The organism is Paenibacillus tundrae (assembly GCF_030812775.1).
Lineage (GTDB): Bacteria > Bacillota > Bacilli > Paenibacillales > Paenibacillaceae > Paenibacillus > Paenibacillus tundrae_A.
In genome coordinates this window covers 461,373-576,715 of record NZ_JAUSTI010000001.1, presented here as the reverse complement: position 1 = coordinate 576,715, position 115,343 = coordinate 461,373, and the positions used below count along the sequence as shown (strand labels likewise).

General features: G+C 44.9%; 117 protein-coding genes and 1 other annotated feature (2 of these 118 cut by a window edge). Of the genes, 15 read left to right on the top strand and 102 right to left on the bottom strand.

Translation table 11 applies throughout. From position 1 onward, the window contains the following. The 4 genes in view from J2T19_RS02875 to J2T19_RS02860 are tightly spaced (at most 49 nt apart) and all read right to left on the bottom strand, a layout consistent with a single transcriptional unit that may run on beyond the window. A protein-coding gene (locus J2T19_RS02875; protein WP_307212944.1) for a hypothetical protein crosses the window boundary here: on the bottom strand, positions 1 to 105 show its start. Its footprint begins 441 nt before the window's first position; 105 of the gene's 546 nt are visible here — the first part of the coding sequence; its start codon is at positions 103 to 105; its stop codon lies off the left edge, out of view. Positions 106 to 154: 49 nt separating this feature from the next. Then, the gene (locus J2T19_RS02870; RefSeq protein WP_307212942.1) at positions 155 to 928 is read right to left on the bottom strand and encodes an ORF6C domain-containing protein; all 774 of its coding nucleotides are present in this window, start codon (positions 926 to 928) and stop codon (positions 155 to 157) included. Continuing rightward, on the bottom strand, positions 925 to 1,158 hold the full coding sequence (locus J2T19_RS02865; RefSeq protein WP_307212941.1) for a helix-turn-helix domain-containing protein: 234 nt from the start codon (positions 1,156 to 1,158) through the stop codon (positions 925 to 927). The genes J2T19_RS02870 and J2T19_RS02865 overlap by 4 nt, the downstream gene beginning before the upstream one ends. Before the next feature lie 43 nt (positions 1,159 to 1,201). Further along, a complete protein-coding gene (locus J2T19_RS02860) occupies positions 1,202 to 1,444 on the bottom strand; it encodes a helix-turn-helix domain-containing protein (RefSeq protein ID WP_307212939.1) in 243 nt (80 codons plus the stop codon). Between the two features lie 174 nt (positions 1,445 to 1,618). Between J2T19_RS02860 and J2T19_RS02855 the strand changes: the two genes are divergently transcribed. The 4 genes from J2T19_RS02855 (at position 1,619) to J2T19_RS02840 (ending at position 5,590) form a co-directional block, all read left to right on the top strand. Continuing rightward, positions 1,619 to 2,020, top strand: coding sequence for a helix-turn-helix domain-containing protein (locus tag J2T19_RS02855; protein ID WP_307212937.1), 402 nt, complete (start codon positions 1,619 to 1,621; stop codon positions 2,018 to 2,020). Beyond that, complete coding sequence (locus J2T19_RS02850) at positions 2,004 to 3,143, top strand: ImmA/IrrE family metallo-endopeptidase (protein ID WP_307212935.1); 1,140 nt, start codon at positions 2,004 to 2,006, stop codon at positions 3,141 to 3,143. Before J2T19_RS02855 ends, J2T19_RS02850 begins: the two co-directional genes overlap by 17 nt. 35 nt (positions 3,144 to 3,178) lie before the next feature. Beyond that, positions 3,179 to 4,381 carry a tyrosine-type recombinase/integrase gene (locus J2T19_RS02845; RefSeq protein WP_307212933.1) on the top strand — a complete coding sequence of 401 codons (1,203 nt, stop codon included), beginning with the start codon at positions 3,179 to 3,181 and terminating at the stop codon, positions 4,379 to 4,381. A gap of 285 nt (positions 4,382 to 4,666) precedes the next feature. Next, complete coding sequence (locus J2T19_RS02840; RefSeq protein WP_307212931.1) at positions 4,667 to 5,590, top strand: LysR family transcriptional regulator; 924 nt, start codon at positions 4,667 to 4,669, stop codon at positions 5,588 to 5,590. Between the two features lie 233 nt (positions 5,591 to 5,823). On the opposite strand, the gene J2T19_RS02835 is transcribed toward J2T19_RS02840, so the two are convergent. The 4 genes from J2T19_RS02835 to J2T19_RS02820 form a co-directional block, all read right to left on the bottom strand. Then, complete coding sequence (locus J2T19_RS02835; RefSeq protein WP_145047428.1) at positions 5,824 to 6,009, bottom strand: hypothetical protein; 186 nt, start codon at positions 6,007 to 6,009, stop codon at positions 5,824 to 5,826. 81 nt (positions 6,010 to 6,090) lie between these two features. Continuing rightward, positions 6,091 to 6,909, bottom strand: a complete 819-nt coding sequence (locus J2T19_RS02830; RefSeq protein ID WP_307212928.1) for a carbon-nitrogen family hydrolase — start codon at positions 6,907 to 6,909, stop codon at positions 6,091 to 6,093. A 100-nt stretch (positions 6,910 to 7,009) separates the two neighbouring features. Beyond that, complete coding sequence (locus J2T19_RS02825) at positions 7,010 to 8,665, bottom strand: ABC transporter substrate-binding protein (RefSeq protein ID WP_307212926.1); 1,656 nt, start codon at positions 8,663 to 8,665, stop codon at positions 7,010 to 7,012. A gap of 212 nt (positions 8,666 to 8,877) precedes the next feature. Then, a complete protein-coding gene (locus J2T19_RS02820) occupies positions 8,878 to 9,897 on the bottom strand; it encodes an ABC transporter substrate-binding protein (protein ID WP_307212924.1) in 1,020 nt (339 codons plus the stop codon). A gap of 285 nt (positions 9,898 to 10,182) precedes the next feature. Between J2T19_RS02820 and J2T19_RS02815 the strand changes: the two genes are divergently transcribed. From J2T19_RS02815 to J2T19_RS02785, 7 genes are all read left to right on the top strand, one after another. Next, positions 10,183 to 11,391, top strand: coding sequence for a pyridoxal phosphate-dependent aminotransferase (locus tag J2T19_RS02815; protein WP_307212922.1), 1,209 nt, complete (start codon positions 10,183 to 10,185; stop codon positions 11,389 to 11,391). Positions 11,392 to 12,019: 628 nt separating this feature from the next. Further along, positions 12,020 to 13,123 carry a glutamate 5-kinase gene (gene proB, locus J2T19_RS02810; RefSeq protein ID WP_307212920.1) on the top strand — a complete coding sequence of 368 codons (1,104 nt, stop codon included), beginning with the start codon at positions 12,020 to 12,022 and terminating at the stop codon, positions 13,121 to 13,123. Positions 13,124 to 13,185: 62 nt separating this feature from the next. Next, on the top strand, positions 13,186 to 14,433 hold the full coding sequence (locus J2T19_RS02805) for a glutamate-5-semialdehyde dehydrogenase (protein ID WP_307212919.1): 1,248 nt from the start codon (positions 13,186 to 13,188) through the stop codon (positions 14,431 to 14,433). 34 nt (positions 14,434 to 14,467) lie between these two features. Continuing rightward, entirely contained in the window at positions 14,468 to 15,334 is an 867-nt protein-coding gene (gene proC / locus J2T19_RS02800) for a pyrroline-5-carboxylate reductase (RefSeq protein WP_307212918.1), read from the top strand. Then, a complete protein-coding gene (locus tag J2T19_RS02795; RefSeq protein WP_307212916.1) occupies positions 15,327 to 16,550 on the top strand; it encodes a 2,3-diketo-5-methylthiopentyl-1-phosphate enolase in 1,224 nt (407 codons plus the stop codon). The genes proC and J2T19_RS02795 overlap by 8 nt, the downstream gene beginning before the upstream one ends. Further along, positions 16,547 to 17,224 carry a 2-hydroxy-3-keto-5-methylthiopentenyl-1-phosphate phosphatase gene (locus J2T19_RS02790; protein ID WP_307212914.1) on the top strand — a complete coding sequence of 226 codons (678 nt, stop codon included), beginning with the start codon at positions 16,547 to 16,549 and terminating at the stop codon, positions 17,222 to 17,224. Before J2T19_RS02795 ends, J2T19_RS02790 begins: the two co-directional genes overlap by 4 nt. A gap of 2 nt (positions 17,225 to 17,226) precedes the next feature. Further along, positions 17,227 to 17,880, top strand: a complete 654-nt coding sequence (locus J2T19_RS02785) for a methylthioribulose 1-phosphate dehydratase (protein WP_307212913.1) — start codon at positions 17,227 to 17,229, stop codon at positions 17,878 to 17,880. 251 nt (positions 17,881 to 18,131) lie between these two features. On the opposite strand, the gene J2T19_RS02780 is transcribed toward J2T19_RS02785, so the two are convergent. The 25 genes from J2T19_RS02780 to J2T19_RS02660 form a co-directional block, all read right to left on the bottom strand. Continuing rightward, positions 18,132 to 19,406, bottom strand: coding sequence for a multi-tm2 domain protein (locus tag J2T19_RS02780; RefSeq protein WP_370874774.1), 1,275 nt, complete (start codon positions 19,404 to 19,406; stop codon positions 18,132 to 18,134). A gap of 28 nt (positions 19,407 to 19,434) precedes the next feature. Continuing rightward, a complete protein-coding gene (locus J2T19_RS02775; protein WP_307212908.1) occupies positions 19,435 to 19,881 on the bottom strand; it encodes a hypothetical protein in 447 nt (148 codons plus the stop codon). Further along, the gene (locus J2T19_RS02770; RefSeq protein ID WP_235540567.1) at positions 19,874 to 20,365 is read right to left on the bottom strand and encodes an RNA polymerase sigma factor; all 492 of its coding nucleotides are present in this window, start codon (positions 20,363 to 20,365) and stop codon (positions 19,874 to 19,876) included. The genes J2T19_RS02775 and J2T19_RS02770 overlap by 8 nt, the downstream gene beginning before the upstream one ends. 260 nt (positions 20,366 to 20,625) lie before the next feature. After that, complete coding sequence (locus J2T19_RS02765; protein ID WP_370874790.1) at positions 20,626 to 21,327, bottom strand: DnaD domain protein; 702 nt, start codon at positions 21,325 to 21,327, stop codon at positions 20,626 to 20,628. Positions 21,328 to 21,344: 17 nt separating this feature from the next. Further along, positions 21,345 to 22,640, bottom strand: a complete 1,296-nt coding sequence (gene asnS, locus J2T19_RS02760; protein ID WP_056696807.1) for an asparagine--tRNA ligase — start codon at positions 22,638 to 22,640, stop codon at positions 21,345 to 21,347. 101 nt (positions 22,641 to 22,741) lie between these two features. Then, a complete protein-coding gene (locus J2T19_RS02755) occupies positions 22,742 to 23,947 on the bottom strand; it encodes an acetate kinase (RefSeq protein WP_307212901.1) in 1,206 nt (401 codons plus the stop codon). Next, the gene (locus J2T19_RS02750) at positions 23,944 to 24,816 is read right to left on the bottom strand and encodes a 3-hydroxyacyl-CoA dehydrogenase family protein (RefSeq protein WP_056696803.1); all 873 of its coding nucleotides are present in this window, start codon (positions 24,814 to 24,816) and stop codon (positions 23,944 to 23,946) included. The genes J2T19_RS02755 and J2T19_RS02750 overlap by 4 nt, the downstream gene beginning before the upstream one ends. A 133-nt stretch (positions 24,817 to 24,949) precedes the next feature. Beyond that, positions 24,950 to 26,452, bottom strand: coding sequence for an AAA family ATPase (locus tag J2T19_RS02745; protein ID WP_145047442.1), 1,503 nt, complete (start codon positions 26,450 to 26,452; stop codon positions 24,950 to 24,952). Further along, positions 26,445 to 26,972, bottom strand: a complete 528-nt coding sequence (locus J2T19_RS02740) for a hypothetical protein (RefSeq protein ID WP_128102519.1) — start codon at positions 26,970 to 26,972, stop codon at positions 26,445 to 26,447. The genes J2T19_RS02745 and J2T19_RS02740 overlap by 8 nt, the downstream gene beginning before the upstream one ends. A gap of 334 nt (positions 26,973 to 27,306) precedes the next feature. Beyond that, positions 27,307 to 27,834 (bottom strand): hypothetical protein, encoded by a 528-nt coding sequence (locus J2T19_RS02735; protein WP_307212897.1) that lies wholly within the window; start codon positions 27,832 to 27,834, stop codon positions 27,307 to 27,309. Between the two features lie 35 nt (positions 27,835 to 27,869). After that, entirely contained in the window at positions 27,870 to 29,174 is a 1,305-nt protein-coding gene (locus tag J2T19_RS02730; RefSeq protein WP_307212895.1) for an amidohydrolase, read from the bottom strand. Then, positions 29,161 to 29,814: a redox-sensing transcriptional repressor Rex gene (locus J2T19_RS02725; protein WP_056696791.1), complete on the bottom strand. Its 654-nt coding sequence runs from the start codon at positions 29,812 to 29,814 to the stop codon at positions 29,161 to 29,163. Before J2T19_RS02725 ends, J2T19_RS02730 begins: the two co-directional genes overlap by 14 nt. A gap of 202 nt (positions 29,815 to 30,016) precedes the next feature. Next, positions 30,017 to 32,881, bottom strand: a complete 2,865-nt coding sequence (dinG, locus tag J2T19_RS02720; RefSeq protein WP_307212892.1) for an ATP-dependent DNA helicase DinG — start codon at positions 32,879 to 32,881, stop codon at positions 30,017 to 30,019. 159 nt (positions 32,882 to 33,040) lie between these two features. Continuing rightward, the gene (locus J2T19_RS02715) at positions 33,041 to 33,673 is read right to left on the bottom strand and encodes a tetratricopeptide repeat protein (RefSeq protein ID WP_307212890.1); all 633 of its coding nucleotides are present in this window, start codon (positions 33,671 to 33,673) and stop codon (positions 33,041 to 33,043) included. Positions 33,674 to 33,766: 93 nt separating this feature from the next. Next, a complete protein-coding gene (gene panD, locus J2T19_RS02710) occupies positions 33,767 to 34,150 on the bottom strand; it encodes an aspartate 1-decarboxylase (protein WP_056696783.1) in 384 nt (127 codons plus the stop codon). Then, positions 34,143 to 35,039, bottom strand: coding sequence for a pantoate--beta-alanine ligase (panC, locus tag J2T19_RS02705; RefSeq protein WP_307212886.1), 897 nt, complete (start codon positions 35,037 to 35,039; stop codon positions 34,143 to 34,145). The genes panD and panC overlap by 8 nt, the downstream gene beginning before the upstream one ends. Next, positions 35,036 to 35,911, bottom strand: a complete 876-nt coding sequence (gene panB / locus J2T19_RS02700; protein ID WP_145047449.1) for a 3-methyl-2-oxobutanoate hydroxymethyltransferase — start codon at positions 35,909 to 35,911, stop codon at positions 35,036 to 35,038. The genes panC and panB overlap by 4 nt, the downstream gene beginning before the upstream one ends. Positions 35,912 to 36,297: 386 nt before the next feature. Further along, positions 36,298 to 37,275, bottom strand: a complete 978-nt coding sequence (locus J2T19_RS02695; RefSeq protein WP_307212883.1) for a biotin--[acetyl-CoA-carboxylase] ligase — start codon at positions 37,273 to 37,275, stop codon at positions 36,298 to 36,300. Next, entirely contained in the window at positions 37,262 to 38,605 is a 1,344-nt protein-coding gene (locus tag J2T19_RS02690; RefSeq protein WP_307212882.1) for a CCA tRNA nucleotidyltransferase, read from the bottom strand. Before J2T19_RS02690 ends, J2T19_RS02695 begins: the two co-directional genes overlap by 14 nt. Positions 38,606 to 38,630: 25 nt before the next feature. Beyond that, positions 38,631 to 39,791 (bottom strand): N-acetyl-alpha-D-glucosaminyl L-malate synthase BshA, encoded by a 1,161-nt coding sequence (bshA, locus tag J2T19_RS02685; RefSeq protein ID WP_307212880.1) that lies wholly within the window; start codon positions 39,789 to 39,791, stop codon positions 38,631 to 38,633. Positions 39,792 to 39,886: 95 nt separating this feature from the next. After that, a complete protein-coding gene (gene bshB1, locus J2T19_RS02680) occupies positions 39,887 to 40,588 on the bottom strand; it encodes a bacillithiol biosynthesis deacetylase BshB1 (RefSeq protein WP_307212877.1) in 702 nt (233 codons plus the stop codon). Then, positions 40,585 to 41,025, bottom strand: a complete 441-nt coding sequence (gene mgsA / locus J2T19_RS02675) for a methylglyoxal synthase (protein WP_056696773.1) — start codon at positions 41,023 to 41,025, stop codon at positions 40,585 to 40,587. The genes bshB1 and mgsA overlap by 4 nt, the downstream gene beginning before the upstream one ends. 54 nt (positions 41,026 to 41,079) lie before the next feature. Further along, positions 41,080 to 41,883, bottom strand: a complete 804-nt coding sequence (gene dapB / locus J2T19_RS02670) for a 4-hydroxy-tetrahydrodipicolinate reductase (protein WP_056696772.1) — start codon at positions 41,881 to 41,883, stop codon at positions 41,080 to 41,082. 77 nt (positions 41,884 to 41,960) lie between these two features. Then, the gene (locus J2T19_RS02665) at positions 41,961 to 42,485 is read right to left on the bottom strand and encodes a tetratricopeptide repeat protein (protein ID WP_307212871.1); all 525 of its coding nucleotides are present in this window, start codon (positions 42,483 to 42,485) and stop codon (positions 41,961 to 41,963) included. A 51-nt stretch (positions 42,486 to 42,536) separates the two neighbouring features. Further along, complete coding sequence (locus J2T19_RS02660) at positions 42,537 to 42,866, bottom strand: nucleotide pyrophosphohydrolase (RefSeq protein ID WP_056696770.1); 330 nt, start codon at positions 42,864 to 42,866, stop codon at positions 42,537 to 42,539. Positions 42,867 to 43,085: 219 nt separating this feature from the next. Here J2T19_RS02660 and J2T19_RS02655 point away from each other — a divergent pair, with 219 nt between their 5' ends. Continuing rightward, entirely contained in the window at positions 43,086 to 43,955 is an 870-nt protein-coding gene (locus J2T19_RS02655; protein ID WP_307212869.1) for a YitT family protein, read from the top strand. Between the two features lie 97 nt (positions 43,956 to 44,052). Here the strand turns inward: J2T19_RS02655 and J2T19_RS02650 are convergent, their stop codons facing one another. The 32 genes from J2T19_RS02650 to mtrB all read right to left on the bottom strand — a co-directional run bounded on the left by J2T19_RS02650 (position 44,053) and on the right by mtrB (position 72,156). After that, positions 44,053 to 44,922, bottom strand: coding sequence for a sporulation protein YpjB (locus J2T19_RS02650; protein WP_307212867.1), 870 nt, complete (start codon positions 44,920 to 44,922; stop codon positions 44,053 to 44,055). Between the two features lie 65 nt (positions 44,923 to 44,987). Next, positions 44,988 to 45,614: a DUF1405 domain-containing protein gene (locus J2T19_RS02645; protein ID WP_307212865.1), complete on the bottom strand. Its 627-nt coding sequence runs from the start codon at positions 45,612 to 45,614 to the stop codon at positions 44,988 to 44,990. Between the two features lie 99 nt (positions 45,615 to 45,713). Beyond that, positions 45,714 to 46,598 carry a menaquinol-cytochrome c reductase cytochrome b/c subunit gene (locus J2T19_RS02640; RefSeq protein ID WP_307212863.1) on the bottom strand — a complete coding sequence of 295 codons (885 nt, stop codon included), beginning with the start codon at positions 46,596 to 46,598 and terminating at the stop codon, positions 45,714 to 45,716. Positions 46,599 to 46,619: 21 nt separating this feature from the next. Next, the gene (gene qcrB, locus J2T19_RS02635; RefSeq protein WP_056696759.1) at positions 46,620 to 47,291 is read right to left on the bottom strand and encodes a menaquinol-cytochrome c reductase cytochrome b subunit; all 672 of its coding nucleotides are present in this window, start codon (positions 47,289 to 47,291) and stop codon (positions 46,620 to 46,622) included. A 15-nt stretch (positions 47,292 to 47,306) separates the two neighbouring features. Next, a complete protein-coding gene (locus J2T19_RS02630; protein WP_056696757.1) occupies positions 47,307 to 47,849 on the bottom strand; it encodes a Rieske (2Fe-2S) protein in 543 nt (180 codons plus the stop codon). 193 nt (positions 47,850 to 48,042) lie between these two features. Beyond that, positions 48,043 to 48,465 carry a DUF2487 family protein gene (locus J2T19_RS02625; RefSeq protein WP_307212858.1) on the bottom strand — a complete coding sequence of 141 codons (423 nt, stop codon included), beginning with the start codon at positions 48,463 to 48,465 and terminating at the stop codon, positions 48,043 to 48,045. A 218-nt stretch (positions 48,466 to 48,683) separates the two neighbouring features. After that, positions 48,684 to 48,863, bottom strand: coding sequence for an IDEAL domain-containing protein (locus J2T19_RS02620; RefSeq protein ID WP_056696754.1), 180 nt, complete (start codon positions 48,861 to 48,863; stop codon positions 48,684 to 48,686). Positions 48,864 to 48,886: 23 nt separating this feature from the next. Further along, on the bottom strand, positions 48,887 to 49,393 hold the full coding sequence (locus tag J2T19_RS02615) for a gamma carbonic anhydrase family protein (protein ID WP_307212853.1): 507 nt from the start codon (positions 49,391 to 49,393) through the stop codon (positions 48,887 to 48,889). A gap of 44 nt (positions 49,394 to 49,437) precedes the next feature. Then, entirely contained in the window at positions 49,438 to 50,568 is a 1,131-nt protein-coding gene (locus tag J2T19_RS02610; protein WP_307212849.1) for a hypothetical protein, read from the bottom strand. A 268-nt stretch (positions 50,569 to 50,836) separates the two neighbouring features. After that, the gene (locus J2T19_RS02605; protein ID WP_307212846.1) at positions 50,837 to 51,436 is read right to left on the bottom strand and encodes a histidine phosphatase family protein; all 600 of its coding nucleotides are present in this window, start codon (positions 51,434 to 51,436) and stop codon (positions 50,837 to 50,839) included. 41 nt (positions 51,437 to 51,477) lie between these two features. Further along, positions 51,478 to 52,113 (bottom strand): anti-sigma factor, encoded by a 636-nt coding sequence (locus J2T19_RS02600; RefSeq protein ID WP_307212843.1) that lies wholly within the window; start codon positions 52,111 to 52,113, stop codon positions 51,478 to 51,480. Further along, a complete protein-coding gene (locus tag J2T19_RS02595) occupies positions 52,110 to 52,703 on the bottom strand; it encodes an RNA polymerase sigma factor (protein ID WP_307212841.1) in 594 nt (197 codons plus the stop codon). Before J2T19_RS02595 ends, J2T19_RS02600 begins: the two co-directional genes overlap by 4 nt. Positions 52,704 to 53,415: 712 nt before the next feature. Next, a complete protein-coding gene (locus tag J2T19_RS02590) occupies positions 53,416 to 54,510 on the bottom strand; it encodes a prephenate dehydrogenase (RefSeq protein ID WP_307212838.1) in 1,095 nt (364 codons plus the stop codon). 27 nt (positions 54,511 to 54,537) lie between these two features. After that, positions 54,538 to 55,638, bottom strand: coding sequence for a histidinol-phosphate transaminase (gene hisC, locus J2T19_RS02585; RefSeq protein ID WP_307212834.1), 1,101 nt, complete (start codon positions 55,636 to 55,638; stop codon positions 54,538 to 54,540). Between the two features lie 72 nt (positions 55,639 to 55,710). Beyond that, the gene (trpA, locus tag J2T19_RS02580) at positions 55,711 to 56,517 is read right to left on the bottom strand and encodes a tryptophan synthase subunit alpha (RefSeq protein WP_307212830.1); all 807 of its coding nucleotides are present in this window, start codon (positions 56,515 to 56,517) and stop codon (positions 55,711 to 55,713) included. Further along, entirely contained in the window at positions 56,514 to 57,713 is a 1,200-nt protein-coding gene (gene trpB, locus J2T19_RS02575; protein WP_307212828.1) for a tryptophan synthase subunit beta, read from the bottom strand. Before trpB ends, trpA begins: the two co-directional genes overlap by 4 nt. Next, positions 57,710 to 58,408, bottom strand: a complete 699-nt coding sequence (locus J2T19_RS02570) for a phosphoribosylanthranilate isomerase (RefSeq protein WP_307213149.1) — start codon at positions 58,406 to 58,408, stop codon at positions 57,710 to 57,712. The genes trpB and J2T19_RS02570 overlap by 4 nt, the downstream gene beginning before the upstream one ends. Positions 58,409 to 58,446: 38 nt before the next feature. Then, positions 58,447 to 59,235, bottom strand: a complete 789-nt coding sequence (gene trpC / locus J2T19_RS02565) for an indole-3-glycerol phosphate synthase TrpC (RefSeq protein ID WP_307212824.1) — start codon at positions 59,233 to 59,235, stop codon at positions 58,447 to 58,449. Beyond that, positions 59,225 to 60,298 (bottom strand): anthranilate phosphoribosyltransferase, encoded by a 1,074-nt coding sequence (gene trpD / locus J2T19_RS02560; RefSeq protein WP_307213148.1) that lies wholly within the window; start codon positions 60,296 to 60,298, stop codon positions 59,225 to 59,227. Before trpD ends, trpC begins: the two co-directional genes overlap by 11 nt. A 37-nt stretch (positions 60,299 to 60,335) precedes the next feature. Beyond that, a complete protein-coding gene (trpE, locus tag J2T19_RS02555; protein WP_307212822.1) occupies positions 60,336 to 61,907 on the bottom strand; it encodes an anthranilate synthase component I in 1,572 nt (523 codons plus the stop codon). 546 nt (positions 61,908 to 62,453) lie between these two features. Continuing rightward, positions 62,454 to 62,831, bottom strand: a complete 378-nt coding sequence (aroH, locus tag J2T19_RS02550; protein ID WP_056696731.1) for a chorismate mutase — start codon at positions 62,829 to 62,831, stop codon at positions 62,454 to 62,456. Between the two features lie 4 nt (positions 62,832 to 62,835). Beyond that, positions 62,836 to 63,930: a 3-dehydroquinate synthase gene (gene aroB / locus J2T19_RS02545; RefSeq protein ID WP_307212820.1), complete on the bottom strand. Its 1,095-nt coding sequence runs from the start codon at positions 63,928 to 63,930 to the stop codon at positions 62,836 to 62,838. 1 nt (position 63,931) lies between these two features. Next, positions 63,932 to 65,101, bottom strand: a complete 1,170-nt coding sequence (gene aroC, locus J2T19_RS02540) for a chorismate synthase (RefSeq protein WP_307212818.1) — start codon at positions 65,099 to 65,101, stop codon at positions 63,932 to 63,934. A 265-nt stretch (positions 65,102 to 65,366) separates the two neighbouring features. Beyond that, positions 65,367 to 66,161: a CheR family methyltransferase gene (locus J2T19_RS02535; protein WP_307212816.1), complete on the bottom strand. Its 795-nt coding sequence runs from the start codon at positions 66,159 to 66,161 to the stop codon at positions 65,367 to 65,369. Positions 66,162 to 66,185: 24 nt separating this feature from the next. Then, on the bottom strand, positions 66,186 to 66,629 hold the full coding sequence (gene ndk / locus J2T19_RS02530; RefSeq protein WP_056696723.1) for a nucleoside-diphosphate kinase: 444 nt from the start codon (positions 66,627 to 66,629) through the stop codon (positions 66,186 to 66,188). A 160-nt stretch (positions 66,630 to 66,789) separates the two neighbouring features. Further along, positions 66,790 to 67,764 (bottom strand): polyprenyl synthetase family protein, encoded by a 975-nt coding sequence (locus J2T19_RS02525; RefSeq protein ID WP_145047473.1) that lies wholly within the window; start codon positions 67,762 to 67,764, stop codon positions 66,790 to 66,792. A gap of 334 nt (positions 67,765 to 68,098) precedes the next feature. Next, complete coding sequence (locus J2T19_RS02520; protein ID WP_307212812.1) at positions 68,099 to 68,716, bottom strand: UbiX family flavin prenyltransferase; 618 nt, start codon at positions 68,714 to 68,716, stop codon at positions 68,099 to 68,101. A 2-nt stretch (positions 68,717 to 68,718) separates the two neighbouring features. Next, on the bottom strand, positions 68,719 to 69,585 hold the full coding sequence (locus J2T19_RS02515; RefSeq protein ID WP_145047476.1) for a UbiA-like polyprenyltransferase: 867 nt from the start codon (positions 69,583 to 69,585) through the stop codon (positions 68,719 to 68,721). Further along, positions 69,578 to 70,306: a demethylmenaquinone methyltransferase gene (locus J2T19_RS02510; protein ID WP_056696715.1), complete on the bottom strand. Its 729-nt coding sequence runs from the start codon at positions 70,304 to 70,306 to the stop codon at positions 69,578 to 69,580. The genes J2T19_RS02515 and J2T19_RS02510 overlap by 8 nt, the downstream gene beginning before the upstream one ends. Positions 70,307 to 70,317: 11 nt before the next feature. Beyond that, positions 70,318 to 71,181 carry a heptaprenyl diphosphate synthase component 1 gene (locus J2T19_RS02505; RefSeq protein ID WP_307212808.1) on the bottom strand — a complete coding sequence of 288 codons (864 nt, stop codon included), beginning with the start codon at positions 71,179 to 71,181 and terminating at the stop codon, positions 70,318 to 70,320. Positions 71,182 to 71,284: 103 nt separating this feature from the next. Beyond that, positions 71,285 to 71,836, bottom strand: coding sequence for a hypothetical protein (locus J2T19_RS02500; RefSeq protein WP_307212805.1), 552 nt, complete (start codon positions 71,834 to 71,836; stop codon positions 71,285 to 71,287). Positions 71,837 to 71,934: 98 nt separating this feature from the next. Next, on the bottom strand, positions 71,935 to 72,156 hold the full coding sequence (mtrB, locus tag J2T19_RS02495; protein ID WP_056696710.1) for a trp RNA-binding attenuation protein MtrB: 222 nt from the start codon (positions 72,154 to 72,156) through the stop codon (positions 71,935 to 71,937). A gap of 149 nt (positions 72,157 to 72,305) precedes the next feature. Between mtrB and J2T19_RS02490 the strand changes: the two genes are divergently transcribed. Next, entirely contained in the window at positions 72,306 to 72,467 is a 162-nt protein-coding gene (locus tag J2T19_RS02490) for a hypothetical protein (protein WP_156395447.1), read from the top strand. Between the two features lie 67 nt (positions 72,468 to 72,534). Here the strand turns inward: J2T19_RS02490 and hbs are convergent, their stop codons facing one another. From hbs to J2T19_RS02385, 21 genes are all read right to left on the bottom strand, one after another. Further along, positions 72,535 to 72,807 carry a non-specific DNA-binding protein Hbs gene (gene hbs, locus J2T19_RS02485; RefSeq protein ID WP_024630670.1) on the bottom strand — a complete coding sequence of 91 codons (273 nt, stop codon included), beginning with the start codon at positions 72,805 to 72,807 and terminating at the stop codon, positions 72,535 to 72,537. A gap of 219 nt (positions 72,808 to 73,026) precedes the next feature. Further along, entirely contained in the window at positions 73,027 to 74,013 is a 987-nt protein-coding gene (locus tag J2T19_RS02480; RefSeq protein WP_307212801.1) for an ABC transporter permease, read from the bottom strand. Continuing rightward, positions 74,010 to 75,527, bottom strand: a complete 1,518-nt coding sequence (locus J2T19_RS02475; protein ID WP_307212798.1) for a sugar ABC transporter ATP-binding protein — start codon at positions 75,525 to 75,527, stop codon at positions 74,010 to 74,012. Before J2T19_RS02475 ends, J2T19_RS02480 begins: the two co-directional genes overlap by 4 nt. A 168-nt stretch (positions 75,528 to 75,695) precedes the next feature. After that, positions 75,696 to 76,790, bottom strand: coding sequence for a sugar ABC transporter substrate-binding protein (locus J2T19_RS02470; protein WP_307212795.1), 1,095 nt, complete (start codon positions 76,788 to 76,790; stop codon positions 75,696 to 75,698). A gap of 218 nt (positions 76,791 to 77,008) precedes the next feature. Next, positions 77,009 to 78,487: a stage IV sporulation protein A gene (gene spoIVA, locus J2T19_RS02465; protein WP_056696702.1), complete on the bottom strand. Its 1,479-nt coding sequence runs from the start codon at positions 78,485 to 78,487 to the stop codon at positions 77,009 to 77,011. A gap of 482 nt (positions 78,488 to 78,969) precedes the next feature. Continuing rightward, positions 78,970 to 79,740 (bottom strand): YphF family lipoprotein, encoded by a 771-nt coding sequence (locus J2T19_RS02460; protein WP_307212791.1) that lies wholly within the window; start codon positions 79,738 to 79,740, stop codon positions 78,970 to 78,972. 82 nt (positions 79,741 to 79,822) lie between these two features. After that, the gene (locus tag J2T19_RS02455; RefSeq protein WP_307212789.1) at positions 79,823 to 80,176 is read right to left on the bottom strand and encodes a 2Fe-2S iron-sulfur cluster-binding protein; all 354 of its coding nucleotides are present in this window, start codon (positions 80,174 to 80,176) and stop codon (positions 79,823 to 79,825) included. Positions 80,177 to 80,190: 14 nt separating this feature from the next. After that, complete coding sequence (locus tag J2T19_RS02450; protein ID WP_307212786.1) at positions 80,191 to 80,811, bottom strand: hypothetical protein; 621 nt, start codon at positions 80,809 to 80,811, stop codon at positions 80,191 to 80,193. An 87-nt stretch (positions 80,812 to 80,898) separates the two neighbouring features. Next, positions 80,899 to 81,078, bottom strand: coding sequence for a DUF2768 family protein (locus J2T19_RS02445; RefSeq protein WP_307212783.1), 180 nt, complete (start codon positions 81,076 to 81,078; stop codon positions 80,899 to 80,901). 172 nt (positions 81,079 to 81,250) lie between these two features. After that, positions 81,251 to 81,526: a stage VI sporulation protein F gene (locus tag J2T19_RS02440; protein WP_056696692.1), complete on the bottom strand. Its 276-nt coding sequence runs from the start codon at positions 81,524 to 81,526 to the stop codon at positions 81,251 to 81,253. 96 nt (positions 81,527 to 81,622) lie between these two features. Beyond that, entirely contained in the window at positions 81,623 to 82,663 is a 1,041-nt protein-coding gene (locus J2T19_RS02435) for an NAD(P)H-dependent glycerol-3-phosphate dehydrogenase (protein ID WP_307212779.1), read from the bottom strand. Beyond that, entirely contained in the window at positions 82,656 to 83,279 is a 624-nt protein-coding gene (gene plsY, locus J2T19_RS02430; RefSeq protein WP_145047485.1) for a glycerol-3-phosphate 1-O-acyltransferase PlsY, read from the bottom strand. Before plsY ends, J2T19_RS02435 begins: the two co-directional genes overlap by 8 nt. An 11-nt stretch (positions 83,280 to 83,290) precedes the next feature. Then, on the bottom strand, positions 83,291 to 84,613 hold the full coding sequence (gene der, locus J2T19_RS02425; protein ID WP_307212773.1) for a ribosome biogenesis GTPase Der: 1,323 nt from the start codon (positions 84,611 to 84,613) through the stop codon (positions 83,291 to 83,293). A gap of 186 nt (positions 84,614 to 84,799) precedes the next feature. Beyond that, entirely contained in the window at positions 84,800 to 86,014 is a 1,215-nt protein-coding gene (rpsA, locus tag J2T19_RS02420; protein ID WP_307212770.1) for a 30S ribosomal protein S1, read from the bottom strand. A 142-nt stretch (positions 86,015 to 86,156) separates the two neighbouring features. Next, the gene (locus J2T19_RS02415; protein WP_145047487.1) at positions 86,157 to 86,744 is read right to left on the bottom strand and encodes a lysophospholipid acyltransferase family protein; all 588 of its coding nucleotides are present in this window, start codon (positions 86,742 to 86,744) and stop codon (positions 86,157 to 86,159) included. Further along, a complete protein-coding gene (cmk, locus tag J2T19_RS02410; RefSeq protein WP_056696678.1) occupies positions 86,741 to 87,445 on the bottom strand; it encodes a (d)CMP kinase in 705 nt (234 codons plus the stop codon). The genes J2T19_RS02415 and cmk overlap by 4 nt, the downstream gene beginning before the upstream one ends. Positions 87,446 to 87,839: 394 nt before the next feature. Then, on the bottom strand, positions 87,840 to 88,493 hold the full coding sequence (locus tag J2T19_RS02405) for a flagellar brake protein (protein ID WP_307212760.1): 654 nt from the start codon (positions 88,491 to 88,493) through the stop codon (positions 87,840 to 87,842). A 154-nt stretch (positions 88,494 to 88,647) separates the two neighbouring features. Continuing rightward, positions 88,648 to 89,994 carry a germination protein YpeB gene (gene ypeB, locus J2T19_RS02400; protein ID WP_307212757.1) on the bottom strand — a complete coding sequence of 449 codons (1,347 nt, stop codon included), beginning with the start codon at positions 89,992 to 89,994 and terminating at the stop codon, positions 88,648 to 88,650. A gap of 393 nt (positions 89,995 to 90,387) precedes the next feature. After that, on the bottom strand, positions 90,388 to 91,083 hold the full coding sequence (gene prsW / locus J2T19_RS02395; RefSeq protein WP_145047493.1) for a glutamic-type intramembrane protease PrsW: 696 nt from the start codon (positions 91,081 to 91,083) through the stop codon (positions 90,388 to 90,390). 44 nt (positions 91,084 to 91,127) lie between these two features. Further along, positions 91,128 to 91,742: a genetic competence negative regulator gene (locus J2T19_RS02390; protein ID WP_056696670.1), complete on the bottom strand. Its 615-nt coding sequence runs from the start codon at positions 91,740 to 91,742 to the stop codon at positions 91,128 to 91,130. Positions 91,743 to 91,930: 188 nt separating this feature from the next. Further along, a complete protein-coding gene (locus J2T19_RS02385) occupies positions 91,931 to 92,284 on the bottom strand; it encodes a hypothetical protein (RefSeq protein ID WP_307212749.1) in 354 nt (117 codons plus the stop codon). A 95-nt stretch (positions 92,285 to 92,379) separates the two neighbouring features. On the opposite strand from J2T19_RS02385, the gene J2T19_RS02380 reads away from it, so the two are divergent. Next, a complete protein-coding gene (locus tag J2T19_RS02380; protein ID WP_307212746.1) occupies positions 92,380 to 93,288 on the top strand; it encodes a polysaccharide deacetylase family protein in 909 nt (302 codons plus the stop codon). 65 nt (positions 93,289 to 93,353) lie between these two features. On the opposite strand, the gene J2T19_RS02375 is transcribed toward J2T19_RS02380, so the two are convergent. Together J2T19_RS02375 and J2T19_RS02370 are read right to left on the bottom strand one after the other, a co-directional pair. After that, entirely contained in the window at positions 93,354 to 93,809 is a 456-nt protein-coding gene (locus tag J2T19_RS02375) for a hypothetical protein (protein WP_307212742.1), read from the bottom strand. Continuing rightward, complete coding sequence (locus J2T19_RS02370; RefSeq protein WP_307212740.1) at positions 93,806 to 94,399, bottom strand: type II CAAX endopeptidase family protein; 594 nt, start codon at positions 94,397 to 94,399, stop codon at positions 93,806 to 93,808. Before J2T19_RS02370 ends, J2T19_RS02375 begins: the two co-directional genes overlap by 4 nt. Before the next feature lie 343 nt (positions 94,400 to 94,742). Continuing rightward, positions 94,743 to 94,974 (top strand) — a binding site (T-box leader). A gap of 199 nt (positions 94,975 to 95,173) precedes the next feature. Between J2T19_RS02370 and serA the strand changes: the two genes are divergently transcribed. Continuing rightward, complete coding sequence (gene serA / locus J2T19_RS02365; RefSeq protein WP_307212735.1) at positions 95,174 to 96,766, top strand: phosphoglycerate dehydrogenase; 1,593 nt, start codon at positions 95,174 to 95,176, stop codon at positions 96,764 to 96,766. Positions 96,767 to 96,869: 103 nt separating this feature from the next. Here the strand turns inward: serA and J2T19_RS02360 are convergent, their stop codons facing one another. The 14 genes from J2T19_RS02360 to scpB form a co-directional block, all read right to left on the bottom strand. Then, entirely contained in the window at positions 96,870 to 102,944 is a 6,075-nt protein-coding gene (locus tag J2T19_RS02360) for a BclA C-terminal domain-containing protein (RefSeq protein WP_307212732.1), read from the bottom strand. A gap of 194 nt (positions 102,945 to 103,138) precedes the next feature. Continuing rightward, a complete protein-coding gene (locus J2T19_RS02355; RefSeq protein ID WP_307212729.1) occupies positions 103,139 to 104,620 on the bottom strand; it encodes an ATP-binding protein in 1,482 nt (493 codons plus the stop codon). Continuing rightward, entirely contained in the window at positions 104,589 to 105,305 is a 717-nt protein-coding gene (locus J2T19_RS02350) for a response regulator transcription factor (RefSeq protein WP_017687664.1), read from the bottom strand. The genes J2T19_RS02355 and J2T19_RS02350 overlap by 32 nt, the downstream gene beginning before the upstream one ends. A 144-nt stretch (positions 105,306 to 105,449) precedes the next feature. Continuing rightward, on the bottom strand, positions 105,450 to 106,712 hold the full coding sequence (gene ccsA / locus J2T19_RS02345) for a cytochrome c biogenesis protein CcsA (protein WP_056696653.1): 1,263 nt from the start codon (positions 106,710 to 106,712) through the stop codon (positions 105,450 to 105,452). Then, on the bottom strand, positions 106,709 to 108,382 hold the full coding sequence (gene resB, locus J2T19_RS02340; protein ID WP_307212722.1) for a cytochrome c biogenesis protein ResB: 1,674 nt from the start codon (positions 108,380 to 108,382) through the stop codon (positions 106,709 to 106,711). Before resB ends, ccsA begins: the two co-directional genes overlap by 4 nt. A gap of 14 nt (positions 108,383 to 108,396) precedes the next feature. Beyond that, positions 108,397 to 108,924, bottom strand: a complete 528-nt coding sequence (locus J2T19_RS02335; RefSeq protein WP_056696649.1) for a redoxin domain-containing protein — start codon at positions 108,922 to 108,924, stop codon at positions 108,397 to 108,399. 199 nt (positions 108,925 to 109,123) lie between these two features. Beyond that, positions 109,124 to 109,873, bottom strand: a complete 750-nt coding sequence (locus J2T19_RS02330) for a pseudouridine synthase (RefSeq protein WP_056696646.1) — start codon at positions 109,871 to 109,873, stop codon at positions 109,124 to 109,126. 236 nt (positions 109,874 to 110,109) lie between these two features. Then, positions 110,110 to 110,928 carry a S1 family peptidase gene (locus J2T19_RS02325; RefSeq protein ID WP_307212716.1) on the bottom strand — a complete coding sequence of 273 codons (819 nt, stop codon included), beginning with the start codon at positions 110,926 to 110,928 and terminating at the stop codon, positions 110,110 to 110,112. A 98-nt stretch (positions 110,929 to 111,026) separates the two neighbouring features. Further along, positions 111,027 to 111,560, bottom strand: coding sequence for a spore maturation protein (locus J2T19_RS02320; RefSeq protein ID WP_056696642.1), 534 nt, complete (start codon positions 111,558 to 111,560; stop codon positions 111,027 to 111,029). A gap of 6 nt (positions 111,561 to 111,566) precedes the next feature. Beyond that, on the bottom strand, positions 111,567 to 112,193 hold the full coding sequence (locus J2T19_RS02315) for a nucleoside recognition domain-containing protein (protein WP_307212712.1): 627 nt from the start codon (positions 112,191 to 112,193) through the stop codon (positions 111,567 to 111,569). A 15-nt stretch (positions 112,194 to 112,208) separates the two neighbouring features. Next, positions 112,209 to 113,396 carry a D-alanyl-D-alanine carboxypeptidase family protein gene (locus J2T19_RS02310; RefSeq protein WP_307212708.1) on the bottom strand — a complete coding sequence of 396 codons (1,188 nt, stop codon included), beginning with the start codon at positions 113,394 to 113,396 and terminating at the stop codon, positions 112,209 to 112,211. A 136-nt stretch (positions 113,397 to 113,532) separates the two neighbouring features. After that, complete coding sequence (gene ytfJ / locus J2T19_RS02305; RefSeq protein ID WP_307212706.1) at positions 113,533 to 114,015, bottom strand: GerW family sporulation protein; 483 nt, start codon at positions 114,013 to 114,015, stop codon at positions 113,533 to 113,535. A 136-nt stretch (positions 114,016 to 114,151) separates the two neighbouring features. Next, positions 114,152 to 114,883 (bottom strand): DUF2953 domain-containing protein, encoded by a 732-nt coding sequence (locus tag J2T19_RS02300; RefSeq protein ID WP_307212702.1) that lies wholly within the window; start codon positions 114,881 to 114,883, stop codon positions 114,152 to 114,154. A gap of 208 nt (positions 114,884 to 115,091) precedes the next feature. After that, positions 115,092 to 115,343 carry the 3' end of an SMC-Scp complex subunit ScpB gene (gene scpB, locus J2T19_RS02295; RefSeq protein ID WP_307212699.1) on the bottom strand. It continues 432 nt past the right edge of the window, so 252 of the gene's 684 nt are visible here — the last part of the coding sequence; its start codon lies off the right edge, out of view; the stop codon is at positions 115,092 to 115,094.

Below are 115,343 nucleotides of genomic sequence, written 5' to 3'. Positions count from 1 at the left end.
GCGCAACTTAAGCTCCAATGAACACGGCATTGAATGTTTTTCCATAACCTCGAATAGATGAAGGACTTCCCCGAATTCAGCATTGCTTAGTTTTGTAATTGTCATTTGTTTTCTCCTTTAGTGCGGATCAGTGCCGCATGTTATTTGGTATCGGTTAAAATAATGTTTGGCCGTTCGCTTCTTCAATCTGTCTCAATAGGTTCGTTGGCGGTGTCCAGTGCGGCACATATTGCAACCCACGGTTAATGTCCTTTGTATATGTGTTACAGTATGATGCTACGCTGAAAAATTCTTGATAATCATTCCATAATGCGGAATAAACGCTACTCCGAATGCTATTATTTTTATATGCTGCCGACTTCTTGCCGCCAAGAACACCAACAACTTTTGCATTACCAGCCTTCCGTAACAACCGTTGTTGAGCATAATCAATAGTCGTGTGATTCTCTAAATGCTCCACTCTGGAATCCAAGTTTTGCATTTTCTTATCAACTACAAAGATTGCTTGAAGCTCAGGACTTAGGTCATTGTAGTTAAAACCGTTATGGATAAATGCTGCGGCCAAGACATCTTTTGCCTTTAGTTGATACTTCACAAGCTTGTCTGCCACGTCTGGTTGATGAACTAGCATGCTTGGTGTGATGGATATTTTAGCTAACCAAAGTGGGAGGAAATCCAATTCAATAACCAATACTTCCTGATTGCCGCCATTTGTAGGGAGGACGAAATATCGTGACCCCCCATGTTTAAGGACTACGTCCTCTTGAATCTTTTTGCGTTCACTTTTCATTTGGCCTTCCGACAAACCAAGACCTTCACAGACCCACTTAACCCCTACGTAAACTTTCCCGTCATTCGCCTTTACTCCAAGAAGTTCATCTCCGTTAAAAGAAACAAGCTTCTGTTCTACTGGATAAATTCCACTCATACTCTTTCTCCTTCCCAACCAATGCAATTTTCTTTTTCCTGTTGATCCATCCACTTGTCCAAGGTTTCAACTCTAAATAAAATCTTAGCCTTGGTAGAGTTTGATCCCCCAGCTCTGTAATGCGGAAGTTTTTTTTCTCTGCAGAGAACACGAACCGTGTCCTCAGACATCCCTAAATATCTTGCCGCTTCAGGAACAGTAAAGCGTGTTTGATCAATAGTAACTTCCATGATGCAATCGCCCCTCTCAAGCCAAAATATAGATTTAAAACAACTAAAGTTTCTTATTAGAAACCTCAGGACGTAAAAAATAATCATCAGCACTAATTTTGAAATTCTCACAAAGAACTCTTAACTCAGCGATCGAAAAATCTCCGCCTGTACCATTAAGATTTTGATTAAATGCAGACGGTGATTTACCTAGCATTTCAGCAACATATTTCTGTTGAACACCACATTCATCTAAATAAGCTTTAAATTTGGTGTATGGGATATGTCTTCGCTTTGTCTGCTTCATTTGCTTCACCCCTTTCTGGTTTCTGTTTCGAAACCTTGTGAGGTGAGTATATCCGTCTATAGTTTCAATGTCAATAACTTTATTGCTAGATTTCTAAAGAAAAGTTGCTTTTTCGAAACCCGTACATTATTATGAGTTTAGACAGTTCTAAATTGAATAATTAGGAGAATTGAGATGAGTCAACCAATAGGGAAAATTATTAAAAGTTTACGTAATAAACACAAACTTTCACAAGATGAACTGGCAGAAAAACTTAATCAAAAGTTCAATACAACTATAAATAAAGGCATGATCTCAAAATGGGAAAACGATCTTGGAGATCCTCGTCTTGATACTGTTAGGCATCTCTCGGTATTCTTCAATGTATCTTTAGACTATTTGTTAGGGAGAACTGATGAACCGAATGATACTACATCTGATGAAGGAGATGCTCCTTTAGACAAGAATTATCGAAAAATCGAAAGATTTGCTAGGAAGGTATCTCCAGATGTTTTAGAAAAGGCAGTAAAAATTTTAGATGCAGCCTTTGAAGATGCCTTCAATGAAGAGGATTATGAGGATGATGATGATATTTAAACCAGATTTTAAGAAAGCAGAAATGTCAGCATACAGTTTGTTGAGAGAAATACCAGCCGACAATTTCCCCATAAAAGTTAAGGAAATGGCAAAGGAATTTGAGAATTTAAAAATTAGAACTTACACTTGGTTTGCAAAAAAAAGAAATATGACATTCGAAGAGGTTTGTATATTCGCCGAAAGTGAAGAGGGCTGTTGTTATTATCAAAAAAAAAATCACCAGTATTTGATACTGTATAACGAAAAAATCTCTTCGCCTGGTAGAAAACGTTGGACAATTGCCCACGAAATTGGTCATTACATTCTTCGGCACAATGAAATTTCTAACAAGACAATAATCTCTAGAAGTTCTCTTACAAAAGATCAGTACAAATCATTCGAACAAGAAGCAGATTGCTTTGCTCGATCTTTATTAGTTCCTTCAAGTGTTCTTTATGCCCTCAAAAAATTCAACGCTAAGGATCTAAGCAATTGGTTTGATATTTCATTGCTTGCCGCTAAAAACATCCTAAGTTTTTTTAGTAAAGGCACTGCATTAGGTAGGACGCATAATCCTAGAGATTACTTAGTAAAAAAATATTCAGACTTCATTTTTCTTATAAACAACGAGCATTATTGTAATAAATGTAAACATAACTTCATAAAGACTAACCCCACTTATTGCCCGGTATGTGCATCCAAAAAAATCTATAATAAAAGGGTTGAATTTGATATGAAATATGAAAAAGTGAAGCTCGATGAATTCAGTAGAGCCATAATATGCCCGAAATGTAGTAATGAAGAAATTAACGGAAATGATTATTGCAAAATATGCGGCGTTCATGTGGTAAACCGTTGTAATAATAAAGAATATTGGAATGGAAAACCTGAAGTCATTTGTGATGAACTAGCTGATGGTGACGCAAGATTTTGTACCAAATGTGGTCATGCAACAACCTTTTATGAGAATGATTTACTTCCCTATTGGGAGCTAGAATATAAACATGGGAAAAAGCAAGAACACAAAAGTTACCTTGAGCATCTTGATGAAGAAGTTGAAATGGAAGCAGAGATGGAATATGAAGAAGAAAAAAGAGAACGTACAGCACGACATTTGAAAGTTTTAGATGAGATACCATTCTAGGATGAACTGCTAACTTACTGAAAGGAGTACGAATAATGGCATCTATTGAAGCTCGCGGAACCAATTCTTGGAGGTTGACTGTTGAAGCAGGTTACGATTCTAACGGGAAACGGTTACGCGAAAAGAAAACGATTCGCATCAATGAAAAACTATCACCTAAGAAATTGGATGAAAGGCTTAATGAGGAATTAGTTAAGTTTAAAATGGAAGTAGAGTCTGGACAATATATCGCTCCTGAAAAAATGATGTTCGCAACTTTTATTGATGAATGGAGAGTTAAATTTGCTAAGGGTAAAAAATATGCTCCGAAAACAACTGAACTGAACGAGTATCTGTTTACTCTACTACTTCCCCATTTTGGTAACAAAAAGATGAGTGATATCAAAACAATGCATATTGTACAGTATTTTAGTGATATCGAGGATCCAGAGAAAAGACTTTTCAGTTATAAAGGTGAGCTGTCATCCTCTACTCTTATTTCTCTCCATAGAGTATTACGAAATGTCTTTGGTGTCGCTGTAACCTGGAAGGTGATAAAAGAATCCCCTATGCATGGATTAAAATATCCGAAAAAAATTAAAGTTAAAGCTGAGTGTTATGATGAGGAGGAGAGCAAAGAACTTTTAACAATATTGGAGTCTCAACCTTTGGTTTGGAAGGCAATCGTTACCCTAGCAATAACAACAGGTATGCGACGAGGTGAAATTTGTGGACTCGAATGGAAGCATATTAACTTAGATAAAGGAATCATTGAAATTGAACAACAGATGGTATACACAAAGGAAACCCAAAAAGCCATAACACCACCGAAAACAGCGGATGCCAATCGGAAAGTATCGATCCCTAAAGTTGTAGTGGATCTATTGAAAAACTTGCGCAAGCAGACAGTTATCAATATTGATAAAATGGGTTCGGAGTGGAAAGGTAGTTTAGAACATCAGTTTGTCTTCACTACTTCGTCTGGTTCTCCATTCGGGCCAGAATATGTTTCAAATAGATGGCACAACTTTGTACGTAAACATGGATTACGTCCCATCAAATTTCACGCTTTAAGACATACATCAGCATCCTTGCTAATTAATCAGGGAGTACATTCGAAAGTCATTTCAGAACGCTTAGGTCATTCAGACATAGCAATAACAATGAATGTGTATGGTCACGTTTTTCGCAAAGCTGATCACGATGCAGCTAACAAGTTCGATGATATGTTTAATAAACCAAACAAAGACATTAATTAAGAGTCCCCAATTCGTCCCCATTTACGAAACTACCACTCTAAAAAAGCTTACACAGCAATGTTTTACACTGCTTGATATCTATAGATGTAATAGGATTAACCTATAACGAGGAAAAACCAAATAAACCACTGCTCGCAGCAGAGGTTATAATTGATAACAATTATCATTATCATAAACTTATGATACGTTTCTAAACGGATTGTGTCAATGTATTTTAGCAAAAAAGGATTAAACGACTTGAGGGTGATATAATAGTGGCAATGATGAAAGGAATGACCAATGACGATGGAATTTAGACAGCTCCAATATACGTTGCAGATTGCGGCAGAACGAAATTTTTCCCGTGCAGCAGAGAAGCTACATATCGCACAACCCTCGTTAAGCCAGCAATTATCCAAATTAGAAAAAGAATTGGGCGTGCTCCTTTTTCAACGAAATACGAGCACAGTGGAACTGACCCATGCTGGGGTTACCTTTGTTGAACAGGCTCAGAAAATCGTAGATGCGGTTGAACTGCTCAGACAGGAAATGTCAGACATTTCGCAACTTCGTAAAGGCAAAGTCGTTGTAGGCAGTATGCCAATTACCGGCTCCCATCTACTACCTCATGTTCTGCCTGCATTTCAACAAACCTATCCTGAGATTGAAGTAACGTTGCTGGAGGACTCGGGTCTTACGCTAGAGAAACTAACGGCAAGCGGCAAAGCCGATCTTAGCTTGTTATCCCTTCCGCTACAAGAACCAAGTTTATCCTATGTTGTGATCGGTGAGGAACGAATTGACTTGGCCGTACCTCCAACGCATCCATTAGCACAGCGAGGTGATCCTGCCAACCCCATTCCCGTAAGGATGGAGGAGCTTCGTGAAGAGTCTTTTGTTGTCTTGAAGAAAGGACAAGGTTTCCGCAAACTAACCTTTGACCTCTGTGAACAGGCTGGTTTCGATCCCAATGTCGTGTTCGAGAGTAATAACATTGAAACCGTACAATCCCTCGTAGCCACAGGCATGGGTATTACTCTGGTTCCGCGCTTTATCGCACGAGCACCTCGCAGTGAATTTGTACCGGTGTATGTGCCTCTGGCTGAGCCTGTCCCGAGCCGTACTTTAGTTGTTGCGTATCGTCAGGGACGAGTATTATCCAAAGCGGCTGAAGCCTTTATCCACACCTTCAAGCAGACAGTTGCAAAGCTATCTGAAGGTAATCATTAGTCATCTATCAATCTGAGTACAGTGCTGCGTTGACTTACACTTTACTCAAGACAAATAAAAGGGAAGACCTTAGGGTCTTCCCTTTTATTACATACAGCGCTTGGCTATTACGACAAGGCATTCTTCAGCTTATTCGAGCGTGTTGCACTGTTCGAGCACAATGTTTCACACGTTTATTGTTTAATCATCTAAGTTAACGTAGAAACGTACATAGGTCGTTTCGATCTGGCGGTTTATTTACGTAAATTACGATCACTCGTCAACCTGTTCTGCTGATTCACCAGACGTCCTTCATCTGGCGTTCCTTGTTCAGGGGGTGATAGCCCTCCTGCACCATTCTCTAAGAATTGTCTTAAGTGATCTACCCTTGTGTTATCCTGTTCCAGTCTCCTGAGCGTATCTTTCACATGGTTGTCCATTGATTGATCATCCTCCTTGGTGACGGGATAGTTATCATTACCCGTCCACGGAGAGGATAAACACTTATTCTCAATATTTATTTATTTTTCACGAAAGTAAAGCCCCGGTCTCCGATCCTCAAATACCGGAATACGTCCACGAACCTCATCAACCAGGGAGGGACGTATCATTCCCGTCACGATCTCCTCACCTTCTCCGCCCTCAGCTACAATCTCCCCCCAAGGGTCGATAATGAGAGAATGACCGAAGAATTCCGTATCTCCGCCCAGTCCTACACGATTACAAGCGATCACATACATCTGATTCTCGATGGCTCTAGCCGTCAGAAGTGTGCGCCAGTGATGCAGACGAGGTTTTGGCCATTCGGCTGGTACGATCAGAGCTTTAGCCCCATTCAGAGCTAATGTCCTCGCAAGCTCCGGGAAGCGAATATCATAACAGATGGAAGCCCCTGCTGTAAGACCATTTTCCAACTCAAAAATCTCCGGTTCTGCACCAGGATGCAAATACTTCTCTTCATCCATCAATCGGAATAAATGCAGTTTATCATAACGTGTCACTTCACGACCTTCTCGATCATAAGCGTACATCGTATTGTAAATTTCACCTTTGCGTTTCTCTGCAATGGAACCACCAACAATTGAGATTTGATGCTTTTTGGCAAAAGCAGATAACCATGCTCGCGAATGTTCCCCCTCAGGGTCAGCCAGTTCATGAATTTGCTCCAAAGCGTAGCCTGTATTCCACATCTCAGGCAATACAGCCAAGCCCAGATCAGGATATTGTTCCACTGCCCGCTCAAGCAATGATTGCATATGTTGATGATTAGCCTCTGGATCTCCTAATTGAATATCAGCTTGTATCAAGGCTACTCGCATTTCTCCTTGTTGTTGTGTCATGACCAGCGCTCCTCCGAAATGTAATATTGGATATCATAGCTTGATCATCCTGACGACTGCAAGTGCACTTTTAGAGGTTGTTCCAAAAGTCCGCTTTTGACTACCTATCAGAACGACGACCTAACAGTTCGGGCAGCAGGCTCAATAGATTCATACGGGTACGTGCATCACCCAAGTTCCATATCGTTTCTTCAAGCGGATATACGTGACCATTTTTCACTGCGCTCAGCCCTTGCCAAGCAGCACTCTGCATTAAAGCTTCCGTCGCCTGTCTTGCAACGGGATCTTCAGGTAACATAAGAAACACACGGTCTCCAGCATATTGGTGCAACGCCTCAGCAGCAATTTCTTTATAGGCTCTGCCTGCAGCCAACGCTTCCTGTACTTTTGCAACTGGCTTGAAGCCGAGGGGATGATATAACATTGGAGCAAGTCCAATGTTACCCATCACGAATAATCGCGCCCCGCGGTGATAGACAAAGACTGAAGCGGTTTCCCCTGGTTGAATGAATGCCTGGAGCTTTTGCCACATGTTCATCTCATTTTCGGTATACGTCAACCACCATTGCTCTGCCTCAGCATATTTACCAAACCAACTTCCGATCATGTGGATACGATCGCTTAGTGTCGCATGAGAGTTATACGCAAGTGTCGGTGCAATCCGGGAGAATTGTTCAAATTGCTGTTCATCGCTGCTGTCAAAAATGATTAAGTCTGGCTTCATCTCCACGGTTTCTTCTACATTAATCGGCTGCACCGCATCATATGCTCGTTGATTCAGTATCGGAAGATCCATGATCAGCATATCTCCTACCGATTCCCCGTAATACATAATGCGTTCAGGAACGGCTGGAATATTCACATCATGAGAAGAGAAGTCTTGAACAAGTGTCTGACGCTGAAGAGATCGGTCATATTGGCGAGGAGCGAAACCTGTGGATTGGCGAAAACGTCTGCTGAAATAGTATTCATCCTTAAAACCAACCCTACTTGCAATATCTCTCAGTGGTTCATCGGATTTGCCTAGCCATTCTTTGGCGATTTGGATTCGCACATGATTCACATAATCCAGTGGCTTACGTCCTGTGAGCTCTCTAAACAACGTCGTGTATTGAGCAGGCCGCAGCCCGGCCAGCTTTGCAAGTTTTTGTACAGTGATCTCCTCAGCGTAATGCTCGTCCACATACTTTATCGTGCTGTTTACTTTTCCTCCTGGACTCAGTTCCGTCTCCAATGAAGTATATCTGGTGATCATCATCCCCATCAGCTTCTGAAATTGCACATTCAACCTAGCATATTCGCTGTCTGTACGATATTCACGCATAGGAAGCATGGATTCTAGAATCCCGCTTAACTGAGCGTATGCATAACCCCCTAGTTTGTTACGATGCTCAAATAATGAACGCGTATATAATTCTGGATCATCTGTTAACACATGAAATACATCATACTCAACCGCCACATAATGTAGAGCTTGCTTATCATCATGTTCAATCTGATAGCTCTCGCCTGGTGCCAGGGGATAGATCTTGCCGGATGAAAATACATACTGCTTGTGACCTATATACAGACGTCCCGTACCTTCCTCACAAATCAAAAATGTATGTTTTCGGCAATCCTTTTCCAGCATCCTTTGTTCCGGCTGCTCATTATGCTGCTCTATACTACCAAACCGGAACATAAATGCCGAAAAGAACAGCGTGCCCTCAACCTGCTTCGACACAGACATTGGGTTCACCTCATCATTTATATACATCGTTCATTCACCTATATTGAGAATAATTATCATTTCATCATACTTTTGATTATATCGTAGGTATGCCCACGAATCCAGAACATCGCATGAATCCATACAACAAAAAGAACATATCAACAAAAATGTTGAATGTTCTTCATGTGTGAGTGGTCACAACTAATGATTTAACAGTATTTCGTACTTTGATATGAAATTAGAGCTGTTTCCGTATCTTATGGCGTGATCTGTTTAGGAAGTTCTTTCAAAAGCCACTCTCTAGAGACCGCATCACTTGAAGCTTTGACAATATCAAATTGGTACACGTGACCTGCTTTCACCGCAGGCAGGTTCTTCCACACTGAGCTATCAAGCAGTTCTTTGGTTGATTGTTTCGCTTCCTCTGGTACAGGATTTAGGATAAAGATTCGATCACCTGCGAATTCTGGCAGTTTCTCTGTTGAAATCTCAGCAAAGCCTAACCCTTCATCCAATACCTTCTGGATTTCAGCTGTTGGCTTCATACCACCTGATCCATACAACAATTGAGGTAATCCTGCACCCGCCATTACGAATAATCGATTACCCGGATACATCGTGAACACCGATGCGGTCTCATCCGCTTCTAATCCATTTTCATGAAGTTGTTGCCACATCGCTTCAGTCGCTTGCTGGTGGGCTGTGATCCACGCTTCGGCTTCTTCCTTTTTGTTCAACATATCACCTAATGTGCGCATTCTATCTTCAATGGTTGCAAACGAATCAAATGTTACTGTTGGTGCTACCTTAGAGATTGCCTCATATTGGTTCTCATCACTGTTGGAGAAAATAATGAGATCCGGGTTAAGAGAGAGAGACTTCTCTACACTAATCGGGAATCCCACGTCCTCAGCTTCTGTAACTTGATCATCATACACGGTTCCTTCTTGACGAAGTATGCCCACAGGTACCACGCCGAGCGCCAGAAGATCTCCTGTAACCTCACCATGGTAAATCACTCGTTTTGGTGTTACTGGAATTTCTACCTGATGGCCTGTCCAATCTGTAAATATCCGAGTTTGAGCTTCTTCGTTACTAGCTGAAGTCGCTGCTTGATCACTCTCTGCTGTTGTACCGGACTGTGCCTCACTGGCTGTGCTAGACTGTTCTGATGAATTGGCTGTAGAAGTCGATGCCTCGTTGCCACAAGCAAGTAGAAGCATAGATAGCCATGTTAGTGTCAATAGAACTGCCGTATTTCGTATACCCTTTTTCATTCCCATTTCTCCCCCTAGATCTGTTCATGTACTTTATTTCTCTGTAAAAGAAAAATCAACCTTATTAATGATATTGATTATCATTATCGAGTGTATCATAAAACAATTCCTCCTCCGCGCTCAATGGACAAACGTAAATTTCTACTTTTCGTTTTGTACAAAAACCCGAAACAACCACGTAGTTTGGAATCATCAGTGCTCTTTTCCCTCTATACAGCTCGGGATTGACGTGATAAATTAATGAATACTTATTTCCATTTTTAAATAACCGGAGTGATGATACTAATGACGAAACCACAGCAACATTCAGGTCGCTCAGCCTTTACGATACCTACATCTGATGTAATGACACAGTTGCCTACACAGTTCTTCGCAAGTCTTGTGCAGAATGTGAATCGCGAAATTAACGCTGGACATGATGTCATTAATCTTGGACAAGGTAATCCCGATACACCAACGCCACCTCATATCGTAAAAACGTTGCAGGAATCGGCTGAAAACCCGCTCTATCACAAATACTCACCATTCAGTGGATATTCCTTCTTGAAGGAAGCGATTGCGAAGCGATATAAGGAAGATTACAATGTCGATCTTGATCCAGACACAGAAGTTGCTATTCTATTTGGTGGCAAAACGGGTCTCGTTCAATTACCGCAAGTGTTACTTAATCCAGGTGACGTGTGTTTGGTTCCAGATCCGGGATACCCCGATTATTGGTCTGGTGTAGCTCTTGCCAAAGCACATATGCATTTTATGCCACTACTGGAGTCCAATGCTTTTTTGCCTGACTACGAAGCAATCTCGGCTGAGGACAGAGCAAAGGCTAAGCTAATGTATCTGAACTATCCGAACAACCCGACATCTGCCACAGCTCCTCTTTCTTTCTATGAAGATACGGTGGAATTTGCTGTTCAAAATCAGATTGTTGTAGCTAGTGACTTTGCCTATGGTGCAATCGGATACGATGGGCACCGTCCTGTGAGCTTCCTCCAAGCACCAGGGGCTAAGGAAGTCGGAATTGAATTCTACACCCTATCCAAAACGTATAATATGGCTGGATGGCGTGTGGGTTTCGCCCTTGGGAATGCGGACATTATCTCGAAAATTAATCTATTACAGGATCACATTTATGTCAGTCTGTTCGGTGGTATTCAATCGGCTGCAGCAGCAGCATTGACCTCCTCTCAGCAATGTGTCACCGATCTAGTAGCACGGTATGAATCTCGTCGCAATGCGTTTTATGATGCACTTGAGCATATCGGTTGGCAAGCTGCCAAGCCAAGTGGTTCATTCTTCAGTTGGCTGCCTGTGCCTGAAGGTTTCACGTCTTCTACTTTTGCCGACCTACTCCTACGAGAAGCCAAGGTCGCTGTAGCCCCTGGAATTGGCTTCGGTACGCATGGCGAAGGTTATGTTCGTGCTGGGCTATTGAGTGATGAGACACGGTTACGAGAAGCTGTAGAGCGGATTGGTAAGCTCAACTTATTTAAGTAATAATCGTACCTTTTATCGCTTGTATTGAGATCGATTGACTTTCAATCCGAGAAGATGGAACGGAGCTAGAAATGGGAAGCATTATAAGCTGTATATCCCTTTGCATCTGGGGAGTTTCCATGGTATGTTATAGAGAAATATTGAACGAAACGTGATGACGGGACCAGTACGAGAGGAACAAGACACGCACAGAGAGTAAATTCCATGAGGCTGCAAGAATTTACCGTGACTTCTCTCCGAAACCTACCCCTGAGCGGCCTGTTTTTATATATGCGTGTTCAAATATACCGTTTATGCTATCGATAAGATGGGATGAAACTGGTGAACTTTTTGAACAAACATGATATGAATAGGACAGTGCCTTCTGTTACAGGGCATTAAGCCGGATGATACACTCATCAATAAAGGTGGTACCGCGGAAGTAACAAACTTTCGTCCTTTTTATAACAAAAAGGGCGGGAGTTTTTTTTGTACCTGTATAGATTTTCCTTTAAGAGCTTGTTCATAAATTCGCATTGGATGACGAAGCATGGATGAGAGTTTACGAGCTTCTAATCCGTTCTCGATACGATACTTTTTGAACATTGTTCTGTAACGAGTCATTCATTATGTTTAAGGAAGTGAAAGCATGTCCTCACGTATAGTTGTTAAGATTGGTAGTAGCTCGCTTACTACGGAAGAAGGCGGACTCGACCGCGATTCCATTGCATTTTTTGCTGGAGAAATTGCTGCGTTGATGCAAAATGGTCATGAAGTGCTTCTCGTCACATCAGGCGCTGTTGCCGCAGGATTCCGAGAGATCGGATACGCACACCGCCCTAAATTGCTCCATGAGAAACAAGCAGCGGCGGCTGTTGGGCAGGCTTTGCTGATGCAAGCATATCAACAGGCTTTTGCGGCACACCGCGTTACTACGGCACAAATTCTTTTGACTCGAACCGATTTTCATAGTAGAAAACGGATGGGTAACGCGGGTATGACCGTGGAGGAATTGCTGAAACAAGGTGTTATTCCGATCTTTAATGAGAATGATACGGTATCTGTCGATGAGCTCAAATTTGGAGATAATGATCTATTGTCTGCTCTGGTCGCGAATCTAGTGAAGGCGCAACACTTGGTTATTCTGACGGATACCAACGGCCTCTACACCGCAGATCCACGCAAAGATCCTTCTGCTACGCGATACGATCGGATTACAGAAATTACAGCCGAGATTTATGCCTATGCAGGAGGTTCCGGATCATCTGTGGGTACAGGGGGCATGCGCTCTAAGGTCGATGCAGCCAAAGTAGCAACACGTGGAGGCGTGCCTGTCTTTGTTGGCCGTGTGAATGAGCCTGGTGATATGCTTCAAGCTGTGGAGGGCACAGGGAAAGGAACCTATTTCGAAACCAAGCTTGCAGCTCTATCCCGTAAGAAACAATGGCTCGGCTTCATGTCGACTCCGCTTGGAACCGTCGTTGTAGACGCTGGTGCAGAGGAAGCTCTTGTGCATGGCGGACACAGTCTTCTACCTGTCGGTGTTCGGCGGGTGCTTGGCACTTTTCATGCCGGTGATGTCGTTGAAGTCCTTGGCCCTGATGATACACTACTTGGCCGTGGGATTGTAAATTACGATGATGACCAACTGCGACTTATCGCAGGACTACCTAGTGGTGAGGTTATCCAAACATTAAATAGCATTCATCGACTTGAGGTTATCCATCGGGATGAGTGGATTACTTTGAAATAAGGCTGGGTAACAGCCTTAGGTTGATTTATTTTTATACGAATCAGCAATGGGAGGAAAAAACAATGAGTGAAGTAAGACGAAAGGCCATTCAGGCACAAGCCGTAGTTCCACAATTGAACCGACTGACTACAGAACAAAAAAATACAGCTCTACTTGCCATGGCAGATGCTCTCCTGGAGAAGTCAGATATCATTATTACTGCAAATGGTGAGGATCTGGAGCGCGGTAGACAACAAGGAACACCAGAATCTATGCTTGACCGATTAGCGTTAAATCAAGAACGAATTGCGGGAATCGCAGAGGGACTTCGTCAGATTGTGGATCTGCCTGACCCTGTGGGTGAAGTTCTTGAAACCTTTACGCGTCCAGATGGTTTGCACATTCATAAGTTAAGAGTACCGATCGGGCTGATTGGTATTATCTATGAAGCACGGCCTAATGTTACAGTAGATGCTGCAGGGTTATGCCTCAAGACTGGCAATGCAGTTCTACTTCGCGGCGGATCCTCTGCCCTCTCCTCCAATCGCAAAATTGTTGAGGTATTACATGAGGCATTGGCAAAGACAGATTTACCTCCAGACGCCCTACAGCTTGTGGAAGATGCCAATCGTTCGTCTGTGGATGAGATGCTTAAACTGAATGGACTGCTGGATGTTATTATTCCCCGCGGCGGAGCTTCACTCATTCAAAATGTAGTTGCGAATGCGACAGTTCCAGTCATTGAAACGGGGGCAGGCATCTGCCATACCTACGTGGATGAATCAGCCGATCCGGTAATGGCAGCAGAGATTGCGATTAATGCCAAAGCGCAACGTCCATCCGTATGTAACTCAATGGAAACTCTATTAGTACACGCTGCTTTCGCAGAGCAACATCTCGCAACCATTGCGGAACAATTCCGTGAGCTTAACGTGCGATTGAAAGGTTGCGATGCTGTGCGACGTATTGTCCCTTCTGCCCAACCCGTTAGCGAAGAAGACTACGCGACTGAGTATAACGACTACATTTTGAATATCCGTGTTGTATCCGGCCTGGAGGAAGCTATGCAGCACATTGCTCAATACGGCACCAAGCATTCCGAATGTATCGTAACGGCGAATACAGAAAACGCTGAGCGTTTCTTGCATGATGTTGATGCAGCAGCCGTGTATCATAATGCTTCTACCCGTTTCACAGACGGCTTCGAGTTTGGTTATGGAGCCGAAATAGGTATCAGTACACAAAAGTTACATGCACGTGGTCCAATGGGATTGCCTGCACTTACATCAACCAAATATCGCATTACTGGCGATGGTCAGATCCGTCAATAAGTTCGCAGTTTAGTTATTTAGGAGGACGATAATCATGAGTCAAGAACAACAGACGTTATTACAACAGAAAATCACTTTCCACGGAGCAGGTGCGATGGCAGAAGCGATCGTACGCGGTCTAATCTCCCGCCTTGTCGTACGTCCACAGGACATTACGATGCTGAACCGCAGCAACCAGAAACGTCAGGAGGAACTCAGCAGTCGTTACGCAGTACATACTGGAACTGCGGCACACTCCCAAGAGATTCTCTCGGGTTCTCCCGTTATTGTATTGGCCATGAAACCTAAGGATGCTGCTGCTGCTCTGAAAGAATTGGGTCCTCTTTTGTCACCAGATCAACTGATCGTATCCGTCATTGCTGGATTATCCATACGTACGATGCAGACGCTCCTTGGACGTAAACAGCCTATCGCTCGTACAATGCCAAATACATCAAGTACGATTGGACTTGGCGCAACTGGACTTGCCTTCTCAAACGAAATTACAGATGAGCAACGCAGCACGGTCATGACCATGTTTGAAGCTGTCGGGATCGTGACCATTGTGCCTGAGGATAAGTTAGAGATTCTTACAGGGATTTCGGGAAGTGGCCCGGCTTATGTATACTATTTAATGGAGGCTATGATCGCTGCGGGTATTCGAGGCGGCTTATCCAGCCAGCAGTCACGTGATCTAACCGTTCAGACGGTGCTTGGTGCTTCCCGAATGGTTCAGCAGACCGGACTGGAGCCAATGAAGCTTCGCAGTGATGTTACGTCTCCTGGAGGTGCAACTCAAGCTGCACTGAAGAAGCTCGACGAAGGCGACTTCTTTGAAAATGTAATTGCAGCCGTTAACCGTTGTGCAGAGCGCTCACGGGAAATGGGGGCTGCTTTGGAAGGAGATTTAAAAAATGAATAATATGTGTACTGCTACATATCGCCTACATGACGATCACGCAGATTTCCGCAAAAAAGCAGAATCTATTGCCGTTGGTATGACTGTTGGCAGTTGGACTGAATTACCACAGGCCAAACGCGAAGCGATGCAGAAGCATCTAGGTGAAGTCATTAAGGTTGAGGTGCATGAACCTGAAGGTATGTCTTCTGGTGAGCGTTATGCTGATATCACGATTGGTTATCCCGATGTGAACTTTAGTCGAGATATTCCAGCTCTGCTTGTAACCGTATTTGGCAAAATTTCAATGGATGGGCGCATTAAGCTTACACGTCTTGGCTTCTCTGACAACTTCCTGAGTGCATTCCCTGGCCCTAAATTTGGACTAAACGGTGTTCGTGATCTACTTGGTGTACATGATCGTCCACTGTTAATGAGTATTTTCAAATCCGTTATCGGACTTGATGCGGACGAGTTACGTGAGCAGTTTGTCCGTCAAGCACTCGGTGGCGTTGATCTCATCAAAGATGATGAAATTCTGTTTGAAAACAAACTAACTCCGATCGAAAAAAGAGTCGAGGTCTGCATGAAAGCAGCCGAACAGGCTCGTCAGGAAACGGGAAAGAAACTGCTCTATGCAGCGAATCTGACCGGTTCGACCTCACAACTGAAAAAACAGGCTGAACGTGCCATTAACGCCGGCGCCAATGCCTTATTATTTAACGTATTAGCCTACGGATATGACGTTCTACATGAGCTTAGCAGCGACCCGGATATCAAAGTGCCAATTATGGCTCATCCAGCCCTTGCTGGCGCGATGTATCCATCTCCACATTACGGTATCTCCGCTTCTGTCTTACTTGGCCAACTGATGCGACTTGCGGGTGCAGACATCGTCTTGTTCCCATCTCCATATGGCTCAGTAACGATGCCAAAAGAAGAGAATATGGCGATTACTGAACAATTGCAGTCGACAGAACTTCCTGTGCGTGCAAGCATGCCTGTGCCTTCAGCAGGAATACATCCTGGCCTTGTACCGCTGATTCTGCGGGATTTCGGTACCGATGTGATTGTAAATGCTGGCGGAGGCATTCATGGACATCCTATGGGCACTGAAGCTGGTGGACGTGCGTTCTTGCAGGCAATCGAGGCATCGCAGCGTTCGATTCCTCTGGCACAACATGCATTGGAGCATCCAGAGCTCAAAAGTGCATTGGATCTATGGGGTGGTGAACGATGAGAAGTGATAAACAAACCGTCATTTTCTGTGATTTTGATGGAACTATTACACTTTCGGACAATATTGTTGCCATTATGAAAAAATTCAATCCTCCTGGTATTGAGGCTATTATGAAAGATACCGTTGAACAAAAAATAACGTTACGTGAAGGTGTTGGGGCAATGTTCGCCCTCCTGCCCTCCTCACAAAAAAATGAGATTGTGGAATTTGTGCTTGGACAAGCCGGTATTCGTGAAGGCTTCAGCGAATTTCTAGAATTTGTTCGCCGTGAAGGCATTGAATTCAATGTGACCAGTGGAGGCATGGACTTTTTCATCGAACCTTTGCTCGCACCATTTGATATCCCGCAGGATCATGTGTATTGTAACGGAGCGGATTTTACAGGTGAAACCATTCGGATTGAATGGCCGCATCCTTGCCAGCCCCCTTGCGAGAATGGCTGCGGTATGTGCAAAACTACGGTCATCCGTACCTTCCCGGCAGATCAATATAATCGAATTCTGATTGGCGATAGCCTTACTGATTTTGAAGGTGCCAAAATTGCTGATCTGGTCTATTCCCGTTCTATTTTGACGGATAAATGTATTGAACTTGGTGTCGATCATGTGCCGTTCACTACCTTTTACGATATCATCGAAGATATGAAACAGAAGCAAACACAAGGAGTGCTGTAAAGATGGGGTTTGAGAAAATTACTTTGGAACACAAACGTCAAGTTCTCGAAGAACTAGCGGATGTTAAAGCACTGTTTGCCAGCCGTAACTGGTTCCCAGGTACAAGTGGAAACTTGTCCATGCGTGTTGGTGATTTTGATCCAGAACAGTTTTATTTTGCAGTAACAGCTTCCGGTAAAGATAAATCTCTGCGCACGCCAGAAGATTTCCTGTTCGTGGACAAGCAAGGTAAAGCGATTGAAACAACAAACCTTAAGCCCAGTGCAGAAACGCTAATCCACTGCGAAATCTACCGCTTAACAGGTTGCGGTGCGGTATTCCACGTACATACCGTGTATAACAATCTAATTAGTGAATTCTTCGGCGCTGATGGCCAAGTGCCAATCCAAGGAATCGAATTGATCAAAGCATTCAACATTTGGGAAGAAAATGCGGAGATTCGTGTACCCATTCTGCCTAACTTTGCTGATATTCCTTCAATTGCTGAATTGGTTCTAGATGTGCTTGATGCCAAAGTGCCGGGTATCTTGCTGCGTAATCACGGTATTTATGCGTGGGGTAAGGATGCTTTTGAAGCCAAAAGACATCTGGAAGCCTTCGAATTTTTGTTCGAAGTAATGTATCGTCAGCTATTGCTTAAAGGGGCTACATCGTAATTAGTAGATGATTTTGATTAAGCTATATAGATTGAACTAATCTTTTTTACACTGACCACTACAATGACAGAGCAACATTTCGATCGCTGTTATCCCCAGGTTTTTTTGCTCCCTATGACAAAGGGGAAAATCCGCGGATAGCGTATGCTTCCGATGTAGCTTTCTTGGAGAAAGCTTTCAGACGAACGTTTCGCTTCAAAAAACATAAAACACGCCGATGTTCCAATGAGGAACTATGGCGTGTTTTTGATTTAGGATCGATCTTCACGATCTTTGAACAAGAATAGACTGTCGAGTTCATCGTCGGGATTTTTGCCATTTCCACTCTTGATCGGACGTTGCTTCCCAAAGAGTAGCTTCAATCCTCCAACGATAAGTAATAGCGAGATGATCATCGTATTCAGATAGGATCGAATCTCGTACGTCAAGAATACATTGGGGAACATCTCACTGAGTTGCGGAATAATAAGACGAATCGCTAAGTAGTACAAGCCTAGTGCTGCAATTCCGAACCCAATCAGTCGTTGATGGCGCGCCCAATCCTTGAAGATGGGATGATCCTCTAACGGTTCCCGCCCATATCGGCTTGAGCATTGAAGACCGTCAAAGAAGCTATAGAACCAGATGAGTGGAATCATAAATAAAAATACGGATAAACGAAGCAAATCTAGAATGTATATACTGCCCAGGAACAAAAACATGAGCTGCATACCTCTTTTTTGTAAACCTAAGTAGAGATGCCCAGCGCCCGGGAATGCTGACAACAGCGTTGCTAACATTCTGCTACGTCGCCCATTTACTCTTCCCATTTCCAACTCTTCAAACAGCGTGCGGTCTTCTATTACCTCACCTGCTTGCTTGCGATGAATATGCTGTACCGCATCAAACATACAGTACACCCAAATGACAGGTAGAATGAGCAGGAACATTAAGAAGTTCTCTTCATTCGTAATAGATGCTACAAAAACCATCATTGCAAAGGATCCAAAGAAAGCAATTAAGAATGATAGTCCTCGGTGCAACAGCCCCATATGAAGATGTCCAAGTCCAGGAATAAATGAAAGGAGTATCGTGAAGAATCGTTCACCTTCAGTACCTTTGCGATACATCGGATTACCATATGCCCCTTCAGGACGATCATATCCCTCATAGACGTGTTCTGCATGGCTTTCGTTCGGCTCAAGCGAATCTACCCTTTGGTCATGATAAGAGTCACTTACTCGGCCGTAAGGTGCCCTATATCCTTTATACTGTTCTTCTCGATAGCTTGTCGAACTTAATAGCACGATAATCATATCAAGCATGCTTATCCCCCAGAAGAATACGGATGCCACAGCACCAAAGATTACCAAATCCTGTTCTGACAATACAATACCCAACATGAAGAAACCGACAAGTGTTCCAAAAAAGAGAAGCGGGTAAACGACTGCCCGAATAGGTCTTCTCCAATATAAGAATCCAAGCCCAGGGATCATATTTAGTAGAAATGCGAGTAATTTATTACGATCTGATTGCACAAACGTCATCCTTTCTTTTCAGGCAATACGAACTAATTTATGGTTTGGGTTTGAAGTTATCCAGCCACGACGTAGCTGCCTCCGTCCATTTCTCTGTAAATGATCCGCCATGCTCACCATCCTGAAGATGATAAGGAGCTACCTTGTCAAACAACCCCGATGATAGGAAAATCAGCGTCAGGCAGGCTGCCACAGCGTAATGAAATACTTTATGTTCAAGCCAGCGGTAACGATGCGAACGTGGTAGAGGCCGGACATTGGACGGTTGCATTCGATTAATCTGATGCATGATCGAGTCGGCAAAGCCCGTTGGATCATTCAAGGAAGGCAATTCTCCATGAACATCGAGAGCTTCTAGATAATTGTGCATTTCGTCTGGATTGTCTATAAGTGCTTGTTCCATATACAGTGATTGGTTGGGAGGGATTCGACCTTCTATATACTCGGACCATTCCTGAACGGTATATACACCTGATTTATTCACGCCACTCATCCTCCTTCCAATGATTTCGTATCCACTGCCGTGCACGATATAATCGGGACTCTACTGTTTTCACAGCCACTTGGGCATCGTGGGCAATTTGCTCATAATTTTTCTCTTTTAAATAATATGCCGTGATGATATCACGATGCTGAGCAGGCAACTGGCTAATTCGCGCTCGCAGAGCTTCCTTACGTTCTTCTCGAATAAGCCTTGTAAGGACATCTTCTTCTCGTCCAGGTAAGTGATGGATTCTCTCTTCTCCACCTAGATCTTCATTGCTTCGTCTGCCGAGCTTACGCTTGGCATCAATTGCTTTATGAAACGCAATGCGGGTAAGCCATGTTTTGAAGCCTTCGGATCGGTAATCAGGGAGAGATTTGTACATCTGTATGAACGCTTCCTGAGCTGCATCCTGAGCTTCTTGATCGTTTCGTAGTACCGAGTACGCCACGTGGTATACATGCTGGCTATACTTATCGATCAACAAGCGAACCTGGGATGTGTCTCCTTCACGGATTCGTTCAATTATGCGCGCTTCATCAATAACTCTCCCCTCCTCTCCATTACATTAGACGACAAAGCTTCACTCTGCCCCTGCATATTATTTTATTTTTTTATTAACATAGTTGCCTTTCGCCTGAAAAGCGGAATTTCCATCCTGAATCATATCACAATAAAAAGACAGGCACAGAATAACATCTGGCCTGTCTGATTTTCTGAATAGAGATACTTCTATATGTTGAATTAACGACCACCACTACGAAAACGTTGCGTATACGCTTTGGCGTCTTGAACCGACTTCACTCGATTACGACTCCATTCAAGCAAGATTCGATCAATGTATCGGAAATGGACTTTGCCTGCAAATACAGCCTCTTTCAGCGCCATCAGAATTAATTCTTCTTGATACCGATCCTGATCCAACCAACTGGAGATCGTTTCACATTCCATGGGTGAAAGCGGACGTCCGAATTCTTTTTCGAAAATGGAAAACATATTACGCTCTTCCTCTTCTATTTGAACACTGTTCGAATTCGAACGCGCGTTATGTTCCAGCTGTTGTTTCTGTATAGCGGCAACATCCTCAGCTACACAAGTCGCTAATCGTGCAAACAGCCCATGCAGGTCATAACGTTCGTACTGAATATCACGTTCCTCATCTCGGTGCTCATCAATGGCAACATATCCATCCTTCATCAAGCGTTGCAGCATTCTTGCAATGCCTTCTGGGGGTAGTCCCATACGACCACCGAGCTCTTCCAAGGTAGGAAACTCATTGAATTCTGCCTGTTGAAAGCCCAGAAGTTGAATGAGCAAGAGCACCTCTGCATCGGATAGACCTAACTGATGATAATAGCGCAATAATGCATAAGGAAGCTGCGCTGTTCCCGATGTCATCCCATAAGCTGCTCCATTGATCCATGCTTTGGAGCCGGTATCTTCCATAGACTCACGGTTAAGCATTAAGGATACAAACGATAGAGCATACGAGGGAATGCAATCGTTTCGCGTACATGATCCAATCCACAGATCCAAGCTACCGTCCGCTCCAATCCCAGACCGAAACCAGAATGAGGTACCGATCCGTATTTACGCAAATCCAAGTACCATTGATATGCTTCATCCGAAAGCTGGTGCTCATCAAAGCGTTGTTTCATCAGTTCTGGATCATCAATCCGTTGCGAACCTCCGATGATCTCTCCATAACCTTCTGGTGCAATCATATCTGCACAAAGAACAACTTCAGGTCGATTCGGGTCAGGCTTCATGTAGAATGCTTTGATGCCTGCTGGGTAGTGTGTGATGAATACCGGTGTATCATACTTCTCAGCAATCGCTGTTTCGTGTGGTGCGCCGAAGTCCTCTCCCCAAGGGATATCGAAGCCTTGTCCATTCAGGAACTCAATCGCCTCATCATATGTGATGCGTGGGAATGGTGCGACAATGCCTTCAAGCTTGCTAACATCACGTCCAATTGATTCGAGCTCTGCACGGCAGTTCTTCACCACAGATTGTACAACATGAGCAATAAACTTCTCTTGTACTCGCAAGCTCTCTTCATGGTCTACAAACGCCATTTCCGGCTCAATCATCCAAAATTCAATCAAATGACGACGCGTTTTGGATTTTTCTGCGCGGAACGTAGGTCCAAAGGAATACACCTTGCCAAGTGCCATTGCTGCTGCTTCCATGTACAACTGTCCACTTTGAGTCAGGTATGCATCTTCGTCAAAGTACTTAATGTGGAACAAATTCGTAGTACCCTCTGCAGAGGATGGTGTCAGAATTGGTGGATCAACCTGTGTGAATCCGTTACCATCAAAAAACTGCTGAACAGCGCGGATGATCTCTGCACGAATCACCATAACTGCACGTTGTTTAGTCGAACGTAGCCACAGATGACGATGATCCATCAAGAAGTCAACACCGTGCTCTTTAGGCGTAATTGGATAGTTCTCCGTGAGATGAATAATTTCGACATCAGTAACTGTCATTTCGTAGCCGGAGTTACTGCGCGGCTCTTCACGAATAATACCTGTAACATAGAGCGAGCTCTCTTGGGTAAGACTCTTTGCCGCATTCCAGATCTCTTCGCTTACTTCACTTTTTACGACAACCCCTTGAATATATCCGGTTCCATCACGCAATTGCAAAAATTGAATTTTGCCGCTGGAACGTTTGTTGTTAATCCATGCGCCGATCTTTACGGTCTCGCCTACATGTTCATTCACGTTACGAATTACACACTCCGTGCTCATGCCCATATCTCTCCCTTAGTGCTGAATTTGAAAATGCAGCGGGCAGGCTTATGCCTGTCCCCTGCACTTCCTTGTCATGCTATATTCACTTTACAATTAGATTACTGAGAATTCAATACGATTCGGTGTGTATCTCTTGCAATCACCAATTCTTCGTTCGTTGGCACAACAAGAACATCCACTTTGGAATTGCTCGTTGTGATGCGGCGTGGTTCGCCGGAACGGATCGCATTCAAAGCTTCGTCTAGTTCAACACCTAGGTACGTCAATTGCTCACATACTTTTTGGCGCAGAACAACGGAGTTCTCACCTACACCTGCTGTAAAGACGATTACGTCTACACCGTTCATTGCTGCTGCATATGAACCAATGTATTTACGCAGACGATACTCGTACATCTCGAAAGCCAGTGTGGAGTTAGCATCGCCATTCTCCATACCTTCTGTAATCTCCCGCATGTCACTGCTGATCCCAGAGATCGCCAGCAATCCACTGTGCTTGTTCAACATGGAGTTTACTTCACTTACGCTCAGTTCTTCCTTGTTCATTACATAAGGCACGATTGCTGGGTCAAGGTCACCACTACGTGTTCCCATCATCAAACCTTCGAGCGGAGTCATACCCATGGACGTATCTACAGAAAGACCACCTTTAACTGCTGTTACACTACCACCGTTACCTACGTGACAAGTGATAATTTTCAGGTCTTGGAGCGGACGATCCAGATATTCTGCTGCTGCTTTACTTACATAATCATGGGAAGTACCGTGCGCTCCATAGCGACGAACTTTATATTTTTTGTAAAGTACACGCGGAATTGCATACAGATAGGCTTTTTCAGGCATTGTTTGATGGAATGCTGTATCAAAGACCATAACTTGAGGAACGCCTGGCATATTCAATTCAGCCGCACGAATACCCATCATCGCTGCAGGGTTATGAAGCGGTGCGAGGTCGAATAGACGGCGAATCTCAGCTTTCGCTACATCATCAACTAAAGCAGATTCTTTAAATGCTTCACCACCATGAACAACGCGGTGTCCCACAGCTTGAATTTCGTCTACGGAACCTAATACGCCGTTTTCTTTGTCTGTCAGCATATCGATAACTTTACGAATTGCAGTAGTATGCTCCAGAATTTCGCTAACTTCAGTCACGTCTTCGCGACCTGTTGGCTTGTGTGTAAGAATGGAGGAGTCCATTCCGATCCGCTCAACAAGACCTTTTGCGAGTACGGACTCGTCTGTCATATTATACAATTGATATTTGAGCGAGGAGCTCCCCGCGTTGATTACTAATACTTTCACAGTCTGTCACCATCCTTGTCGTACTTGAAGAATCCTTCGCCCGTTTTGACACCCAAGTGTCCTGCACGTACCATTTTCTTCAGGACAGTCGAAGGACGATATTTCAATTCCCCGAATTCACGGAACATTCTTTCGAGTGCTGCTTCAACGGAATCAAGTCCGAAACGGTCAGCCATCTCAAGTGGGCCATGCTGGAAGTTATATCCGATACGCATTGCATCATCGATGTCTTCAGCAGAAGCAACACCTTCTTGCAATACATGCAGTGCTTCATTAATCAGAAGGCAGATCAAACGTGATGTAACGAATCCTGGGGATTCATAAATCATAACGCCTTTTTTGTCAGCCACTTCTTCAACAAAACGTCTAGTCTCATCAAATGTGGAATCAGACGTCTTCAAGCCACGAATAATTTCAACAAGATCAACCCGGGATACCGGGTGAATAAAGTGCATACCAATAACACGCTCTGGGTACTTGGTCGAGCTTGCAAGCTCGGTCAAACTCAGCGTGGATGTATTACTTGCAAGAATAACATTACTTGGGCAAACTTGATCCAGTTGGCTAAACACTGCTTTTTTAGCTTCTAGGTCTTCCGTGATCGTCTCAATGACCATATCGCAAGAACCCAGTTCCGCCAAGTGAGCAACTTTGTTAATCCGGGAAAGGATCAGTTTTTTCTCTGCCTTCGTAATTGCCCATTTCTCTAGTTGTTTATCCAAGTTGGTCTCGATCATATTATAGGCATAATCAAGCTTCTCCGTTGTATGCTCCACCAGAAGCACATCAAGTCCTTTGGCTGCGAGCATTTGGGAAATACCTTGCCCCATCGTACCGCCGCCGACAACTCCTATTTTTTTAAAAAACATGGTTCTGTTCCATCCTTTCGGTTCTCTATTTCTCTATTGTACCCTGTTCGCCGAAAATTACAAATTTCGACCCAACATATAATAATATCTTAGCACGACTGAAATGTAAAAAAAAATAACCGACATAAATAAATTATGCCGGTAAAAGGGCGCTGTCACGAAATTGACAACGAAATTGCTCCCCAGACAACACTTCCTCTCTCATCAAGGTATCCAGAGAGTTGTCGAATATTGTCCGTTGCTCTTCAAGCAATCGTTTCGTTTGGTTCATAAGCTCCTGCAAAATGACTTTATTCTCACGCATCAACTCTTCGGTAGTAACCATGTCCATATTCACAATACCGAGCGATGTCAGACCAGAAGCCATCATCGTCTGTACAACATTTGTCGCTTGTTCAAAGTCATTGCGCGATCCCGTACTACGACCACCGTAATACATTTCCTCTGCAGCCGCACCACCAAGGGCAATCATAATCTGCTCTTCCAAGAAACGTTTGGTATATAAATACTGTTCTTGTTGTGGATTGTGACGTACATAACCAAGAGCCTGTCCACGGGGACTGAGCGCTACCTGACTAACACTACCAGGACGAACTAACTCCGCCATAATGGCATGTCCCAATTCGTGAATAGCTACCCGTTTCTTTTCTTCAACAGTGGACTCACGATCGGTCTTCTCACCCATCATAACTTTGTCAATTGCCATCGACAGATGGCGCTGTTCAATACTGGACAATCCATCTCTCATCGCGTAAATCGCAGCTTCATTCATCACACTTTCAAGTTGTGCTCCAGAGAACCCATAAGACTCTTCAGCCGTCTTCTCAAGGCTTACATCCGTCATTATAGGCTTATTAACTGCATGCAATTCCAAGATGTGCTTTCTACCCTTCTTATCAGGCATATCCACCTGAATATGACGGTCAAAACGTCCCGGACGAGTCAATGCACTGTCTAACATTTCTTTACGGTTTGTTGCAGCAATCACTAAGATTCGAGGTGTTTCCGATGAATAGATTCCATCCATTTCAGTCAGAAGCTGGTTCAACGTTTGGTCGTACTCACGTTGTTGTCCACCTTCACGCTTACCACCAATGACATCAATCTCGTCGATAAAAATAATAGCATTTTCTTTATTTTCTTTCGTTGCACGTGTTCTTGCATCACGGAACAAATCACGAATTCTACCCGCACCGACGCCGACATACATTTCCACAAATTCACTACCTGATGCAGCGACAAACACGGAATCTGTATAGTGAGCGGCAGCTTTCGCCATTAAGGTTTTACCTGTTCCCGGAGGCCCTGTAAGCAAAATACCTTTCAGCGGGCGAATCCCGAATTTTTGAATTTCTTCATGCCGGATAAGAAAATCGAGCGCTTCTCGTAGTTCTTGCTTGGCACTATCCTGACCACCAATTTCTTCAAATGTCAGCTTGGATGGCCCTTTTTTCTTCCGTTTACGCTCTTGACTTGCTCCAACGGTAATGCCACCACGCATCTGCATCATGAACAACAATCCGCCGACCAACAATACAGCAAACAAAATTGGGATGATATTTACACCTACAAAAGCAAGAAAGATAATTAGCACTGGAACAAATCCAATTACAACTTCTTTAGTCCACTTAGGCATTTGGCCACACTCCTATCTGTCCTGGCACACGTGGTAGAATAATAAACTTGCTTGCGTCTCCATCTCGGAGACTGACGTATACGTTGTTATCATCCATAGCGGTATTTACTTTAATTCCATTGGTAGCCATCTTAGACAGCGTTGGTGTGATCTCGGTATACTGTTTGTTTTCCATCGCTTGAGCTACGGTAAACATTGCATCGCCCCACCAGTTCTCCAAAGCCTCGTTAGAGTGATCGATGACATCGAGTTTAAGAGCGCGATTGCCAATAAGTGTCTGGCCTTCTTTGTGAATATATTGAACTAATCTCCCCAAATCAACGTCTGGCTCAAGATCAAGTTTCATTTGTACGCTATTGCGGTTAATAGTTAACTGAACATCATTGACTCCATCATACTGGGTAATCATTTTTTCGATCGGATTCTGCATGGCCACTTGGCGATACACAAACCAACCTCCAAACAACAGGACGGCAGAAATGACGACAGTTAAAGCAATCGGTAATACTTTTAGCTTCAAATGAGTTTCCCTCCCAAATTTGGCCTATACTATAGCCTGTAGGCGTCAATAAATTGGCAACCAAAGTCCTGTGTCGTAATTAAACAGGATTTATTTGTTTTGTTTATTCATCATGTAATGTTGAATACATATCTGAGTATATCACATCGTATATACAATTTCGAAGGCTAAAATATGAATAAATTATTAATTTTAACTATTCAAATCCAATAGAATGACAAAAACACCAAAGAACCGTGCAGTCTGCTATCATCTGCCGGTACTTTGGTGTTTTATCGTACTATACGAGTTAGACTTCATTACAAGGAAGTAATGTGGCCAATTGTAGAGTAGGCTAGCTATTTGGTAATGTGTAGACTAAATCTACCTGTTCCCCATTGCTAAATCGATAGAAACGATAATAATTGTGGGTATCGTCATTGTAATATACTTGCCATACGTAGATTCCGTTCACGACACCAGGCATAATACGCTTTATTTCTCCACCCGGTACCTCTGAGCTAAATCGATTGCGAATCTGAGTTTCAGACATGCCATTCTGAACCAGTTCACTGTGCACTACATCAGAGCCTGTTACCGGCTTATTTGTATTGTCGAACTTCACCCATACGAGAACATCCTGCTTGTCTTTATTTTTACCTAGAAAGGTCCAATAAATGTTGTCTTCGCCCTCTTTACCGCCCCAGACATATTTACGAATATCTTGAGTGAACGTAATGTCTTGCTGCTGTGCAGCTTCAATAGCCATAGCTTCTTCATTGCGCTGATCCTGAGTGACATAGACATAATAACGTTGAAGTCCAAACAGGAGCAGAACTAGAACCAGCAACGATATCCAGATCCACTTCTTTTTTCTCTTCAAAAGCCGAACTTCCTTTCCTCTAAAACGCTGCATCATTAACGGGCAAGCAAACCATCAAATGCCGATTGAGACTCACGCAAGATGCGCTCTTCGTCCATCGTGAGACATTCGCCGTGTTTAATCACTTGTTTACCATCCACCCATACATGCTCCACGTCTTTCGCTGAAGCCGAATAGATGGTATGTGAGATTAGATCCGTATGCGGATAGAAATGAGCTTGTTCAATGTTAAGGGCGATAAAATCTGCCTTCATCCCCACTTCTAATAGCCCTGTGTCATCTAAGAAAATAGATTTGGCGCCATAAGCCGTTCCTAACAGAAGAGCTTCTCCGGCTGGTACAGCCGTCGGATCACCCGATACGCCTTTATGAATCAGAGCGGCCAATCTCATCTCTTCAAACATATCCAGGTTGTTGTTGCTTGCAGGGCCATCGGTTCCCAAGGATACCATTACACCAGCTTTTAGAAGATCCGGTACACGAGCGACACCTGAAGCAAGCTTCAAGTTACTGCCCGGATTATGGGAAACTGCAACATGATTGCGAGCCAAAATTTCAATTTCTTCGTCATTCAGGTGTACGGCATGAGCAACAAGGGAAGGACGGGAGAAGAATCCCAGTTTCTCCAGATGAGCAACAGGACGAAGTCCATAATCCGTCACATTTTGCTCCACTTCTCGGATCGTTTCTGACATGTGTGTATGCAGAGGCAGATTCAAGTCGTGTGCAACTTGAACAAGCTTCTCTATGTATTCTGGCGGACAAGTGTATGGAGCGTGCGGTGAGATAACCGTTGTGATGCGGCCATCCGCTTGTCCATGCCACTCACGGGCAAATGCAGCCGATTCTTCCAACTTACGCATCTGCTCTTCTTCTGAACACAGACCAATAACTCCGCGAGCCAGAGAAGCACGAATACCGGATTGTTCTACCACTTTTGCCACTTGATCCATATGATCATACATATCGAGGAAAGCCGTAGTTCCGCCTTTGAGCATTTCTAACACGGATAGGGATGATCCCCAGTATACATCTTCAGCCGTCATTTTAGCTTCCATAGGCCACATTTTTTCCTGTAACCATACCTGCAGCGCTAGATCATCTCCATGTCCTCTTAGAAGTGACATTGCTGCATGACCATGCGTATTGATCAGACCCGGTAGGAAAAGAAGTCCTTTTCCATCTACTTTGGGCAGGCTCTCGTCCCCTTCCGGCAGCGTCTCACCAATATGCACAATCTTATCATTTTCCACAACCATATAACCTTGAACGACTTTCCATTCCAAACCACTATTTACAGCAAATTTGCCGTTATGAATAACCCATTTATTTGTCGTCATCTTCCTCGTCGTCCTTTCCATTCTCCAGGTAATAAGCAAGGCTGAGTAGATCCGTCGTAAAGTCAGCATGGTGAATGCGAATATGCGGCGGCGTTTTCAAGATCGTTGGTGCAAAATTAAGTATAGCCTCAATACCCGACTCAACCAGTTGATCAGCTACATTCTGAGCTTCTGTATCTGGAACTGTAATTATGCCGATACGAATATTATCCTTTTGGACAGACTCTGATAATTCATTCATTGGTTGAACTTTCAAGCTATTAATCTGAGTACCAATCTTGGGACCGTATGCATCAAATACGGCAACAATCTTCATGTTGTCTTTCAAGTATGCATTGTAATTAGACAAGGCGTGTCCAAGATTACCCGCACCAACCAATGCCACGTTGATTTGCTGATCGATCTTCAGGATGTGCCGAATTTTCTCGATCAAGTAGGAAACGTCATAGCCAATGCCTTTGCGACCAAAATCACCAAAATAGGCTAGATCCTTTCGGATCTGAGCTGGATTAAGATCCAAGCGCAGTCCTAGTTCTTGAGAAGAAACCGTAGTAACCTCACGTTGACTCAATTCACTCAAATAACGCAAGTAAACTGGCAAACGCCGCACGACAGCTTCTGATATTTTATCTGATTTCATTCGTTTACTCCCCTTTACCAATGTGACCCTTAGATAGATTAAATAGGAGGCACCCCTGCATGCCATACAAAATCACGGTTTACGTGGACAGGATGCCTCAATGATATACATTATGATAGCAGTAATCTTTATTCCTCAATGATTGAATCTTATAAATTTTACAACTAATTACGATCAGGGTGCAACGCTTGCGTGTATAGCCCTATTCCGAAGCCTCATCAGTAGGCTGGTCTAACCACTCACGAATTCGTGGAACCATCTGTTCGGTCAACATATGCTCCATTTTGGGACCTGGTAACGAATATAAGAAATACTTACCATAATATGCTTCAATGACCCGTGTATCGTATACAATGACGATGCCTCTGTCCTTCGCTGTCCGTACAAGTCTTCCGAAACCCTGCTTGAAACGAATGACAGCTTGTGGCACAGATAGCTTCATAAATGGATTTTTCTTCTGTTGTTGCAACAGCTCGCTTTTCGCTTCCAATAATGGATGATTAGGCGGCTGGAATGGCAATCTAACAATTGCCAGACAGGTGAGAGCTTCCCCTGGAATGTCTACACCTTCCCAGAAGCTGCTGGTACCCAAAAGTACTGTTGCCTTGGCATCTTGGAAGCGGCGTGTGAGCTTCGAACGGCTACCACTATCCACCCCTTGACCGAGCAGCGAGATATCGTTACCCGCCAAGGCTTCCTTAAGAGGATCATACACTTGTCTCAGCATGCGATACGACGTGAAGAGCACCATCATTCGTCCACGCGTCGCAATGGCCGTTTCGGCTAATGAATGCACCAACATATCAACAAAATGTGCATCCCCTACGCTGCCTTTTAAACTTGGGAAATCACGTGGAATAACAAGCAATGCCTGATCCCGATAACGGAACGGGGACGGTAGCAAGGACGTAAGCAGGCGGTTATGGTCTGCTGCTTCCTGCAATCCTAGTTGCTCAATCATAAATTGGAATGACTTATCTACAGAAAGTGTAGCTGAAGTCAGAACAACGCTTTTCTTTTTGTCGAAGAACAATTCCTTCAGTTGTGCGCTGACATCTACAGGAACCGCATAGAGCTGTAGCGATTTACTTCGGAACTGTCCACTTGCTTCCATCCAATAAACGGTATTGACATCATCCATACGCATGAAGAAACGTAGATTCTCTTTGAGTAGGGCGAGATCTTTCAGAAGGCCTGTAATATCCGTAATCAAGCTATCGGATTGATAGTCATCTTGTTCTTCCTTGATCTCAAGTAACAGCTTATCACCCTTACGAATCAAGTCACCTAACGTTACGTATATTTGATTCTCATCCTCTTGAAGCGCCTGCCACTTATCTGGCTTCTGCGACGGCTTTAATCGAAGAGAGAATTGACCTGTTTCTCCCGGAGAAGCATCGCTACGCTCAGGAAGAAGATTAAATAAAGAGTCGCTCAATCTGTCCCACATGTCCTTGACTTCAACAGCAAGCGGGAACATCTGATCAATAGCTGAACCCCATTGTACTGATTTTTCATGGCTTGATAGCTGGGACCGAAGCATAGGCAATTGACCGTTACGGCTATCTTTAAACAGACGTGTGAGCGTATGAACCATCGTGAAATATTTCATATGCAAACCTAAATGTTTGCCTGCTACGTCCTCTAGGTGATGAGCCTCATCTATAACAAGACTTTCATAAGCAGGAAGAAGCTGATGACTTGCTTTCACATCGGTAAATAATTTGGAATGATTCGTAATTACGATATCTGATAAGCCTGCCTCATGCTTCGCCCGGTGATAGAAACATTTGCGGAACCATGGGCAAGATCGCCCAAGGCAGGATTCAGACTCGCTCTGCACCGTCTCCCAGAAGTCCCCACCACGCGCGCTCAAGTTCAGTTCTTCGTCGTCCCCTGTTTCTGTCTGAGCAAGCCAAACAATCATCTGTGCTGCTGTGAAATAGTCTTCTTTGGGTGTAGCAAATTCGCGTTTATTGATTTTGTGTTCGAATTTGCGCAGGCACAAATAATGACCCCGACCTTTAAATACAGCAGCTTTAAACGGAAACGGTACAACTTCAGTAAGCATCGGTATATCCCGTTCTCTAAGCTGCTCCTGCAGATTAATGGTGTGTGTGCTCACCATCACTTTCTGTTCTTGCTTCACACTTTCATAAATGGCTGGTAGCAGATACCCCAGAGACTTACCTGTCCCCGTACCTGCTTCAATAAGCAGGTGCTTCTCTTCATCCAGAGCCTGTCTCACACTACTGAACATTAAAGTCTGTGCTTCCCGTTCCTCGTAGTGATCCAGGGTATCTCTGAGATTGCTTCGAACCTGATCCATGAATTGCTCAAAACTGACACCATCCAGTGGATTACCCTCCAGCTCATTGCGTGGAGCACCAATGTCCATCCAATCACTCACATTAAGCGCTAATTGGCGATAATAGGTGTGTCCATCCAAATCCTGAATAGGTTCAGCTTCCTTCTCACTTCGCATACCATCGAGGTACCAACCGAAATCGCTATCCTCTGGTGCAAATAAGTCAGACAAACGCTGAATCGTAATAAGTGGCAATTCCCGTAGCTCATCCAAACATTTCAGCAGTACATGCGCGGTAGCTAACGCGTCACTATCCGCCTGATGCGGACGGTCATGCTGAAATCCGAATTCAGTCGATACATATCCTAACTGGTAGGAGCTAAGTGAAGGAAATGAGATTTTGAGAAAATCAATGGTATCCAAAATTCGTCCTGTGAATGGCAAATATCCACAACGGTCTAATGCATTTTGAAGAAAATGAAAATCAAATGCAACGTTATGACCAACCAGAACGACATCGTTCAATAGTGGAACCATCTCCATCATCATCTCTTCTAATGAAGGAGCGTCCGCAACATCTTCCTCGGTAATACCGGTTAACCCCGTAATAAACGGTGGAATCGGTACGCCCGGATTCACATAAGAACTATATATTTGAGATATGCTGTAGTCATGATCTATGATGGCAAGTCCGGCCTGTATAATTTCACCGTCGGACTGCGTGCCGGTTGTTTCGAAATCCAATACGGCAAATTTCATTGCAATGTACGATCCCTTCCATTCCAGTCTATGTTACAGCATAGCAAAAAAAAGGACGTTTGAAAATTAACTGACAAAAAAAGGCGGTGCCTCCTCCGTAATCCTTGAGGAAGAAACACCGTCTTCATGCTGGCTACTGCATTTTTTATCCAAATTTAGTCAGCCAATTCCGAATTGCAATTGTCCTTTGTTTTGCCTGCAAGCTTCCATATTATACAGTGGTTCGGTCAACGTTGGGTCATGCTGAAGCGCCTGTGCAAACAACGAACATGCTCCTTGTGGATTCGCAAGCTTGGCTTCAATACATCCAAGAGCATTGCAGACCAGCCCCTTTAGACGTGGTGATCCCTTAAGTCGCAATATACGATGTAAGTGTGCTAATGCCTCTGTGTTTTGTTCCAAATTGAGGTGAGCAAGTGCCAGATAATAACGAGTCAATGCACTATCTGGATAATCGGCTACAATTTGCGAAAATTGTGTAATGGCTTGCGGGTACATCTGCAATTTGAAATAGCCTTGACCGCGACTAAAGCACTCCAAATGAATTTCAGGTAGTGCCGTAACGGCTTCCTGCTCCGGTTCAAGCGACGTAGGTTTGACCAGCTCTTGTTCACGTACCTGACTCATTTTCTCTTCAAACATCAGCCACTCATCAATCATGCCGTCACTCATCCGCTTGAGCAAGTTCCACTTTTGAAGCAATTCCTGTTTGTTCAGGCCTTCAGCGGAAGGGTAGCGCTTGATAATTTCATCTAACATGTCGTTCATTTCTGCGAAAACATGCTGGAACATCGATGCATCCCCACCCTTGAAAAAATGAATTAGTGCAGTGACCTGTACTCATTTTTTGCTTGATGCACCGATTTCATTCCCCTTACCAGTCGATTACATAATTGTTGCGTGGATCTCTTGTTTCAAGGTTTGAACAGGCTTATTCTGCTCGTCTACAAAGACAACGGTTGGTTTATGAGCATTAGCCTCCTCCTGAGACATCATCGCATATGAAATAATAATTACGGTATCACCAGGTTGAACCAACCGAGCAGCCGCTCCATTGAGACAGATCACACCACTGCCACGCGGGCCAGGAATGACGTACGTTTCAAGACGTGCTCCATTATTATTGTTAACAATTTGAACCTTTTCATTTTCCATCAAATCGGATGTTTCCATCAGATCTTCATCGATGGTTATACTACCCACATAATTCAAATTCGCTTCCGTGACGGTAGCGCGGTGAATTTTGGATTTCATCAGTGTTCTAAACATGAGACAGCACCTCCGATTTGTGCAACTTAATATTATCAATCAATCTTGTTTTTCCAAATTTAACTGCAAGGGCAATTAAGACATCCTCACGTCCGTACACCATTTCATGATCCGCTAGTGGCTGTAAGCTTGGAAAAGCTTGAATTTCCGCATAATCAATGACTGCCAGTGGTGACGCCTGAATTACCTTACGTAACATCGTGCGGATATCCGCCGCAGTTACCGAGGAATTCGTATCTATAGTCTCTTGAGCTACTCGCAGTGCCTGTGACAGCACGAGTGCCTGCTCACGCTGTTCTTCGCTTAGATAGACATTCCTGGAGCTTAGAGCTAAACCATCGCTTTCACGCACGATTGGACAAGGTACAATTTCCACCGCCATGTTCAAATCATTGACCATTTGCTGAATAACTGCTACCTGCTGCGCATCTTTCATGCCAAAAAATGCACGCTGCGGTTGCACGATATTAAATAACTTAGATACCACCGTTGTGACCCCATCAAAGTGCCCTGGGCGGGATGCTCCGCACAAACGATCCGTTAATTGGGAAACAGACACTGTTGTCTGCGTAGGCTCTGGATACATCTCGTTCACAGAGGGAATAAATACGATATCCACCCCTTGCAGCCTTGCTGTTTCCACATCCCTAGCTTCATCACGAGGATAGCTATCAAAATCTTCGTTTGGTCCGAACTGAATTGGATTCACAAAGATACTTAGAACAACGATATCGCTCTGCTCCTTCGCTGCTCGCATCAAGCTCGCATGTCCCTCATGGAGATAACCCATAGTAGGTACAAAACCAACCGTGGCTTCACCTAAACCAATGCTCTGGCGCAATCGGCTAATTTCCTGTCTTACTTCGGTTATTGTGCGGATTACTTTCATCCGTTGTTCGCCACCTTTTCTTTGCGATGTCCGTATAGTTGGTCTAGCACGCCATCTGCTGCTGTGAACACATGCTCTTGTGCTGGGAATGAACGGTCTTTGACTTCCTTCACGTATGAACTAATGCTGTTACGAATCAGTTCGCCTACATCCCCGTATGTTTTGACAAAACGTTTGGGTGTATAAGGTGAAGCATATTGCACCACATCATGGAATACCAACACCTGACCATCACAGCCACGTCCCGCTCCGATACCAATCGTAGGAATCGAAAGTTCTTCTGAGATCGCTCTTGCCACTTCTTCCGTTACCAATTCCAAAACAATCCCGAACGCCCCCGCCGCTTCAAGCGCCTTAGCTTCATCCATGAGACGTTTCGCATCGGCCGCATCCTTACCCTGAATACGATACCCACCGATCTGATTAACGGATTGAGGGGTCAGACCGATATGCCCCAGAACAGGCACACCTGATTGAACTACCGCTTTCACGGTATCTGCAATCTCCATTCCGCCCTCCATTTTGACGGCGTGAGCATGCCCCTCCTGCATCAGGCGACGCACGCCTTTAAGTGTCTCATCAATACTGCCGTGATAGGTCATAAACGGCATATCTGCCACGATAAAGGTATTCTCTGCCCCGCGTACTACAGAGCGTGTGTGATACACCATATCATCAATCGTTACAGGGAGCGTTGAGTTATAGCCGAGCACAACATTACCGAGTGAATCTCCAACCAAAATAAGGTCAATACCTGCTTCTTCGGCAAGTTGTGCGGTTGGATAATCATAGGCAGTAATCATGCTCAGCGGAACGCCATCTTGTTTATATTTTTTCATTTTCACAATATTTAATGCTTGTTTGTTTGCCATTTTAGTCATGGCTCCTTTCACCTTTTCAATGTAAACACAACAAAAAAACCTTTTAGTTTTCCACTAAAAAGTCCCGAAAAGTCAAAAAAGAGTCACTTGCGATCGTCCCTTCTGTCTCGGTCCTCTTCGGCTCAGAGCAGAATCCAACATCTCACTTCAACATCAATTCGATTTGTGGTTACACGTTTCAAAAAATTCGCATCCAAACGCGATCTTTTGGAACATTAACTAATACTGTTCGATTCAAGCCAATAAGGCATACTGTTGCGTGGAGTGCAATTCGGTTCGGTCTACATTAGCCGATATCGCCTCACACACAGTATACCAAAGTTCGGCTTAAACTTCACGTCTTATGTTCATTTTAATCTTGGAAATTCGACAATTCTCTAGTCAGTTAACGAAATTTCGCCAGAGAAAACCGTAATCCGTTCTCCATCCTTTTTCTGTACAATTAGTGCACCAGAAGAATCAATACCCAGTGCCGTTCCTTCAACAATGCCATGAGCATTGGATACTTTGATGTCACGATGGAGCGAGACGGATAATGCTTCCCACAACGCAGCAATCACATTAAAGCCTTGCTTCTGATACATATCATATAATTGCTCTAGCTCTGTTAGAATTGCTGCTGCAAGTAAAGTTCGGTCTACCGTTTTGCCTGTTTCTATTTGGAGAGACGTCGCAATCGGTGACAGTTCCTCAGGGTAGTCTTGCTTGTCAAAATTAACATTAACCCCGATTCCTGCAATGCAATATCTCAGTTCATGATCTTCTAGAGCTGATTCCATTAGAATCCCACATATTTTACGTCCATTAACCAGCACATCATTCGGCCACTTAATTCCAGCATCTACGCCTGTAAATGAACGAATCGCGCGACAAACGGCAAGCCCTGTTAACAATGTTAGTTGCGGTGTGTTACGTAGAGATTGCTGTGGACGCAGCAAGATACTCATCCATATGCCCTTACCTGGAGGAGAATACCATCTGCGACCATAACGGCCTCGTCCATTGGTTTGTTCCTCCGCAAGTACAACAGCACCTTCGCTGACACCTCCGTCTGCGAGCTGCTGCACCTCCCCCTGGGTAGATGGCGTCGATTGCATAATAATCGCCTGACGTCCAAACACTTCTGTCTGCAGCGCCAACTGGAGACCTGCTTCGTCAATGCTATCAGGCTTCGTAAGAAGGCGATATCCCTTTCGAGAGACGGCTTCAAACTCATAACCAAGATCGCGCAGCTTATTCACATGCTTCCACACGGCAGTTCTGCTGATGAGTAAATTTTTGCTAATCTCTTCCCCAGATACAAACTGTCCATCCGCTTTAAGTAACATATGTAGCAGTTCTTCATGCTTGGTCAATGGCTCCCACCCGCTTCACTTCTGCACTCAGCGCTTCAGACTGATTTGCTATATTTCCAATCGCGGTTTCTCTCAGCAGATGCTTCATGAGCTGTCCCAACCAAGGTCCGCCTTTGCGTCCTAGTAAACCGAGAATCGCCTCGCCAGTAATATCCAGATCCTTTAATTCCTGCACCTGCATGGACTGGCTCCATTCTGAAGCGTTGGCTTGAATATAGTTGAACTGATCTTCCATTGAGATCGGAAGTTTTCTCCAAGCGGCTGGAAGAATGGATTGCATCATCAGCCAATCTTGAGTGGCACGGATACCGCATATCAGTACCGTTTGAATCCACTCCGCTCGCAGCGCCTCTACAGGTTTATTTTCCCGCACCAGGCTTCTGTTCATCGCTTCCACTTGAAGAACTCCAGTCATACGGGTACGTTCGTCGTTAGAGAATGTCCATTGACGTAACAGCGTATCCGCCTCATCCTTTGAATAGTTCCCTGCCAGCAGAAGTAATGCCCAACGGAGTATGACATGCTCACCCTTGAGCTCTTCAAGATTCATCAGAAGTGTTCTATCAAACCGGTTGGCATCGACAGGAGCTTTGACTTCTTCCAATATTCGACTGCGAAGCAGAAGCTCCATACCTGCGAGCGGATGTGAACCTGACATCATTTTGACCATCTCGGTCCGCACGCGTTCCATAGCGATATGTTTTAACAGATCTCTCTGACGGAGAAGTCCCTTCCATGTGTTATAGGCAATGCTAAAGTGGAAAACTGATGCAAAACGCACACACCGAAGGATTCGCAGTGCATCTTCACCAAATCGCGCCTTGGCATCTCCCACACAACGAACTCGCTCCTCGCGAATATCAATTTGACCACCGAAAGGATCAACGATATTTCCGTCAGAGTCCATTGCAAGAGCGTTCATGGTGAAATCGCGACGTTGCAAATCCTCTTTGATATCCTTCACAAAGTGTACGGCTGAGGGTCTTCGATTATCCTTATACTCCGATTCTGTGCGGAACGTTGTCACTTCGAAGTAATAACCACCAGAGCGAACGGTCACCGTACCATGCTGAAGCCCAGTTGGGATACAATCTTCGAACAACTGCATCACCTGCTCAGGAGAAGCCGAAGACGTAATGTCCATATCATCCACTGCTCTTCCCAGGAGCTCATCGCGTACACAACCACCCACCCAATAAGCTTCATAACCATGCTCGTTCAACGTACGAATCACACGTTCACTTTGTCGTGCCATCTCTTGATCCACCTGTACCCATTGAACCACTGTACTCACCTCATTACTGTCCTGCACTTCGCTAAGCACGTCCATGTGCTCTTACGAGGTCAGGATTGTATCAACCACATACCGGCTTGAGACTCGGAACTTCACGTCCCAGTACGCGGTAGTAAATTTCTTCATATTCATGACGAATCGCATCATTACAGAAATCATGATGTGCTCGATGCAAACAAGCTTCTCTGAATTCAGCAGCGAGACGATCGTCGGTTAACAAACGAATTGCATTCTCCGCCATGGACTGCGTATCTCCGATCGGAGACAAGAATCCTGTTTTGCCGTGTAACACCAGTTCAGGAATACCGCCAGCCTGTGAACCAATCGTTGGTACACCACAGGCCATTGCTTCAAGCGCAACAAGGCCAAAGCTTTCTTTTTCCGATGGTAGCATCAGGACATCAGCCATGGAGATCACTTGCGCGATATCATCCTGTTTACCCAGAAAATGCACGCGATCACTCAAGCCCATTTCGTTGATCTTCCACTGAATTTTGGGGAGGTCTGGTCCTTCGCCTACAAACAATAATCTAGCAGGAACTTGTTCCTGCACCTGCCGAAATACCTCTACCACGTCCTGCGTTCTCTTCACTGGTCGGAAGTTAGAGATGTGCATTAATATTTTCTCATTCGGTGCTGCAAAATCACGACGTAAGCTGGCCGCATCACGGGGATAATAAATTCGTTTATCAATAAAATTATACGTGAGATCGATTGGACGCTGGATATCCAGCAAGTCCACCGTCTCACGAATCAAATCACGAGATACAGCGGTTACCGCATCACTTTCATTAATCGCCAGACGGATGAGATCCTTCAATGATTCATCCTGTGCAAGCACAGTTATGTCCGTACCATGAAGGGTTGTGACTACTTTCAGGTCATCTCCCACCATCTGCTTAGCTAAGAAAGCACATACTGCATGCGGAACCGCATAATGTACATGAAGTAAATCAAGTTGTTGTGCCTTCGCTACTTGTGCCATCTTCGTCGCCAGAGAGAGATCGTAAGGCGGATAACGGAACACGTAATAGTCGTTAACCTCTACCTCATGATAGAATATATTTTTCTGAAACGTACCCAGTCTAAACGGGATACTGTTCGCAATAAAGTGAACCTGGTGTCCCTGTTCGGCAAGCAATTTGCCTAGCTCCGTTGCGACAACGCCAGACCCTCCTAGGGACGGATAACAGGTGATGCCAATCTTTAATTTTTGATCCATCCAATGGACGCTCCTTTGATCCCCCGCGAGTGCAGGTTAATGTAATGCAACGGAAAACGAATCATCATTCATCACTATAATAAGAAGATTCACCGTTATTTATGATTTACTGAACCAAACTGACGAACAACATAAGGTGTTAAAGTCGCGAAACCTTCAGCAAAAGGGATGAGGCTACGCTGCCCTAATAGAGAATCCCTTGCCCTTACCCGTTCAATGTATCCTTGATTCAGTGGAGTAGAAACGGTACCGACCCCCATCTCAAACTGTGAACGATAACATAGCAGTGAATTTTCTTTTTGTTCATAGTGTTCCGAAATATCCACAATCAAATCCGTTCGACCAATATCGTTAATAAAGTAAAAATAACATTCCTTCACTTGCACAGCTGGCAATTCCGGCATGTAATTTCGTAGTTTCGCATTAAATACAGCTTCCTGCACAATTTTACTGCACATCACATGATCCGGATGGCGATCCTCCCAATATGGAGCAAATACCACACGTGGGGCATGGCGACGAATCTCAGCCGTTACCGCTTGAATATGCTCTGGCGTTATGTATAAGCCTCGATCAGGCAGTCCCAGATTTGACCGACACGAAAGACCGAGGACGCGGGAGGCTTCCTCCGCTTCCTCGGCCCTGCGTTCCACCGTACCGTTCGATGACATCTCAGCTCGGGTTAAATCGCACACGCCAACCTTTAATCCGGCTGCCGTGTGTTTCGCGATAGTTCCACCCATACCAATTTCCGCATCATCCGCGTGAGCACCGAAAATGAGTATATCTAAACTCATTGCGTATCACCCGGTTCTATACCCGCCTCTGGCTTATATTTGTGAACAAGCTCTCTCCATGCAAAATCACCACGATCCAATGCTTTAACGAGAATCTCGGCTGTTGCAATATTGGTTGCGAGAGGAATGCCTTGAACATCACATAGACGAAGAAGTGCATTAATATCCGGTTCGTGTGGCTGTGCCATCAGTGGATCACGCAAGAAAATAATAAGATCCATCTCATTCTGCGCAACCAACGCACCAATCTGTTGATCTCCACCCAGCGGGCCGGATTCGAATCGGTGGATCTGTAGAGATGTTCCTTCCATTATACGAAGACCTGTCGTGCCGGTGGAATATAATTGATGGTCAGTAAATACAGGTTCATATGCTGTCACAAAGTTGACCATTTCTTCTTTTTTGCGATCATGGGCAATAAATGCAATTTTTAACATAACAATCTCCTTCTGGGTTCAGGTTCAAAACATCCGGGTTTTGAACAGCCTCTTTTAGTCGATAAAGTTATCGAAACCGTAGATGAGTCCTGTATATTCCATAACTTTTTGGATACCAATTTTAACACCTGGCATATAACCTGCACGTTCATAGGAATCATGACGAATTTTGAGCGTTTGACCAAAATCACCAAATACCACTTCCTGTTGTGCAAATACACCTGGAAGACGAACACTGTGAATGCGGAAGCCATTATAATATCCACCACGAGATCCCTCGATAAGTTCTTCTTCATTCGGGTTACCTTGGCGAAGTTCCTCACGGTTAGCTGCAATTAGCTCAGCCGTTTTGATGGCCGTTCCTGATGGAGCATCCAGCTTCTGATCCCCGTGGTACTCTATGATCTCCACGTTAGGCATATGTTTGGCTGCTTGTGCCGCAAATCTCATCATTAGAATAGCTCCGATGGAGAAGTTAGGAGCAATCAAACCTCCGATACCTTTGTCCTGACACTGCTTGTCCAGTTGCTCAATTTGTTCGGTTGTAAACCCTGTAACGCCCATAACGGGTCTTACCCCATATCGGATCGCAATTTCAGTATGTTTAAACGCATATTGTGGGATCGTAAAATCAACCATAACCTGCGGTTTAGACTCAGCAAAAGCCATTTCAATATCGTCGGTTACCAATACGCCACACTCTGGAAGACCGACGAGTGTTCCGGCGTCTGTGCCGGCGCCGGAACGGTTAACTGCTGCTGCCAATTCTAATTCAGGATCTTGAAGCACCAATTTCACCACTTCTCGGCCCATCCGGCCAGCCGCTCCAATGACGGCAACTCTGATTGTCTCACTCATCTTGGCTGCATCTCCTCGCTATGTTTGATCAGTAGTCCGAATCCGTTCTATGCTAATGTCGCCATTAGAATGGATTCTTATTGAATAGAATTCATACGCTGTGTGATTTGGTCGAGCAATAGATGCAATTGCCCATTCTGAGGATCCAGAGACAATGCATCACGTACAGCCTTCGTTGCAAGATCGAACTCGTTCAGATCGCTGTATGCAAGAGCTAACATCACATGTGCCTCCACAGATAAAGGGTCAAGCTTAACGGCTTGCTTAAGCAGTCTAGCAGCTTGCACATAACGTGCATGTGTTCCACTTCCTGCCTGTTCTAACATGCCCTTGGCTTGAATGCTCAGTTCCTTCGCTTCAAGCGTCTGCAAATGCAATCTGTACTCCTCCGTATCCTGAGACAACTCCACAGCCTTGCGAGCATATTGCAATGCAGGACTGAGGTGCTGACTGCGCGCATGCGTGATGGAACAGCGATAATAGAGCTCCGCATGTTCCGGGTGAGCATGAATGGCTGATTCGAACCACCGAATCGCCTGCTCAAAGTCATTTTGCAAAATACAGCGATAAGCTTGCTGCATGTAATCTTCCGGCTTCATCATCCAAGCTGTCCCTCCCCAATCGGGTGATGGTACAGCATATGTAATCTACGCCTAATCGGTGTTTTTTGGAGTCCACCGATTAGCATCGCGTGTATTAAATTTATGCATGACTTTATCGTGTGCCTGAGCCAGGTCAATGCCGAGCGAATTGGCAAAACAAATCGTGATAAATAAAATATCTCCAAGTTCCAGTTCGATCGAGTTATCTGCTTCAGAAGCCTTCTTCGGCTTCTCACCAAACTCATGATTCACTTCCCGCGCAAGCTCCCCTACTTCCTCTGACATACGAGCCAGCATGGCGAGTGGACTGAAGTATCCCTCTTTGAACTGTGAGATATAGAGATCAACCTCACGCTGCATTTCTGCGATGCTTTTCTCCATGAGAACGGATTCTCCTTTTGAAATAATGTCGTATTTGTTCATAATAATATCAGTTATTTAGATACACTTCCACAATATAAAGCACAAATCATTTTTAAAGAATCTACAAAAAGGTATACTAAGATGGGAATGATTGCTTTAAGTGCATGTTCAAAAAGGAAAGCGGACTTTTTGAACGACCTCTTTAACATTCTAAATTTACATACGGTGAGGGATCATATGAGTACATTTAAATCGTTGGTGCAATTTAAATTAATTCTGCCTATTTTGCTCGGCACAGCCTTGTACGCGTTCGGACTGCTCTATTTCATCATCCCTAACCAGTTGATGGAAGGCGGAGTCACTGGCGTCACCGTGTTGGTTAACTATGCATTTGGCATCTCTCCTTCACTCACAACCTTAATTCTGAATGTGCCACTTTTCCTGATTGGACTCAAAGTTTTGGGTGGCAAACAGATGATCTATACCGGCGTGGGGATCGGCGCGCTCACTATTTTCCTATGGTTGTTTGAAAAAATGATTCATTTGGGGTGGATTGAACCCCTCCATACGGAAAATGACCTCTTGCTTGCAGCGTTATATGCAGGTGTTACACTTGGCGCAGGCCTCGGGATCGTCTTTCGCTGGGGCGGAACGACAGGTGGTTCTGATATTATCGCTCGCATTCTGAATCGAAAATATGGCTGGAGTATGGGACGTATACTGCTGGGGATCGATTTTATCATCATCGGGATCTCTCTGATTTATATTCCAAAAGAAAAAATTCTGTATACGCTCGTGGCTGTATTCATCGCTTCTAAAGTCATTGACTTTATTCAGGAAGGGGCGTACTCTGCTCGTGCGTTTATGATTATCAGTGACCATGCTCCCGAAATTGCTGATCTGATTACCCGGGAAATGGATCGCGGAGTAACACTCATTCCCGCTATTGGAGCCTACTCCAAACAAGCTAAGCACGTGGCATACTGCGTTATTTCTCGCCAGGAATTTAGACGTTTGCAAACGATCGTGCGTTCCGTTGATCCACGTGCATTTGTCATTATCAGTGACGTACATGACGTGCACGGTGAGGGTTTCAAGGAAAACTAAACCAATCATAACGAAAAGACCTCTAACTCAAGAAATCAGCCGTTCAACGGCCTTTCTTGTGGACAGAGGTCTCTTCATATCGTAGATGTATTCTTGCCTATCTCCGAAAAGGAAATATTCCTTGTTGCTGAGCCCGATATTTTCGAAATCCTGCGTAACTTAGAGTCGCAACAATCACTGACGTAATAAACATCCCCGCTGCTCTCCGATCCGGTCCTTGAACAAATGGAACGAAGGCACTTTCGTCTTTTTCACGTCCAAACAACTGATTCACCAACTCTTCACCGTGCATCATCATAGCCTGTAGTTGTGAGAGATCAGGTTGTTTTCCCATCGTCAGCCCTTTAGTATGAGACAGCCAGGCATCCAGTTGCGCAATCTCGTATGGTTCACGCCGAATCAGCGCTGCTGGGCGAACGGTCTCATAATGCTCTTCCAGCGCAGCATACCGACTTAACAATGCCGAGGCATTTTGTCGCTGATTCGCCGCTAAAGACAAAGCCTGGAGATCGTCTTTTATAATCTTATAGTACTGAAGCCATAATGGCTTTGCGGGATTAGCCAGACTATCGGCAGCCAGTCTTAATTTCGCTGAAGCTTGCTGTAGAGCTGCAGTATCACTTTTAATTCGTACAGCAGCCTCTTTTACTTCGACCACCGTCTCAGATAAGGCATGGATTCCCTCCACCGTCGTTTGACCTTCGAACGATATATGTTCCAGCCCATTACTGATCCTAAGAATACTGCCTCTTACCTTTTCCACATCCTGCTCCAGTGCGTAACGATATAATTGAGCTGCTTCTTCATTCATCTGCTGAATCGAAAGATTGGCTGAGACAGATTCTTCAACTTGACCATTCTCACCATTACTTTGCGCAGAACCACTATATGACAAGTTCGCCCAGAACAGTAGAGCCATGAACGATATTATCCATAACCTTAATGTACTCTTGAACCTTCTCTTCATGGACATCCCCCCCACCATCAATCTATGGCAGGTTTTCCTTCCTTAGAACAGGCTCGTACGTGAAATTAACTCCGTTTGGCTTGCCTCAAAGCAAGCCATGACACCAGAATGCTTAGCAGCGTTAAGACCACTGTGAAATTGCGCACCAGATCTACATGATCCCAGAGTGTGTAAGGTAGCCAAGGGTAGATATCATACGTGTAATCCATCACATCATTAAGTAAAGTCCACAACGCCGCAATTAGAAGTGCCACCCAGCGGAAACCGAAAAATCGAACATACAACAAAGCTTCTATAGCCATAGCACCATGTGATGCGATCAACATCCAATCCTGCCAAGCTGCCGCATTTCCCTGCGACCACCCAGCGAAAATGATAGAGATCGCCCATACACCATACTTCACAGAGGTCACTACCGCTAACGCTTGTATCACATGTCCAATCCGATTAACCCATAGCGATTTCGGTTTATACAAAATCCATAATAAGGACAGCGTAAAGAATAAGCTTGCTGTTGGGCTGTCGGGTACAAATACAATTTGCCAAAGCGGTTGCTTCTCGAGTGTGTCCATCAACTGATCGCCATACCATATGTATCCGTATACTGTTCCTAATGCATTACACCAAAATAGAAGCCACAGGAAATAACGGTTAGTCAAAAATTCTTTGCTCCAAAAAAACGATAAAGACACGTTCGCTTCCCCTTCCTACATCCTTGTTTTCAAGTATAGCTAAAGTCTCCAAAAAAACCTGACCGTATAAACGATCAGGTTTCATTGGTTAATTCGATTTTACTGTTCTGCCTTCTGTTTCGCAAGCCATTCTGTCAGATGCGTAATCTCCTCATCGGTAACACCTTGAGCAATCGCATTATTATACTGAGGCTGCATTTGGTTATATCCTTCTTTGATAATCGTCAGAATCTCTTCCTGGCTATGTTTGTCACCTACACCTCGAAGGGATGGGCCTGCAGGTCCACCCTTCATATCGGCTGCATGACAACCAATACAACCCGCCTTCTTGAATGTTTCCATCGCTGGATCATCCTTTTCGACGATCGCAACTTCCTGCTGTTGTCCTGGTGCATTGGAAGTAGGTAGTCCCTGTTCAGCCTTCTCATGCGCTTCTTCTTCCCGTTGAATGTGCTCAGGCTTTTGACCTGAAGCCTCAAGCTCATGCTTATAGTGCGTCCAAGCAACATTCGTGAGATAGAATACAGAAAGGACAGACAGAATCATCAACGATGAAGCAATCGGGCGCTTATAGAAGCGACGCTCCTTACCAGTGTCAAGAAACGGCGCCAGCAACAACGCACCAAACGCAACTCCACTTACCCCCAGTACACCGAGCAACACATAGTCACCAGAGGCATACGGATATTTCAAGTACTGATACAGAAATAGGAAGTACCAGTCAGGCATCGGAATAACCGATGCGCTCGGATTAGCCGGATAACCTAAAGGTGCAGGTTCGGATATGGTTAGTACAAGAATACCGACCAATACCACGACACCAACCATCCATTCCTTTAGCAAAAAGTTAGGGATGAACGCCTCAGACTTGCCCGGATAAGCCGTGTAGTCTGGTGGCGTGATGAAACCAGCACCCTTGCGGACACGTGAATCACCGACATAGATAATCTTTTCCTCATCCTCTGACTTCGGTCCGTGAGCCATTACAATTCCTCCCTTCTCAAATTATAGTGGTCCTGAAATACCCTGTCTGCGGATCATAATAAAGTGTCCGACCAGTAGCACTAGAAGCACTGCGGGGAGGAAGAAAACGTGTAGGGCGAAGAAACGTGTTAACGTTTGTGCACCTACAATGGTACCGCCTTGTAAAAATTCTTTAATAATCGGACCGAGCCACGGAACTGTATTCGCAATTTCCAAAGTAACTTTGGTAGCAAAGTATGCTTTGTTATCCCATGGTAATAAGTATCCTGTCAAACCAAGACCTAGCATGACGAAGAAGATTAACATTCCTACTACCCAGTTCATTTCACGCGGTGCCTTGTAAGAGCCTGTAAAGAACACACGCATCGTATGTAAGAACATCATTACGATGACAAGACTCGCTCCCCAGTGGTGCATTCCGCGTACAATTTGACCGAAGGCTACTTTGGTTTGCAAATACTCGACACTCGCATAAGCATTAATAATGTCAGGCACGTAATACATCGTCAGAAACATTCCTGACAAAATTTGAATTACAGTGATAAAGAACGTCAACCCACCAAAACAGTACACGAATGCGGAAAAATGATGCGCCGGGTTCACGTGCTCTGGAACCTCATGATCCGCAACGTCCCTCCAGATGGGCGTGATATCGAGACGTTCGTCAATCCAGTCATAGATATTTTTAAACATCTGCGTCCACGCCTCCTAATTCACTCTGGTGTTCGGAACGATCTCGCCGAGGTATACCCAGCCTTGTTCCTCTTTGACCACGTACTCATCCAGCGGTTTCGGGGCCACGGCAAGATTTTTCCCTTCCTTGTCATAATGCGCACCATGACAAGGGCAATGATACTCATCAGGATAATTTTTGTCGCTGTTCCAACCTACGGTACATCCTAGATGTTTGCAGATAGGCGAAAGTGCATAAATCTTACCCTGCTCGTCTTTGCGAATCCAAGCCACCAACGAAGCATTGCTTAGATACCAACCGTCCTGTTGCTGTAGTTCAAATGTAAATTCTTGAGGTTCAGTTGTAATTTTGCTGATTTCTGCTACTTTGACAGAGGTACCTTCTCCCTTATGCTGCAAAATCGGATCCACCGCAAAACGGATCATGGGCAGAACTGCACCGGCGGCCATGTAGGCTGTAGCTCCACCAAGCGTGTACGTCAAAAACTGCCTGCGTGACATTTCCATCCTGCTTGGCGGTCTCTTTGAGTCTTCGTGCTGGTCATGCTCACTGCTCATACTGTCTCCAACCCCCTTTTTCAGCCAACTCTCTCAACCGTTTTCATTATCAGAAATTCCACGTCTTACTAGAACATACATAATCATATAGTAGCCCTAGAACACCGTCAAGAATTTGTCACACTTTTTTAAGGTTCAATTGTAAGCGTTATTACAAAAGTGTCGATATTTTGTCACATTTTCCAATTAGAATTCATTTTTTCCACAACTCACGGATTTTCTCCCCGATATACCGCGGAATCTCGTTTTCTTCTACTTTTTGAACGACATCTGAGCGAAGTAAAATCAAATCTGCATCAGGCATATGTTCTCCCTCCAACAAACCATCTGATGACATTATAACCACATATTTGAATCCAGACGCTTTAAGCTGTTTACACACTGTGTTTAATGCCATTGACATTTCCGGAATTTCAAAATGGAACGCCGGATAGGTCATTATTCGCCCTTTGAAAGGGATCTCTACCAAGTCTAGAAAATCTCTAAGTCGCTCCAACGCTTCGGTAGCTTCAACTGGCGATTGATTACCTTTGAGGGCTGTATAAGGAATTAGACACGTGTCCAGATAGAGTTGCAGCTCAGCCCAACTGTCTTGAGTCATCTCACTGAATTTCACTTCCCTATTCCCCCTCTCCATCCATTTTATTCCCATATTATATATGAGCAATTCGCATAAATCTATTGATTTAAATTTGACCTTTCTTACTAATACCGCATAATTCGTGCCAAACAGAGTAATTGATCCAAAAAAAAATCAATAAAAAAACAAGGAATGCGATATACACACTCCTTGTTGGCTCCATTCTATATGAATGTTTATTTAAACATTAAATATCAGCTTATGGCCTTCAGTTCATCCGTTAGACTCCGGAAAGCTACTTCGTCTCCAGTAGCCAGCGCTTTGTCGATTTCCATATACAGCTTTTCGCTACGCTGTTTACGAAGCGCCTCGTCCCACACCATCTCAGCAGCCAGCCCCAACATGACTTCATACGTAACTTTCATTTTATCCAATAGGATGCACCTCCAAAACGGATTTAAGAGCTCCTATATTCCTTTCCTTTGGCAACATAACCTAGTGAAGTTCTGGACATCCGCTCAAGATCAGCATCCGTCAATTCACGTATCACTTTGGCTGGTGTTCCCAAAGCAAGAGTATAGGGCGGAATTTTAGTATTCTCAGTAACTACTGAACCGGCGCCGATTAAGGAGTATTCCCCTATTTCGGCTCCATTAAGAAGTATGGCTCCCATACCAATCAGTGAGCCAGTTCCAATCTGACAGCCATGAATAATAGCAGAATGTCCGACTGAAACATCATCTCCTAGGATCAGGGGTTGATCTGTATTCACGTGACCAACCGTATTATCTTGTATATTGCAACGCTGTCCAATGATGATTGGCGCTAAATCTGCCCTTAGCACAGCGTTAAACCAAACAGTAGACTCCTCGCCCATTCTCAAATCGCCAATAAGTTTCGCACCTTCAGCTACGTATACTGAAGGATGAAGCTGCGGCAGTACGCCTTGATATGGAATTATCATTCGTATCACTCCTTAATTTGGGAGTGATTTTAGCAACTTGTCCTTCATTTGTCAAACAAAACGGGTGAGATGTCTCCAGAAAGCGAACGGCAGGATGCAGCAAGACGTAAACCCCATGCCGTCATTTGCACAGTTCGTCCATTCGCAGCTTCCCCCATCCGAAGCATCCCGAGATGTAGCATCATTTTGATGATACGGTTGTCGTAAATTGTCTCAGGCGTATCGTAGTAGAAGGGTTGAATAAACGGGCCTATCTGGCGAAACAGCGACTCTGTACTAGACCATTCAACGGCACATTCCCCTGTCCAATAGACGATCGAGGCTAGGTTTGGAATAGCACCTTTATACAGTCTTAACCAAAATCGAAATAGCTGTATCATTTCCGATGTTTTCTCTGTTGAATTCTCAGCAGCTTGTTTTTCCTCGCCAGCGGACGTCAGTTGCAGTATTCCTTGTTCCTCTCGGATGAGCCGATAGTGAAATGCATAGTCATACATGAAGGCGAATCGATCTGGATAGTCCTTGAAGGAGCGACCATAACCAAATCTCCAGCCAGCTTTGCCAACTAGCTCTTCGCTAACATGCAGATGCTCCATCACCTGCTGCTGTGAACGACGATACATCATGCCTTCAGCATTAAGTGCAATCTCATGTTGCTGCACATATTGCAGAAACAACCGAAGATCATCGACAAGCAAGTGATATTCGTCCCTATACATTGTCGGTTCGCTTGTGTTCGCAATGCCGGCTCTCAGATGGTTCGATAACACATCTCGGAATCTTAATTTCAGATCAAGAGGGACTTGGTACAAATATTTTGTATGCTGCTTCGTTCCATTGAACAACCATCCACTCTTATGGAAACGAGTGATCAAATCACGTGGACTAGCACCTGTCTCGTTTTCCTTTTTATCCATAGATTGACGTGCTATGGCAACCAGTTCCTCAATACCGAGATATTGGCGGGGATCAAATAACAGATTGTTCAGAAAACGCAGTTGAACCGGATTCAGTTCATGAACCTGTTGTTCGAAAAAGGATCTGCTTCCCAGTGTGGTGAGAATACTCTGGATGAGTTCATGTTTGGAATTGGGCTTACACTCACACTGGTAATAATCTGCTATTCGATTCAGTTGGCCAATATCTGCAAAAGTAAGCATATCCGCTAGATTCATGGGTCATCGCCTCGCTAGCTAACTACTTATGACTATTGATTCAGAGCCTAGAGTAGTTTGGTTTTGTAAACATCGTTGACGGAATTCCCATGATCTAAACCTCTTTTTTCAAATCTTTTATTAAATCTTTTATCTGTTAGTAACCATCCTATGCCTAGGTGTGCCTGATCAGAAGAAAAACAAGAGACAAGTAGTCCTATTACTCCTACTTAAACATTTCCTTATGACTGCGCAATTCGCAGAAGACAAAAAAAACAACCCGAGTTCATTACTCAGATTGTTTGGCCGAATTCATTATAAGATGTTCTGTACAGTTGTATAGCAGAGGACTCCAGTCACTCTGAGTTTTCTCCAGAATTGTAAGTGAGAGATTACCTATTCGTTCTGTATACCGGTCTTTGAAGATCGCGGATAACAGATTTGCCAGAAATGCTCCATGAGATACAATCAGAACATGCTTGTCCGGATATGCCGACCATAGATCCTCCAGAAACGCCAGTGCACGCGCTTGGATATCCAAGATATGCTCCTGGCCTAGATCCAGCGTCTCCCAGGTTGCACCCCAGCGAGCGATTCGTTCTTCTGAGGTTAAACCTTCGATCTGGCCGAACGCTCTCTCCTTAAGCCTTACATCCGGTTCTAGCATTGGTACATTCAGCAGCTTGGAAATAATCTCACCCGTCTCCTGAGCACGAGATAAACCACTAGTAATGATATAATCCCATTGATATGCCTCAGTGAGAAGACGTTTACCCAAACGCTCTGCTTGTTCACGACCTTCTGCATTCAAAGGAATATCTGTCTGCCCTTGAATACGTCCTGCGGCATTCCAATCTGTTAACCCATGACGTATAAGCCCGATACGCATCTTATCCCTCATTTCTCAATACACAGTAAAGATCATTGAAACTAAGCACGTGCACCTTGCTTACGCTTGCTCGTTGTGCGATGCATACGCCCAAGCGAGAATAACGCCATACCTATGGCCAGTAAGGATAGAGCCATCCAGTAGCCTGGATAGGTAGGACCCATACTCACGACAAACGGCTCAATGATGCTACCCCGATCCGCTCCTGGCATATTATACTGGTACATCCCAGATGAAGATGGTTCACTGCCAGCAACAGCCGTCTCCAAAATACCTGTGGAGATAACGCGTGGTTGCTCTGCTTCCGATACAGCCGGCTTAAACATCGCCATGTACAGGAAACTGCACAAAAAAATAGCCAGAAACGCAGCAATCCACAAAGACATATGCTTGCGCACTGCAGCAGAGAATCGATTTACTTTTGCCTCTTCAGGCAAGAGCCATGGTGACTCCGCATAAATGCGATCCATTACATTTCGATTTACTCGCTCTGCTTGTTGCTCTGTTACGGGTGTCGGTATGCTATGCAGCAGAAGTTGAGCTTCATGCCAAACTTCAAACTGCCGTGAGCACTCCTCACAACCAGCGAGATGAGCATGAAATGCAATCTGCTGAGGATGAGTTGCCGGCAAGTCCCAAACCATTGCAAACAGTTCCTGGGCTTCATTGCAATTCATCGGTTCTTCATCCCTTCATATGGCTCGTACACCGGTTCGAAGAAATAAGGCTCCAATTGAGTTTTTACGCTTGATCTTGCTCTGAACAATAACGATTTCACAGAACTTACGCTCTGCCCAAGAATATTAGCAATCTCTTGGTAGTCTAACTGATCATACTCACGGAGTATAATGGCAGAACGCTGCTTCTCCGGCAAATTGTTAATGGCATCCCTAACCAGCATCACCCGCTCACTGCGCAATACAGCATACTCTGGAGCATTCTCCGAAGGAGCAATCGGCACGACGCCACTCTCTTCGAGTGGAACATTACCACTGCGCTGTTTGCGAAGCTCACTCAATACCGTATTTCTCGCAATGGTATACAACCACGTAGAGAAAGAGGCATCCACCTCACGAAATGAGTGTAAACTGCGGAACGCCTTATAGAAAGTCTCAGAACAGAGATCTTCCGCAAGCAGCTCCATATTGGAACTTTTCAACATATGATATACGAAAGCCAGTATTTTACGCTGATAACGACGCATCAGCTCGGAATATAACTCCAGGTTACCTTCCTTGATCTCTCGAATCAACTGGGAATCCGTCATTTGAGTGCGACCCCTCCTCGCCCATCCATGTGCTTCTCCCCGTTCGACTCTATCCATGTATTACCGAACAGGCACAAAAAAGTTGCGGTTCTCACCGCATATAAACAGCGTTCAGCGCCAAAACAGGCCTTCCCGCCAAATTCCCCTATGTAATGGCAATTTCCCCAACGTTTCTACATTAACAGTATTTATTGTACAACGGTCAGCCGTTGCTGGCAAATCTATTCCGTTCAACAGGAACCCGACCAGACATTCATATGCTTTCTTTTTCTCGTCTATGACCCCGTTGACTCAAAATAATCCTCCAATGCCAATGAACCACCATTACAGAACTCTAACAGGAAACAAACCCTTATTTCTCTCAGGCTTGTTCCGTCTCGTAATACCTTCTATATCTTCAAACGTAAAATGAATGAAAATGGTTGCGTTTATACAAACTTTTTCCTGAATTGACGGAAGCTATGATTATTTAAAATAATTACGCTTTATATGTTGACAAAATGAAAACGTATACATATAATAAAAGTACAGTATGGTTTCTCTCCACTCCTATCCAATAACTGTATTGCTCCACGTGAGCAATGGCCGCTTATGTAAGCGGTCTTTTTTTTGTGTTCTTTTTCAGATTTCAAGTAACAACTCAAGAACAAGCGAATTTCACACGCAAATAAAGAGGGCTATCGCCCTCTCCTTCACTTTCCTCTATGCATGATTAAACCCAAACTTGGTATCCAAGGGAAGCAAGTAATGTTCTCGCTCGCTCCATATCCTCTTCTTGTCGGAAGGATAGCCGCATGATGCCAGGGACGTCCACACGATTCTCAATAATTTCCAAGTTACTCAAGTTAATGTCATTTGCACCAAGTTCGGTAGCAATTTTACCAATCATACCAGGCGCATCCTGAACATCCGTGTACAGATCATATAAAGACGAGATCATACCTTTCCGGCGCTCAGGAAGCACACTTCTGAACTCCCTGGCTTGGCGAAAAGCCTCTTCAATCCCTTCCCCGTCCTGCTGTTCCAACATATCGGTGAACGCAGACATCTGGCTGTTCCAATCTTTCATTAAGCCTAGAAGCACCTCTCGGTTGCTAAGTAAAATATCTCTCCATACAATTGCATCACTTGACGCAATCCGGGTAATATCCCGGAAGCCGCCTGCTGCCAGCATTTTATAGAGTGGATTAGATTCGTTGTACTCCCGAACCTGATTGACAAGTGCCACTGCGATAACATGTGGCAAATGACTGATTGCTCCCACAATATCATCATGTAGCAGTGGTTCGACTCGAACAATCTGTGCCCTAGTATATGCTAGGAGCTCAGACAATCGGCTATAAGCTTCCTCGGGTACGTGCACAGAAGGAGTCAATACATAATAAGCATTCTCAAACAATACAGCAGATGCTGCGTCAACGCCTGCACGCTCTGATCCAGCCATCGGATGTCCTCCAATGAAATAGGCATCGGTCATTCGAACATGCTCAGCACACGCAGCGATAGAAGCCTTGGTACTGCCAACATCCGTAATGATGCATCCTTTCTTCAAGGGAAGCTTCGCTAATTGTTGAAAATATGATTCCAATAAACCTACGGGTACACACAAAAAAATGAAGTCGGCATCCTGCACCGCTTCCTCCAGTGATAGCGTAGCATCATCTACTACACCACTTGCTATGTACTTGTCCTTTAGTTCAGGCAGATGGGCATAGCCCATCACCGATACACCTGGCTTGCCTTTGAAGCAAAGCGCCAGGGAACCACCGATGAGCCCTACACCAATCATTGCAATTTTTAGTTTCATGTAGTCCTCACTCTTTCATCGCTAGAATTAAGGGCGTGCTACCGCCTTCTCTGCCAGCGTGTTCTCCAGCGCCGCAATAAATGCACGGTTCTGTTCTGTTGTTCCAACGGACACACGGATGTAAGTTGGATACACTTTGAAACCTGGACGCACGATAATTCCTTGCTTAAGCAAAGATTGAAATGCTGTCGCTGATGGCATATCCAAATCAACCATAATGAAGTTACCTTGCGATGGGAAGTATGGCAAGCCAAGACGTAAGAACTCATTTTGTAGAAATTCACGTTCCTCCGTATTGCGCTGAGCACACTCTTTCACAAAAGCCTGATCCCTTATCGCTGCTGTCGCTGCCACCTGACCGAACCGCGAGGTGTTAAATGGCTCACGCACACGATTAATTAAGTCGATGATCTGCGGGCTCGCAATTCCATATCCGATCCGCAAGGAAGCCAAACCATAGATTTTGGAGAACGTCCGCAAAATAACTAAGTTAGGATAACGATCTAACATAGCAATACTTTGAGGATAAGCTTGATCCGTTACGAATTCATAATAGGCTTCATCCAGCACCACCATGACATGGGAAGGCACCCGATCCATAAACGCAGTCAATTCCTGTTCGGAAATGATTGTGCCTGTAGGATTATTAGGGTTACATACCCACACCGCTTTTGTTTTATCATTGATCTGTGCCAGCATAGATGCCAAATCATGTGTCCCATCCTTCAATGGAACCTCAATGCTAACCGCACCCTCAATATCGGCATTGCTTTTATACACCGAAAACGTCTGATCTGCCATGATTGTCTCGTCCCCCGGAAGGAAGAACGCCCGCGTAATCAGAGCAATGATCTCATCTGATCCGCAGCCAAAAATCAGATTATTGCGACTCACACCAAGGTGCTCAGCAAGAACCTCTGTAAGCTCTGCAGAGCTGCCGTCCGGATATATGCTAACATTCACAACTTCTCTAGTTATAGCCTCCACTGCAGCAGGAGAGCTACCGTATGGATTCTCGTTAGAAGCCAGCTTGATGACTTGCTCAAGCCCCAGTTCACGTTTCACTTCTTCAATCGGTTTGCCTGGCTGGTACACCGGCAAATTAACAATCTGGGATTTAGGTTTCAATCCGACCACCGCCTGTTCATCAAATAAGGATCATGATGCCAATACATAACGAGGGATTATGAACTATAGTCCCTATCCTTTTAATTGTGCCACAAAGTTGCGAATTTGCAACAGCCCTGCCTGATGCGTCTCTGGATTCTCCAAGAGCGGGATGGCTTCCTCCACCTGACGAACAATGGCACTACCCACAACAACCCCATCACAAATACGGGAGAAATGCGCTACCTGTTCACGGCTAGAGATACCGAATCCAACAGCTACCGGAATGTCAGTTAAGCTTTTTACCGTTTCAATAAACTGCTCGACTCCTTCAAAGAAGGAGGCTCTCTCTCCGGTTACACCAAGGGAAGATACGCAATAGATGAAGCCGCGTGCACCTGAGACGATCCGCTCAATTCTCGCATTGGACGTAGGTGCAACAAGCGGTACCAAATGCACCCCCGCTGCTTCGGCACGACGACGCATCTCTTCAGCTTCTTCGATCGGAAGATCCGGGATAATCATGCCACTGATGTCATGCTTGAGCAATTCATCAAAAAACACATCAAGCCCTGTCTGCAACACAGGATTGTAATACGTAAACAAGACAAAAGGCATTTTCACTCCAGCCTCGCGCGCCTTAGCTGCCGTCTCCATACAAGTACGAATGGTAATCTGGCTTTTCAGTGCCCGCTCGGAAGCACGCTGAATGACAGGGCCGTCGGCAAGAGGATCTGAGTATGGTACACCTAGCTCTAGAATATCTGCACCAGCTTGTTCAAGCTCCTTAATAATCTCTACCGTTGTATCCACATTGGGATCTCCAACGGTTAAGAAAGGAATAAGTGCAGTTCGATGCTGCTCTTTCAATTGTTGGAAGGTTTGATCCATTAGATTCATGCGAATTGCCCTCCCGTATACTTCATGATGGATTCAACGTCCTTATCTCCACGACCTGATAGACAAATCACGACAATATCATCAGAGTTGAGTTCAGGAGCAAGCTTAACTACCTGTGCAACGGCATGAGCTGACTCTAGAGCAGGTATAATTCCTTCGGTTCTTGAGAGCAATTGCAGCGCATCCAATGCTTCCTGATCCGTGATCGGAACATATTTTGCACGTTCAATATCTTTGAGATAGGAATGCTCTGGTCCAACACCCGGATAATCTAATCCAGCAGAGATGGAATGAGCCGGCTGAACCTGTCCATATTCATCCTGCAGCAAATAGCTCATAGAGCCTTGGAATACACCATGTGTTCCTTTGCTCATCGTTGCCGCATGAAATTCAGTATCCACACCTTTGCCTGCTGCTTCGACACCCACAAGCTTCACATCTGCATCACCAATAAATGGATAGAACATACCGATGGCATTACTTCCTCCACCGACTGCTGCAACAATAACATCAGGCAGACGACCTTCAAGCTCTTGAATCTGACGACGAGTCTCATCTCCAATCACCCGTTGGAAGTTACGCACCATCATTGGATATGGGTGTGGCCCTACAACTGAACCCAAGACATAGAATGTATCTTCTACGTTGCTAACCCAATATCGCAGAGCTTCATTCCCTGCATCCTTCAATGTTCTCGTTCCTGAAGTTACTGGAATGACTTCTGCACCGAGCAACTTCATCCGGAATACATTCAATTGTTGACGCTCTGTATCTTCTTCACCCATGAATACCTTACATTCTAAACCGAGCAAAGCAGCAACCGTTGCTGTAGCTACTCCATGTTGACCTGCTCCAGTTTCAGCAATAACTTTCTTTTTGCCCATCCGTTTAGCAAGCAATCCTTGTCCGATGGCATTATTAATTTTATGTGCACCCGTATGGTTCAAATCCTCACGCTTCAAGTACACCTTAGGGCCACCCAAACGACGAGAGAGTTGCTCTGCATAATACAGCGGAGTCTCCCGACCAGAATACTCACTTAGCAGATAATTTAATTCTTTATTGAATTCCTCATCTTCTGAAAAGCGGCTGTATGCTTCCTCTAGTTCAATTAAAGCGTTCATTAGTGTCTCTGGAACAAAGCGGCCTCCGAAGGAGCCGAAACGCCCATGTTGATCCGGCAATTGATGTGTCATGCCTGCTTCACCCTCTCTACAAATGATGTAATTTTTCCGATATCTTTTATTCCGTCCGTTTCTACTCCACTTGAGACATCAACACCATTCGGTGCATATGTCTGAATCAATTGTTGAACATTATCAGGCTGCAAACCTCCAGCCACAAACAAGACAATGCCGTGATTTCTCGCCCACCTCGCATAGGTTGGAATCCGCTCCCAAGCAAAGGTATGACCAGAACCACCAACATATTGGGGATCATACGTATCGAGTAATATAGCATCTATTGTGTGCACGTAACTATTAAGTGTCGTTAACGTGGTACCATCCGCTTCGGTACCCGACTCATTTTTCGGGAAGGAAAAAGCTTTGATAACTTCAGTCTGCCAGCGTTGTTTCACCTGCTCACAGAACGCTGGCGTTTCCTGTCCATGTAGCTGTATCACGTCTAATTGTACCGCGTCCATGACGTGTTCAAGCTCTTCCAATGTAGGATTAACAAACACCCCGGTTAACTTCGGTCGATCCAATGTCGTCCACGCAAGCAATACTTGTTTTAATTCAGCAGCCTGGTTGGGTTCAATACGGCGACGGGATTTAGCAAAAACAACACCAATATAATCAACGGGCAAGTTTATCATCGATTTTAGCACTTCAACGTCCTGAAGTCCACAAATTTTTACGGCCGCAGCCGGTTGCTTGTGCAGATTCATGTCTCTGCTGCCCGTACCGTCGTTTGTATACTCATTCATCATCGAGAACCCATTAATTCGTTCACAGCCACTTCAACATCATCCTTACGCATCAGATGCTCCCCAACGAGGATTCCGTGAACGCCCGCTGTAATTAGTTCCTCCAACCGTTCAGCACCATCAATACCACTTTCGCTGATGAGTGTCACCCCTGATGGAATCAACTTCATGAGATCCAGCGTTGTATTCAGACTGGTCTCGAACGTTTTTAGGTTTCGATTGTTAATTCCGATTAGCGTTGCCTGCGGTATTTCCAATACTTGCTCTAGTTCAGCTTGATCATGCACTTCAATTAAAGCATCCAGACCTATACTTTTGGCAAAATCCAAGTAATGTCGAATCTGATCTTGTGTCAATATACTTGCAATCAGCAGAATTGCATCTGCTCCTAGCAGTCTTGCCTCGGCAATCTGACGCTCATCTATAATAAAATCTTTACGAAGCAATGGAATATTCACCGCTTGGTGGATCTCCTTCAAATACGCTGCACTTCCTTGAAAGTAAGAAACATCTGTGAGTACAGAGATACAATCTGCTCCAGCTCGTTCATACGCAAGTGCAATATTTACCGGATCAAAGTCCGGTCGAATTAATCCTTTGGACGGGGAAGCCTTCTTCACTTCGGCAATAAGCCCTAGTTTCCGGTTACGCCCTTCTGCTAAAGCCTGTTCAAACCCCCGTGTTGCTGGCAACTGCTCAATCTCCTTAAGCGCCTCATCCATGTTAAATGTTTGTGAGAGGACTTCAACTTCCTGCTGTTTGGTTGCAACGATTCGATCAAGATACATGACTGTACGCCTCCGTTGTGTATATTAACTGTTCCAGTTTCCCAGCAGCTTTTCCTGTATCTACAGCCTCAGCAGCCATAGTCACACCTTCCGCAATGCTATCCGCAAGACCAGACACATAGATACATGCCCCAGCATTCAGCAAAACAACATCACGATACGCGCTCCGCTCTCCCTGGAAGATCCGTTTAATAATTTCGGCATTTTGGGCTGCATCTCCTCCCAGTACCGAATCAAGTGGATGCAAGTTTAAGCCCATACTGCGTGGATCTATGTCATATGTGTGTACTTCTCCATTTCTTAACTCCGATACTTGCGTAGGTGCAGAAATACTGATTTCATCCAGAGCATCATGACTAGCAACTACCAATGCTCTCTTTAATCCCAAACGATTCAAAACCTCAGCAATCATTGGTGTGCGGCTGCGGTCGTACAAACCGAGCAGTTGACGATCTGCACCCGCAGGGTTGGTTAACGGTCCAAGCATATTAAAGATTGTGCGAACACCTAGCTCTTTGCGTGGTGCAGCCGCATGTTTCATTGATGGATGATACACTTGAGCAAAACAGAAACAGATTCCAATCTCTTCAAGACATTGTCTCGCTTGCTCTCCATTCAGATGAATATTAACCCCTAACGCCTCAAGCACATCGGCGCTGCCTGCTTTCCCTGATGCAGAACGATTGCCATGTTTGGCCACCCGAACAGAAACTGCTGATGCTATAATTGCCGAAGCCGTAGAGATATTAAATTTGTGAATACCTGAGCCACCTGTACCACAAGTATCTAACAGCCCATTACCATCGGTAAGAATTCTGCCGCCTTGACCACGCATAGCCTCGGCAAAACCAGTGATTTCATCCACGGTTTCACCTTTCATCCGCAGCGCCATCAACAAACCTCCGATTTGAGCCGGAGTAGCTTCGCCTTTCATAATGGAGTACATCAGGTCACGTGCTTCCGATTGCTGGAGATCATGTCCCTCCAAAATTTTAGCCAGACCTTGTTTCATCCCCTCTTCAGACTGAGGCTTTGAATTTAGATGCTGTAAGTTGTCATTCATTACAGGATTCATGTTCATATCCGGTCTCTCCTCTCTCTCAGTTTTTTGAGACGCCTGCTGGACTCACAAAGTAATCAGCATTGGCAAGTTTCAATCCATGATGTTTGCTCTTGGCCGGGAACATCGCTTCCGCTGTACGAATTGCCTTGAGTAGCGCTTTAGCCTTGTTCACCGTTTCTTCATATTCCTTCTCAGGCACAGAATCCCATACAATTCCCGCTCCAGCCTGTACATATGCTTTTCCCTTTTTGAAAATAATGGTTCGGATCGTGATACAAGAATCCATATTTCCTGAGAAACCAAGATAACCGATCGCTCCCGCGTACGCCCCACGCGCCTCACGTTCAAGCTCCGCAATAATTTCCATTGCCCGCAGTTTCGGTGCACCAGATACAGTTCCCGCAGGCAGACAGGATAGAAATGCATCGAAGAAATCCTTATCTTCTCGAAGTTCACCTGTCACATTCGATACCATGTGCATAACGTGAGAGTAACGCTCAATCTCCATAAACATGTCACACTTCACGGTGCCAAAGTTTGATACTCGGCCCAGATCGTTACGACCCAAGTCAACCAGCATCAAATGCTCTGCACGTTCCTTCTCATCTTGTAGCAGATCTGCTGCAAGTTCACGATCTTCGCTTTCCGTTGCGCCTCTTGGACGAGTACCGGCAATGGGTCGTGTCGCCACTCGATTTCCATCTATTTTAACCAACACCTCAGGCGAGGTTCCTACGATAATCTCATCATCCATCTTTAAATAGTACATATAAGGTGATGGATTCAACGTTCTCAGTACTCTGTATACGTGAAGCGGAGAAACTTCGGTATCAATGTGAAAGCGCTGGGATAGCACCACTTGAAAAATATCTCCCGCGCGAATGTACTCTTTAGCCTGCTCCACATTGCCAATAAATTGTTCTTTCGTCAGATTGGAACGAATATCCCCTAGCTCAACATCACCTGGGATCGAACGCGGATTCAAGTTTTCACCAGGGCCTTGTTGTTGCAAACGCTCAGCCGCCTGCTCCAGCTTCTCAGAAGTCAGTGCGTAAGCTTGGCGTATTTCATCATCCGTAGCTCCATCTCTTACATGCACATTACCTACAAGCAGCATCTGTTGCTTCACATGATCAAAAACGATAATTTGGTCACAGAACATAAAACGAATATCATCCATATTGAGATCATCCAGCGCGTGTGCTGGAAGCTTCTCATAATATTGCAGAAGGTCATATCCAAAAAATCCAATCGCACCGCCTGTAAATGGAGGAAGCTCATCATCTTTAGGACTACGGTACTTTCGCAAAAGAGCCTTCAGCTCTTCAATCGGCTTACCGGGAAGCTCCCGAGTATGCCCTGCCTCTTCTACCACGATGCGGCCTTTTTTGGCGGAAATCATCAGGAACGGATCTGTACCGATAAAGGAATATCTCGCCCATTGAATTCCACCCTCAACACTTTCCAACAGAAATGCTCGGTCATTATCGGCATAACGGCGGAAGATCCGGATTGGCGTCTCCATGTCAGCCAAGATCCGTTTAACAACGGGAATCAGATTATATTCATTTGACATTTTCAGTACTTGATTAACGTTTGGCGTTATCATTAGATCACGTCCTTTCAGATTAGGTACATATGCTCAACTTGGGTTACACTTACCACTCCGTTCTCGTGTAAAACGATAGTTGAACCTATATAGATAGGAAGTATACAAAAAAACCTCTACCATCAGGTAGAGGTTTGGTTATAAGCTGTATTCAACAAGTTCGTGTTTTATAAATAACAAGTCCCTATACATCATTTGCTGGATTATCCAGGTTATCGGTAGATTAAACGTACATCCATTATAGACATGTTCCGTTCAGATGCACTGAATCAAATCCATTCATCTATGATAATACTCATAGAATCTGTCTCAATTTGACCCGGTTATACCAAAACAAAACGATGTCACTGGACACGTCTCTTTCCTTAATCCTGTAATCCTCTAGCGCGACGTACCGCGAATCAGTTGACCGGCCTATGTTACTCCGGCTACCACCCGCTGGACTCTGCTATTACTCCACTAGCTCAGCTGCTCTCAGCTCAATCTAAACTCTACTCAACTGCTTTTCACTATACATGATTCCATTCGGTTTGACAACCACTGGAATTATGAACCGGAAGGTGCTGCGAGATCTGGACGCAATGCCTGCGCACCATTCAGGTAAACATGATTTATTTCATTCTGTGCTTTGGCTGTGTTCACATGCACCATAAAACGAATACATAGCGGCAATGCCCCTTGTACTGGAACCTCCAGTGCGCACATTAGCGGCACTAGCTCCCAGCCTTCCAACTGGCGAATGGCCTTTGCTGGAAAAGCTGCGTCCAAATCTCCTGTCATCGTGATCCAGACACTACAGATATCTTCTGGTTTAATATCATTGCGATCTACGATCTCTTGTAACAATACGGCCGTTTCCTGCAAAATATGTTCTTCGGTGTTATGCGTGACTGTTGTAGCCCCACGAATTCCGCGTGTCACCATGTTGTTAATCTCCCTTCTTAAGCAATTCAATCACTTCGATGACAGCTGACACAGGCACGTCTTTTACAATTCGAGCTGCGCCAATTCGATCAGGAATAATGAAGACCATATGTCCTTCACGGAACTTTTTGTCATGCATCATCGCTTCCATTAATGCATCTGTACCCAGATGGCTCGGCAAAGTTACGGGAAGGCGTAAAGCACGAAGCATACGGACCGTATCATCATACAATCCTGCTGGGGCTCCCAACTTCTCTCCAAGCAATGCTGATCCAGCCATACCAATCGAGATAGCTTCGCCATGCAGGAATTCACCGTATCCGGCAATTGCTTCAATGGCATGACCAATCGTATGACCTAGGTTTAGCAGCGCACGTTCTCCGTTTTCACGTTCATCTCTAGATACAATCTCTGCCTTAATGCCGCATCCACGTTCAAGTCCATAGCCAAGAGCTTCTGGATCAAGTGCAAGCAGCTTCTCTGCATGCTCTTCACACCAATGTGCAAACGCTTCGTCACGAATCAAGCCATGCTTCAGCATTTCGGATAAACCAGCAGATACATCACGAGGTGGCAGCGATTGCAGTGTATCTACATCATAGAGCACGAGCTCCGGCTGATGGAATGCACCGATCATATTTTTGGCAAGCGGATGATTGACAGCCACCTTACCACCCACACTGCTGTCATGAGCCAGGATCGTTGTTGGTACTTGAACGAACTTGATTCCACGCATATATGTAGCTGCAACGAATCCAGCCAGATCTCCTACCACACCACCGCCCAGAGCAATAATGGCTGAGCTTCGATCTAGCTTGCCTTCAATTGCAGCTGTCATCATGTCTTGGTAAACGGATAGTGACTTCGATGTTTCACCAGCAGGAACAACGGCTGAGACAACTGTAAATCCAGCCGTGCTCAGCGTTTGTTCAAGCGTGGACAAATATTTAGGAGCCACATTTGCATCCGTAATAATGAGTAGCGGGCTCTTCTTCGTTAGACCATACTGCTCAAAAAATTGAGGTGCTTGTGCCAATAAACCAGAACCAATCAGAATCGGGTATGATCTTTCCTCCAATTGAACTGTTAACTGGCGCATTTTAGTAGTTCTCCAATTGAGCTTGGTAGCTTGCAACGTTCGCGCGGATTTCCTCCATGGAGTCTCCACCGAACTTCTCTAGGAATGCTTTTGCGATCTCCCATGCAACCACATGCTCCAAAACAACACTCGCTGCTGGAACTGCACATGCGTCAGAACGCTCAACCTGAGCTGAAAAAGCTTCCTTCGTATCGATATCCACGCTCTGAAGCGGCTTATAAAGAGTTGGAATTGGCTTCATTACGCCTCTTACAACGACAGGCATGCCGTTAGTCATACCACCTTCGAACCCACCCAAACGATTCGTTGCACGATGGTATCCACGCTCATCCGTATGCATAATCTCATCATGCACTTGGGATCCACGAATCGTACCTGCTTCGAACCCAATTCCGATTTCTACCCCTTTAAAGGCATTAATGGACATTACACCTTGAGCAATTCGGGCATCCAATTTGCGGTCATACTGTACATGACTACCGAGACCAATAGGTACACCTTCAACGATACATTCAACAATACCGCCGATCGAGTCGCCTTCTTGTTTGATTTGATCAATGTATGCTTCCATCTTCTTCTCCGTCTCTGCGTCCGTTACACGTACTGACGAAGCTTCTGTTACCTCGATCAATTCATCAATTGGCAGATCACGATACGGAGCCTCAATCTCTCCAATACGTAGGACACGTCCAGCAACTTTGATTCCGAATTCTGCTAGAAATTGTCGTGCAATTGCACCACATGCTACACGTACTGTAGTCTCACGTGCACTAGAACGCTCTAGTACGTTACGCAAGTCCTTCAGGTTATATTTGAGTCCACCGTTAAGATCAGCGTGTCCTGGACGTGGACGATGCACACGACGCTTCTCTTCGTCACTGCCTTCGATTGGCTCAATATTCATAATCTTCTGCCAGTGCTTCCAGTCATTATTTTCAACAACAAGTGCTACAGGTGCTCCTGTTGTATATCCATGGCGAATTCCACCAACGAACGTTGCCTGATCCTTTTCAATTTGCATCCGGCGTCCACGACCGTATCCTTTTTGACGACGGTGAAGCTGGAAGTTCAATTCTTCAAAATCAATATTCAGATTGCTCGGCAATCCTTCAATAATAGCGGTCAATTGGGGTCCGTGCGTTTCCCCTGCGGTCAAATAACGTAAACTCATAATACGTTCCCCCTTTAAACTGTTAAACTGCACATTGCTAAAATCCCATAATTTCTTTGCTCATTATAGTATAGCTGACCCGCTTTGACAAGAAAGCACACGTTTTCTTGCATCAAAACGAACTTTCGACTCCGTTCATTCTTCTGAATTATTGTACTGCTCTCGATTCATTTCTCCTTGCTTTGCAAAATAACCGCCTGAGCATACACATGAACATGTGTAACCCAGACGGTTATGAACAATATTTAGTCATTACGAAATGAACTTATTTCTTGCGATAAAAGAATGTTTCTGCTGTCTCCAAGCTATACTGCCCAGGAGAGAAAATCTGCTCCGTACTACCCACGAATAAAACACCGCCTGGACGCAAACTTGCTGCAAACTTGTGATACAACAGGTTTTTGGCTTCCTCGGTGAAATAGATCATTACGTTCCGGCACACAATCAGGTCGTACCCATCATCGAAACGATCCAACAACAGATTTTGCTTCACAAACTTAACCGAACTTTTGAGCTTTTCATCAATTCGATACACCAAGCCATCCTGCTTGAAGTAACGCTCAGCCGTTTCCTTAGGTACATCTTTGAGCGAACGCTCCATATAACGACCTTCTTTGGCTTTGGCAATTGCTCCTTCGTCCAAATCACTTGCTGTGATCGAGCTATCCTTGAGAATCCCCATCGTATCAAGAATCATAGCTAACGTATACGGTTCTTCACCTGTTGAACAAGCGGCACTCCAAACCTTCGCTTTACGCTTGGAACCTACCAGTTCAGGTAAAATCTGATCCCGCAGCACTTCCCAACGATTCGGATTACGCCAGAATTCGGATACGTTAATCGTCATACGATCCAAAAATTCATAGAATAGAGACTTATCCTTCTGCATTGCATCAAAAAAAATAGAAAATGTATTAAATCCGTTTTTGTTGCGAAGTGTGGTCAGCCGTCTTTTCATCTGGCCTTCCTTGTATTGAGCAAGGTCAATGCCCGTGCTCTCTTTGATTTTACGAATGAATCCGGCATAATCCGGGTCTAGTTGTTGTTCCTGCTCCAGCATCGTATCACCCTTCTGGTTAATAAATTACAACCAGGCTGCGATGCTCTTGTCGTACGTTACCAATTCCTCAGAACTAAAGAAGTTTGCTGCTTCACGGGTAGCACTTTCCGGCGAATCTGCCCCATGAATTAGGTTATGCGGTGTGTGACTAGCAAAATCTCCACGAATAGTACCTGGAGCTGCTTCTTTCACATTGGTCTTGCCGATTACGATCCGTGCTAATGCCACGATATCGTCACCTTCCCAAACCATCGCAAATACAGGTCCAGATGTAATAAATCCAACCAATTCATCGAAGAACGGCTTGCCTTCATGCTCAGCATAATGTCGCTTAGCCTGATCCTCCGTCATCTGCACCAGCTTGCCCGCAACCATTTTAAACCCTTTGTCTTCCAGACGGCTAACAATACGCCCTATCAAACCACGCTGCACACCATCAGGCTTCACCATTAAAAATGTACGATCCATTGGCTCACTCCTCACTCACGGTTCAAAGTTATTTCAATATGTAGACGCAATCCCTTTGATTGTAACATACAAGTGCATTTCCTCCCAATGAGGATTGTCACTTCTACATTCGTTCATGAGTCATTCAACTGCCAATCCTGAATTGAATCGACACCTGAAATTAATGAGTACGTTTAACGACAAAATGAGCAATATCACGCAAATTTTTGCTGGTCTTGATGTTAGGCAGCTGATCCAGAGCATCGAGCGCTTTCTTCATATATCGGTCAGCGAGTGCTTCTGCTTTAGCAATTCCTTGACTTTGGCGAATCATTCCAATTGCATCTGATGCGCTTGCACGTCCGTCCTCGTGTTGGACACGAGCAATTTCTGCTAGTAGTGGTTCACGTAACTGCTGTTCTTGCAATGCATAGAGCACAGGTAACGTAATATTTCCCTGCTTCATATCACTGCCCGGAGGCTTACCCAATTGCTTCTCTGTTCCAACCAGATCCAACACATCATCTTGAATCTGGAACGCCATGCCCACATTATATCCGTAGGTATATAGCAGAGAAGATACTTCCTTGGGTGCACGAGTTGCAAGAGCTCCCAATTGACAGCTCACTGCAATCAGCAATGCCGTTTTACGCCGAATACGAAGAAGATAATTACGAACACTTTGTCCAGTGTTAAAAAAGTCGCGAATCTGCTCCATCTCACCGATGGACATCTGAACCATTGCTTTGGCCAGAATACGATGAATTGCCGGGTCGGATAAACCGGCAGTCAGTTGGAGCGCTTTTCCATAAATATAATCCCCGGTGTACATAGCAATCCGATTATCCCACTTGGATTTCACTGTCGGCTTACCCCTACGAGTCGCCGCATTATCAATGACGTCATCATGCACAAGGGAAGCCGAATGTATCAATTCGAGCGGAACCGCAATGAGCTTCAGCCGCTCAATATCATATGTACCGTATTTCCCACCAAGCAGCACAAATACGGGGCGTAAACGTTTCCCACCTGCTTTGAGCAAGTGAAGCGAAGTTTCACTCAGCAACTTTTGTTCCCCTTGAACACTGCGATATAACTCTTTTTCAATGTAATCCATATCTTTTTTTAGCAACCCGAAAATATCTAATAGTTTCATTCGTTCACCCGTATCAGCGTATTGTCAGTCCAAAAATCCATGCTTACCTTCCCCTCCAGCAATTCCGGCCTGCAGGCATAACGAAAGCCCGGGCTCGCCGTCCCTACTTGTGTTCTATATGTCGTGCCACATTTCTTCGAATGCCATGACCGACATCCGGGATTTAAACTCTTCGACGTATTCTGAAACAAGGATACAGAACTTGCCGGAGTATGGGTCAAGGCTGTGTGCCATCTCGAACATTCATCAGCACTCACCAATACCCCGGGTGCGGGGCAACAACCTGAAGCATAATCTTCTTACTAGCCACAGGGACATAGTTAGCTTCCAGTTGTTAACCCCGTTCATCCGGTTCTCCCCATCGCTTGAAGAGCTGATGCGGTATGCGCAGATTATCCAGCACCTTACCGACCAAAAACATAATCAACTCGTCCATACTCTGAGGTTTGTAATAAAAGGCCGGCATCGCCGGAATCATGCGCACACCTAATCTAGAGAGCTTCAACATGTTCTCCAAATGGATTGCATGCAGCGGCGTCTCTCGTGGAACGAGAATTAACGGTCTCGCTTCCTTCATCATCACATCAGCTGCACGAGACATCAGATTATCAGATGACCCTTGCGCAATAGAGGAGAGAGTTCCCATGGAGCAAGGCATAATAATCATACCCTCGGCAAGATAAGATCCACTTGCAATGGAAGCTCCAATATCGCTAACGGGATGGTAGATGATTGAGCCGGAGCGGCCGCCGAATTTTTCCTCAAGCACAGCGTCACGGCTCGTGATATCCCAGTCCATTTCTTCTTTTAACACACGCCAGCCCGCATTAGAAATCACGAGATGCACTGTGTAGTCCAGATCAAGTAACGTTTCAATCAGCCTAATGCCATAAATGCTTCCACTGGCTCCAGTTATACCAACGACGAGGCGTTTATTGTCCGGCTGCTGCATCGTTACTTCACCGCCAGATCAATCAAAGTGAATGTAAACACCACAAGGCTAAGCACACTGTTCATCGTAAAGAATGCCGTTTGAACTCGGCTCATGTCATTAGGTGATACGATGTAATGCTCATAGAATAGAATACCGTACGTAATCAACATACCCGCACCATACCACCAGCTGAGATCAGTCATTAACAAGAGTGCTAAGAAACCGATCGCCGTAATGATATGGAAGAACTTTGCGATGTTCAATGACTTAATCAATCCAAAGCGAGAAGGAATGGAATGCAAGCCTTCTCCCTGGTCAAACTCCAGATCTTGACATGCATAGATGATATCGAAGCCTGCTGTCCAGAATACAATCGTAACGTAGAGTACAATAGCTGTCCAATCCATCGAACCCGTAACCGCGACCCAGCCCCCAAGTGGAGCAAGACCAATCGTCATACCAAGCACGATATGACATAGCCATGTGAATCGTTTGGTATATGAATACAGTACTAGCATAAATACAGCAATAGGCAACAATTGCATGGATAACACATTAAGATTGGATGATGCCCAGAATAATAATACAAATGAAACAATAATGAAAATAATAACTTCGCCGTTCTTCAGCAATCCAGCTGGAATAGCTCGCATTGCCGTACGTGGATTCTTGCCGTCAATGGCCTGGTCAATAATACGATTGAGGCCAAATGCTGCACTTCGCGCACCTACCATAGCTAGTAGTACCCAGAAGATTTGCATCCAGGACGGGAACGTGCCATTGACTAACATGGAACCGAGAATAGCTCCCATAAAAGCAAAAGGTAATGCAAAAAGCGTGTGTTCAATCTTGATCATTTCTAAAAAGATACGAATTTTCCTAAACATGCTGATTCTCCTTGGTTCCAATATGCAGTGCCGCGATGCCTCCGGTCAGAGGATAGGCCTGCACTTGCTGTAATCCGGTTTCTTCAAAAATGCTCGCCAGTTCCTTTCTTCCCGGAAATAGTGCCAGCGAGTCTGGTAGCCATTTGTACTGCTCATAACGCTTAGCAAATAGCTTGGCCATATTAGGCAACATATGTTCAAAATAAAAATAATAAATGCCTTTAAAAGGCTGCCATGTTGGCTTGGATAGCTCTAGACATACCACCTTGCCTCCTGGCTTCACAACTCGTTGCATCTCAGACAGAACCTGTCTCAGATCCGGTACATTTCGAAGACCAAAACCTATCGTCACGTAATCAAACGTATTATCGTCAAATGGAAGTGACATTGCATTCCCTTGCACAAGTGTAATCTGCTTATCACGATTCACTGCATTAATCTTCGTTTGACCTACCTCCAGCATGTTACTGCTGAAGTCGAGACCATGCATGTGACCCGTTTCACTTGCTTCCGCCATGGCAAGCGTCCAGTCGCAGGTTCCGCAGCACAGATCAAGCCCTGTGTCTCCTTGGGACATGTTCATCTTTTTCATGGTGAACTTACGCCAAGCTTTGTGCCTACGAAAACTTAAGATATCATTCATGACATCATACTTACCCGCAATACTCTGAAAAACCGAATGGACAAATTCTTCTTTCGGTTTGGTCTCTGTGCTACCCATTCGTCTCCCCCTCAATCTTCCCTAACTACCGCATGTGAAGGCTGCAAATAGGTGAGGTAAGGTTCCAAAATCGTCTGCACTTCATGCAAACTTTCACCCTTCACCTTATCTTGCAATAATTGCTGTATGCGGTGTGTGCTATTACGAAGCTTGTCCAGCAAGATTTCACCAATTCGATACTTCAAAACCAGTCCAGCCCACGCACGCATATCTGGCTCAGGTTGACGAAGAACCTTCCGTTCCTCATCACTGCCCTGCTCATTAATATTCCAGAAGGCATAACTGTATACAAAGCTCTTCTCATCATTTAGCTTCTGTAATTCTTCTACAATGTTCTCACAAGTGCTAAATTCAGCGAGCAGATGATTCCAGATTAACTGATCCTTTTCTCCGATTATGTCTGTAAAAGAAAGAAACAGCTGCATTTTCAGCTGTACCGTTTCACGTAAGTATTCATCAGGCGAAACGACGAGCTTCTTCATACGTTCATATAATGACATCTTACCCACGTTAACCTCAGCGACTGCACCACTAAGCTTACCAATCATTTCGATCCGGTTGGCATGGGCAAGCAATTGATAGAATCGACTACTGAAATAATCGCCAGCGAGCACATTCAACTGACGAGATCGCATCTCTTGTTCTCTACGTGCTCCGGATAAAGTATCAATACGATCATGCGTATCCATGGCCAACTGAACGAGCGAGGTAGCTAGAGCATAAATTTCATCATGCTGCTTCTCATCTGTGCGGCTCACAAACACCTGCAACAGACGCGCTCGGCTATCCGGAAACGGTGGTATTTCCGTATGTTGTCGAATCATGTCGTAATCCGTATATTTTTTTGCTAGTTGGGGTACGCGATATGAATTCATTCTCCAGCCTCCGAGACTTTGCATTGTTAAACCTTTTTCTGCACTACAATCTTATATATTATAGCATATGTTTATCGGACACGCACTGAATCCTGCTATTCTATTACCCCTGGTTCAACATTTCGAACTGCTTCCTCCAGAGTTCCGTCTCCATAATATGAAACCAGGCTTTTAATTCGTCAGATAACGCTGGACTATTCCAATTTCGAAGGCTATCAATTGCTTCCATCGGCCATTCATTGCGGCGAATATCCGCCGCAAGCAACAGATGTTGTTTATGCAGCCATTCATCCTCGGCCATAACACGAAGCAATACTTGTTCCACATTGTCCAAGCTCCGAAAACTCAGCTCGGCAATCGCAGCCATGTTGGCGTATATTTCACTATAACTTGTTCCCGTTCCAATTACCTTTAAATCGAGTTTCAAAATGGATTGCTTCCATTCTACTCTTGCGATGGGAGTTGTTAAATGCATAGAATTTAGCACATCCACCAAATTTTCATCGGACAATTCGTCTGGTGCTTTTGTTGCTGTGACTGGCAGTACGTGATCCTCGCCCCATGTACGTATATGTAAATGCTGTATCGCCACAAGCAGAAAAACTGCCGCAACCGTCGCTAACACTGAAGTGGTAAGGATCATTCCGGGTTTCATAAACGCCTCCCTGCCCTCACCTGTTAGTGTAGTCTGTCCGGTAAAGGCTCATACCTCATTGTACAATGAAAAAAAGCAGGCTATGCCTGCAATTTTCATTATTCGGACTGAATTTCACCATGCTTGGTAATCAGCGTAGCTTTGCCCCGGATTTTGATGGCAGAAGTATGATTCGTGAATTGAGCAAACATCACTTCTCCCTTGTCGAGCTTCTCTGTATGGTGAAAACGCGTGTCCTGGCCCCGAGTTAAGCCGATTACCTGTACACCGTTCTCCTCCGCTCGAATGACAATATAATCACTGCCGGTTGGATGGTCCATCACGTAACGTCCCCTCTCCTAGTTCAATAGCGTTAATGATGATTAAAATCGTTGCATTTGTCAACAGAGTCCTATCCGTATGAAACGCAACAATTATTCAATGACGGGTCATACTACAAAATATCTAGTTACAGAAAGGAGAATCACTCTTGAAATACACTCCAGCAACACTAACAGAAGAACATGTGCACCAGATTCAAGAGGTTGAACAGCATCTCTCTGATGCCGCAGGCAAAGAACTGATTTTAATCGCTTATACCCTGCAGCCGGAAGAAACGAATCCGTCAGACAGCCGTTCAGATCCACTTTAAAAGGGCAAAAGAAAAGGCCGTGAACAAGTCACGGTCTTTTTGTCGACATATGGAATATGTAGAAATCTTATTTAATTCCGTCTTTGAGCGCTTTACCTGGTTTGAATGCAGGAATTTTGCTCGCAGGAATTTCGATTTCTTCACCTGTTTGCGGGTTACGTCCTTTACGAGCAGAACGTTCGCGAACTTCGAAGTTCCCAAAACCAACCAATTGTACCTTGTCTCCGCTTTGAAGAGCCTCAGAGATTGCTTCGAACACGGCATCAACCGCTTTCGTTACATCCTTTTTGGACAGTTCAGTAGCTTCAGACACGTGTGTAATCAAGTCTGATTTATTCATTTGTTTTTCACCTCCTGAATCAATGTCCTGAATGTTATACTGTGTTTCCGTTTTATCGCGAAATATACGTTCATACGCAAAAAATCTACGTACATCTTGAGCGTGATGAACACCATTCTCCGCTTGCGGTTAACAGTTCTTTCCGGCAGAATGCCGCCTGAAACCAAGCGCGCTCCATACGCGGAACAAATTTTATACTAATACAGACAGCACACAATTTCAAGTGCGGTTGCGGTTTAACACGTAAAATGTAACGGCCAAAGCCAGGACAAGAACGCCACCTTTTACAATATCGTGTGTAAAATACTGTACATTCATCATCGTCAAACCATTGACCAAGACACCAATTAACACCGAACCTATAAATGTTCCAATCACGTTTGGTTTACCCGCACCAAACACAGAAAACCCTACAAAAACAGCCGCTACGGATTCCATTAACAACGGAGAACCAGCATCAATCTGACCAGAACCAACCTTGGATGCATAGATAATACCACCGATTGCAGCAAACACACCTGCTGCCACATAGGCGAGTGTTCTTACCTTTTTCACCTTGATTCCAGACAATCTTGCAGCCTCTTCATTCCCCCCTGTAATGTACATTTGGCGACCATACTTCGTATACGTTAAAAAGATGTGAACGCCGATTACCGCAATGAGCAAAAGGATAACCGAAATCGGCATGCCCAACCATTTTCCCTGTCCAATCTGCAAAAACGTTGGGTTCATCTCCCCCGCAGCTTTGCTACCATCCGGAAATTGCATGTGGTTATAGATGGTATAGCCCTGTGCGTACGTTTTGTGAATCCCGCCGATGATATACATCATGGCTAGTGTAGCCAGTAGATCAGGGATACGCAGTTTCACAATAAGCAGTGCATTAAGAAGACCAATGACAGCGCCGATCACCAGCGGAACGATGATAACAACGGCTAACGGCTGTTGGTACCATATCATCAAAGAGGCAGTAACCACCGTCGTTAGTGATACAGTTGCGCCTACAGAAAGGTCGAATCCATCCACAATTAGGGATAATGTGACACCAATCGCCACGAAGGTCACAATCGAGATGGAACCTAGAATATCGGTTAAGTTGCTGTACGTAAAGAAATAAGGCAATTTAATGCCGAAAAATGCAATAACACCAATAATAACGATAATCGCTCCGTAACGGAACGCAAAATCTAATGATTTGTCCTTCATGCTTGCACCTCTTGTCCACCGCTTGCATAATATAGCAGCTGTTCTTGGTTAGTTTCGCCTCGTTTGAATTCCTTTACAATCTCACCTTCACACATCACAGCAATCCGGTCTCCAATGCCAAGTCCCTCATCCAATTCGCATGTGAAATAAATAACTGCTTTCCCTGCAAGAGCAAGTTGGTTAATGATCCGAAAAATATCACTTTTAGCTCCGATGTCTACCCCTTTTGTTGGCTCATCAAATATAAATACATCGGCCTCCGCGTTTAGCCATTTGCCAATGGCTACTTTTTGCTGGTTACCGCCACTTAAATACTTAACCTCCTGACGGACAGAAGAGGTCTTAATACCAAGTTGCTGAATTAATGATTCGGCGTTCTCCCGTTCCCTTTTACGACTTACAAAGCCTAGCCTACTGAGTCTACTGAGCAACGGTAAGCTTAAGTTACGTTCAACATTCTCATGAATGAGGACACCCTGCTTACGACGTTCTTCAGGCACAGAGACGATTCCCACTGCCGCAGCATCAGCAGGTTCAGCCATCCGAAGCTTGTTATTGTTCAACCGTATCTCACCTGCCTCCAGCCGATCTGCTCCAATTAAGAGACGTGAACATTCCGTCTTGCCCGCACCTACAAGCCCTACTACAGCGAGCACCTCACCTCGGTGTACGGAAAGATCAACACCTCTAACCTTAAGCCCACGACGGAGTCCACGCGCTTCAAGCAACAGATCACCCACTGGCGCTTCGATCTTAGGAAATTCTTCATCAAAGGACTTACCTAACATCTGAGTAACTAGATCGTTAATCGTCAATCCATTCGTATCACCCGTAAACACATGTTGACCATCTCTCATCACCGTTACTCGATCACAATGACTCGTGACTTCAACAAGCCGGTGAGTAATGAAAATACATGCGACTCCGCGATCCTTCAGCAAATGCACGATACGAAAAAATGCATCAGTCTCTTCCTGACTAAGGGGGGCCGTCGGCTCGTCAAAAATAATAACCTTGGCTTCTTGAACCAAGATACGCGCGAGCAAAATCATCTGTTTCTCTGCAAGTGTCAGGTCGGCCACTTTCTTGTGCACAGAAATATCTGCTCCCAACTGCCTCAACACCTCGCTAGCGCGCTGCTGCAGTTTTCGCGGACTCTTCCACCATCCCCCAGCAGAAGAGGCAAGTTGATCTAACATAATATTCTCTGCTGCGGTTAATTGAGGCACTAGGGCTGCATCCACTTCTTGATACACACAGTGGATCCCCTGGCTTTTGGCATCGCCAGGAGAGTTCAAGCGTAGGATCTGGCCGTTCAGGTTAATCGTGCCCTGATCCAGCGGATAAGCACCAGACAGAATCTTCATTAATGTACTCTTTCCGGCTCCATTAGCTCCAAGAAGTGCATGAATTTCTCCACCTTTTACAGCGAAATTCACATCTTTAAGTGCAGGAACGCCAGCAAACTGTTTATGGATATGTTCCATTGTCAGCAGAATAGATGCCGTTGTCATGATGTGTACCTCCAATCACTTCCTATGGGTGTATTTGTTGTTTTCTTATTTATCGTTAGAGCTTACTAACCTATGTTCGTCTGATCTTCTGTTGTTGGAAAAAGCGCGCCTCTCGGCGCGCTCCAATAACGCTTGTTGATTGCTAATATATGAACAAAAGGGTCTGGCTTATTTGGCAGTAATGCCGTAATCCTTCATCCAATCCTTAATACCCTGCGTACTTCCACCCCAGCCTTCTACATACTCTGACAGCTCGGAAGTAGAAATTTGTTTCTCAGGCAGTGCTTCACGTTGTACATAAACCGGATTGAGTACCACTGCATCCTCTGTCTCGTCACCATTAATCTTCTGGTAAGCGTAACGAACTTGCACTCGTCCAATGTCTGTTGGATCAACTGCTGCGGATGCAACCCATGGATTTTTAGGATCTTGGATCATTTGCAAGTCTTCATCACTCATATCGATACCGTAAACTTTAATTTCATCACGACCAGCTTGTTGAATTGCACGTGCTGCACCTTTAGCAAATTCATCCCATGCCGTCCAAACTGCAGTAATTTCACCTTTTGGATATTGCTTGAGAATCGCTTCCATCTTTGCTTGAGTGTCAAGCGCTGGATTTTGAGCTGAGCCAAATGTAGCAATTTCTTTGATGTCAGGATTTTCACTCATAAACTTAGCGTATGACACCTGACGTCGTTCCATCGGTGCAAATCCAGCTACCCATACTTTAACAATATTACCTTGACCATTAATGTCTTTTTTCATTTGTTCTAAGGTAAGCTCAGCCATCTTTTGATCATCCTGAGACAGCACTGTAGCACCCGGAACGCTAATATCCGCATCAAATACAACAACTGGAATGTTTTGTTCTACAGCCTTTCTGACACCTGGTTCTAGCAATGAATCACCATGATCCGTCAGAATGGCATCAAACTTTTGGTTAATCGCGCTATCGAGCAATGATACCATTTTCGCTTTATCGTTATCGGCAACAAACGTCGTCAGTGTACCGCCGAATTTTTCAATTTCTTCTCGCACACCTTGTACGTATTGTTGTGAGAATGTACCTGTGTTGAATTCCATAATCAGAGCAACCCGTTTACCACTTAGCGGGCCAGTAACTGCCTCAGTCGCAGGCTTGTCCTCCGCGCCAGAAGCTGGTGTTGCTGCTGGCTCTTTTTTAATTCCGCATGCGGACAGTGCCAATGTAAACACGAGCAGTACACTTAACCAAACCCATTTCGTAGCTTTTCTCTTCATCTCTATTCCCCCTAGTCATTCTCTCTTTCTGTGATCTTGATCACAATAGTTGAATATTAATATAACGGCTAATTCCTAGTATGTAAATGGGTTTTAGTAATTTAAAGCTAAAACTCGCTAAGTTTTTTTCTGAAAAGCTAGACTTCCATCCAAATCCTCCAGAATCAAGAAAAAAACACATTAAAAAGACCGCAAGGCTTCCCCTGCGGTCTTTGATTTTACAGTATGATGGCGATCAATCCGCCTGAACCTTCGTTAATAATTCTTCCGAGCGTTTCCTGTAGCTTATAGCGTGCATTATCCGGCATCATAGCAATCTTGCCCTGAATGCCTTCTCTCACAATGGAATGCAAGGAACGTCCGAACATATCTGAATCCCATACCTTGATTGGATCATTTTCGAAGTCCTGCATCAGGTATCTCACCAGTTCCTCGCTCTGTTTCTCCGTACCGATAATAGGTGCGAATTCAGACTCCACATCGACTCTAATCATGTGGATGGAAGGTGCGGTGGCTTTTAAGCGAACTCCGAATTTAGTCCCTTGACGAATCAGTTCAGGTTCATCCAGCGCCATCTCAGCAAGAGATGGTGCCGCAATGCCGTAGCCGGTCGTTTTGACCATCTCCAGTGCTTCAGCGAAGCGATCATACTCTCTTTTGGCATGAGAGAACTCTTGCATCAACTGTAACAGATGATCTTTGCCTCGAATCTCGATCCCCACAACTTCCACGAGAATCTGATCATATAACTCATCCGGTGCATACAGATCAATCTCAGCTACACCCTGCCCCATATTCATACCGCTCAGTCCAGCGCGGTCAATGAATTCGTATTCCATGAACTGAGCTACTACTCGATCCACATCACGCAATCGACGGATATCCTTCACAGTGTCACGGACAGAATTTTCATAATTGCTACGCAACCAGTGTGTATCATTCAGCACCATAACCCAACTCGGTAAATTCACATTCACCTCATGTACTGGGAACTCATACAATACTTCACGAAGAACACCTGTCACATCGTCTTCTGTCATTGTCGCTGCACTCAGCGTCATCACTGGAATGTCGTATTTCGCGGCAAGCTCGTTACGCAATTGAAGTGCCTCTTCACTGCGCGGACGAGTAGAGTTGATGACGAGCACAAACGGCTTACCCACTTCCTTCAGTTCAGCAATAACACGCTCTTCGGACTCTACATAGGAACTCCGTGCAATCTCAGCGATTGTACCATCTGTTGTAACAACAACGCCCAGTGTAGAATGTTCCTGTATCACTTTGCGTGTGCCAATCTCTGCCGCTTCCTGGAACGGAATTGGCTCATCGAACCAAGGTGTAGAGATCATACGTGGACCATTCTCATCCTCGTATCCCTTAGCTCCCTCTACAGCGTAACCTACACAGTCCACAAGACGTACATTGACATCCAATCCTTCGGCGACTTTGATCTGAACTGCGTTATTCGGTACAAATTTCGGCTCGGTGGTCATGATCGTTTTCCCTGCTGCACTCTGTGGAAGTTCATCCACTGCACGGGCACGGTCAGCCTCACTTGCGATGTTAGGCAGTACGATTGTTTCCATGAATCGTTTAATAAATGTTGATTTCCCCGTCCGGACTGCGCCGACAACCCCGAGATAGATATCCCCTCCGGTCCGCTCAGCAATGTCCTTAAAAATGTCTACTTTCTCCAATGAAATCCCCTCCCTAAATTACTCCGAAGGAAAAATGCTAAAGAGCATCCGCTTCGTTTTTTCAATCAGAAGACTGAAATCCCTGCAACGGTAGAGCCGCCTTTGTGAGTGCCCGGAAGTCGTCCGCCGCCGAACGTTGCATTCTGATGAAACCGGCGAAAGCGGCGTTAACTCGTACATGCAATTGGACTAGTATCATCTTATGTATCCGTATGCAGCATTATGACGCGTATTTTTGTTTTTTTCTTAAGGTTTTTATCCTCAGAAAATTGCCCAGCTCCCGGACTGCGCGTCTTTATTACAATCTACCTTATGAGCGCTGTGCAATATTTATGACGCTTCGTTATTATTGGGTTTCACTGAATTTCATTGGAGACGCCTAACGGTCAAGGAACCCCGCTTTATTCGAACCAACGTATACCAAAAAGGAGATATCCCTTGATTGGAACTCTCCCTTTTAGGTGAAACCTATTCCATATAGATTATAAAGAATTACTTTTTGCTACAGGAGCATTGCTCTCCCAAGCATAAGTGACTGATTTTACAGGGACAAAATATGAGTGTTCCAACAGATAATCACGAACGTCCATTGTCTCAGTAGGCGATTCTTCTGATTTCTCCACAGCCTGCATAATGTCAAAAGCGTAATCCACATATACATTGCCTGCCTCATCTACCATAAAGGGCAGCTCTTGCCCTGAATACACACTCTTAAGTGTTACCTCAGGTGCGCCAGCAACAGCAGCTTCTTTCAGATCTACACCATGCAGCCCAGGATATAACTCTTCTCCTACAGGTAACTTGCCATTATGTACGGACTTATACTGGTTAACCATTCGTTGTACATCATTAACCTTCTGCACAGTCTGCAGATCCATAACTTTGACCGTTGGCTTTACCTCTTCATTCTGTATTAAGAAGTAAGCGCTACCACCGTTCTCAAAAGCCGTTACCGGTATTTCATCGATGTACCCTTGCTGCTTCAGCTTAGCGAGATCAACTCTGAACTTTTCGAATTTGGGCGTTTCCTCACCCGCATTAAGGATAGGTAATATTCCCTGATCTTGCTGAAAGGCTTCCACTGCAAGCTGTATTCGGCTAACACTTTCCCGATAAGCGACTTTGGGATCTGCACCACTTTGGGATTGATACATACAGCCACTACCCACAAAAGCAAATAACAGAAATAAGAATAACGCATTAATGTGCTGTCTTCTTCTACTCCACTGCGTGTTAGACGAGTTCTTGATCATCCGTATCCTCCTTGAATCTCATGCATGAAGTACCACGTAATTAACCAAAAAATTGTTAAACTATCTGACTGCTAGAACAAGTTTAGAACCAGTCATCATCTTCCTGTTGCTGACGCTCCAGCTGTTTGCGAATCGCGGCTTTGAGAGGATCTTCAGGCACGTGAACAGACAATGAAGCCCCTACCTTGGCTTGGCAGGCCAGTCTCGTTCCTTGTTCCAATAACTGCCCTAGTTTACGTTTCTCTGCATCGGTCGGAGGGTACAACGCATGGGCATTATCTTCATCGACTCTCACTTTACACATCAGGCAAGCTGCCTTCCCATCACAACGCGTCGTTATTTTTACGCCTGCACGACGTGCGGCATTCAGTAAGGTTACGCCTGCTTTCAAACGAATACTCTTCTGATCAGGCAAAAATGTAATGATCTGCTCCATGTGCTCCCTCCTTTCTAGTACGCATGCCAATCAAACCCGATAAGTTCACTAACTTCGGATCGAAAACGACTTGTCCACACATTTTGCTCACTGAGTAAAAGCATGAGGGATTGATGTTCATGTGGCCGCTTCCGAATCTGCTTCGCAATTGCTTCATACCGATCCACGCGTCCCCTTAATACGTTGAATAACAATTCATGAGCTAGCGGCATTAGCTTAACTGTGAATGCACCCATCTGAACACAGGGCGCATGCGCAGCGAGTAAACGATCAATTTCTACCCGATACCAGCTCTTTCTTGCCCATATCTCAAAACCACCAACGAGTTCCAGCGCACATTCTCCCACCTGGTAATGGCTAAGTAAGGAAGCGTACGGCCCCGTCTTATCAACCTGTGGTTCGTCCAGGACTGTGCCTGGTGCGATTCTATGTAACTTTTGAGCTGCAGCAATATCCGCGTAAATATCAATGTCTCTTGGAGCCTGTTGCAATTCTACGTCCTGCAATAGCAACCCACAACTTCCTCCGAGCAGCCATGTGTACGGTTCATTGCTCCAGACCTTTGCGATTTCCAGCAGAGCAGCATGTAATTCCGGATAATGTGCTGTTCGTTCCCCCGTTTTATTCAGCTCCATCCGGGCTCACCTTCTTTCATCCGTGTTCATTGTGTCAGTTCTTATGATGTGCTTATTCGGATGTTATCCCTCAGGCTCTGGATAGGCTCAGGTTAGAGATGCAATTCCGCCGAAAAAGCCAATTAACATAATCAGAAATGCAATAAAGGACAATACCCCACGTATAAAACCTTTCGTTTTGGCACGAGCAAACGTAATCAGGAATACAGATAAACCCATAATCAGAATCGCAACCAATGACAGCCACATCTTGTCCATTGCGCTCATAATCCAACAGTCTCCCCTTCAGTCCGTTAATTCATCACTGACACCGTGACAATTGCAATTATTATAACACGAAATTCAACGGTTTTTTCCAAAAAAAAGACAAAAAGCAAGCTGGCAGAAGCCAGCTCACTTTCTCATCTTATTCATCCACTGCCTATGCAGGCACGATCTATTATTTTTTCATCATCATTTTCATAAGCGATTCCATGCTGTTCGGGTTCAATCCGCTCTTCTTGACCGCACTTACAATATCTTGAACCGTATCTTCCGACACCGGAACTTTCGCCATAGCGGATACCTGCTTAATCAATTGGCGCAACTGAGCTTCGTTCTGCATCGTGGATGGTTTCACTGTGCTAGCCAATTTCTTGACAGCACCTTCCGTAATCGTTTTGCCTGTTTTTTTGTTGATCGCTTTCAGTGCATCCTTAGAAATATTGTTACCCATTCGTCTCCCCTCCTCCGGTAATACTCATGTGTATAGTATGAGTGCACCGCAGAAAAGGTGAATAAGCTTCAATATCTGTTCAACAAGACACACCGATTAGGAGTGCCATTGCTCCCAAGTTTCAAGTTTCATGACTTCCATCTCCGTTTTGGGATCTCGGCCCATCAGAGCCTCAACCGCATCTCGTGGCAATCTCTCCTGAAAAAGAACATGGTACAATTGATCAGCAATTGGCATCTGCACATTATATTTTTGTGAAATAAAATAAGCAGCCTGTGTAGTACGAATTCCCTCAACCACCATGCCCATTGAGTTCAAAACATCATCTAATTTCTTACCTTGACCCAGCATAGAGCCCGCTCTCCAGTTTCGACTGTGTTGACTGGTAGCTGTAACTACCAGATCTCCGATCCCTGCCAAACCAGAGAACGTCAGTGGATTCGCACCCATCTCCACACCAATGCGTGTAATTTCAGCAAGACCACGTGTTAATAACGCCGCTTTGGCATTATCACCAAACTGAAGTCCATCGGACATTCCCGCACCTAGTGCAATGATATTTTTGAAGGCTCCTGCCAATTCAACACCAAGCATATCTCGGTTCGTATACACCCGGAAATAAGCATTCATAAACAATCCTTGGGCTGACTCAGCAGCAGTCTTGTCCAGAGATGCGACTACTACTGTTGTTGGGCAACGCTTCACCACTTCTTCCGCATGACTCGGCCCTGAGAGGACAACGACTTGCCCTTCTTCACATTCAAGCTCTTCGGCGATCACGGTTGACATCCGTTTCAGACTTTCCGTTTCAAACCCTTTGGTTGCGTGAATAACGAGCATTTCCGGCTTGTAGTGAGCCTTAAGTTGTTGCGCCACCGCTCTCATTGCTGAAGAAGGTGCAACAATGACGATTGCTGATGCTCCTTCAACCGCAGCACCCATATCCGTCGTTGCCCGAATCAGCGGGGAAAGTTCAGCACCTGGGAGAAAGCGAGCATTCGAATGCTGCTCATTTATCTCAGCAGCCTGTTCTTCCCCACGTGTCCACATCATTACATTCAACTGATTCGCAGCGAGCACACTGGCAAGAGCAGTTCCCCAACTGCCCGCAACCAGTACAGCAACTTTTTTAGACAACGCGTTTTCCCCCTCCAGGGTTTTTCGATCCCAATTTATTTTCCTGTCCTTTGGCGAGCTTCGCAATATTGGTACGATGTCTCCAGAATGCAAACAGACAAATAATCAGACTTCCCCAGAAGATGGTCATTGAATATCCGGGTAAAACAAGAATAAAGATAGGTGTCAATGCAACAAAGATCAATGATCCCAATGAAACATACCGTGTCAATACGATGGACAGGATTGCGACAACTCCGGCGCACAATGCAGGAACAAGAGAGAGTGTCGCAAGTACACCAATCGCCGTTGCAATTCCTTTTCCCCCGCGGAAACGGAAGTAGAGTGGCCAGTTATGCCCTGCAATAGCTGCTATACCACAGATCGCTGGAATCCATTCCGAACCGCCGCTAAGCCAAACTCCGATCCACACCGCAGCGATTCCTTTGAGCACGTCAAGGAGCAGAACCAGAATAGCTGGCCCTTTTCCCAGAATACGCAATGTATTCGTAGCTCCTGCGTTACCGCTGCCATGTTGACGGATATCGATCCCCCGAATCGCCTTGGCAAGGAGGACACTAAAGCTGATTGAACCGAGTAGATAACTCAGTACAATCGCTGCGATTTGTAAAATCACAAACTTCTCCCCTAACTTTCGTCGGACTTCTTCCGAGTAAATATACGAATTGGCGTACCTTCAAAGTCGAACGCACCACGGATTTTATTCTCCAGGTACCGTTCATATGAGAAGTGCATCAACTCTGGGTCGTTTACGAAAATAACCATTGTTGGTGGTTTAACCGCTACCTGTGTTACATAGTTAATTCTCATTCTACGACCTTTATCCGTCGGTGGTGGATTGATCGCAACAGCGTCAGATACGACATCATTAAGCAGATGTGTCTGAATACGTAATGCATGTTGCTGAGCCACATGTTGAACAACCGGTAGCAATTTTTGTAAGCGTTGTTTTGTTTTGGCTGACAAAAAGACCACGGGAGCATATGTCATAAACAAGAAGTGATCCCGAATTTTTCTCTCAAATTCATTCATGGTCTTATCTGTTTTGTCCACAACATCCCATTTGTTCACTACAAACAGTGAAGCTTTGCCTGCTTCAAATGCATAACCTGCAATATGCTTGTCTTGTTCAATAATGCCTTCTTCACCATTAATGACAATCAAAACAACATCGGCACGTTCAATAGCACGCATTGCACGCATAACGCTATACTTCTCAGTCGTTTCGTACACCTTACCACGTTTACGCATACCTGCTGTATCGATTAAGACATAACGCTGACCATCCTTTTCAAACGGCGTATCAATAGCATCACGCGTAGTTCCCGCAACATCACTAACAATAACCCGCTCTTCGCCCAGGATCGCATTCACAAGTGAGGATTTACCTACATTCGGACGGCCGATCAGTGCTACACGAATAACATCATCATCATACGTCTCTTCTTCAAGTTCTGGTAACTTCTCCACGATTGCATCGAGAAGATCACCTACGCCTGTACCATGGCTACCTGAGACCCCAATTGGATCACCAAACCCGAAACCATAGAACTCATAAATCAGTTCGCTGCGCCCGATATTATCCACTTTGTTAACGGCTACAACGATAGGCTTACCTGAGCGGTAAAGCATCTCTGCAACTTCTTCATCCGATTGCGTAATCCCCGCTTTGGCATCACACATAAATACAATAACATCCGCTTCTTCAATCGCAAGTTCTGCCTGCATGCGGATGGATTTCATAATGACGTCCTCGCCGTCAATCTCGATACCACCTGTATCGATAATACTGAATGCTTTGCCGTTCCATTCGCCGATTCCATAAATCCGATCTCTGGTGATGCCCGGCTTGTCTTCCACAATGGCCAGCCTGTCGCCGATAATCCGATTAAATATAGTGGATTTACCCACGTTCGGTCGTCCGACAATTGCCACAACGGGTCTTGCCATACATTCCACTCCTCCTGTCCATACTTTACGATACTCATCATAGCAAAAAACACCTGTCTTGGCTAACCTTTCGTACCGTAATCCTCGTAATAACAACAATCGGCGAACCCGCCTGGGGCTCGCCGATCTTGCTTTTATTGTTCAGCAAAATATGCAGTATATAACTAAGAACCATGCACAGATAACTTATTTGAATTTGCTGAGTTTGTCGCCAAACAGTTCGCCCAGCGTAGTGCTCATACCTTGATTGCTCAAGGAAACGTTAGGGTTGTTGATTTCTTCACGTGGAGCATTGTTTCTAGCAGGTCTTTCTGCTTTAGGTGCTTGTGCTGGAGCTTCTTCTGTTTCTTTGATGCTCAAGCTTACACGTTGTTCAGCAGGGTTCATGTCCAAGATTTTAACCTGAACTTCTTGACCTTCTTTCAACACTTCATGTGGAGTGCCGATATGTTTGTGGGAGATTTGTGAGATGTGCACAAGTCCCTCAACGCCAGGAGCGATTTCAACGAATGCACCGAAGTCAACCAGACGTTTTACAACACCTGTTACGATATCGCTAGCATTGAATTTATCACCAGCTGTTTCCCAAGGACCTGGTTGAACAGCTTTCATGCTCAGGCTGATTTTACCTTTTTCAGGATCAACTTTGAGCACTTTCACGTTAACTTTGTCACCTTCGGACAGAATGTCAGATGGTTTTTCAACGTGAGTCCAAGCAAGCTCGGATACGTGAACCAAGCCATCAACTCCGCCTACATCAACAAATGCACCGAATTGTGTCAAGCGTTGAACAGTACCTTCGATAACTTGACCTTCTTGCAAACCAGCCATAACTTCAACTTTGTTTGCTTCGAATTCTTGCTCCAATACGTCTTTTTGGGAAAGGATCACTTTATTGTTTTCACGGTCGATCTCTTTCACTTTAACACGCAGTGTGCGGCCTTTGTAGTCGCTGAAGTCTTCAACGAAGTGGCGCTCAACCATGGATGCTGGAATGAATCCACGCACGCCCACGTCTGCAACCAAACCGCCTTTAACTACATCAGCTATAACAACTTCGAATACGTCTTGGTCTTCAAAATGCTTTTGCAATTGATCCCAAGCGTTTTCGCTGTCGATTGCACGCTTAGACAGAACGAGTTTTTCTTTCTCGTCGTCGATAGTGAGGACTTTTGCCTCAACTTCTTGCCCAACTTCAACTGCATCAGACGCGCTGTCTACATGCAAAGAGGACAATTCACGAATTGGAATAACACCGTCATATTTATATCCAATGCTTACATAAGCTTGGTTATCTTCCAATTTGACGATGGTTCCTTTTACGGTATCTCCCTTTTTCAAGGAAACGAATTGATCCAACTCATCTTGGGTTGCTTCTTGATTTTTAATTTCTTCCGACATGTCAAATACCCTCCTCAATTCAAAAACCCCATTATATTCAAACCTGCCTATAGCAGAGTTCAAAACACTTTCAGTACCAGATGCTTCTATAGCTTCCCACAGGTAAAATGGAAACATACACCCAGCAATTCAGGTCATAACCTTATTTACTCGGCACGCCTGTTTTAACCATTTCATTGATTTTGGACATAATCTTCTCAGTTGCTCTTTCGAGTGCATCACCCGAAGGGTCTTCCTTGAACTCGTCCAAATTCACAGGTGCACCATACACCACTTTCATCTTACGAAAAAGCTTGTAGTTGCCGATAATAGCAGTAGGGATTACAGTAGCACCACTTCGAAGAGCAAAGCTCGCTGCACCTTTTTTACCAATTCCACCATCATTGTGGCGACTTCCCGAAGGGAAAATCCCTAACACTTCACCACCACGCAAAATATTGAGTGAGGTTTTGATGGATTCCTTGCTTACGCCTCCCCGCTTAACAGGAAAGGCTCCTACAGCCTTGATAATACGGCCTAAGACGGGAACATCAAACAATTCGCTTTTGGCCATGAAACGAACCTGACGACGAATCTTAATTCCCACCGTTGGCGGATCAAAATTACTGATATGATTAGAACATAAAAGTACGCCGCCTTCATTCGGGATATTCTCCCGACCAACTGCTTCAAGACGGAAAAGAATGGTGTAGATGATCCGCAGTAAAGTGCTGCAAAATGTGTAAATCATAGACCGATCTCTCCTCTGACCATTGTGCAATAAGATACGATTTTGTCAACCACTTCATGGATGCTCATCTCAGTTGTGTCAAGAACAGTGGCGTCCTCTGCACACCGAAGTGGGGAAATTTCCCTCTCTTCATCCAATTTGTCGCGGGTGGCAATGTCTCGCTCTAGTTGCTCCAACGTCAGTCCTTCAGAGGGATCCAGTTCTTTGAAGCGGCGAAGTGCACGCTCTTCCACACTGGCAGTCATGAAGATTTTCACTTCCGCATCGGGCAGTACTGTCGTTCCGATATCGCGTCCATCCATAACGACGCCCTTGCGCAAAGCCATTTGCCGCTGAGTATCCACTAATTGTGTACGCAGCCCCTCGATTTGCGCATATCGTGACACGATTCCCGTTACTTCACGGGAGCGGATTTCCGAGGTTACATCTTCCCCATTACAGAACACTTTCTGTCCGTCGGGATCCGGTTGTAATTCAATGACCAGCTTCTGGGCTTCCTGAAGCACCTCTGTTACATGCTCCGGCTTTATTTCATTCCGAATCATGTGAAGAGTTACCGCACGGTACATCGCGCCAGTGTCAACGTAAATGTACGCGAGCGCCTCTGCAACTAATCGAGCCACCGTGCTTTTCCCGGCACCGGCAGGACCGTCAATTGCGACGTTCATTTTCCCGTTCTCTGATGTGTTCTGGCTTGCCAACGGGGCATTCCTCCTCAAACGTTAAGCCTCAATAAAAAAACAGGCATTGCCTGCATCGTGAAAATTATACCACACTATAAAGAGGGATGCAAAAACAGGCAAATCAATTATTTTGTTGCCATGTCGAGATTTGGGTCTGAATCGGCGTTCCTTCCATGTGATCGATTATCGTCATTTTATTTCTCAAATACGGAATTTGCAGAAGCAATTGATATAAGATCAGCAGCAAACAAAGAACCGCAATCCATTTGAGAAATCGTTTTTCCATACGATGAGACCAAACATAGTAGAGGCGTTCGTATCGAAGAGAATTCCGGTGGTTATCCATAACGCACTCCTCTGTTTTTCCATTACGTTACCCACCGCAATCCCTATTTATCCAACATACAACTACTTATTTGGTACGATAATCGAGTTGTCGCTCGAAACAAAATTTAATGATCTTCTGTCGCTCAGAATCCGTGATTTGCACAAATTTCAGCATACAGAGCTGTCTTCCCGTCTCTAATTCTTTGATTCGCACAACCTCTGCCTCAAAAGCAACATGTTCGATTGCAGAATTGCGATAAGGAACGAGTAACCAACAATTCAACTTTTGACCTTCAACCAGCGAGAAGTTAGGTTCCCCGTAGATGGATAACCCCCCACCACCAATATCTTCAGTCAGAGCTACTGCTCTCGTCAGATCTTCAGCTTGAATGGCTAATTCAAGATTTGCGTGAACACGTAAGAAGCTTCGGCGCTGAATTTTGGAAATTTCATCTGGTAACGGTTTGCGAATACGGACAAGTCGAACGACATCTTCTTCAAAACCAGTAACATACGTATTAAAATAATGCCGGACGCCATCCTCTGTAATATAATAAATCGATAATTCCTCACCAAAAAAAAGTCTTTTCAGTCTGCTGCTTCCTTGCTGCATTGGAACTTCAATCAGAAAACTGTTATCTTCCACATCAGCAATACGGGATTTGTATTCTTTGATCGCTTCTTTTTCATCTGCCGAGGCTATTTGAATGAATAAGATTTCGTTTATTTTGGGATACACAATTGCTCACCGTCACTTTATGTATTGTCTTCATATGTACAAGGACCATTATACCATGACCTTTCTCATATTGAATAACAAAATAAAAGAACAGACCGTCTTGCGATCTGTTCTTTTGGTTACTAAAAATCAGGTGAAGTCTTAAGAGAATATCCTACGAAGTAGCATTCACCGGTTTAATTTCCTCAACAGCTTCTTCCATGCCTGTGTCCGCATTAATGTAGATTCGATATCGGGTTCCATTGATCCGTCCACCGAATTCGTAACACAACACTTCCTTACTGAATTCATTCTCAATAAGTGATTTACGGACATAATTCTCTTCAAAATCAGGATTCAATTTCTTTCGAGCTTGCTCAGCTGTAAGACGCGCTTTTGGAATGTTGCGTTGATCTTTATGTTCGTTGACAAAGTCACTTGCTTGAAAACCTGTCACTTCACCTGTATCCAAGCCAGCACGAACAGAAATTTTCTCGGGATAAATTAAGGTATCGCCTTGCTTGCGCACATAGGTCAGGTTAGCCAAGTTCCCATACTCATCGTAATTGACAGCTTTCATATTTTTATAACCTTTGTCGGACAAAAATTGATCCGCTTTAGCCATAACCTCATTACGTGAAACTTTCTTTGTTCCAATCTGACGTGTGTCGCTATACGAGATCAGCATTCCACCATTACGTGTAAAATCCATCATGAGTTTACTGTCATTCGCCTGTCCGACAGACGCAGTAAATGACTCCCATTCAGTACCCTTACCGTTTTCTTGTACTTGGATATTTCCAACCGATTGATTGGAGAACTTAGCAGCTTTATGCTGGATCTGTTCTTTGGTCATCGGTATACCATCTAGTTTCTTCACTGTTCGCTTGGTGTACATACTAGAAACCGACGGCCCCCAGTCTAATTCAGGGTACTGTTGTACCTTTTGGTTAACAGACCGGAATCCATCTACAATCGTATTGTCATTGACTTTACCTTGGGCTGCCATAGCCGTTTCTGCATCCATCCACCGCAGACGATCTGATAGAACTTTTTGCTGCACTTCTTTTAAGCTCTTCGTAATCTCAGATGAATTTTGGTACAGCTGCTTCAGGTTGCCCAATTCTTTTTCACTCAGAGGTTCATTCGTTAGATCTCGCATCGATGCCTTATAGGCAAAGTTTGAGATCCGCGACAGAAAATCATCAGTTTCATGGAAAGGCAGCATGGTCAGAGGCAACTGACTAATCTCATTCTGAGCCTCACTGGTAAGTCGCCACACGTTCATCAGACCTTTACGATGCATGCCGAGTGAGCTTGTGTGAACAGCAAGGGTGTTACCAATCTCGGAATGCAACTTATCCATATGAAAAGATAGATCGTGAAAAGCACGTTGATATTGATTCTCCGCTTTAATTAGAATCGCGTTTTTCTCCTGGTTCTCTTGGTAACCCCAAACGAGAGCACCGATCAACAGGACTGCGACAATCGGAAACATGACTGAACTTAAACGTTTATACATCGGAAGTCTCCTTTCTTCTGAACCGCTATCTATATTGTGGATCGAAGAAAGACCTCTTATGCATCGAATTTCCAGTTCAGTCACATGCCCTAGTAAACACACTCACCTAATTTAATTGAACCCATGAGGCTCTTCCTTCTTCTTCAATCTCAAATTGATCCCGATTATCGCAGAGACATTGCTTAAATCCCGTTTCAATCCGCCCTCTTTCTTTCTTGCCTCTTAGCGTAAAACGCTCCCCACACTGCTTGCATCTAATTTTAATTTTAATCCGCATAATAAGCTTAATCCCCGTTTCTGTTAGATTCCCCCGGAGATCCTTCTATTTTCATACAAAAAAAACACACCGGGGCGCGCAGCATGCGCTTCATGTCCACCAGTGTGTCCGTATTTTTATAATTTAACCTCTTCCTCTCGCTTCACAAAACGAAACGGAGACCGATTATTGGCTCGTGTAATTTTCCCAATTGCACCATACCACAATCCCGCCATGAGCGGAGCGATAAACCATAGCCAGTGATTAACCATCGTATTCATAATCACATCGTAGAGTGCATGCCAGAAAAATGGCAAGATCAAGGATAACATTAGATACCAACGCTTTTTCTTACCATCGGTAAACTTAGCCCGCCCCATATAGTATCCCATAATCACTGCAAACATCGCATGACCTGAAACAGGGAGCAGTGCACGGAGAAACATCGCTGAGACTGAGGCATTCCCCGCAAAGGCATACAACACATTCTCAACAGTTGCAAATCCGAGCGATACCGCTACTGAATACAATATCCCGTCATAGGGCTCATCAAATTCGGTGTGATTATAAATGATATGATAAATCACAAACCATTTGATAAATTCTTCAACACCACCAGAGATTACAATGGCTTCAAGATAAGGATTGTCTCCGAGCCAAATCGTCATGCCACGTTGAATGATCATGATAGGTAACACCATCAAGACACCCATTACGAACACTCTCAGCACCATGTGAAGTGGCTCAGAATCATAACGGTCTTTCAGATAAAAGTATGTTAACAAGGCGAGACCCGGAGCTACTGCTGCCGCTAATACCGAGAACAAAAGCACCGAAAATTCCCTCCTCTGACTAAGACGCGATTACAATGATGAACTTAATCTTGACGTTTGAAATGTGTACAGATAACCTCAATGGCTTGTTCAGGAATGATTACTTTCCCGTACTCTTCCATCACTGCCGGTGTAACGGATGATCCCTCCCCAAATTCAGCGAGCAATGCGATCAATGCTGCATGTTTGGTGGAATCAACATCATCGGGCTCCAAGTGCAGGAACCATTTGTTTTTATATGAATACAGTGTTCCGGCGTTAGTGACATGTTGACGCAGCATATGCGCTGCTTCAATGAGCACCTCGAAATCTTTGAAGGCGTAAACGATGGTATCGCTTTGTTCGAGCGTAACTTCCATCTCATATACTTCCTCAGGAAGATCATCCTCGTTGCCTGAGCCATATTGTTGCGGATCATATTTCCCACGGGTAACAATGACAACCATACCTTGAGCGGGAAGTGCGAATACTTCGACAGCAAGTGGACCTGTGGCATCAAACCCTAGTTCGGAATAAGCCTGATCCATCATTTCAGTGAACAGTTCATGAACTTTAGGTATTTCCTGCCACATATCTTCTTTTTGTATTCCGCGCTCGCTCAGATCGTCAAAGGTCAGGAAAATCCGTATCTTATCGTGACTTAATCGTTCTATTTTCATACAGGATCTCCCCTTTATAAGCAAGTCTTATAACAGATTATGAAGCACAAAACAATATGTGCTGAAAATAAATCTATGTAGTTATGTTATCATTTTATACCTGTAAATGCACGAAGTAAAATCGACAAAAAAAAGAATCAATCCACAGCAAATAAAGACTGTGGTTGATTCTAAACAGAAGTTTTGGTTTATAAACCCGGTACAGTTGTGTGTGTCTGACTCAAAATTTGCTCAACTTCGTTTTTCACTTCTGGGTTAGAACGAATAAAATCCTTGAGCATTTTCATATTTTCTTCTTTTTCCTGCGGCGTAATCGGTCTTGCTTCTTTCTTTAATGAGCTCTTATGGTTGTCACTATGCGCATTCGGTTTAACATTAAATCCGTCCATGCCTGGAAATGTCATTTCCATCATTTTATGCTTAGCCTGGTCCATCATGTTACGTGACGAACCAGAAGACAGCATAGGTACTTTGCCTTTGGCAATCCATGAGCTAGCAGCAACGCCAACGACGATACCCCAGAAAAAGGATGAAGCCTTCATTACACCAACCTCCTCTAAATGTTAAAATCATAACTATTGTTTGCTGGATGACAGCATCTCATTCCGCATAAATACAGGAAAGTGAGTTGTTACTGATGTTCAGACTTACCGCGACATGCTTAATCGCCACTTGCTTGCTTCTGACAGCTTGTGGCAACGAAACAGAAACAGTTCTTCAAAAGCCTAATAATACGTCTAGCCCAACCGTTGATACGACCGTCAACTCCAATGAAACCGAAGATACAGATCAAGTTAACAATCCGGATAAGTCTAAACCTTCCGAGCCTCCTTCTTCGCAAACTACACGTGAAGAAACTTCCGATACCATGCAGAATGCTGGAGCAGAATCGAAACAAGAAGAAATTCCAAAAATGTATCATATGAATAAAAATTATTTTATTAAACCCAATGACGATTCTGTTGAGAAAAAGGTGGTCTTGTTGACATTTGACGACGGTCCCAAAGAAGAAGGCATGATTAACCAATTAATCGACACGTTGGAAAAACACGATGCAAAAGCAATTTTCTTCGTTAATGGTTATCGAGTCCAAAACAATCCGGACTTACTCAAGCTCATCCATGAACGAGGTCAAATCATAGGTAATCACGCATGGGATCATGAAGATCTCAAAAAAATGTCCAATGCCGAGGCTGCAAGACAGGTGGAATCCGTACAAGACATCGTTAAAAAAACCATTGGTATAGCGCCTCAATTCTTCCGTCCACCCTTCGGGTCTGGGAATGATGAACTCAAAGTCGTCGTCGATAAAAACGATATGCTCTACATGACTTGGTCTAACGGATCACTTGATTGGGATAAAAGCACGAAGGATCGACCGGATAAAGTGATTCAAAATGTATTGGATCAACTGAACCCTGGGAGCAACATATTAATGCATGAGCTACCATGGACGGTTGAAGCTTTAGATGGGCTACTTATCAAACTTAAAGAGAAAGGTTACTCCTTTGTAGATCCTCGCTCGATTGAACTGAAAGTGCGTTAAATAACAAAAAAACAGCCTAACTAAAGGCTGTTTTTTTGCTTTTTCTTCATTTCAGACTATGCCTACTACCCCGGCCAAGGTAAGAACGTATGCAGAGGCGGTGCTCCTTTTACTCCCCACCACACTAAACTAGCCGTGAGAAGAACGAAAAGAAGGATAAGCGAATTAACAAAACGTTTGCTTAAGCGCAAACGGCGAGAAGGATGAAGCTCCGTACGTGTAGGAAGTGAACCTGCTTCCGATACGCTTTCTTCTTCATTCTGCTTCTGGGATGTTTTGGAGCGTGCTGGGGCACGGCTTGGAAGTACCGGGCTCTCCAGTGATGCTGATAGAGGTTTGCGTTTGGATCTAGGTAAGGAAATAGCGGTAATCGGCGCTGCTCCCCCTTGGTCAACGGCTACGGCCGTTTCAGCAAACATGCTCACTTCTGGCGTCAAAATAGGCTCGGATTTCTCTTTTTGTTCCAAGTTCCGATGACGCTGACTTCCGTATGTTTTCATTCTACTCAATTGCTGGTTCATGATCCCCTCCGAAAACGTATCGCTAATCCGGACACCAAATCAATTATAAAGTGACATAGTATCGGCGCCCACAATGTGCCGGATTGCAAGTATATCCAACCCAATCCATAGCTTGAGACAAACACCCACCCTGTTGGAATCCAATGCCGTAAGTAACGTATGTGGATCACTGCAAATAAAATACTTGTCCAGTAAGGGCCAATTGCATGTTGTATCGCTCCACGAAATAACAATTCTTCGCAAATCGCGACAACCGCCGCAATACATACAATGTGCCAAACAGGTCGATTCTTGAACAACATCTCATTAATGCCGCCATCATCCATGCTTTCCTGAGGAATGACATAAGACAAAATCAGATCCATAACAAGCATAGCCCCTGCAAGACCAATTCCCCACCAAATAAAATGAAGATTGTCAGGCAATGCAAGCACATCAAGCAAATTTCTCTTCTGTAATAAAATCCACACAACGCCAACAATTAAAGTCAAACCTTGTGTAAAGTATAAATTGATCAGAAGTAAGCGCTCGGTGAGCTGTTGGGGTTCAGCCTTCTGAATCTTAAACTTGGGAAACTTCCATTTTTTCATTGACTGTGTCTATCCTCTTGACTTAAATTTGATGGATGAAAAAACCGATCCACTAGGATCGTATACTAAATGATAGCCAAAAAATCAAATTGGTTCAAGACCTGCCCCAAGTCCCGGTTTAAGAAGCCTATAAACTCATATAAGCTCAAAAGCGAATTTTGAAAACTCATTTCACAAAACAATTAGTAAATAAGCTAAATATATGCCGTAGTTGACCACATTCATAAAAAATCATTCGTGTTTTCTATGATAGGCCAACTGTATCTACACTTTCAAACTAAAACATTTATGCCTATTGACACGGTCATGTTAGCCATGATACATTATGAAAAAATTAGTCACGTTAAACACGATGATGGAAAAAAGATGTTGCTGTGTCTTTCAGAGAGCCGATGGTTGGTGAGAATCGGTGGCTGGCAAATGATCTTGAGCGTTCCTGAGTTATTGCATTGAACATTGGAGTAGGTGCAATCGGTTTAGACCCGTTATCCTCTTCGGTCTTCATTGACCGCTAAGACTGTCGTTGCGAAACGGCGGTGAATTAGGGTGGTACCACGACAACTCTCGTCCCTTATTGCGCAAGCAGTATGTGGATTGAGAGTTTTTTGATTATTTTAGGAATATATACGTGGAATTCACCCTATTGTTACACCTTTCTCCTCTGTTACGACACCGCGTTGTTGGAGGGAAGGATTAAATTGGTTTTAAGGAAACCCTCTTCGATGGGGAATAGCCTTAACGATATAGATACACATACCTAAGGAGGAAGAAACCATGTACAAAGTGTTAGTGTCGGATCCGATTAGTGATCTGGGAATTCAGCAATTGGTGGATGCAAATGATGTGGTTGTTGAAAAGAAAACCGGTCTTAGTGAAGATGAACTTGTTGCCATTATTGGCGAATATGATGCCCTACTCGTTCGAAGCCAGACACGTGTTACCGATCGTATTATGACTGCTGGTACCAACCTTAAGGTTATTGGCCGCGCAGGCGTCGGTGTAGATAACATTGATCTGGAAGCTGCTACACAACGCGGTATTATTGTAATTAACGCACCTGACGGTAACACGATTACCACATGTGAGCATACCTTTGCAATGATGATGGCGCTCGCGCGTCATATTCCTCAAGCTTATGCCAAAACAATTCAAGGTACATGGGATCGCAAAACCTTCTTAGGTGTGGAATTACGGAATAAAACATTGGGTGTCCTTGGTATGGGACGAATCGGTAGCGAGGTAGCCAAGCGTGCCAAAGCATTTGGTATGGATATTCTTGCTTTTGATCCATTCCTTACACAAGAGCGTGCAGAGAAGCTTCAAGTTAAGCTAGCTAGCGTTGATGATATCATTCGCAATGCAGACTTTATGACTGTACACACACCGTTAACACCTGAGACTCGTCATATGATCTCGCGCCCTCAATTCGAAGTCATGAAAAAAGGTATGCGCATTGTGAACTGTGCCCGCGGTGGTGTTGTTGACGAAATGGCTCTCGTGGAAGCTATTGATGAAGGCATCGTTGCTGGTGCAGCCTTTGACGTATTCGAGAGCGAGCCGCCAGCAGCGGATCATCCATTCCTGAATCATCCGAGCATTATCGTTACACCACATTTAGGTGCATCTACAGTAGAGGCACAAGAGAATGTTGCGATTGATGTATCGGAACAAGTGCTTCACATTTTACGTAACGAGCCGTTCAAAAATGCGGTGAACATGCCTGCGGTAGCTCCTACGGTTATGAACAAATTGCAGCCTTACTTTAAACTGGGCGAAACATTGGGTAGTTTTGCAGCCCAAATTACTCAAAATGCCGTGCAAGAGATCCGAATTGATTATGCGGGTGATCTGTCAGAGGTCGATACTCAACCACTAACTCGTTATATTGTCAAAGGCATCCTTGCTAGACATCTGGGTGGAGAAGCGAATATCGTTAACTCCATGCATTTGGCCAAAACAAGAGATCTGAACGTTGTAGTTAGCCAAACGTCTACGACAAAAGGATTCACGAACTTGATCACCGTTACTCTGGTGACAACACAGGAAGCTGAAGAACGCCGCGTAGCAGGTACACTGCTTGCAGGTTACGGTGAGCGAATTGTACGTCTGGATAAATTCCCAGTGGATATCGCTCCAGAGAGCCACCAAATCCTCATTTCTCACAATGATAAACCGGGAATTATCGGACGTGTGGGAACCTTGCTGGGTCAAAATGACGTAAACATCGCATCCATGCAGGTAGGACGTAAAATTATCGGTGGAGCAGCTATCATGATTCTTACAGTTGATAAGGAAGTTCCAAAAGATGTCCTTGTTCAACTTACGGCTCTGCCAGAACTAAATACAGCGGTTGAGATCGTTCTGTAATTACGAGATGATATTGATCGTATTAAAAAGAGACGAACCTTCGCAGGTTCGCCTCTTTTTTTACACCCTAATGTTCCAGTACCTGAAATGTTATCCTAAATAACTAACTCAAGCGGATAATATTTAGTGTAGCACCTGGTGGTGATAGAACTGCCGTTGCTACAAGACCGAATAGTTGCAGTTGGATCGTTGATCCAGCAGTAACCGTAATAATAAAATCAGTACCTAATTGACTTAGAGAAAGTAAAGGTGAAATAACACTCGCCGGTACTACCGCTCCGTTTAGCAAAATACGAGTCTGAACTGCCAAGGCTGCTGTAAGATTTACTTTATAACTAATGTAGTAACGCCCTGCCGTAGCTAAAGTAAAGGTATCATTTGTTCCATTGACAGTAATTCCTGTTCCAATATTTTGGTTGGTAGGGAGTGCGACGGTTGTTCCTCCCAAAAGAACAACAATGGTTCCGTTGGTATTCTCCGCATACGATGAGGCTGCTGTGACAGAAGTACCTGTCACGCCGGTAGCTCCTGTAGATCCCGTTACACCCACGCCCGTTGCTCCGGTTACACCTGTTGCTCCCGTGGCTCCCGTTACTCCCACGCCGGTTGCTCCAGTAATACCCGTCGCTCCGGTGGTTCCCGTTACACCCACGCCCGTTGCTCCGGTTACACCTGTCGCTCCTGTGGTTCCCGTTACGCCCACGCCGGTTGCTCCGGTTACACCTGTTGCTCCTGTGGTTCCCGTTACGCCCACGCCGGTTGCTCCTGTTACACCTGTCGCTCCTGTGGTTCCCGTTACGCCCACGCCGGTTGCTCCGGTTACACCTGTTGCTCCGGTGGTTCCCGTTACACCCACGCCCGTTGCTCCGGTTACACCTGTTGCTCCTGTGGTTCCCGTTACGCCCACGCCGGTTGCTCCGGTTACACCTGTTGCTCCTGCAGCGGCTAACAATGTATAATCCGGTGATGCTCCTGGTGTTCCCGTTGGTGAAGCTACATTCGCAATATACGTGCTTCCATTAAATGTAACGACCTGGCCAGCTGGATATGTTGGTGCGACCGCTGGATCAAATACTACAATCCCCGTTAAGCCTGCTCCTGTGGCTCCTGTTACTCCCACGCCGGTGGCACCCGTAATACCTGTTGCTCCCGTGGCTCCTGTTGCTCCTGTCACTCCCACGCCGGTTGCTCCGGTAATACCTGTTACTCCTGCACCTGCAATCAGCGTGTAATCTGGGGATGTTCCCGGGGTACCTGTTGGCGCTGCTACATTTGCAACATACGTACTTCCGTTAAACGTCACGACCTGACCCGCCGGATACGTTGGTGCCACCGCTGGGTCAAATGCCACAATGCCGGTTAAGCCCGCACCGGTCGCTCCTGTTAACCCAGTTGCTCCTGTAACTCCAGCTGTACCTGTTACTCCAGTGACTCCCGCACTCGCCAACAACGTGTAATCAGGAGACGTGTCCGGGGTACCCGTTGGCGCTGCCACATTTGCAATATACGTACTTCCATTGAACGTCACGACCTGACCCGCCGGATACGTTGGTGCCACCGCAGGATCAAATGCCACAATGCCCGTTAAGCCCGCACCGGTCGCTCCTGTTAACCCAGTTGCTCCCGTCGTACCAACCCCTGTTGCTCCCGTAACTCCAGCTACACCTGTTACTCCAGTGGCTCCTGCGCTCGCCAACAACGTGTAATCTGGCGACGTGCCCGGGGTGCCTGTCGGTGAAGCAATATTCGCAACATACGTACTGCCATTAAGCGTCACAACCTGACCTGCCGGATAAGTCGGTGCCACCGCTGGATCAAATGCTACAATGCCCGTTAAGCCTGCACCGGTTGCTCCGGTTAAACCAGTTGCTCCTGTAACTCCAGCTGTACCTGTTACTCCAGTGGCTCCCGCACTCGCCAACAACGTGTAATCAGGAGACGTACCCGGGGCACCCGTTGGCGCTGCCACATTTGCAATATACGTACTTCCATTAAACGTCACGACCTGACCCGCCGGATACGTTGGTGCCACCGCTGGATCAAATGCCACAATGCCGGTTAAGCCCGCACCGGTCGCTCCCGTTAAACCTGTTACACCGGTCACTCCAATTCCAGTTGCTCCTGTAACTCCAGCTACACCTGTTACCCCAGTGGCTCCTGCGCTCGCCAACAACGTGTAATCTGGCGACGTGCCCGGGGTGCCTGTCGGTGAAGCCACATTCGCAACATACGTACTTCCGTTGAACGTCACCACCTGACCCGCTGGATACGTTGGTGCCGCAGCTGGATCAAATGCCACAATGCCGGTTAAGCCCGCACCGGTCGCTCCCGTTGCTCCTGTAACTCCAGCTCCCGTAGATCCTGTTACACCTGTGCCGCCGGTTGCACCTGCAACTGCAATCAATGTGTAATCTGGCGACGTGCCTGGTGTACCCGTTGGTGAAGCCACGTTTGCAACATACGTACTTCCGTTAAACGTCACCACCTGACCGGCTGGATACGTTGGTGCCACCGCTGGATCAAATGCCACAATGCCCGTTAAGCCCGCACCGGTCGCTCCTGTTAACCCAGTTGCTCCCGTCGTACCAACCCCTGTTGCTCCCGTAACTCCAGCTACACCTGTTACTCCAGTGGCTCCTGCGCTCGCCAACAATGTGTAATCTGGAGACGTTCCCGGTGTTCCGGTTGGCGCTGCCACGTTTGTAACATACGTACTTCCGTTAAACGTCACCACCTGACCCGATGGGTATGTTGGTGCCACCGCAGGATCAAATGCTACAATACCCGTTAAGCCCACACCGGTCGCTCCTGTTAAACCTGTTGCACCGGTCACTCCAATTCCAGTTGCTCCTGTAGCTCCAGCTACACCTGTTACCCCAGTGGCTCCTGCACTCGCCAACAACGTATAGTCTGGCGACGTGCCTGGTGTACCCGTTGGTGAAGCCACGTTTGCAACATACGTACTTCCGTTGAACGTCACCACCTGACCTGCCGGATACGTTGGTGCCGCAGCTGGATCAAATGCTACAATGCCGGTTAAGCCCGCACCGGTTGCTCCTGTTAACCCAGTTGCTCCCGTCGTACCAACACCTGTTACTCCAGTGGCTCCTGCGCTCGCCAACAACGTGTATTCTGGAGACGTGCCCGGGGTGCCTGTCGGTGAAGCAACATTCGCAACATACGTACTGCCATTAAGCGTCACAACCTGACCTGCCGGATACGTTGGTGCCACCGCTGGATCAAATGCTACAATACCCGTTAAGCCCACACCGGTCGCTCCTGTTAAACCTGTTGCACCGGTCACTCCAATTCCAGTTGCTCCTGTAACTCCAGCTGTACCTGTTACTCCAGTGACTCCTGCACTCGCTATTAACGTATAGTCTGGCGATGTGCCTGGTGTACCCGTTGGTGAAGCCACGTTTGCAACATACGTACTTCCATTAAACGTCACAACCTGACCTGCCGGATACGTTGGTGCCACCGCTGGATCAAATGCCACAATACCCGTTAAGCCCACACCGGTCGCTCCTGTTAAACCTGTTGCTCCCGTAACTCCAGCTACACCTGTTACTCCAGTGGCTCCTGCGCTCGCCAACAACGTGTAATCTAGCGATGTGCCCGGGGTGCCCGTCGGTGAAGCTACATTTGATATATACGTACTGCCATTAAATGTGACTACCTGACCTGATGGATATGTCGGTGCCACCGCTGGATCAAACGGTACAATACCCGTTAAGCCTGCACCCGTTGCGCCCGTCACTCCAATTCCAGTTGCACCGGTTACTCCAGCCACACCTGTTACCCCAGTGGCTCCCACACTCGCCAACAACGTATAGTCTGGTGACGTGCCCGGGGTACCTGTCGGTGAAGCAACATTCGCAATATACGTACTACCGTTAAACGTAACGACTTGACCGGCTGGATACGTTGGTGCCACCGCTGGATCAAACGGTACACTGCCCGTTAAGCCTGCACCGGTCGCTCCTGTTGCACCCGTCACGCCAGCCCCGGTCGCTCCTGTTGCTCCAGTGCCACCAGTGGCTCCTGCACCTGCGATCAACGTGTAATCTGGCGACGTGCTCGGAGTACCCGTTGGCGCTGCCACATTTGCAATATACGTACTACCGTTAAACGTAACGACCTGACCGGAAGGATACGTTGGTGCCACCGCTGGATCAAACGGTACACTGCCCGTCAAGCCTGCGCCAGTCGCTCCTGTTAAACCAGTTGCACCCGTTACTCCAGCTCCAGTAGACCCCGTTGCCCCTGTGCCACCTGTCACTCCTGAACTTGCCAACAATGTGTAATCTGGTGACGTACCCGGGGCGCCCGTTGGTGAAGCAACATTCGCAACATAGGTACTTCCATTAAACGTAACTACCTGGCCCGCAGGATACGTTGGTGCCACCGCTGGATCAAATGCGACAATGCCCGTCAAGCCCACACCGGTTGCTCCCGTACCACCTGTTGCTCCTGTCGCACCAGAGCCTGTGGCACCAGTCGCCCCTGTGCCACCTGTCACTCCTGAACTTGCCAACAATGTGTAATCCGGCGATGTGCCTGGGGTACCGGTTGGCGAAGCTACGTTCGTAACGTACGTACTGCCGTTAAACGTAACGATCTGACCCACTGGATACGTCGGTGCTACTGCCGGGTCAAATGGCAAAATCCCACTTAATCCTACACCGGTTGCCCCCCTACCGCCTGTTGCTCCTGTCGCACCAGAACCTGTGGCGCCAGTCACCCCTGTACCACCTGTTACTCCTGCACTTGCTAACAACGTATAATCCGGCGATGTGCCTGGGGTACCGGTTGGCGAAGTTACGTTCGTAACGTACGTACTTCCATTAAACGTTAGAACTTGACCGGAAGGATACGTCGGTGCCAATGCTGGATCAAATGCTACAATTCCACTTAAACCTACACCTGTAGTTCCTGTCACACCCGTTACCCCTGTTGCTCCTGTAGGGCCAGCACCAGCCAATAACGTATAATCTGGTGACGTGTCCGGTGTTCCTGTAGGCGAAGCTACATTCGTAATATACGTACTACCGTTATATGTCACAACCTGACCAGCCGGATATGTTGGTGCCACCGCTGGATCAAAGGCAAGTGCACCACCAAGCCCTATACCCGTCGCTCCGGTTGCACCTGTTGTTCCTGCACCAGAAAGTAAAGTGTAATCTGAAGATGTGCCTGGTGTCCCCAATGGGCCGGCTACACTTGATATATAAGTACTTCCATTAAACGTGACCACTTGACCTGCCGCATACGAAGGAGCAGATGCTGGATCAAAGGGAACCGAACCAGACAGCCCAACACCAGTCGCACCGGTAGCTCCTGTTGTTCCAGCCAAAAGCAACAAGCTAAAATCTGGAGAACTGCCTGGAATTCCAATTGGCCCATTTACATCAACAACATAAACACTCCCATTGAAACTAACAACCTGACCTTGAGCATACGATGGCGCAAGAGCCGGATCAAATCCTGTGATGTTGTTCAAACCAGTACCCGGAGCGCCTGCCGGTCCCTGTGGTCCTTGAATCCCTTGTGGTCCCTGCGGGCCAATCGGGCCGGCTGGCCCAGCTACTCCCGCAAGACCATTTGTACCCGGAGGCCCTGGAGGTCCCACTGGTCCAGGTACGCCTGGAACGCCCGGAACACCGGGTACACCTGGTGCTCCAGGTGGCCCAGGTGGGCCAGTAATTCCTGATGAGCCAAATGTTGTCGTTGCTCTACTAAGTGACACAGATATGGAACGAATTAATCCTACCAGATTATCTTTTTCTGCCGGAGCAATTTCAAGTAGCAAAGTTACACTTAATAAGTCATCTAACAGATTTTGTAGATTACCTGCCAAATTAATCAAAGCTACCGGAACAACTTCCGAACCTGCAATACTTAACTCTAACACCGCTTGAAGTTCCGCCTTTACTCCAGCACGAAATCCTGAATCATTAACAAAGGCAAGTAAGTTCTTCAATCCAGTTTGTAATGTACTTATATTGGATGCCGTAGGTTGACTAATAGCCGCTGGAATACTAATAGCAAGGGTTCGCAAGATCGCTTCAAACTGTTCCCTTTCACTTTCAGTTATTGGAATAAACGGAGAACCTGCTCTAAACGATCTACCTTCCAAAAATGCCTTAATATTTACTCTTTTGCGCCGATCGGACATGCGTAATTCAATCCTCCTTTAATGACCTTATTCCTCAAGCATATGAGCATGTGGAGGAAAAATTATCTTGGACACATCTTTTCACTGAAATTATTGACATCGTTGTTCCACGTTGAACAAGATTAAACGGTAGACTTCAACAAAAAAACACCCTCCGCTGGAGGGTGTCTTCGCACTTTTTGTATAAAATCAATCTATTTCGGAGAATCAACAGGAAACTGCATCATAAATTCAGTTCCTTCGCCAAAAATGCTATTCGCCTGTATGGTTCCATGATGAGCATCTACAATGTTTTTTACAATAGCAAGTCCCAGACCCGTGCCTACACTTTCCCCGCGAACACGAGCTTTATCAGCCTTGTAGAATCGTTCAAAGATAAACGGTAGATCCGACGTTGGAATGCCTACACCCTCGTCCTTAATCGAGATTTTAGCTGCAGGAATTCGACCATCTGTTACAAGCTTTGCTGAAATCATAACGTTTTTATTCGTAGGGGTATGTCGAAAAGCATTGTCCAACAGATTGGTGAAGACCTGTTCAAGGCGATCCTCATCTGCGTGATGCAGCTTAATGGAGGATTGTACACAGTCCAAGTGGAGCGAGATTCCTTGTTCTTTGGAACGTACCGAGAATTTGCGATAAACTCGTTCAAGTACGTCCACCAGATCAACTTCTCTCATCGCCATATCTGTATGACCTGCTTCCATTCTAGCCAGATCCAACAGATCTTTCACCAATCTCCCCATGCGAAGAGACTCGTCATGAATAACCTGAATTAATTCTTCGCTCTCTTCCGGAGATGCTGCCATCCCATCCAAAAGAGCTTCACTGTAGCCCTGCATCATGGATAAAGGTGTACGTATTTCATGTGATACATTCGCAACAAAATCTCGCCGCATCTTCTCCAGGCGCACTTCCTCCGTTACATCACGAAGTACAGCAACAGCTCCTCGGATCACACTATCCGCATATAGCGGCGTCATCTGAACAGACCATACTCCCTGTTGAACATGAACGTTGGAACTCTGATCTCCACCTTGCTCCATAACGAGCTTGAACAGAGGAATGAGCGGCTCGGGTACATCCCGAGAAGCACTTGCCCGTTCCGATGTATCATCTGTATCCGCTTGTGACCAATCTAGATCGCACCAAACCTGCATAATTTTCTCGCCTGGAGGATTGGTTAGGATCACTTTGCCTTCACCATCAAACGTAACTACTGCATCCGTCATGCTTCGTAGCACACTAGCGAGATGCTCTTTTTCATGATTAAGATTCCGGATATTATCTTCCAGTTGCGCAGCCATATGATTGAAGGTGTTTGCCAATTCGCCAATTTCATCACTCGTCACGAGTGATAAGCGGGTATCATAATTTCCTTTTCGAATGGAGTTAGCTGCTTGAATTAATTGCTGCATCGGCTGAGTGATTTTAGTAAAGAGAAATAACGCAAAGAATGTTGTCAAACTGAAGCCTATAATACAGACATACGTAAATAATCTCTTGATATCCCTCGACTCTGATTCAGCAAAATTGGTATCAATGTAAGGCAGCAAAAAAAGCCCCAGCGCTATGAGTACACAGCCCACAAGGAAAATAATCGTAATCCATAACTTGCCAACGAGCGATCTCCAGAACGCAAAACTATTTCGGTACTTCCAGTTTATAGCCCACACCCCAAACTGTCGTAATCATCGCCGCCGATTCAGGCGAAACCTTGTTTAATTTTTCACGAAGACGCTTAACATGTGTATCTACAGTACGGAGATCACCGAAAAACTCATAATTCCAAACATCCTTGAGAAGCTCCTCTCTAGAAAAAACCTTGTCTGGAGAAGTAGCCAAATAATGCAACAGTTCGTATTCTTTTGGTGTAAGACTAATCTCTTCGCCGCCTGCTGTAACGCGGTGAGCATCATGTTCAATAACCAAGTGTGGAAATACAATGTTGTTGCTTGAGTTGCTCTCTTTGGACAAGTACGCTGTTGCAGATGAACGACGTAATATAGCCTTCACTCGGTATATCACTTCGCGTGGACTAAATGGCTTGACCACATAATCATCAGCTCCAACCTCAAAACCCTGAACCCGATTAATTTCTTCACCTTTTGCTGTCAGCATCAGAACAGGAGTTGATTTAACTTGACGGAGTCGGGTACACACTTCAACGCCATCCATTCCTGGCAACATAACATCCAGAAGAATCAGTCCGTAATCTCCTGCCGTCGCTTTCCGCAGAGCGGTCTCTCCGTCCTCTGCCTCATCAATTTCGTAGCCTTCTTTTTCAAGATACATTTTCAAAAGTCTGCGGATTCGTTCTTCATCATCCACAACGAGAATTCGATTCTCATGCTCTGCCATTCCAACTCCAGCCCCTTTGCAATAACTGCTCGTCACTTCTATTATGTTCGATCTGGCGAACAATATTTGAATGCCCGCTTTTAACGTGAGGGCTCACACCTATGTTTCATGGGTTTCTCTCCAGAACGTTATGAAACAACCGCCTTAATCTGCCCCTGCATAAGAGTGTAGCCCAGCGATGATCAGATTGACACCAACCAATGTAAACATCACAACCAAGAAGCCTAACACTGCAAGCCAAGCAGATTTCCGTCCCTGCCATCCCCTGGATAAACGTAAATGTAAGTATACACTATAATAAAGCCACGTAATTAATGCCCATACTTCCTTCGGATCCCAGCCCCAGAACCGACTCCAAGCAATCTGAGCCCATATCATAGCAAAAATCAACGCGCCTAACGTAAAAATCGGAAACCCAATGGCAATAGCTCGATAACTAATTTCATCTAGATCGTCAGCATCAATACCATCTAGTGCAGGTTGTAGGACTTGTCCAAGTGGTCTTCTTACAATTAAACGAATAATGCCATACAGGATCAGACCCATGATTACAGACCAGACCACCGTGTTCAGTTTGCGTCCAGCATTTACCCCGTTCATCCAAGATGGTGTCTCAAGTAACGGTTCTTTCATGCCAAGAAACGGTTTCATGCTCTCTACCTCACTCTGATACGGTGCAAAAATAGGAGGCATGCGATAAATCACTTTCTCTATTGTACTATTTCCCTGTACCTCTGTGTCAATGCTCGCTGTTTCTTTGACGAACACAGCTTCATATCCAGATGCACGAAAAGCAAATACTGTACCGATAAATCCAATGACAACCACAATCGTAATCAGTGTGAATTCGACCCAACCACGCTGACGTCTAGAGGATTTATCTTTGCCACTGAAATCAACGGTACGCAACAAATACATAAATCCTGCTGCAAAGCCCACTGCAAAGAAGGCTTCACCTAGTGCTGCCAAAGTGACATGAATTTTCAACCAAATAGATTGTAGCGCAGGAATGAGTGGCTGCACTTCCTGTGGAAATACGGCCGCATACGCCATAATAATAATGGTAAGTGGTAACGCGAAAAGTCCAATTAATGTTTTACGATAAATTGCATAAACTACGATGAAAGCCACCATAATCATCATGGATAAAAAGCTCATAAATTCATACATATTGCTTACAGGGATGTGCCCTGCACCAGCCCACCGAGTGAAGAAAAAGATTAAATGAGCTGCGAGAGCTATCGTTGAGGCAATAAAGGCTCTCTTGCCCCATTTTTCAACATGAGCCTGAGGATCACGATTACTCCACTTTTTGCCCATAACCGCCACACCATATAACATAAACGCTGCACTATAGAGAAAAAAAGATACAATAAATGCGTCGCTGCTGAAATCCAATAAACTCATGCTTGGTTCCCCCCGTTATCCAACGACTTCTCATCTACTTCCACATTCATCTGTTTTAGCACAGTTGCAACCTCGCGCCTAAAGCCAAACCAATTTTTGTTGGTATGACCTCCAAGCGTAAGATGACCATCATCAATACGTATCCATATACGGCGGTGATGCCAGTAAAAGCCCATAATCAGACCCAACATGACAATTCCAGCTCCTACCCAGACAAAAGGCATTGCTTTATCAATTCGAATATTGAGATAACTCACCGATTGAATGATGTCCACTTTATCCATACTATCCACTTCTAGCTGAAATGGGATTGGATCACCCGAGAGCTGTTGGTTAATCGAATCTTGTTGAAATCGCTCTTTATCAATTTGCTTGGCAAAATACAAATATTGAATGCCCCCTTCAGGCAGCTCTGGACCGGTAATCAAAAATAAAAAGGCCGGTGCATTCGGTGAGGGCGATTTCGAGGTGGGCTTCCCTTGCGCATCCAAAGCAAAGTCCATAAATTTATTTTTGACCTCTAACGTATATGGCCCAACTTGGAAGCTTGGCTGTGTATCCACCATATCGATCTTCAGTTCGCCAATCCTCTCACCTGTTTGAGTATTAACCAATTCAGGAGTAACTGATCGAATCGTCGGGGTTAAATCGTAATCAAATTGATATGCCTTCAGCCCGTTGTAGTTTAATGGATGATTTACTCGCACATCATGTCTTGCAACCTCAGACAACTGAGGTTTTTTGGTCAGATCTGAACAGTCAGCAGTACATTCATACAGCACAACTTTGGTTTCGAAGAGCTTAGGAACCATCCGATTCAAATTACGAAATTGTTCCGTCACCTCTTCCTCACTGTAGAACTCCACATTAAACTGTTCATTCTTCAAATACATAGATGTATTCGGAATCTTCTTAATCTCACCTTCGGGAAATGCCACATGTTCATCCAAATTCAATCCCGGTAACCCTCGAGCAAGTACAGCTAATAAAAATATGATGAGTCCAATGTGGATAACATAAGGTCCCCATCGGCTGAATCGCTGCTTCTCAGCAAGTAATGCATCACCTTCGGTATGTACACGATATCCCTTCTTTTTAAGCGGCGTAACCGCTTTCTTAATCCAATCCGCAGAATCACCCTCAATTGCACCCTGGTACACAAGACGTTGTCGGGTAAGAAACTGCATATGCTTTCGGATTTTCTGCTTATTCAGCGCTTTGTAAAGTGGGAGTACTCGGTCAAGGCTGCATATGACTAGCGAAGCACCAATTAACACAAGTAAAAGTATGAACCACCATGATTCGTATGTATGGGATAAGCCCAGTAGATAATAGATATGACCTAATTGCCCATACGTCTCTTTGTAGTACACGGAAGGGTCAATATTAAGAAACGTGCTTTCTTGAGGATAGATTGTCCCGAGTATAGATCCAAGTAGCGTAAGCACAATCATGTACACCGCAATTTTTACGGATGAGAAAAAGTTCCAAACCTTATCAATGATATTAGGGTTGCTGCGCTGTGAACGACGAGCCATTCCATCATAACGCATTTCGAGCACTTCATCTGATTTGGCCTCAGCTTCAAGCAGTGGCTTTCCGCAGGCTTCGCACAGCACCGTGCCTACTGGATTTTGGTGTCCACACTCACATTTTGTGTTTTGGAACACGACTGGACCTCCGTTCAGGGCTGTTTAGCCAGTTGTGAAATTTGAGCGTCAAGTGTGTCTAAATCTAGTTGACCAATGTGAATGGTAGAAATTTTGCCCGTATTAGACACGAAGAATGTAGTCGGCATCGGAGATATCCCATAATCTCGAACTGAATTTTTGTCACGATCAAGCATAATAGGAAATGTAACACCAACCTGCTTCACAAAATGCTCTACGGTCATCTGATCTTCCCCTACATTAATCCCGATAAATTGAACACCCTGGTCTTTCCACTTATCCGCTTGTGCTTGAAGTGCAGGCATCTCCTTCACACAAGGCTCACACCATGTCCCCCAAAAGTTGACGACCAGTGCCTTGCCCTCGTATTCCTCAGACGTATGTACTTGACCGTCCAAGCCCAGCAGTTCAAAAGAAGGTGCTCGATCTCCTTCTTTTGGCTTGCCATTCGAGCCGGATGCGGATGTGCTAATTGCATATCCGCCCAACACCAGGATCAAAAACAAAATGACGATCTGCACCGTTCTTCTTGATTTCCCCATGTGCGCTCTCCTTTTAAGGTGACTATATAAATTGAACTAAAGAATAGTACACAAACCTCCCGTGTAAAAGTTTAGTTCAATTTATATAGATCATTCGCAATACGTAACTGTCCCAGATATCTGTGAACATCCTATGAACAATTATAGCGAATTCCGTCACAAAATTGCGGCAGTTTTATGAAAATTATGTGTCCTTACATTACCTTTTCTTCATTTTTTTGGCTGGTTCTGATTTTGCGAGTTGAATTAGGTTATTGACTTCTTCTTTGGATAGATTACGAGTCAGTCCCCGTTTCAGGTTTTGCAGCAAAATCCCACCGAAAGCAATACGTTTTAAGCGTGTCACCGGATGGTTAATCGCTTCAAACATCCGTCGAACCTGGCGGTTACGACCTTCATAAATAGTAATTGAGATTACGGCCTCATTGTTTGCGGTATCCACATCCTTGTATTCAACCTCAGCCGGAGCGGTCATACCATCATCAAGCATAATCCCTGTCTTTAATTTTTCCAGAGCCGATCCATGCGGAACGCCTTTGACGGTTGCCAAATACGTTTTGGGTACATGGTGCTTTGGATGTGTCAGCAAATGTGCAAATTCGCCGTCATTCGTAAGAATCAATAAACCTTCCGTATCATAGTCCAGTCTTCCTACTGGATATACACGCTCTTTGACCCCTTTAAGGTAATCGGAAACAATTTTCCGTCCTTCTGGATCGGATGCACTTGTAATTACACCTTTTGGTTTGTTCATGAGCAAGTACACTTTTTTCTCACTGCGGATTGGCTTCCCGTTTACCGTAATGATATCCTCTTCAGGGTTTGCTTTCGTGCCGAGTTCGGTCACGACTTCCCCATTGACTTCTACTTTGCCGGACTGGATCAGTTCCTCGCTTTTGCGACGGGATGCGATACCAGCTTGAGCAATAATTTTTTGTAATCTTTCCATGTTTGTCATGTCACCTCACACTAATGATACCCATCAAGGAGGGAAATCACAAGGATAATCCAAGGAAAATGTAAACAGAGGCTCTAAATGACCATTTCGAGTACGAATCGTATAACTTTTAACGCCAAAAAACTCACCCTTCTTATCTCTGTTACCAGAACAAGAAGGATGAGTAGCATTAAAGCTATATTTTTTTGTTCGATCTACTTTTTAAGAGCTTCATAAGTCTAATTCAATTAATTCGAGACCTTACCTGCAACAACCACTTGCTTTCTCGTAGGTTTTGCGTTTTCTTTAATAAAGTCTTGCAGGGTTTGTGATGTAATGAAGTACGTTCTTGAACCATAGACAAAGGTCATCATGCCAATGACTTGATTGTTTTGATCCAACACAGGGCCACCAGAGTTACCTTGTGCCATGGATTTTACAATACTGCCTATGCCTTTTCGACCTGGAACATCGGTTGCATTAGGGCTGGAAACCCGGCTTTTAGCAATCGTATTGTATGTTGCAGGGAATTCATCATCGAGAATAACTAAATCCCCATCTGGATTTTTCGGAAAACCAATTGTGTAAACAAGTTGATTATCCCTTGCGTTTGCAAACGTTACAGGCTGTGCATTTATTTCTTCATCCAGCTTCAGTAGAGCCATATCCGTTACCGGATCAGTCTTTATAATCTTGGCTTTGATCGGACGCTTCAGCTCGCCTGGACTGGCAACAGTTAACGTTCCCTCATCACCATTCGCTAGCTCCGCATACTCCTGAACGACATGATAATTCGTAAGCACTTCGTCCTTGGATATTAAAATGGAAGTTCCGACATCATAATAAACCACGTCCGGTTCATCCTGCTTGACTAAACGAACGTTAACGACTGGAAAAGAATCCGCGGTAACCGCAAATTTGTCTCGTAATTGTTTATCAAAATATCCGGTAAAATGTATCGTGTTGACCGCTTGCGCGTCCACCATTCCAGTAGGGCCAGTTAGCAGACCTATCGCCATCATGCCTGACAACCCAAACTGAAGCACTCGTTTCCATCTCTTATGCATGTGCAACTCTCCTCCCGCTATCCATTCTAGCATATCTTGTATATCGGAAGGAGAAAGCAACTTGGTTAACTATAATTATAGAATATATTGAAATAGATTTATCCAAAAACGATTAAACAGATGACAAGTGCCGCAATGAAGCCCACAACATCTGAAAACAGACCTACTTTGAGTGCATAACGACCGTTTCGAATGCCTACCGCCCCAAAATATACGGTCAGTACATAGAGCGTCGTATCTGTGCTGCCTTGAATTGTAGAGGCCATACGACCAATCATGGAGTCAGGCCCATAAGTCTTAATCAGATCGGTTGTAAAAGCTAGAGAGCCTGTCCCCGTTAGCGGACGAAGAATTCCCAGTGGCAGGACTTCTCCTGGTATTCCCATCCAGGATACAAGTGGAGCAAACCAACTAATGACAAAATCAAGGGCTCCCGAAGCACGAAATACACTTATCGCAACCATCATTCCCACGAGATGAGGAATAATGCTAATCGCAGTGGAAAACCCCTCTTTTGCTCCATCAACGAAGGATTCATAGACTGGAACCTTCTTGGTAAACGCATATAATGGAACAAACGCGATAATAACCGGAATGGCCCAGGCAGAGATCCAGTTGACGAAGGTTAGCAAGGTTATTCATCCTTTCATGCCAGGATTGCCGCTTTTCACGATACGTGGCGGTTTATTCAGCGTTCTATTTCTATACCAACGATCTGCCATAATCGCTGCCAGTGTTGCGATCATTGTTGCGATTAGCGTCGTGCCCACAATCTCTGTTGCGTTGGCAGATTGGTAATTCAACCGAATAGCAATTAGCGTCGTAGGAATTAGCGTAATACTTGCCGTATTTAATGCGAGTAGTGTACACATGGCTGGGGATGCCGTTTGTTTATCAGGGTTAAGTTCTTGTAACTGTTGCATCGCCTTAATGCCCATTGGTGTAGCAGCATTCCCTAGACCGAGAAGGTTAGCGCTCATATTAGATAGGATATAACCCATGGCTGGATGATTACGAGGCACGTCCGGAAACAAGAAGGCAACGACTGGACCAAGAAGCTTAGCAATTTTGCTAAGCAGTCCAGCATCTTCACCTATTTTCATCATACCCATCCAAAATACAAGCACACTAATCAGTCCTAAACAAACCGTAACCCCGGTGGCCGCCCCATCAAAAGCCGCTTGCGTGACCACTTCAATCTTTCCATTCACTGCTGCAAAAACAAACCCAATCACAATCATCAGTAACCAGATTAGATTGATCAACCAGGAAAACCTCCTTTACGGGGACAACAAGTGACTTATCACGGCACGCCATGCGGCTGCCCAAGTTGTAATTTCCCCTATCCCAGCAAATGCAGCTTCTTGCATCTCAGGTTGGGGAGGAATATAACTTCCTTTGTGGTACACGGGAATAGAGCCTATGAATTTCCCATTCAGTTGCATTTCAATACGACCAGCTAGACCAAATGAAAGATCATTCGCTTTACTTTCGGTTTGCGATTCATTTTGACTGCGATTGGTCGTTAAGATCAGCTTTTTACTTATAGAGTCGATCTCACTTTCAGCCAGCGGATATTGAAACCCTCGTCCTGTAACGACCGTGGTATTCGCCACAGGCTGTTCTTTTTCGGCGATTTCTCTTAAAGGAAAGTTTTTGAATCCGAAGTCCAGCATACGTGCATGATCGTTCCAATCGTCTCCATCATTCAGGGTTACAGCCGCTAGCTGTTGCCCATCCCGCGTCGCTGAGCTTACCAGACACCTGAAGGCTTTTTTGGTATAACCGGTCTTAACCCCGTCAGCTCCTTCATACAATCGCAGCATTTTATTTTTGTTGTGCCAGGAGTATTCCCAGCTTTCATTAGGATTCGGTGCCGATTTGTTCTCCGTTGCCACGATGCGTTTGAACACGGGATTATGTAGCGCATACGCCGTTAAACGTGCCAGATCATTCGCCGTAGAATAATGTCCCTCGGCATCCAAGCCATGAGGATTCATGAAGTGAGAACGGGTTAACCCGATCTCCTCTGCTTTCTTATTCATCAGAAGCACAAAGCCTTCCTCTGAGCCACCAACATGCTCGGCAATAGCCGAAGCTGCATCATTACCAGAACGCAACATAAGTCCATACAGCATGTTCTCAAGCGTCATCTCTTCGCCAAGTTTGAGATAAAGTGACGATCCTTCCTTTGCAAACGAAGAGGCTGTCACCTTCACCTTATCTTGTAGTTTTCCATGTTCAATGGCGACAATCGCGGTCATGATCTTGGTCAAGCTGGCGATACGCAATTCTTGATCTCCAGACTTGCTGTACAAAATCCGCCCAGACGTGACATCAATGAGAGCTGCGCTCTGAGCATGAGTTGAGGGGCTTGGAATGGTTCCAGATGCACCGGCAATTCCAACTGAAGACAACAAAAATAATGGAATCAGGAAACTTGCAATCATTTTCGTTAACATTTTCATTCAACCATTCCTCCGGGTCACTTGGAATCTTGTACTACTTTATGTCTGGACAACCCGAAGTATGTCCTAGTGATACAAAACAACCTAAAAATCCCTCCCGCATGTGCTGCGGGAGGGATTCATTACATCCATTTTTTTAGCTGTAAGTCGATGGATCTGGATTGTGGTGCTGAGTTTGATCTTGGACATTACTTGTTGCAGGATTACGACGGAACATCTCCTGAATTCGATCCATAGCGTATGGCATTGAATCGATTAATTTCTCAAATAGATGTGTTGAATTATCAAGTGGTACGATATGAACGCCTTGTTTTCCTACGACGAGGAAGGCAATCGGACGGATGGACACGCCACCCCCGCTACCTCCACCGAATGGAGAAGCAACCTTGGCTGATTTTGCATGTTCCGCAGTTGACGCAGAACCGCTTTCTTTCTTTTCGACATTCACATTAAAGTCACTACCGCCCGCTGCAAAACCAAAGCCCACTTTACTGATCGGCAAAATAACCGTACCGTCCGGTGTTTCAACTGCATCGCCAACGATTGTATTGACATCTACCATGGCCTTGATATTCTCCATAGCAGTTTCCATTAAGCCTTGTATTGGATGATCTGACATGTAAGTTCCCTCCAGTTTCATTTTAACTAGGTTTGATCTAAACCATATCATCCCCAATTTCAAGGGAGTTATGTACCCGTGCGTACCTTGATACATCTTGAAATTAGTTTAAACCATCATTTGGCAAGGCTCACAATTAAATGTGAGAATTTTGATGTTGTTCCTTGAGCTTCTGCTTGTGTCTGCGCCGCTGCTCTTGTAGAAGTCGAAACCACATCCGCCAACCCCCTTCTACTTTGAGAACACGCGTCATCAGACGGAGTCCTGCGGTGAAGAAAGTACCAAATCGAACGCGCATATGCAACTCCAGTTCAGTCTGAAATTCCATCTCATCCCCCCACACTGGAATGACTTCCAGACACGGTGTGCGTTTAAACTGTACCTGATAGGATAAAAATCCAATCATAATGGACTTTATTGTCCATACCCAGCCTGTAACGATGGCGGTATAGGCCGCATCCGCTACTCCAATCCGGGTAGACCAGGATAAATCAGTCATATGTACACGGGTGAGCGTTTGTTTGACCCAAATTTTGAGTGCATCTGTCGCTCTAAGCATAACTTTTACTTCTTTTGCCCATTTTTTAACTTTGCGTTTGTTCACACGCTCGTTGCCCTCTGCTTCCCCCCGCGAATGGTTCGTTCGTTGCTGCGTCTTCACAAGAAATCCTTCTTTCATATTTTTGAAGACGATACTCGGGATTTCATATTTGATGCGAACCAGACCGTAGAGAAGACGAATATTGATAAGAGCATAATCATCACTTCTATGTTTACGGAACGTAAAGTGTATATGAATATTCGAGATGAGAACAATGGCAAGTAAAAGAATGGCAAACAGCACGATTCCCCCAAGCCAAATCCACACAGGCCTTACCTCCAAGGCTACAATTCTCTTCCTGAATAGTATGACACTATATATTGGAAAAAATTCATAGCTCATTGAAAAACCGTTGAATTTACATAATTCAGTCATCACCCTTCCACATCATGCAAACGCAAATAGACCGAAACCTTTATGTACAAAAGGGATCGGCCTACATGTGCGTGTAACACGATGATAACTTTTTAATCATTTACCTATTTTCGTGATCTCCGTCATCCAAATCCTCAACAGTGTCTAATCCATGATCATCGATTACCTCATCGAATGAATCCGTCTGATCACTTCCATCCAAGCTTACCTGTTGCACATCTAACTTATCGAACAAGAGCTGTGTCTCTTCCTCTAGGTTTTCCGTATCTTCGAATAACCCTGGCTCAGGAAGATCCTTAATTGTAGCCAGTCCGAAATAATCTAAGAACGACTTAGTTGTGCCATACAGGAT

Excerpts from the sequence above, each read along its gene's own strand:
- panC (WP_307212886.1), bottom strand. The coding sequence starts at position 35,039 with ATGAAAGTAATCCGCACAATAACCGAAGTAAGACAGGAAATTAGCCGA.
- J2T19_RS02325 (WP_307212716.1), bottom strand. The coding sequence starts at position 110,928 with ATGCATAAGAGATGGAAACGAGTGCTTCAGTTTGGGTTGTCAGGCATG.
- J2T19_RS02570 (WP_307213149.1), bottom strand. The coding sequence starts at position 58,408 with ATGAATCTGCACAAGCAACCGGCTGCGGCCGTAAAAATTTGTGGACTT.
- J2T19_RS02525 (WP_145047473.1), bottom strand. The coding sequence starts at position 67,764 with ATGAAACTATTAGATATTTTCGGGTTGCTAAAAAAAGATATGGATTAC.
- J2T19_RS02415 (WP_145047487.1), bottom strand. The coding sequence starts at position 86,744 with ATGATTTACACATTTTGCAGCACTTTACTGCGGATCATCTACACCATT.
- J2T19_RS02790 (WP_307212914.1), top strand. The coding sequence starts at position 16,547 with ATGAGAAGTGATAAACAAACCGTCATTTTCTGTGATTTTGATGGAACT.
- proC (WP_307212918.1), top strand. The coding sequence starts at position 14,468 with ATGAGTCAAGAACAACAGACGTTATTACAACAGAAAATCACTTTCCAC.
- J2T19_RS02475 (WP_307212798.1), bottom strand. The coding sequence starts at position 75,527 with ATGACAACGGCATCTATTCTGCTGACAATGGAACATATCCATAAACAG.
- asnS (WP_056696807.1), bottom strand. The coding sequence starts at position 22,640 with ATGAGCACGGAGTGTGTAATTCGTAACGTGAATGAACATGTAGGCGAG.
- J2T19_RS02595 (WP_307212841.1), bottom strand. The coding sequence starts at position 52,703 with ATGACGGATTCCCAGTTGATTCGAGAGATCAAGGAAGGTAACCTGGAG.
- J2T19_RS02780 (WP_370874774.1), bottom strand. The coding sequence starts at position 19,406 with ATGACGTTTGTGCAATCAGATCGTAATAAATTACTCGCATTTCTACTA.
- J2T19_RS02380 (WP_307212746.1), top strand. The coding sequence starts at position 92,380 with ATGTTCAGACTTACCGCGACATGCTTAATCGCCACTTGCTTGCTTCTG.
- aroH (WP_056696731.1), bottom strand. The coding sequence starts at position 62,831 with ATGGTGACACGCGGAATTCGTGGGGCTACAACAGTCACGCATAACACC.
- J2T19_RS02360 (WP_307212732.1), bottom strand. The coding sequence starts at position 102,944 with ATGTCCGATCGGCGCAAAAGAGTAAATATTAAGGCATTTTTGGAAGGT.
- J2T19_RS02605 (WP_307212846.1), bottom strand. The coding sequence starts at position 51,436 with ATGCGTATCGGGCTTATACGTCATGGGTTAACAGATTGGAATGCCGCA.
- J2T19_RS02730 (WP_307212895.1), bottom strand. The coding sequence starts at position 29,174 with ATGACGACAAATAAATGGGTTATTCATAACGGCAAATTTGCTGTAAAT.
- qcrB (WP_056696759.1), bottom strand. The coding sequence starts at position 47,291 with ATGTTTAAAAATATCTATGACTGGATTGACGAACGTCTCGATATCACG.
- J2T19_RS02610 (WP_307212849.1), bottom strand. The coding sequence starts at position 50,568 with ATGAATCTAGCGGATATGCTTACTTTTGCAGATATTGGCCAACTGAAT.
- J2T19_RS02845 (WP_307212933.1), top strand. The coding sequence starts at position 3,179 with ATGGCATCTATTGAAGCTCGCGGAACCAATTCTTGGAGGTTGACTGTT.
- mgsA (WP_056696773.1), bottom strand. The coding sequence starts at position 41,025 with ATGTTAAAAATTGCATTTATTGCCCATGATCGCAAAAAAGAAGAAATG.
- J2T19_RS02830 (WP_307212928.1), bottom strand. The coding sequence starts at position 6,909 with ATGACACAACAACAAGGAGAAATGCGAGTAGCCTTGATACAAGCTGAT.
- dinG (WP_307212892.1), bottom strand. The coding sequence starts at position 32,881 with ATGAAATTTGCCGTATTGGATTTCGAAACAACCGGCACGCAGTCCGAC.
- J2T19_RS02310 (WP_307212708.1), bottom strand. The coding sequence starts at position 113,396 with ATGAAAATGTTAACGAAAATGATTGCAAGTTTCCTGATTCCATTATTT.
- J2T19_RS02850 (WP_307212935.1), top strand. The coding sequence starts at position 2,004 with ATGATGATGATATTTAAACCAGATTTTAAGAAAGCAGAAATGTCAGCA.
- J2T19_RS02665 (WP_307212871.1), bottom strand. The coding sequence starts at position 42,485 with ATGATGAAGCCGGAAGATTACATGCAGCAAGCTTATCGCTGTATTTTG.
- panB (WP_145047449.1), bottom strand. The coding sequence starts at position 35,911 with ATGGCAAACAAACAAGCATTAAATATTGTGAAAATGAAAAAATATAAA.
- J2T19_RS02835 (WP_145047428.1), bottom strand. The coding sequence starts at position 6,009 with ATGGACAACCATGTGAAAGATACGCTCAGGAGACTGGAACAGGATAAC.
- J2T19_RS02450 (WP_307212786.1), bottom strand. The coding sequence starts at position 80,811 with ATGGAGCTGAATAAAACGGGGGAACGAACAGCACATTATCCGGAATTA.
- J2T19_RS02515 (WP_145047476.1), bottom strand. The coding sequence starts at position 69,585 with ATGTTTAGGAAAATTCGTATCTTTTTAGAAATGATCAAGATTGAACAC.
- J2T19_RS02840 (WP_307212931.1), top strand. The coding sequence starts at position 4,667 with ATGGAATTTAGACAGCTCCAATATACGTTGCAGATTGCGGCAGAACGA.
- J2T19_RS02655 (WP_307212869.1), top strand. The coding sequence starts at position 43,086 with ATGAGTACATTTAAATCGTTGGTGCAATTTAAATTAATTCTGCCTATT.
- ndk (WP_056696723.1), bottom strand. The coding sequence starts at position 66,629 with ATGGATCGTACATTTTTAATGGTGAAGCCTGATGGTGTGCAGCGTGGT.
- bshA (WP_307212880.1), bottom strand. The coding sequence starts at position 39,791 with ATGGATCAAAAATTAAAGATTGGCATCACCTGTTATCCGTCCCTAGGA.
- J2T19_RS02480 (WP_307212801.1), bottom strand. The coding sequence starts at position 74,013 with ATGAAGGACAAATCATTAGATTTTGCGTTCCGTTACGGAGCGATTATC.
- J2T19_RS02725 (WP_056696791.1), bottom strand. The coding sequence starts at position 29,814 with ATGAAATCAGATAAAATATCAGAAGCTGTCGTGCGGCGTTTGCCAGTT.
- J2T19_RS02350 (WP_017687664.1), bottom strand. The coding sequence starts at position 105,305 with ATGGCAGAGCATGAGAATCGAATTCTCGTTGTGGATGATGAAGAACGA.
- J2T19_RS02715 (WP_307212890.1), bottom strand. The coding sequence starts at position 33,673 with ATGTTCCAGCATGTTTTCGCAGAAATGAACGACATGTTAGATGAAATT.
- aroB (WP_307212820.1), bottom strand. The coding sequence starts at position 63,930 with ATGCGCCAGTTAACAGTTCAATTGGAGGAAAGATCATACCCGATTCTG.
- J2T19_RS02630 (WP_056696757.1), bottom strand. The coding sequence starts at position 47,849 with ATGAGCAGTGAGCATGACCAGCACGAAGACTCAAAGAGACCGCCAAGC.
- J2T19_RS02510 (WP_056696715.1), bottom strand. The coding sequence starts at position 70,306 with ATGGGTAGCACAGAGACCAAACCGAAAGAAGAATTTGTCCATTCGGTT.
- J2T19_RS02375 (WP_307212742.1), bottom strand. The coding sequence starts at position 93,809 with ATGAACCAGCAATTGAGTAGAATGAAAACATACGGAAGTCAGCGTCAT.
- J2T19_RS02750 (WP_056696803.1), bottom strand. The coding sequence starts at position 24,816 with ATGTTTTTTAAAAAAATAGGAGTTGTCGGCGGCGGTACGATGGGGCAA.
- aroC (WP_307212818.1), bottom strand. The coding sequence starts at position 65,101 with ATGAGTTTACGTTATTTGACCGCAGGGGAAACGCACGGACCCCAATTG.
- J2T19_RS02805 (WP_307212919.1), top strand. The coding sequence starts at position 13,186 with ATGAGTGAAGTAAGACGAAAGGCCATTCAGGCACAAGCCGTAGTTCCA.
- ytfJ (WP_307212706.1), bottom strand. The coding sequence starts at position 114,015 with ATGTCAGATCATCCAATACAAGGCTTAATGGAAACTGCTATGGAGAAT.
- J2T19_RS02535 (WP_307212816.1), bottom strand. The coding sequence starts at position 66,161 with ATGCTGGAGCAGGAACAACAACTAGACCCGGATTATGCCGGATTCATT.
- J2T19_RS02855 (WP_307212937.1), top strand. The coding sequence starts at position 1,619 with ATGAGTCAACCAATAGGGAAAATTATTAAAAGTTTACGTAATAAACAC.
- J2T19_RS02860 (WP_307212939.1), bottom strand. The coding sequence starts at position 1,444 with ATGAAGCAGACAAAGCGAAGACATATCCCATACACCAAATTTAAAGCT.
- mtrB (WP_056696710.1), bottom strand. The coding sequence starts at position 72,156 with ATGGACCATCCAACCGGCAGTGATTATATTGTCATTCGAGCGGAGGAG.
- J2T19_RS02385 (WP_307212749.1), bottom strand. The coding sequence starts at position 92,284 with ATGAAGGCTTCATCCTTTTTCTGGGGTATCGTCGTTGGCGTTGCTGCT.
- trpB (WP_307212828.1), bottom strand. The coding sequence starts at position 57,713 with ATGACACATCAATTGCCGGATCAACATGGGCGTTTCGGCTCCTTCGGA.
- dapB (WP_056696772.1), bottom strand. The coding sequence starts at position 41,883 with ATGAGTGAGACAATCAGAGTTGCCGTCATTGGAGCGGCTGGCCGGATG.
- J2T19_RS02460 (WP_307212791.1), bottom strand. The coding sequence starts at position 79,740 with ATGATCAAGAACTCGTCTAACACGCAGTGGAGTAGAAGAAGACAGCAC.
- J2T19_RS02765 (WP_370874790.1), bottom strand. The coding sequence starts at position 21,327 with ATGGAAGATACCGGCTCCAAAGCATGGATCAATGGAGCAGCTTATGGG.
- J2T19_RS02865 (WP_307212941.1), bottom strand. The coding sequence starts at position 1,158 with ATGGAAGTTACTATTGATCAAACACGCTTTACTGTTCCTGAAGCGGCA.
- der (WP_307212773.1), bottom strand. The coding sequence starts at position 84,613 with ATGGCAAGACCCGTTGTGGCAATTGTCGGACGACCGAACGTGGGTAAA.
- J2T19_RS02870 (WP_307212942.1), bottom strand. The coding sequence starts at position 928 with ATGAGTGGAATTTATCCAGTAGAACAGAAGCTTGTTTCTTTTAACGGA.
- J2T19_RS02470 (WP_307212795.1), bottom strand. The coding sequence starts at position 76,790 with ATGAAGAGAAAAGCTACGAAATGGGTTTGGTTAAGTGTACTGCTCGTG.
- J2T19_RS02520 (WP_307212812.1), bottom strand. The coding sequence starts at position 68,716 with ATGCAGCAGCCGGACAATAAACGCCTCGTCGTTGGTATAACTGGAGCC.
- J2T19_RS02745 (WP_145047442.1), bottom strand. The coding sequence starts at position 26,452 with ATGCCTAAGTGGACTAAAGAAGTTGTAATTGGATTTGTTCCAGTGCTA.
- bshB1 (WP_307212877.1), bottom strand. The coding sequence starts at position 40,588 with ATGAGTTTAGATATACTCATTTTCGGTGCTCACGCGGATGATGCGGAA.
- J2T19_RS02500 (WP_307212805.1), bottom strand. The coding sequence starts at position 71,836 with ATGAAACCCGGAATGATCCTTACCACTTCAGTGTTAGCGACGGTTGCG.
- serA (WP_307212735.1), top strand. The coding sequence starts at position 95,174 with ATGTACAAAGTGTTAGTGTCGGATCCGATTAGTGATCTGGGAATTCAG.
- J2T19_RS02640 (WP_307212863.1), bottom strand. The coding sequence starts at position 46,598 with ATGGCTCACGGACCGAAGTCAGAGGATGAGGAAAAGATTATCTATGTC.
- panD (WP_056696783.1), bottom strand. The coding sequence starts at position 34,150 with ATGTTTAGAACACTGATGAAATCCAAAATTCACCGCGCTACCGTCACG.
- J2T19_RS02505 (WP_307212808.1), bottom strand. The coding sequence starts at position 71,181 with ATGAATTCATATCGCGTACCCCAACTAGCAAAAAAATATACGGATTAC.
- trpE (WP_307212822.1), bottom strand. The coding sequence starts at position 61,907 with ATGATAACGCCAAACGTTAATCAAGTACTGAAAATGTCAAATGAATAT.
- J2T19_RS02455 (WP_307212789.1), bottom strand. The coding sequence starts at position 80,176 with ATGGAGCAGATCATTACATTTTTGCCTGATCAGAAGAGTATTCGTTTG.
- J2T19_RS02440 (WP_056696692.1), bottom strand. The coding sequence starts at position 81,526 with ATGGGTAACAATATTTCTAAGGATGCACTGAAAGCGATCAACAAAAAA.
- rpsA (WP_307212770.1), bottom strand. The coding sequence starts at position 86,014 with ATGTCGGAAGAAATTAAAAATCAAGAAGCAACCCAAGATGAGTTGGAT.
- proB (WP_307212920.1), top strand. The coding sequence starts at position 12,020 with ATGTCCTCACGTATAGTTGTTAAGATTGGTAGTAGCTCGCTTACTACG.
- ypeB (WP_307212757.1), bottom strand. The coding sequence starts at position 89,994 with ATGTATAAACGTTTAAGTTCAGTCATGTTTCCGATTGTCGCAGTCCTG.
- J2T19_RS02330 (WP_056696646.1), bottom strand. The coding sequence starts at position 109,873 with ATGGAAAGATTACAAAAAATTATTGCTCAAGCTGGTATCGCATCCCGT.
- trpA (WP_307212830.1), bottom strand. The coding sequence starts at position 56,517 with ATGAATCTAATGGATCAAACCTTCCAACAATTGAAAGAGCAGCATCGA.
- J2T19_RS02390 (WP_056696670.1), bottom strand. The coding sequence starts at position 91,742 with ATGAAAATAGAACGATTAAGTCACGATAAGATACGGATTTTCCTGACC.
- J2T19_RS02690 (WP_307212882.1), bottom strand. The coding sequence starts at position 38,605 with ATGGACGTGCTTAGCGAAGTGCAGGACAGTAATGAGGTGAGTACAGTG.
- J2T19_RS02660 (WP_056696770.1), bottom strand. The coding sequence starts at position 42,866 with ATGGAGAAAAGCATCGCAGAAATGCAGCGTGAGGTTGATCTCTATATC.
- J2T19_RS02825 (WP_307212926.1), bottom strand. The coding sequence starts at position 8,665 with ATGTATATAAATGATGAGGTGAACCCAATGTCTGTGTCGAAGCAGGTT.
- ccsA (WP_056696653.1), bottom strand. The coding sequence starts at position 106,712 with ATGAGTTTATTGGATTTCAGCAGCGACGCATTTATTGTATCTTTTTTT.
- J2T19_RS02590 (WP_307212838.1), bottom strand. The coding sequence starts at position 54,510 with ATGAAACTAAAAATTGCAATGATTGGTGTAGGGCTCATCGGTGGTTCC.
- trpD (WP_307213148.1), bottom strand. The coding sequence starts at position 60,298 with ATGAATGACAACTTACAGCATCTAAATTCAAAGCCTCAGTCTGAAGAG.
- trpC (WP_307212824.1), bottom strand. The coding sequence starts at position 59,235 with ATGTATCTTGATCGAATCGTTGCAACCAAACAGCAGGAAGTTGAAGTC.
- J2T19_RS02650 (WP_307212867.1), bottom strand. The coding sequence starts at position 44,922 with ATGAAGAGAAGGTTCAAGAGTACATTAAGGTTATGGATAATATCGTTC.
- J2T19_RS02785 (WP_307212913.1), top strand. The coding sequence starts at position 17,227 with ATGGGGTTTGAGAAAATTACTTTGGAACACAAACGTCAAGTTCTCGAA.
- J2T19_RS02370 (WP_307212740.1), bottom strand. The coding sequence starts at position 94,399 with ATGAAAAAATGGAAGTTTCCCAAGTTTAAGATTCAGAAGGCTGAACCC.
- J2T19_RS02795 (WP_307212916.1), top strand. The coding sequence starts at position 15,327 with ATGAATAATATGTGTACTGCTACATATCGCCTACATGACGATCACGCA.
- J2T19_RS02820 (WP_307212924.1), bottom strand. The coding sequence starts at position 9,897 with ATGAAAAAGGGTATACGAAATACGGCAGTTCTATTGACACTAACATGG.
- J2T19_RS02445 (WP_307212783.1), bottom strand. The coding sequence starts at position 81,078 with ATGAGCGCAATGGACAAGATGTGGCTGTCATTGGTTGCGATTCTGATT.
- J2T19_RS02615 (WP_307212853.1), bottom strand. The coding sequence starts at position 49,393 with ATGATAATTCCATATCAAGGCGTACTGCCGCAGCTTCATCCTTCAGTA.
- J2T19_RS02335 (WP_056696649.1), bottom strand. The coding sequence starts at position 108,924 with ATGGGGAAATCAAGAAGAACGGTGCAGATCGTCATTTTGTTTTTGATC.
- J2T19_RS02600 (WP_307212843.1), bottom strand. The coding sequence starts at position 52,113 with ATGAATTGCAATGAAGCCCAGGAACTGTTTGCAATGGTTTGGGACTTG.
- J2T19_RS02815 (WP_307212922.1), top strand. The coding sequence starts at position 10,183 with ATGACGAAACCACAGCAACATTCAGGTCGCTCAGCCTTTACGATACCT.
- hbs (WP_024630670.1), bottom strand. The coding sequence starts at position 72,807 with ATGAATAAATCAGACTTGATTACACACGTGTCTGAAGCTACTGAACTG.